Genomic DNA, 113,573 nt, shown 5'->3' with positions numbered 1-113,573 from the left:
GCTGCCGTCCTGGCCGCGATCCGTCTCGCGAGTCGGCGCAGCCGGCACGCGACACTCGAGTGTGAGCGACTCGCGGCTGCGTTCGACGCGGACTCCGAGGCGATTTCGGGGGCCGACGCAGCCATCGCGAGCACGCTGACCCCACCCGCTGACGCATCGACGATTCGAACCCTCCGCCGGCGACTCATCGTTGTCGAGGAGTTGCTGGCCGCAGCGCGTGCTGCCGGATCGTCGTCGCCCGCCTGCCACCATACCCAGCGGTTTCGCCCGGCGGTTGCCGACGCAGCGCCCTGTCTGCTCAGCCGTGTGGAAGCTGCTGCGACCCACTGTGAAGATGCCACCCCGTTCGGACTCGACGAGGATGGCTTGCAGGCTCACGCCGACCGGCTGCGTGGGGATCTCGAGTTCGCCCGACTCGGGACGACGCTCGCGACGCTGATGGCGCGACGCCGAACACGGTGTGAGTAGGGACGAGAGAACCGAGACAGCAGTAACGTGGCTGGGACACTGAGACGTGCTACGAGTTTGTCTGTTAGTCTAACTCCGAAATTTTGTGCTTGAATGCCCGATACGCGTTGTCTCCCTGTTCGGTGAGCGAGACGACTCGCCGACGACCGACGGATTCGATCGTGACGTAGCCGTCGGCTTCGAGCGGGTTCAGCACGTGCGTATCGAGGACACGAAACGCACCCTTGTCCTCTCCGGCTCGCTCGTCGGGCGACTGGCGGTCAGCCATGAACGAGAGGCCGCGGTCGCGGGCAAACTCGATGAGATCCTTCTTTTTCGGTGGTGCAGTCCGGTCGTCGTGGTAGCCGTCCCACGAGGTCGGATCACGGAGGAACCCCATGATTGCGACCTGGTCCGCCGTCGGCGAGTCGAGCGGGTACGTCGGTAGTCCGTCGATTTCGTCGATTCCGGTCGAGGACGGTTCGGTCGTCCCGTCGTGGGCGTAGGACTCCGGCTCCACGTAGAACGCCCGTGCATCGGTCGAGACATCCATGCAGGCCATCGTCGCGCCGATCGCAGCAATGGTCCCGCCACCGGAGACGTTGACCGAGACGTCGTCGTCAGCGTGTTTCGAGGCAATCGTCGTTACGGCTCCGAGGACGGCGTAGACGTCCGTGAGGTCGCAGGACCACGTCTGGACGTCCGGCACGATAGACTCGAGTTCCTCGCGCAACTCGTCGTGGTACGTGGCTGGTGGGCCGTTGTCGTCGGCAGTGGGTGGGGTGTCAGTAGAAGCGCTGGAACTGGAGTCCGATCGGTCCATGCCAGCAGTTGATTCAGGGCCAGGAACCGGTGACTCACTCGTCTTATCGGGTTTACGGTGTCCACCATCGTGTTCGAGAAGATAGACGAGGTCGGCGCGCTGGCGCCGAATCGGTTCGACGATCCGGTCGTACTCGTAGCCCAGCGGCACGACGTGTACTCGTTTGACGACGTCCATACCCGGACAACGACCGCCTCCGAAATAACACCTGTCGAATCAGTGGACTCTCACGGGTCTCGACGCCGTCCACCCATCCCACCGTGCGACGAAACGTTCAGAACCATCGCGTTCGTACGACGACTCAATGGCAGCCTACGATGCGATCTATTTCGATCTCGACAGCACTCTCTGCGAGCCCATCCAGGATCCGGACCCCCTCCTCGCCGGCACGTTCGACGACGCCGGTATCGAACCGTTCTGCACACCGGCCGACCTTCGAGCCGTGATTCCCGACCTCCCGACAGCCGAGACCGCCCGCGAGTTCTACGAAGCGCTCTTCTCGACTGTCGCTACACAGGCCGAGCCGCACGTCCAGGACCAGCTCGGTCCCGGCGGCGCAGCAGAACTCGCCGCGGCCTACCTCGAGCGTGAGGATCCAACCGCCGTCGAGTTTCGCCCCGGCGCGAAGGCGGCACTCGAGTCCGCCCGCGAGCAGGGACCGGTCGGCCTGATCACGAACGGCGGCCGCAAAACTCAGACACAGAAGCTCCGCGCGCTCGATATCGAGGACGCGTTCGACGTTCGTGTCTTCACGGATCCGGCGGCGGGTATCTTCCCGAAACCCGACACTGCACCGTTCGAGTACGCACTGCAGGCACTCGAGGCGACCCCAGAGACGGCGGTCCACATCGGGGATTCGTTGCACGCGGACGTCGGCGGTGCGAACGCAATGGGGCTCGACTCGGCCTGGATCGAACTCGAGAACCAGGTCCAACACGGCGATCCGACGGTGCACCAGCCGACGTACGAGCTTGGGACGCTGGAGTCGTTTGAGACGATTCTCTGAGGGTGGGCAGGGTTGTTTCGAGGAGAATGTGAGCCGATGACTACTCGAGAAGATCCGTGTGGACGACTGCTCGGTACTGACTATCGGTTGCGTCCCGCAGGCGAGTCAGCAGGGCCGCTGCGTCGGGAAACGATGCGGGGAGTTCGAACGGGTCGTCTGGCTGGTCGTCCCGTTGCTTGCACAGTTTGGTGAACGCGAGCAGCCGGTCGTCGGTGCCGGGGCGGGCGTAGACGGTGGTGATGGTGTCGGTGTGGCTGCTGGAATCGTCGGTGCCAGTGGTACCGTCCTCAGTGCTCTCACTGCTGTCTCCAGCAGCGCCCACCTGCTCGCGCCAGTGGTCGATGACTGGCTCGACCGCGAGTCGCGTCTGGCGCTTCTGTTCGGCCAGATCCGATGCGTCGATGCCGGCGTCGCCAAGCACGTCGTCGAAGACATCCTGCAGTTCCTCGGTTTCTTCCTCGACGTACGGTGCGTTCGCTTCGGCCTCGATGAGCTCTGTGAACGCCGCTACCTCCTCGCGGCGGACGGCGACGGGGTAGACGAAATCGTGTGTTTCCTTCGGGAGTGTGTACGATTTCCCCTCGACGCCCTGCTCGCCTGGACCGGACGAGCCGAGCATTAGATCGAATAGTCCCATGTCTAGAACAGGTCCACAGCGCCGAATAAGTGTTCCGCGCTCCGGATTCGGCTCGCGAACGTGAGTAGCGGATACCAGACAAACAACAGGCAGTGGACACCAGACAACCAACAACAGACAACAAACAACAAACAACAGGCAGTGGACACCAGACAACCAACAACAGACAACAAACAACAAACAACAGGCAGCGGACACCAGACAACCAACAGACACCCAGACCAACGCGCTACCACTCGTCACCCAGCGCCGCCTTCGCGCCACCGTAGCCGCTCGCAGACGACCACGTCCGGCCGCTCTCGACGTGTTCGACCTCGTACCCGCTGCCACAGACGCCACAGCGATAGCCGTCCGGCGCACGAACCGGCTTCGAGGCCTGGTGGCGTTTGGCCGACCACTCGCAGTCACTCCCGAGACAGCGCAGCACGTACCGCGGCTCCGAAAACGACCGACAGTGTCGCGGTGCGTCCAGGTCGGCCGCGCGCTCGCGAAACCGTGGCCCGTGTCCCGACTCACCAAACTGCTGGTACTCCCAGGCGTGAACGAGTTCGTGCCTGACGACCGCAGCGAACTCCGACCACTCGTAACGCTCGTACGCCCGCCGCGCCAACACGATCGTCGCCTCCTCACGAGCCGCCCGCCAGCGACAGAGTCCAGCCCGGCGCTTTGCCCGCGCAGAGACGTCCCACTCGAGTGCAGACAGCTCGATATCCAGGTCGTTGTCGGCGACGACCTCGCGGGCGTGGATCCGCGCCCGTGCGATGATTTCGTCGTCAATCGTGAGCTGTTCGCCGTCGGTCACGTCTACGGACTGGGAACGCAGACGGAGACTGAAATTCTTCCGGTCCAGAAGACGGCGCTATACACGGTTTGCCGTCTCCGGGGGACGCGATCAGTTGCAGATCTCGACCGCGGTCGGTGCGCCTTTGCCCGTTCGCTGCAACCGCCACAGCATGAACGACCTCGCAGTTCCAGAGCCGCGGGAGACGGATCCGAACGAGTTGATCCGCCCCGCGGCGCTGGTGCTCCCTGCCGTCGCGGAGCCGCCGCTGACCGAGCGTCGGCCCTGGCTCGAGCGTTCCGACATCGTTGATGCCGTCTCGGTTAGCGGAGCGAAAACGCCGGTCTACCTGACGAGCGACGGTGTTGCGATCACGACGACTGGCATCGGCAAGAGCGACGCGGCGACGAGCGTGACAGCACTGCTCGCCTCGCCCGAAATCGACCTCTCGGCCGCCTATGTTGTCTCGGCGGGCATTGCCGGCGGACCGCCCGAACGGATCGCACTCGGCTCCGTCGCTATCGCCGACGCGGTTGTCGACTGGGATCGAAAGCACCGCTGGGATCGGGCGACGAACGGGAGTCACGAGACGCAGGCAGCTCACACGGCTCATCCCGAATCCAACGAGGGCAGAGACGACCCGGATGCGGGCCTCGACCTCCTCGCCTACCGACCGCACGACTACGTTCACCACCTCGAGGACGCGCTCGTCGATGTCGCCTGCGAGGCTGCCGACGACACGTCGCTCCGGACGGACGCCGACGCGCGGGCATACCAGGACAGCTATCCAGACGCGCAGGAGGCGGGACCCGCCGTCGAACGCGGCCCAACCGTCTGCGGCGACGAGTTCTGGCACGGCCCGCGCTACGCTCAAGAAGTCGAGTGGCTCTGTGACGCCTACGGTATCTCACCCTACCTGACGACCCAGATGGAAGATGCCGCGACGGCGACGGCACTCGAGCGCTTCGACCGCCTCGATCGATACCTGAGCGTGCGCGCCGTGGCGAACTACGACCGCGCAGCACCCGGCCAGTCCGTCGAGGAAAATTTCGACGGGAACGAGGCGAGCCTGGCGCTGGCGCTCGACAATGCGGCCCGCGTCGGCGGTGCAATCGTCGACGAACTCGTCGAGCACGACCCACTCGAGATCAGGCCAGAAAACGGCGTTTGAGTGGCGAGTGTGACGAGTACGACGGGCGTGACGAGAACGGAGAGGGCGATGGGTGCGGCGAGAACGATGAGGGCGGTGGGACCGACGAGAGCGCCAAGAGTCCGAGAAGAATAGTAACCGAACGTAGCGAGCGGTGATCGGTGATCCGAGATCGAGTCAGTGCTCAGTGTTCGACTTCGATCGCGAGCCCGGCCGCTGCAAGCGCATCCTCCGTCGACAGGTCGTCGTGAACGACGCCAGAGACGGCGCGGGTGATGGCTTCGGGGTTCTCGTGCTGGAAGATCGACCGGCCCATCGAGACGCCAGAACCGCCGGCGTCCATGACGCCACGGACCATCTCTACGGTCTCGCGGTCGGTTCCTTTCGAGCCACCGGCGATGACGACCGGCAGGCGAGTCGATTCGACGACGTGCTGGAAGCTCTCGGCGTCGCCGCTGTAGCCCGTCTTGACGATATCCGCACCGACTTCTTCGGCGAGACGGACCGCGTGACCGAGCGCCTCAGGGTCCTCGGAGTCGACGCCCGGACCGCGGGCGTAGGCCATCGCGAGTACCGGAATCCCGAACTGCTCGGCTTTTCGCGTCACGTCTGCAAGCTGGCTCGTCTGTTCAGGTTCGTAATCAGAGCCAACGTTGATATGGAAGGAGACGGCGTCCGCACCGGCGCGAATCGCTTCTTCGACGGTCCCAGTTAGGCGTTTATCCTGCTCGTCCGGACCGATCGTCGTCGAGCCGTTGAGGTGGACGATGTAGCCCTTCCCGTTCGTGTTGTCGTGAACACGCGGGGCGATTCCCTTCTGCGTGAGGACGGCGTCCGCGCCGCCGCGAGTGACGCCGTCGATCGTCGATTCGATGTCTTTCAGTCCCTGGACGGCCCCCATCGTGAGCCCGTGGTCCATCGGGATAATTACGTACGAGTCGTCTGTTCCGATCCGATTCAGTCGTGCTGTGAGTCCTGCTGTAGTCATTGCGAGTGTATAGCAAACTTGCGGTTATGGCTGTTCTGGTTCCGGTGCTTCTTCCCGCCCCTGCTCGTGTCCGTTCCCCTGCTCGCCTCCGCGGCGCGCCCCTCGCTTGAGTTCGCGCGCCTTGGACTCGAGTGCAGCCGCCGCGGGCGCGTCGCCCGTGCCGTGTTCGGCGATGATGTCAACGAGCGCGCTGCCGACGATGACGCCGTCCGCGCCGGCGTCGATGATCTCGGCGGCGTGGTCACCCTCGCTGACGCCGAATCCGACGGCCTTGGGGACGTCGTACGCCGAGAGTCGGGTCAGGCTGTCGTGGGTTGCGTTGGAGACATCCGCCCGCGCGCCGGTGGTCCCGAGGCGGGCCTGGACGTAAGCGAAGCCCGAGACCTGGGACATGATCCGGTTCAGGCGCTCGCCGGCGGTCGTCGGCGCGACGATGAAGACGAGGTCGAGGCCGTGGTCGTCGCAGGCGTCTCGGAGCGGGTCCGCCTCCTCCGCGGGCAGGTCGGGAACGATGATCCCCGAGAGGCCCGCGTCGGCCGCGCGTTCGACGAACGGGCGGACATCGGGTTCAGAGCCGTACTGGAGGATCATGTTGTAGTACGTCATCACCAGCAACGGCGCATCCGTCTCGAGTTCGTCCACGAGTTCGAAGAACCGCGCGGGCGTCGTCCCGGCGTCGAGCGCGCGGTTGATTGCGGCCTGGATGGTCGGCCCCTCGGCGATTGGCTCGGAAAACGGCAGGCCGAGTTCGATCAGGTCCGACCCGCCGCGGTCGAGGGCCTCGACGTATTCCTTGGTGTCCTCGAGCGACGGGTCTCCCGCGGTAATATACGTAATGAGCGCGGGGTGGTCCTCGCGGATGGCGGCCTCGGTGTCGCTCTCTATCGCCCCAGTCTGTTCACCGGTCATGTACCGAACACCTCCACGTCCGGCGCAGCGTCGAGGTCACGTTTCTCGGTCTCCTCGAGTACCGTCTCCAGATCCTTGTCGCCACGTCCGGAGACGTTGACGACGACGAGGTCGCCGAGTTCCTCGTGTGCCTCCTCGAGGAATCCGAGTGCGTGACTCGACTCGAGTGCCGGGATGATTCCCTCCAGATTCGAGAGTCGGTGGAAGGCGTTGAGCGCGGCGTCGTCGTCGACGCTCGCCGGTGTCACGCGGCCGGTGTCGACGAGGTGTGAGAGTTCCGGGCCGACGCCGGCGTAGTCCAGCCCCGCGCTCACGCTGTGGGATTCGACGATCTGGCCGTCCGCTGTCTGGAGGAGTTTCGTCATCGCGCCGTGGAGGACGCCGTCGGTGCCCGTCGAGAGCGTCGCGGAGTTGGGCGCGAGCCCCTCGTCCTGATCGATCTCGAGGCTCGAGCCGCCGGCTTCGACTGCGTAGAGGTCGACACTCGAGTCCGGTACGAACTCGTGAAACGCCCCCATCGTGTTCGAGCCGCCACCGGCGCAGGCGACGACGCTGTCGGGGAGCCGGCCGGCCTGTTCCTGTACCTGCTTGCGGGCTTCGGCGCTGATGACGGACTGGAAGTCACGCACCAGCCGCGGGAACGGGTGCGGGCCGACGATGGAACCGATGACGTAGTGAGTGCGCTCGACGGTGGTCGCCCAGTCGCGCATCGTCTCATTGATCGCCTCCTTCAGGGTGCCGCTGCCGGCGTCGACGGGGTTGACCTCGGCACCGTTCATTCGCATCCGGTAGACGTTCGGCCGCTGGCGGTTCACGTCGGTCCGGCCCATGTAGATCTCGCAGGGCATGTCGAGGTGGGCCGCCGCCATCGCGGTGGCCGTCCCGTGCTGGCCCGCGCCGGTCTCGGCGATGATCCGCTCTTTGCCCATGTATTTCGCGAGCAGCACCTGGCCGAGTGCGTTGTTCAGCTTGTGTGCGCCGCCGTGGACGAGGTCCTCCCGCTTGAGGTAGATCTCGCGATCGTAGCGCTCGCTGAGCCGATCCGCCCGCTGCAGCGGCGTCGGCCGACCGCCGAAGTCGCGCATGCGCTCGCGAAACTCGTCCATGAATCCGTCCTCGTTGTCGAGGACGTAGCGCTGGTAGGCGTCCTCGAGTTCCTGCAGGGCGGGCATCAGTGCCTCCGGAACGTACTGGCCGCCGTAGTCGCCGAACGTACGTTCGCGGTTCGGTTCGTCCTCGGCGGGTGGGTTTGATTCGGTTTCGCTCATGTCTGTGTGCGTGTCTCCGTCGTTGCTGTCGGTTCCACTGCTTCTACCAGTCGTCGCGTGTTCGCCGTCACGTCGCCGTCTCCGTTTCCGTCCTGATCCATGATCGCACTGCCGACGAGCAGTGCGTCTGCACCTGCCTCACGCATCCGACGGACGTCTGCAGGCTTCGAAATCCCGCTCTCGGCGATTAGCGTCACGTCGTCCGGGTCCGGTCTCTCGGTTCCACCGCTCGACTCGTCGAGGCGACAGAGTCGCCTCGCGTGCGGTGCAATCGTTTCGAACGTTCCGAGGTCGACCTCGAGTTTTGCGAGATCACGATTGTTCACTCCGATGAGCGTCGCACCGGCCTCGAGCGCGTCAGCGAGCTCCTCGCGGTCGTGGACCTCGACGAGCGGCTGGAAGCCGCGCTCGCGAGCGGCTGCCACGAGCTCGTCGAGGTTGTCGACGAACCGGGCGATCAAGAGGACCAGGTCGGATTCGACCACGTCCAGACTTGCCTCCTCGAGGATGAAATCTTTCCGGAGGACGGGGACGTCGACGGCCGCTCGGACTTGCTGCAATGCGTCCGGCGAGCCGCCGAAGTGAGTCGGTTCGGTGAGGACCGAAATCGCCGTCGCACCACCTGCAACCATCGCCTCGGCCAGTTCGGCGGGGTCGTCCTCGCGCGTGCCGTCCGTCGTCGGACTCGTCGGTTTCACCTCGGCAATAACCGGTACCCGGCCGTCTCGTTCAGTTTGCGCGAGCGCGTCGCGAAACGACCGCGCGTCGACATCGAGCGGTGCCCGTTCCCGGTTGCATCCCTCTCCAGCGCGCTCGGAGGCCGCTGCGAGAATGGATTGCACCGGTGGTGCGAGCTCCGTACCAGAAGTCATTGTTGTACATCAACGTACTCATCTGTACAAAAGTGTTGCGCCATCCGCCGCCGCTCATGGCGACGACCGGCGACTATTCAAGGCCGTGTTTCCTACAGGCCGCGTATGGAGGACGTTACGGACGCCGGGATCTACGCGCGTGAGTCGACGTATCTCGACCGGTACGTACAGCTCGGTGCGGCCAGCGGGCGCGTGCTGACCGTTTCCTTTCCGGACGTACCCGAGGACGGCGCTGAAACCGACCACCCCGTACTCGATCAGCTCTTCGAGTACCTGGATGGTCTCGAACCGGTGACGTTCGACGACGTGCAGGTCGCACTGACGATTCCGACCGACCAGCGCGCCGTACTCGAACAAGTGCAGTCGATTCCGTACGGTGATCAGGTCGACGTCGCCACGCTTACACAGATGACGCCCGATCTCGACCCCGACGATCAGGACGACATCATTCTGGTTCGGACCGCGCTCGACGAGAATCCGGCTCCAATTTTGATTCCCGACCACCGCGTCCGCGACGGCCCGAGTGCTGCGCCGCCGGCTGTCGAGCAGAAACTGCGCTCGCTCGAAGAGCTGTAGTGTGCTGTAATATACTGTGGCATCGTGTCATACCGGCCGACCCTCACTCCGCCGTCCACGTAACGTACAGATACAGCCCGATCCCGACGAAGACCAGCAGCGACGACATCTGATTGAGCGTCGGCGACTGTGTAAACAACGCTCCAAACTGTGCGATCCCGCCCCCGATCAGAAAGACGGCACCACCGAGCGCCGCCGAGAGTTCACCATCCGCCAGATCGAACAACACGACCCCGACACCGATCGCGATCGCTCCGAAGACGAACTCGGAAGCAAGAGAGACGATTACGTCTCCGGTCGTCGCGCTGTAGACGACCAGCGCGAAGTAGAGGATCACGCCGAGAAAGATCGCACGATACGCTGCATCCGGGATATCGTTACTCCGACTCATATCCGAACTGACTCGTGTGGACGCTTTATCGTTCGGATTCCACACTACTCCTCGAGGTCCGGATCGGACGCCGTAGACGCCGAGGGAGACGCCGACTCTTCCCCCACCAGCGACTCACTCCACTCGAGTCCGATCGCTTCGTGCACGATGAACTCGAGTGCATTGATCAGATAGTGGGCGACGACGACGACGAGGAAGCTCCCGGTAACGATGAACAGGGCGGCGAGGACGAGGCCGAGTGCGCCGGTGACGGCGACGCCGACGGTGCCTTGCATGCCGTGGCCGAGCGCGAACGCGATCGAGGAGAGGAAGGCGAGCAGCCACGGCGAGATGTCGAAGCCGGCCGAGAGGACGCCGATGAGCGCGGCGCGAAAGAGCAGTTCCTCGAAGATGGCGATGATCGGGAGCACGACGAGCAAGAGGACGAGCCAGCCGCGCGCGGAGTCGGGAGCGAGCATCGACCGGAGCCGTTCGTCGTGGTCGAACCCGAATCGTGTCGCGAGTGCGGCGCCGAACTCGTTCCCGATGTAGAGGAGGATGCCGGCGACTGTGCCGATGAGGAGGCCGGTCGTGAGGTAGTCGACGCTGAACTCGACGCCGAGTGCCCACGCTGGGATGCCGGTGTAGAGTATCGCGCCGAGGATGAGCAAGAGGAAGAGACCCTGTGAGACGGCGACGTTCGCGAGGAGCATCCCCGTCGAGAGGTCGGTGGGGTCGATTTCGTCGCGCTGGGTGCGGGAAGGAGAGCGTGCTGTGTCGTGTGGTCGGTCGCTGGTCTCGGTAGCGTTGGTGTTGGCGCTGGCGTTGCCAAGGTCGGTGCTGATGTCGATATCGGCGCTGGTGTTGGTGTCAGTACCGGTGTTGGTGCCAGTACCGGTGCCAGTGTCAATATCCGTGTCAGTACCGGCGTCGGTAGCTGACTCTGGAGCAGGACGGCTCTCTTCCGCCACGGACTCCACGGTCTCTACAGACTCCCTAGCGCTCGCTGGCGGGGAGTCAGACTCGGAAGAAGTGGCTGCGTCCGTGTCGGTAGGAGTCGTCGTATCGGCGTCAGTGCCAGCACTGGTGTCAGCGTCACCCTCAGCGTCAGCAAATGACGACTGCGTCAGATGCGAAAGAACGAGCAACAACACGAGGACGACGCCCGTGATCGCCGCGAACGCCGTCCACTGTACCATCGATCGACCCTCCTGTCGTTACTGTGGACTTGGGTTCGACCCGCTTGCGGAGCCGACCGTCTGCTGGTCGAACGCCGAGCCGGTGATCGACTTCAGGCGGTCGACGAGCGAGTCCTTCTTCGGTTCACCCTCGAGTGCAACATCGAGCACTTCGCTGATGTTCTCACACGGGATGATCTCGACCATCTCCTCGTACTCGTCTTCGATCATCACGTCCTGCTCGTTGGCCTTCGGGATGATGACCTTGCTACAGCCGGCCTTGGCGGCGGCTTCGATCTTGTGGGTCACCCCACCGACCGGGAGCACGTCGCCACGGACCGACAGCGAACCGGTCATCGCGACCGACTGGTTGACCGGGATGTCCTCCAGTGCGGAGATGACGGCGGTTGCCACCGTGATGGAGGCGGAGTCGCCGTCGACACCCTGCTGGCCGGCCTGGACGAACTGAATGTGGATGTCCTTCTCCGAGAGGTCCACGTCGGAGAACTTCTTGATGATCGCCGAGACGTTCTGGACGGACTCCTCGGCCATCTCCTTGAGCTTCCCGGTGGCGATGACCTGACCGCCACCCTGTGCGGGTGCAATCTCGGCCATGACGGGCAGCATGATCCCGGAGTCTTCGCCCATAACTGCGAGGCCGTTGACGCGGCCTTCGACGCCGTCGTCGGTGACCTGCAGTTCGTAGTCCTTGCGGCGTTCGATGTAGTCGTCGGCCAGCTGCTGTTCGATCGACCGGGAGCGTTGCTTGGCCTGGAGCACGTCATCGCGGGTCGTGCGGTCGCGGTCCTCGGCGCGGGCGATGTCGCCAGCGACGCGGACCAGTCCACCGAGGCTGCGGAAGTGCAGTGTCAGGTGGTTCTTCCGGCCCGAGCGACGCTTGGCCTCGAGGAGCAGTTCCTCGACGGCATCGCGGGTGAAGTGTGGCAGGCGACCGTCGCGTTCGACCTCCTGGGCGATGAACCGGGCGTACTTCCGGCGCATCTCCGGCGTGGACTCGATGGTGTCGTCCATGTAGACCTCGTACCCGTATCCTTTGACACGGTTGCGGAGTGCGGGGTGCATGTTCTCCATCGCGTCCAGGTTCCCTGCAGCGATCATGACGAAGTCACAGGGGACGGGCTCGGTCTGGACCATCGCGCCCGAGGAGCGCTCGGACTGGCCGGTGATCGAGAACTCGCCTTCCTGGATCGCCGTCATCAGCTTCTGCTGGGTGCGCACGTCGAGCGTGTTGATCTCGTCGACGAACAGCACGCCCTTGTTGGACTTGTGGATCGAGCCCGGTTCGACGCGGTCGTGGCTCGGCGTCTCCATCCCACCGGACTGGAACGGGTCGTGGCGAACGTCGCCCAGCAGCGCACCGGCGTGTGCACCGGTCGCGTCCTCGAACGGTGCCTGGCGCTGCTCGCCGTTGTTGACGATCATGTTCGGCACCATCGCGTCCGTGCCGCGGCTGGTGTAGCGGAAGATCAGCCAGATGACACCGGCTGCGATAATCCCCATCAGGATGCTCGCCGGGCTGAGGATCGTGTATCCGATGATGATCGCGATGATGATCCACATCAGGATCGAGCGCATCTGGTTGCGCTTTCGCGCTTCCTCCTTGTGCGCATCGATGATCTGTTCACCCTTCCCTGCCGGGACGGTACGGACCTTCGGCTCGTTGCCGTCGTCCGGGTTGTGATAGACGAGTACGTCCTGTAGGTCCTCCTGTGGCAGGAGCTGACTCATCGCCTTCGCCAGCATCGACTTCCCGGTCCCCGGGGAGCCGATCATCATCACGTGCCGGCGCTGCTTTGCCGCCTTGATGATGATGTCCCGCGCTTCGTCCTGCCCGATGACCTGATCGACGAGTCGGTCGGGAACTTCGATGTCTTCCGTCGAGTCGATCTGGAGGCCACCGAGAAGGTCGTCTTCGGCAATATCGTCGTCTACTTCGACACCCGGATCGACTTCGACCGTACTACCGAGGTCGTCGACGGTTTCGATTTCGTCATCGTCATCATCACCGCCATCGTCGTCTACGACACTTCCGGTAACGCTGTTAGTCCCGGGATTGTCTCCGCTCTCGGTCTGTTCGTGGTCGGCATCGTCAGTTCCGAGACCGTCGTCACCGACGGTAATCCGACTCTCCTGTGCATCGTCGCTGGTGACATCAGTTCCGCCGTCGACGTCGTCTGGGTCACCGGTTTCGTCGGTCGGCGACCGGTCTCCCTGACGCTCCGTCTCCGAAGAGTGAGACGGTGACTGCGACTGAGACTGAGAGTCAGAAGCCTGAGATCGCGAGCGCTCCTCCGTGCGCTCGGTCTCGTGCTCCCGCTCCGTCTCCTGCGCCTGTTCCTCGTCCGGCGCAGCTCCGGAGGCGTCCTCGGGAGGGTCGTCAACGTTCGTATCGTTGCTCATAGAACTCTGTTCGGTACCTGTTTCGAAGGGATTGCCACTGATATACTTTCTCCATGCGTCGAATCGTGTCGAGTGCCGAAAACGGCGGATAGGGCGGCTAACGGACACGTCCTATATCGAGACTGTACTGGCATAGATCCGTGTGGACGTGACAGCGAAATACCCGTTACATTCCCGGACACTCACGGACAGAAACCGGTTTCATCGTCGAGAACTCGAGGCCGGTTCATACAGTGCCGGACGTGTCTGTCCACAAAGAGACGGAGTGTCCGCGAGCAACTCCAGTGGTAAGAAAACGACGGACGATACCCAACGCAAAACCGATTCGCCCGCGACCAACTCGCCACTCTTAAGCGCGATGCCAAAACAATGTCTGGCATGACCCGGGGGTTCTACATCGGCCGCTTTCAGCCCTTCCACAACGGCCATTACAACATGGTCGAACGCATCGCCGCCGACGTCGACGAACTCGTCCTCGGCATCGGCAGCGCCGACAACTCACACACCGTTCGCAACCCGTTCACCGCCGGCGAGCGAATCATGATGATCACGAAGTCGCTCGTCGACACCGACCTCGTCACCTACGCCGTCCCCATCGAAGACTTAGAACGCAACTCCGTCTGGGTGAGCCACGTCCAGAGCATGAGCCCCGACTTCGACGTCGCCTACTCGAACAACCCGCTCGTCATCCAGCTCTTTCGCGAAGCCGACATCGAAATCCGTCAGTCACCGATGTTCAACCGGGACGTACTCGAGGGCTCCGAAGTTCGCGAACGCATGATCAACGGCGGCGACTGGGAGTCGCTCGTCCCCGAACCGGTCGTCGAAGTTGTCGACGAGATCGGCGGTATCGAGCGCATTCAGATGGTCAGCGGCTCAGATTCGAACGGCGAGTAGCGCGTGTACACCCCGGTTCCAGACCGCTCACAGGGACGAGATCTAACCCGATTTCCTTCGCCGTGGGTGGCGACAACGATAGCAATACTCGGCGTCGCTACACTCGGTGGGATGCTCGTAACGCTCGCCGTTGCCACCGGGATGACGACACCGACGAGCGGCTTTGGTGCACTCAGTAATACGCTGCAGAGCCTTTCGATGTACGCAGTCGCGCTGACGTTGACCGCCGGTCTGCCACCGGGCTTTGTCGTCCTCCGACGAGTCATCGACGCAGCAGGATCGGGAACAGATCTTGCACTCGGACCCGGCACGTTCGTCCTACTCTGTCTCGAGTGCTGTGCGCTCGTCAGCGCCGTCGTGAGCTATCCGATCGTCGTTCTTTTTGCAGAGTTCTGGGGGCCTGGGTTCCAATCAGCGTCGATCGCACTGACGTTCGGACTCGAGTCCGTCGCCGGCGTAACCGGCCACGAGGCGATCGCCCTGTTCCTGGTGGCAGTGGTTTGCTGGGCTGTTGCCTGGCTGATTGCGGCAGTCCGTGGCGAGACCTGAGCGGACGGCAGGGCCCGCTCTCCGGCCGGGAATTCGGTTCCGGACAACCTTTTCTGAATCGGCGAGTTCGATACGGTATGATCACGATCGCGTCGGACTTTGGGTCGCCGTATCCGGCGGCGATGAAGGGCGTGCTCTGTCAGCGTGTCGGCAACAGTACGGAAATCGGCGCTGGGACCAACTCACCTGCTGAGACCAGACTGGTCGACATCGCCCACGACTTCCCACGTCAGGACATCCGGGCGAGCGCCTTCTGGCTGCGCGAAATCCTGCCGTACTACCCACCGGCAGTTCACCTCGTGGTCGTCGACCCCGGCGTCGGCACCGACCGCGACGCACTCGTCGTCCGCGCGGGCGAACACATCCTTGTCGGACCGGACAACGGCGTCCTGCTGCCGGTCGCCCGCCGACTCGCGGGCGCAAGCGCAGACACAAGTAGAGGAACAGGCGCAGGCACAGACGCGGACGGAGATACATCGCCGGCACGGCCACTCGAGTACTACGTCATCGACGAAATCGAACTCGAGCCGCCGGCGGTTGCGGGCCAGGACGGTTCCCAGCGCAGCGATGACGCGGCGGCTGGCCCAGCAAGCAACACGTTCCACGGCCGCGACGTGTTCGCACCCGCTGCTGGCGACGTTCACGAGTTTGGCCTCGACCGGCGCGATGAGTTGGGCGAACTCCCCTTCCTCGAGCGGACGGACTCGGTCGTGGACTGCACACTGCCGAGCGCAACTATCGATGGGGACCGCGCCGAGGGAGAAGTGCTGGTCGTCGACGACTTCGGCAACGCCATTACGAACGTTCCGGGGCGATTTCTGATGACAGGTGGCCGTGACGACGATCACGACGACGGCCACGACCGCAACCACGTAGTCGCGAACGGCGAACGCGTTCCCGCTGTGGACACCTTCGCCGCCGTTCCCGTCGGCGAGCGCCTCGCAACCGTCGGGAGCCACGGCTACGTCGAACTCGACGTCAACCAGGGACGGGGTGACGAGGCGTTCGACCTCGGGGTCGGCGATGCAGTGGTACTCGAGGCCCCCGCAGACGAGCCGTAGCGGTGGCCGGCGAGCGAGGGTGGTCGCCCAGGAGTCGGCACAGGTGCGAGTGATAGCGCTGTAGCTGTGTGTGAGCCGATCAGAGAGGGGAGGGCAAGCCGTGTCAAAAACGGTCGACAGCGCGTTATCTGCCGATACCCGACCGCTCGGGGTCGATCACGATCTCGCCGTCGTCGTGAATCGTGATGTCGTGCTGGGCGAACAGAAACGAGATCGAACCGGCCCGCTCGTCGATCCGGTGTGACGGATGCCGTCGCCAGTCGGTGACCAGCGCGTTGAGTGCGTCCGGATCGATGCTATCAGCGAGCGGTTCGAGGTCGGCCGGCTCGACGCCCGAAATCGACGAAATGGCGAGCGGAAGCGCCACCGTCACGGGCTCGTACTCGCTGTCGTCACACCACAGGTGGTAGGTGCCGCGAGTGTCGTCGTGGTAGACGGTCTGGCCAACCGCCTCGTGGACCGGTGTCAATCGGTCTGATGGAGCCATGCCGGACATAACAGCTAGCGGAAAGGGATGTTAACACTTAACACTGTTGGCCATTCGGGCACCGTGACCAGTTCGAACACCAGAATGTGGTACCGGGATGGTCAGAATATGGTTCGTCCTGGAGGTCTGAACAGTTTCCACTCCCACGCTCGCAATACTGACGGACCAGAAAAATCGAAACGCGATACAGCTATACCGCGGCGGAAGACAGCGACGAGAGCGTTACTCGGCGGCGATAACGTCGTCGATACGGACGATCATCGTCGCAGCTTCGGTCGCGCTCTCGATCGCCTCACGCTTGACGTCGGCCGGGTCGACGACGCCGGACTCGAGTGGGTCGCCGATCGTGACGTCTTCGCCGTCGGTGATCAGGCCGGCGCGGCCCTCGGATTCGTGGGCGGCGCGGAGGTCGACGAGTGCGTCGATCGGGTCCTGACCGGTGTTCGCGGCGAGCGTTCGTGGCACGACGTCGAGCGCGTCCGCGAAGGCGGTGACAGCGAGCTGTTTGCGACCCTCGATTCCGGCGGCTTCCTGGCGGATCTTGTCCGCGATGGCGATCTCGGTGGCACCTGCGCCGGGGACGACCTCACCCGACTCGAGTGCGGTCGCGACGACGTCGAGTGCGTCACCGATGGCGCGCTCGAGTTCGTCGACGACGTGTTCGGTGCCGCCGCGGACGAAGACGGTGACGGTTTCGGCGGCTGCACCGCCTTCGACGAACGCGAGGTCGTCGTCGCCGTAGTTTTCGGCGCTGATACGGTCGGCGTGGCCGAAGTCGGCTTCCTCGAGGTCGTCGAGTGCGCCGACGCGGGTTGCGCCGGTTGCGGAGATAATGTCCTTGGTGTCGCTGCTGCCGACGTTCTCGAAGACAAGGATGCCCTCGTTCGCGAGGAACGTGCTCACGCGGTCGTCGACGTCATCCGTGGTGATGACGACGTCAGCGCCGCTTTCGGCGACGGTTTCGGCGTAACCTTGCACCTCGCTCTCTTCGGCATCGATAGCCGCGTTGAGCTGGTCGATGGAGTCGATGGCGTACTCCGCGTCGACGTCGCCGGTGCGGACGCCGAGTTCGACGTCGAGGACGGCGATCGAGGCGTCCTCGACTGCCGAGGGCATGCCCTCGTGGGCCGGCTCCTCGTCGATGACGATGCCGGGGACGAGTTCGGTCGCGTTCGAGGAGGCACCGATCTGGGTGTGAACGGTGACGTTGTCGCGGGCGACGCCGTCGTCGGTCTCGACGTGGCGAACGGCCTCGACGACCGTCTCTGCGAGGGATTCGGCGGTGAGGCCACCGGTTCCCTTGCCGGTCATGCTGGATTCGGCGACCTGCTTCAGAATTTCGTCGTCGACGGCGGCGTCACCGACCTGCTCGTCGATCGCGTCCTGTGCGATCGAGGCGGCCTCGTGATAGCCCTCGACGATCGTCGTAGCGTGGACGTCCTGATCGATGAGGTCCTCGGCCTCGCCGAGCAGGTTGCCAGCGATCACGCCTGCGGTCGTCGTCCCGTCGCCGACTTCCTCCTCCTGGGTCTCGGCGACTTCGACGATCATCTGGGCCGCAGGGTGCTCGATGTCCATCTCGTTCAGGATGGTCGCGCCGTCGTTGGTGATGACGACCTCACCACTCGAGTCGACGAGCATCTTGTCCATCCCGCGAGGTCCGAGCGTCGTCCGTACGGCCTCGGCAACTGCTTTGCCGGCCATAATGTTGGACGACTGGGCGTCGCGGCCCTGTGTTCGCTGGCTGTCCTCGCTCATAATGAACATGGGTTGTCCGCCCATGCGTCGCTGTTGTGCCATGGTTGAATCCTCACTAACTATGTCGTCAGCACTTCTATATAAGTTTTTCCCTCTTGCACCTCCTCCGTCTTGCGATTCTGACACCGACAAACGACCGTTGCCAGGCGTTGTGAAAGTCGGTAGCAAAATATGGCTCGACATACAACGACCGCGTGGGATGCTGGAGCTGGAACATGGGTTTCGCGTCGTCGACAGCTACGCCCGACTGGCCCCCGGACGACGCGGCGAACCGTGCGGTCGGACGATCACCCCCGACCGCCTCGAACGGGAGATGCATCAAGCGGGAATCACCAGATCGGTCGTCTTTCCGCCGGCCGAACCAGAGACGAGCTACGTCGCAGCCAACAACGGCGTCGCCAGACGCAGCGTCGATCGACCGTTCGTCGCGTTCGCCCGGATCAACGGCTCGCGTCGGCCCGGCGCGACCGCGACGAGCCGCCTGCACAACGTCGTCAGCTGCCGCGGTCGGGAGGAATACCACACGACACCCGGTGATGTCGAAAAGTACGCCTACGACGACCGCTTTCACGGCTTCGTTCTCGACCCGCTTACCGACGGCCTGCCAGACGAGGAGGTACTCGAGACGCTCGACGATGTGGGCCTCCCGCTGATCGTCCGCGGCGGTGCAGATGCGCCACCGGCCGCGCTCGCCGAAACCGTCTTCGGCCGCTCGTTTCCCGTCGTCGTCGCCCACTTCGGCGGCCACCCGCTCAGCCGGTCGCAGATGCACGAGATGGTGGATTTGCTGGACGAGTTCGACGACTGCTACGTCGAGACGAGTTTCGTTCGCTACCGAGACGTACTCGAGCGCGCGTTACTCGAGCATCCTGACCGCGTCCTCTTCGGTAGCGGTGCGCCGGCCTGCCATCCAAACGTAGCGGTGATGGAGATTCTCACGCTCGACGTCTCCGAAGATAAGCTCTGGCGGGCGTTTTCGAAGAATGCCTGTCGTGTGATCGAGGCGCTCTCGCCGGATGCACAGTTCCCGATCCGCCACTGAGAGCTGCGAGTTGAACGGTGAGCACGGCGATCGTTTCCCGTGGGCTTCCCAGACCTGACAACGATACTCCACTGCTGCGACGAGTGCAGTAATTTATAGTCGTGCCCCAATACCCGCCACGTATGGACGCGGGACGGAGTCGGCTGCGATCACTGTTTGCCCCACATCTGACGAGCACTCGGAATACCCGGAACACCCGGTGCACCCGGAGCACCTGGCGTATCCGAAGTCCTCGGAACGCCCCGAACACCCAGCGGCCACCAACCAATGGGATATAACATCGACCAGGGAATCGGCGACCGCCTCGCCCTCCTTCGAACCTACTGCTACGGCCTCTGTATGGGCATCGCCGACGCCCTTCCCGGCATCTCCGGCGGGACCGTCGCCCTCCTCCTTGGCTTCTACAGCCGGCTCATCACCGCCGTCACCGCCCTCACGCCCGGCCGCGCGTTCGAGGTCCTCCGTGGCTACGACCCCGACCGGCGGGAGCGTGCGCGCGAGGCACTACTCGAGATGGACCTGCAGTTTCTGCTCCCGCTCGGCATCGGAATGGTAACCGCGGTCGCGCTCATCGGCAGTGCGGTCTCCGCGCTCTCCGAATCCCAGCCGATCGCACTCTTTGGGTTCTTTATCGGGCTCATTGCCGCCTCGGCGGTGGTCCTCTTTCGGAGTCTGCCGTTCAGCACGACGAGACACCTCCTCGCTGCGGGGGCCGGGACCGCGCTGGCATTGCTCGTCGCGAGTAACGTGCTCCAGCTACCGGGGACCGGGCTGGTGCTCATCTTCCTTTCGGGCGCGCTCGCGATCAGTGCGATGATCCTCCCCGGCGTCTCGGGCTCGCTCATCCTGATCCTGCTCGGCCAGTACGTGGTGATGATGACCGAACTGAGTGACTTTCTCACCGCAGTCGGCCAGTACGTCTCCGGCGCTGGCTCGGTAGAGGCCGTACTCGATCCGGGGACGGCCGTTGTCGTCTTCGTCGTCGGCGGTCTGGTCGGCCTCGTCACGATCGCCCGCGTGGTTCGAGCGGCCCTCGACTGGCAGCGCGACCTGACGTTGCTCTTTCTGGTCGGGCTGATCGCCGGCTCGGTGCCTGCACCGCTGCACAACATCGGCGAGGCACACGCCTGGACGAGTGAAGTCATCGGGTTCACGCTCGCCTGGGCGGTGCTCGGGGCGCTCGTGTTGTTCGCGCTCGATGCGCTGGCGGGTGGGTTCGATCCAGAATAAGGTCTCTTGTGAGCAGTCCCAGCTAGTCGCTTCCAGCTATCTGCTGTGTTACATGGATGCTGAGCCGTCGGGAGAGGCGTCCACAGTATCTCAGTGACACCTCCGCGACCGAGTGGGTGAAGCTGCCGAAATCAAAGCCCAGGTGCCGTTTCTACGGCACATAGTGATTTGTACTAGGGTACGATAGACGGTATCAATGTCCACTCACGACAGCAAACAACTCCGCGAGCAGATCGAGTCGGATCTGGACGACCACATCGAGCGAATTCAGCGGGCGATCCGCCAACCGAGCGTTAGCGTCGACGGAAACGGACTCCGGGGGATTGCCGAACTGGCTCGTGACTACCTCGAAGAGATCGGGTGTGACGAGGCGGAACTGATCGAGACCGACGGCGCGCCGGGCGTCTGGGGGTACTATGACGCAGGCGCAGAGAAGACGATCGTCAACTACGGGATGCTAGACACCCGCCCCGTCGGCGACGAAGACGAGTGGACCCACGATCCCTTCGGCGGTGAACTCGCCCAGACCGAAGCGTACGGCCGAGTCATCTACGGTCGCGGGGCGATCAAAGTCAAAGGCGCGTTCGTCGCTTGGCTCAACGCTCTCGAGGCGACCAAGCGGGCGCTCGGTGAGCTGCCGGTGAACGTCATGTTCTTGCTGGAGGCTGAGGAGATCAACGGCAGCCCTCACTACTACGAGATGCTCGATCGCTATGCCGACCGCATCCGGAACGCCGACGCCTGTCTCTGCCCGCTCGCTGGCCAGAGCGAAGACGGAAACGTGACGGGATCGCTCGGCTACAAGTCCGCGCTGTATTTCACCCTGCAGGTTTCGGGCGACCGGTGGGGTCGGGGACCGGTCGGCGGCGACGTTCACGCGATGAGTAACGCGACCGTCGACAGCCCTGCCTGGAGACTCGTGGACGCCCTCTCGTCGCTAACCGATGAAAACGGAACCCAGATCGAGATCGACGGCTTCTACGATCAGTACGAACCACCGACTGAGGACGAACGCGAGGAGGTCCGCGCATTCGTCGATCGCCTCGACACCCGGACGGAGACGCCCAGAGACGAGTTGTGGCAACACCTTCCAGGACTCTCTCTGGGTGGCGGCGAAGTGACGCGGCTGAAAGCGGACCTCCAGGATGACGTTGTGGAGGCGTTCGTCCAGCACTTCTACGGGCCCGAGTCGTTCAACATCCAGGGAATCAATACGGGATTTCTCGGTTCCGGAACCGGAACCAAGCCCTTCATCCTCCCGGGCGAGGGACACGCGACGCTCGACCTTCGGATGCCTCGCGGGTTCGATCCGGACATCGTCCATCGCCAGCTCCGTGAACACCTCGACAATCAGGGGTTCGAGGACGTCGACGTCGACGTGTTCGGCAAACACACCTGGTGTAAGACCGATCCGGACTCCGACCTCGTCGTGGCCGCCAGGGAGGTGTTCGAGGATCACGGTACCGACCTGACGCTGTGGCCGTTCTCTGCAGCTGGTATTCCCTGGGCGGTGTTCGGAACGCGATTTGATATTCCCGTCCTCTATGGGATCGGACTCGGGTACGGCGCCAACTCCGATGGGGCCGACGAGTTCATCGTGGTCGACGGCACCGACACCGTCGGCGGACTCGTTGACTGTGAACTGTCCCATGCTGAGCTTCTGCTAGCATACGCCGACCGTTGAATCGCCCGCGACTGCGGCTGACGGACGGATTCGATGACTCGGTGACCCTGTGACTCGGTTAGCGACGGAGAACGGGCCGTGACACGCATGGGAAGAAACGAACACTCCGACTCCTGTCTTCTGACTCTCGATATCGATCGATTCGGTCGCTATGTAACAGGTCCCAACTATCAGCTCTCGGTTATCGGCACCCGACTATCAGTACCCGACTACCGACGGTCGTACACTCGAACCGCCCGATCGTGGCGCACCGAAATCCCGTTCGGATTCCGCTGTGCCGACCGGTCACCGACACGTGCTCGCACCCCGTCGACGAACCCGCGTGCGGTGTTGGTAACGACGTCAGTCCCGTCTGATACCCAGCCCGTCGGTGTTGCTTCGCCAGAGACAATCCGGCGAACGCCGGACCCACCGTCGCGAAGCGCGCTGCCGATCGTCCGCACGACGACCGTCGGCCGGGGACCGTAGTTCTTCGCGAGTCGGTACGAAAGCGCTCGGTACGTCGCCCCCCAGTCGTGCTCGGTCTGACCGCCGTCAGCTCCGACTTCGGCGCGAACGGCCATCTCACCCTGCCAGTGGACGTCGAAGCCGAGACCGGCCACCCGATGAGCACAGTCGCGCGCTCCGTCACCCTTCAGATACTCGTCGAACCCGTCGAGCGCGTCGAGTACCGTTCGGTCGAAGGCAACGTTGCTGCCGTCGAACAGCGTCACCGATCGGCGGGCGACGGTCGCCGTCCGCTCAGCATCGATCGTCTCGAGTGCACCCGAGCCAGTGACCGGGCCGGTGACAACGTCCGCGCCATCCGCGACCGCGGTTTCGATGGCGTCGATCCAGCCGCCCTCCACCGCGTGCGCGCCGTCGAGGAAGGCGATCACGTCGCCCGTTGCGACGCTGCAGCCGGCGTTGCGAGAGACGTTCTCGTTTCGCTCCGAGATTTCGACGAGGACGTCGACGTCGGGACGGTCGCGAACGACACCAGTCGTTCCGTCAGAGGAGGGGCCGTTGACGACGATCACCTCCGTCGACTGCGGGACGACCGCAGAGAGCGCATCGAGCGAGGACAGCAATCGCTCTCGGTCGTTGAGCGTCGAGACGACTACCGAGAGCTCCATATGGTCTGGTAGAACACCCCGGGAGTAAAAATACGATGGGATTGTGCCCGGTGTGCGGTGGTGCGGTGGTGCACTGGTGCGACTGGGCGACCGTGCAATCAAGCGACCAGACGACCAGACGAGCGGTGAGTCACCGAAGCCGCGTGTTCCAGTACGACACCGACGCGAAGTGGTCGGTAACGGCGTTCCCACCAATCGCGGTATCGACCGTCCGGATCGGCGACGCGAGTCCGTTCGGAATCGACCGATAGAGGCCGTACGGCACGAGGAAGTCGTCCTCGACGTCGACCAGCGTCAGGTTCGCCTTCGCGAGCAACTCGCTGACCTCGCTCTTCGAGTACAGCCGCGAGCCCATCGGCAGGGCCCAGTTGTAGACGCTGCGTGCGCTAAACCGGTTGAACGTATCGAAGACGATCTGATCGCGCGAGACGCGCCGCATTTCGCGCAAGAACGCCTCCGGATCGTCCGCGAGGTGGAAAAAGCGCATCGCGATCACCGTATCGAAGTGATCGTCCGGGAACGGCAGTCGCCCGGCATCACCGCGCAGGAACTCGAGTGTCCCCGCGAGGTCGGCACGCTGTGCTTTCGTTCGTCCCTGTTGGAGCATCGCTGCAGAGATGTCGAGTCCAACGACGTCGGCGCCCTGTTCGGCGAGCATCACCGTGAATCGCCCGGTACCACAGGCGATTTCGAGGATATTCCGGTCCTCGACAGGCATGATCGCCTCGAGGACGGCTTGCTTCTCGCGGCGGTCAATTAGCTGTCCGCCCTTCGAGAAGCGTTTGTCGTCGTATTCCTCGGCGACGTCGTCGGCCTGGTACCACTCCTGTCCTTTCACACTGGGCGGAACTACAGTAGCCGTGGGATAAAACGATACTGGAGTCGGTCGGGGGATCTGACTGGTCACCAGTCGGGCTATTCCCGAACGGGTTCGTCTAGGATCGACTCACGGCGTGGGGTTGGCCACATGGTCGATGTAGTTCGGCACCTGTATTAATATCACATGTGTACTCCTTATACAACTTGGATTATTCGTATCCACATATAGGGAAGCTTTACCAGCACTGATTCCGCTCGACATGGTATGAGCACGAGTACCGCAGAGGATGGCACCGCAGCAGCCGAGGAGGTTCTCTCAGCCGACGAGTACCGCGAGCGCCTTCGTGATCTCCCACCGAGCGCAAAACTGGTCGCGAAAGTTCTCGAAACCGATTCGCCGCTCTCGCAGGGACAACTCGCCGAAGAGTCACTGCTGCCAGACCGCACCGTTCGCTACGCACTTAACCGTCTCGAGGATGTCGGCCTCGTCGACTCGCGATACAGCTTCCGCGACGCCCGCAAGCAAGTGTACTACCTGAAGAACTGACTCCACCTGACGGCCCCGCTTACCGAACTGACTTCACCCCGGCTGCCGAACGGACTCCACCACCCGTCGAACGGACTGCTAACCGTCGTGTTCGGTCCGCCGACAGCCACATTGTCGTCGCCCGTGATGTCAGTGTATGGTCGCGTCTCCGCCCGACACCGCCGCCGTGACTGAGTGCAGTGCTATTACTCGCTGTGTCGTTCCCGTCGAAACACGCGCACCGAGCGGCGAGACGAACACGTATATCATCGGCGAAGATCCAGCCGTCCTTGTTGATCCGGCGGCCAGAACCAACACACTCGACGAACTCGTCGCCGAGCGCACCGTCGACCACATCGTCGTCACCCACACGCACCCGGATCACGTCGGCGCTGTTGGTGCCTACGCCGACGAAACCGACGCAACCGTCTGGGCCAGACGCGGTCGCGTCGACCGGTTTACGGCAGTGACTGGACACACACCCGACCGCGAGTTCGGGCCGGACACGACAATCCAACTGGACGACACCGACCTCCACATCCTCGATGCGCCAGGCCACGCGCCCGACCACATCGCACTCGAGTACGGCCGCGACGGACCGATCCTCTGTGGTGACTGCGCGGTCCGCGAGGGCAGCGTCGTCGTCGGTGCCCCCGAGGGAGACATGCGCGCGTACGTGACGACGCTGCGCCGGCTCTGGGCGCGGAACCCGCCGGCGCTCTATCCGGGACACGGGCCGACCATCGACGCGCCGCGGGAGACGACCGAACGGCTGCTCAATCACCGCGCGCGCCGCGAACGGCGCGTACTCGGGGCCGTCGAGGACGGCGCAGTGACGCTCGCAGAGGTCCTCGACGGCGCGTACGAGAAGGAGCTGACCGGTGTCCGTGACCTCGCTCGGGCGACCGTCCGCGCACACCTACAGAAACTCGAGACCGAGGGGGTACTCGAGTGGGATGGGGAGCGTGCACGCCCGCGGTGAGATACTGTTTTTGCGCTCTTCTTTCTCGGGCACTCAGCTGTGCACTGCCCCGACAACTGGCTACTCCTGCGAACTGAACTGGAACTCGAAGGTTAGCTGGTCTTCCATCTTCACTCTGACGCCGCCGAATTCGTCCGAGATTTGCGTACGGGCGTTTGAACTCGGCTCGACGGTCAGGGTCACGCTGTTGTTGTTCGCATTGTACTCGATCTGACTGACGGTGACATCGAACTCGAACAGCGTGGGGACGTCTGTCCGAATCCGGTCGCGGACGTGATCGATCTCGGTCTGGACGTCGGCCATCTCCTCGTTCAACGATGTCATATAATACCATATGACGTGGGTGGTCGTAACGGTTTGTCCTGATCGCGGTTCGGTCGTCCATCCACTGACTGAGCGGGGATGACAGGACACCGACACCACGAGCGACTCGCTTTTCCCGCTCGGCGCGTATGACCAGACATACACGTGCAATCACTGGAGGCGGAACTCGAGCAAGCTCGCACTCTCGACGTCGACGCGCTCGCCGACGCTATCGAGTCGATCGGCTTCGAGTGTACGCGCTGTGGCGCGTGCTGTACCGGCGAAGCAGAAGACGACCACACGGCGACGGTGTTCCCGGACGAAGTGCGCGAACTCCAGGCGTCGACGGAGCGCGACTGGCGCGACGTCGCCCGGCCGATGCCGTACGGACTCGCCGACGGCGAGGATGGGCCGGAGGGCGAGACCTTCGAGTGGGCGCTCCAGACCGATGGCTGTGGCGACTGTGCCTTTTACGAGGAAGACGACGACGGTGTCGGCGCGTGTGTCGCACACGACGACCGGCCGCTGATCTGTCGCACGTACCCCTTCAGCGTGGCACTCGCCGGCACCAGTCAGCCGATGGGCGAGGTCGTTGACAGCGTTGCGCTGGGGGCACAACAGGAAGCCGGTGAAACCGGCGACGAGGAGGGTGTCGTCCGGGCGCACGAGTGTGAAGGACTCGGTCGTGACATCCCCCGGGCGGACGCCGAGGATCTCGCCGCGGCGCTCAAAGAGCGCGCCGTGCGGGAGCTCGAGGAGGCCATCGGTGTTCGCGATACGTACGAACCGACACCAGTCGAATCTGGCGAGGTCGTCGTTCACGACTCCGAGGGGGCAAAACAGGCGGATGGGACGCCGATCGAAGACTGATACCGGCGGACAACACGAAACCAGCGGGAAATTTATACACCTCGACAAATAGCTCAGTATGGACATTCCGTGGACCGACATCCGGCACGTGACGAAAGTCGACCCCGCGAAGCCGCTCCCGGACGACGCTGGCGTCATCGCGGACACTGATCTGGTGATCGTCGGTGGGTCCGACGACGTGACGGAGTCGAACACGCTAGAGGCGATCCAGTCGATCTCACGGCTCGCCCCGGACGTGCCGATCTTTCAAGAGCCCTACAGCGCCGAGCAGGTCTCGACCGACACGCTCGACGCAGTGGACTATCTGTCCGTGCCTGCCGTTTACAACGGCGACCGCGACAATTTCGTGGGGAAGCACCTCGATCTCTTTGCCGAAATCGCGCGCAAGCCGGACGAACTCACCGGCAGCAGTGTGCCGCTCGTCGGGGATCTGATTACGTCCAAGGGCGTCGACGCGGTCGAGCGACTGGCGACGAAACTGATCGGTGAGGGGTACGTCGTCCAGCACGTCGACTCGGCTGCCGCGGGCGTTTCCGGCGTCGAGACGGCGTATACGTCCGAGCAGGTCGCTGGCGCTGCGCTCGCGACCGAGATGTTCTACGACTTTCCGATCTTCTACGTCGAGTACTCGGGAACCTACGGCGGCCCGGAAGACGTGAAAGCAGCCGCGCGATACCTCGACGAGACGGTGTTGCTCTACGGCGGCGGCATCGACTCGGCCGCAAAGACGACCGAGATACTCGAGGCGGGTGCGGATGCGGTCGTCGTCGGTGACTGTTATCACGACGACCCGGCGCTGTATCAGCGGACGATTCCGGGTCAGTAGTTGTCTCGGAAAGCACGGAGGCCGATTGCTCCGGTGGGTGTCTGTTTGTCCACCTGACTCTGCAGTCCGAAATGAGAACGGTCAGAATCACAGCCGCTGGAGGGCGACACGGACTGTGTAACACGGACGACTACAAAGACCGGACGACTCCCGAACGGGAGTCAGAACGTCTCTTCGATGATTTCGCCGACGGCGAAGTTCGACTTGACTTCCGTCACTTCGATTTTGACACGTTCGCCGACATCGGCTCCCGGGACGATAATGACGTACCCGCGTTCGACGCGAGCAATCCCATCACCCTGCTTGCCGATATCTTCGATTTCGACGTAGCGCGTTTCGCCGACATCGACCGGTGGCTGTGGCTCCGACGGAGCCGTTTGCGTCTGGGTTTGCGTCTGCGCTTGCGCCTGCGGCTGTGCCGTCGACGCATCTGTCTCACCGTCCTCACTCTCACGAGAGATGAGCGCGACGCGATAAATCTCGTCGGGATCGATGTCGCCGGTCTCGACTTCCTGACGTGGTACTTCGATGACGTATCGGTCCTCCTCTGCCGAAACCTCCGTACTGAACAGACACAGGAGTTTTTCAGATATTTCCACAGGTAGACCCTCAATCCCACCTCTGACGCTCATCCGTATTAGAACTACCGACCATGGTCGGGAATTTTTCCGTCAACGGCCGGTTTCAACCGGTGGTTTCGGCGGACCATCGAGACGAGACAAGCGGATTGTGACACACGGATGTTCCATCAATTCAGCAGCAGTTTGGTGTTTGTCCAGTGTCAATATGGTGTTATTTCGGTGTCGACTCCGCATCAATCCGCGCGCTCGAATGGGCGCGTCGTCACGAACTCGTCCACATCGATGGTCGTCTCGAGGGCGGCCGCCGCGACGGAGTCGTAGGGGCGGTTGACCACGATGTCGCCCGCCGTCCGATCGCCGACGCCCGGAATCGCCGTGAGTTCGTCCATCGACGCGTCGTTCAGGTCGAGCGGGTACGGAACGCCGGTCACCGAGCGGTAGCCGTGATCGACGACCGCAACGTCGATCGTCCGCCCGAGTTCTCGCTCGCCCGGAATGCCGACGAGCAACGGGTAGGTCCCGAGCTGTCGCCCGAAGGTCCTGCCGTCCTGGTGGTACTCGAGATGCACGTCGGAGAGGACGGTTCCAGGCGGGGCGACACGTTCGAGCATCGGGTTGTCGATCTCCTCGCGAACCTGGCGTTTGTAGCGTTTGAAGAGCTTTTTGTGCTCGTTTGCGATTTCCGCGCCGGTGTCGGACATGTCGGTGCCGTCGAAGGACATGACCTGCCGGATGTTGATCCGCCGGAGCATGTGCCCCTCGTCGTAGACGCGCTGGAGGAACTCGCGGTTATGCTGGTAGGTTTCCTCGCGTTCGCCCTTGAGGCCGTGGAGGAGGTTGATTCCGGGGAGGAGTTTCGGGAGCTGACGGGCGTTCGGGTCGGGCTGTGACGAACCGGCCGTCGGATCGTCCGGGCCACCCGGTCGCCAGCCTGCCTCCTCGTTGACGATCTTGACCGCCTCGAAGCACTCCTCGGCGGTGACGTTCAGGTTGTTCTCCTCCTGGACCAGCGGATCGGCGGACTCGAGTCCGAACGCGGCGGTGTCGCCGGGTGTGTTGTGCTCGGCGATGATCCGGATCCCCTCGCGGCTCTGCTCGGGCCACTCGACGATCGTGATCGGGTTCATGTTGTCGAGGTGGAGCGTCTCGAGATCGGGTGCGACCTCGCGGATACCGCCGTAGAGCTGTCGGAGGGCGTCGGGATTCGGCGCTTCGCCGTCGCCGCCGTAGGCGAGAATGTCGGCCTGCCGGCCGATCCGGAAGTGTTTCACGCCGTAGTCTGCGAGCGCGTCGACCTCGCCGACGACCGTCGGCGGCGGCCGAAACGTCGGGTTGCCGTACAGCGGCTCGGTACAGAACGAACAGCGGTAGGCACAGCCGCGGGACGTCTCGAGTTCGGCGATCAAATAGTCGGGATGGTTCGGGTGTTGTTCGACCACGAACGCGCCCTGCTGGGCCCACCGGGAGACCTCGTCCACGTCCCGCATCCGGTTGTTGAACCCCTCGAGTCCGCTCTCGACTAAGTCGTGGACGGCGGCCTCGACGTCGCCCTTGGCGACGAAGTCAAAGTCCAGATCCTGTCGTTCAGTTTCGGTCGCGCCGGCGTTCTCGTCGCCGACGCCGAACTTGACGGGGCCGCCCATCAGGCTCGTGCCGTTCGCGGTCCACGCCAGTTTGCGGACCTCGTCGGGTTCGGCGGGCGTCCCGCCGACGTACTTGCCGGGGACGGTCATCCCGCCGAGGTAGATCATGAGGTCCGCTTCGTCGACGTCGCGCCAGCGGTCTGGCTCGTCGCGCAGGCCGTCGATCGTGTGGTAGGTGATCTGCTCGCGCGGAACGCCCGCGTCGACGAGCGCGCCCGCAGTGTAGCGTGGATACGTCGAGATGTACGGCGGTACCCCGAAGTGGGCGGGTTCGTCGACGTAGCCGTCGACGATCGTCACCGAGAGCCCCTCGCTCGCGCGCTCCGTCCCGGAGGCGGGACCGGAGCCAGCGGCGGAACCGGGGCCGGAGTCAGTCATAGCGTCGGATAGCGCCTCGAACGACAAAACGGTGACTAACGCGCGGGACGACGCGAGTGGGACACACGGACCGCCGCAACCGCCGCGTTGATGGTCCTGGTCCCGGTACTGTCGCCCATGCCACCAACCGAAGAAATCGTCTGCACCGATGACAGCTGCTTCCTCGACCTGTTCGAAAACCACTACACCTACGACGTGCCGGACGAGTTCGACGTTTCCGAACTCTCCTGTCCCGTCTGTGGCGGCACCGACTGCCTCGAACCGGTCGAGTTGTGAGGGAGTTCCGGCGACGAAGAGAGAAACGGCCCCAGCGACGAGGAGGGAGAACACGTCTATAGCCGGTCGCTATACCGGCACCCCATGGCGACCAGTGATGTGTCAGACGTTAATTTACTCGGCACCAAAATCAATATCAACGGGGATCACGTAGCCGTACATCCGGCCATGCTACGCGCTCACTCCCCGCCGTCCCTTCCGTGCAGCACGCGCCGCTCGTGCCAGTATCACTGCTCTCGCTCGCTCGGCTCTGTAACGGAGGTGTCAGCGTGACTGCGAACGAACTCGGTTCCTCGATCAAGCACGCGCTGTACCGCCAACTCGGTCGTGCGAGCGGCCGTATCCAGAACCACCGGACCCTCGACGTCGACGTGCTCGAGGACGACACGTCGTATCTCGTCGTCTTCGACGTTCCGGGTGCAGAGACCGACGACATTCAGGTTCGCTACATCGAAGGCAATGTCAAGATCAAGGTCGACCGCTTCCGTCCCTTCCGCGAGGAGTACTCGATGTGCTTCCCCGGCCGCGGAATGCACCTCGGTGGTGAGGCCGACCTCCCTCCCGACGCAGTCGTCGACCCGAACGCCGGCACCGCAACCCTCTCCGAAACCGGCACCCTCCGAATCGACATTCCGAAATCGAGTGCACTCGAGAAGAGCGAGTCAGAGCGCACCGCTGCGACCGAAACGGACGCCGAACCGAGCGTGCGGACAGCGCCACCGTCGGATCACTCGAGTAGCGACGACGGACACACACCAGCCCCGCGCCAGACCACCGCGAGCCGAGAGGACTCGAGTGACACCACTGCGAACGGAGACACGGCGACCGGGACGGTCGAACCCGAGTGACGCGTTCAGCACAGCGTGAGCAGCAGTAGCGCGATCTAACTCGAGTCACAGTCCCGATCACAGTTTTCACAGACCATCGAGGAGGGGCTGGGTGGTCGACAGGGAGCCTGAACGACACTGCGCGACTGGCGGCGTGTATCGAGACCAAACAGCCGCGAGCAGGAGCGATGTGGCTAGGGTCCGGTCATGGACGCAGTTGGGCGGCGACGTAATTGCGTCGTCTCACCTACAACTGACCGTGAGACGGAACTGAACGGCGTCGATCAGCGGCGGACGTCGATGCCGAACCGGAGACGAGCAGCGACTTCAACACCATGTGCGCTCTGTCCTGGCACAGAGTCGGCTGTTGCAGTTGCTTGCAGTCTCGGAACCACGACGACTCGCTGACCGTGTATGGCTATCACCACCCACCAACCCACGATCGGGCTCATCGGCCTCGGCAACATTGGCTTGCTTCACGCTGACCGGTATGCGGCCCTCGGAGCGAGCCTCGCCGGCATGGATACCACTGCCAGTGCACGGCGGCGATTTGCCGACCGCTACGACAGCCCGGTCTTCGACGACCACCGCCGCCTCTTTGATGCCGTCGACGCCGTGGTCGTCGCGGTCCCCAACGCCTACCACGACCGCTACGCCGTCGCGGCACTCGAGTCCGGTCTCGATGTGTTCCTCGAGAAGCCGATGGCGGACACCGGGGCAAATGCAGCGCGGATCGCCGACAGTGCAGCGAGCGCGGACGGTGTTTGTATGGTCGGCTTCCACAACCGATTTCGACCGGTCGTCGAGCAGTTCAAACGGCTCCAGGATACGAACCGGTTCGGGACGCTGACGCACGTACAGGCGAACTACGTGCGACAGCGGGGGATACCCGATGGCGGTACGGACGGTTGGTTCACCCGGCGGTCGATCGCCGGCGGCGGTGCCGTCATCGACATCGGGGTGCATGCGATCGATCTCGCGCTGTATCTCGCGGGGTATCCGCCGGTCGACGACATCGTCGGGACGACGCGGCGCGCGCCCGAACACGAGTTCGACGTCGAGGACGCGGGGAGTGCGTTTATCCGCTGTGTGGGCGGACCGACGATTGCACTCGAGGTCGCGTGGCAGTCGAACCGCCCGGACAACCGATCGTTCGTGATCGAAGGGACTGAAGGCGGGGCAATACTCCACCCGAACGAGGAGCGACTCGAACTCTTCGAATCCGGCCACAAAACGGTCGTACACGCTGATCCGACTGATCCATACGAGCGACAGGCGCGCTCGTTCCTGCGTGCTGTCGAAGACGGAACGGGACCGACACGAAACACGGTCACGGAGGCGCTCGCGGTACAGCGCGTCATCGACGGCATCTATCGCTCGGCAGCCGACGGTTCGCCCTGCAGTGGGCGGGCAGCGAGCAGCGAGCCGGCACTTGCACCGGGACTCCCAGGAGAGCACGTGAGCGACTGAGTGAATTGGACAGTGACGCGAGTACCGAAGTCACAACGCGTCCGACATGGCTGTGTCGTGTGCCATCGCGCCTGCGCCGACAGTCTACCCGATTCGGTCCCATTCTTCCGCGTCTCTTCACGAGGGTCCCAGGTGTGGAGCCACTATGAGACGACGAACGCTGTTAGCGGCAGTGAGCGGCTCTGCCGTCGTTCTCGTCGCCGGCTGTTCGACCGCAGAGCCCGAGGAGAACGACACCCGATCCGAATCGGCCGACGACGACACAGCAAGCACCCGCTCCGACGACGACATCCGCGACGAGTTCCACACAACACTCGAGTCCGCCGACTTCGAGCAGGTAACGCTCGAACCGGTCGACGACGGTACAGTACTCGAGTTGGGATACGATGCGACGGGGGCAAGCGAGGCGGACGTCGCCGCAGAGATCGAACTGGTCACGGACGGCTACACGACGACGGTCGAGGAGGGGCTGGTATCGACGCGACTCGAAGCGACGGCGTATCGGCCGGACGACGGGGCGGTGCTCGATTACTTCACGGTCGAGGCGTCGTGGGTCGACGACTATCTCTCGGGTGGACTCGAGTGGCGCGAGTTGTTGACGCGGGTGGCGGAGACGTTCGTGTCGGTGGTGTCGGGGGCGGATGATGCCGAAGCGAACGGAGATGGTGAGGAGAGCGGTGGAGGGGCTGAGAGTGGTAATGGTGAGGGTGAGGGTGAGGATGGGGGTGACGATGGTGGTACAGATGGAAATAGCGAGAACGACGAGGGGGCGGACAGTAGCAACGGGGACGACGAGGAGACGGACAGTAGCAACGGGGACGACGAGGAGACGGACAGTAGCAACGGGGACGACGGGGAGACGGGTGGTGGCAATGAGGACAGCACCGAGACGGACAGTGGTAACGAGGACGGAGAGGCGGACGGTAGCAGTGAGGACGGCAGTGAAACGGACGGTGGTGACGAGGATGGCAGCTAGACGGGCGACGGTGACGAGGCTGCCAGTATTGGCGCTCGTGTTCCAAGAAGTTACCACGTTTTCTCACTACAGTAAGCAGATCGAGCGACGAGATTGGATTGCACAGTTATGTACATACAAGTGGTAACATGTGACAATGAAGACCGCTTCTTCGCGTGTTGACGAGCGGTTCCTCGAGGAGATCGCAACGGCAAGCAGCGATGGCCTCATCGGGTTCGACGCGGAGGGGGCTATCGTCTTCGCGAATCGGGCCGCAGGGGAGTGGCTCGGCTACCCGGATGGAGCGCTCCTCGACCGGGCGATCGAGGAGTTCGTCGCGGGCGAGCACGCAGCGACACTGGACCGACTCAGACAGCGCGCACGACAGGCGGGCGAGGCGACCGCGTCCTGTCTGCTCCTCGACCGACGCGGCCGTGAGCACCCCGTCTCGTTGACGCTGCGATTGGCGACAGATGATGACCAGCGGCGGTTTATCGCGGTCGTTCACAGGCACACAACGGCTGCCGACGAGCAGGCAGCGCACGAACAGCTGATTCGCCAGCGCTCTGCAGCAATCGACGCTGCAAACGACGGCATGGCGATCACCGACGACGACGGTAGCATCGTCTACTCGAACGACGTTCACGCGACGCTGTTCGGCTACGACAACGCGGCCGCGATCGTCGGCCACTCCTGGAAACGGCTGTTCACCGACGTCGAGGTCGAGCGATTCGAAGCCGACGTACTCCCAACCGTCGCCGAACACGGCTCCTGGCGGGGTGATGCGACCGGCTGTCGGGAAGACGGCTCGACAGTACCCATCGAACTCACGCTCTCCGCGCTCGACGACGGCATCGTCTGCGTCGTCCGTGACACCACCGAGCGGATCGCACGCCAGCGCCAACTTGAAACCCTCACCAACGGCCTTCGCGAGTTGCTCACCGCGGACGACCCCGAATCGGTTGCCCGACTCACGGCAGAGGCCGTCGAGACAGTCCTCGAGTTCGACATCGCCTGCGTCCGCCTGTTCGATTCCGACACGAACCGACTCGAGTGCACTGCGCTCACGGATGCAGCGAGCGAACTCCTCGAGACGCGAACGGCGTACAATCTCGAGGCAACGCTCGCGGGCCACGCATTCCGAGAGGGGGAGACGGTCGTCAACCGGCAGGCTGGCGTTGAGGTGGATGAGAACGGAGCGACCGGTGTCGGAAACGGGTACGGGTACCCGAGCCTCCACGTGCCGATCGGTGGCGATGGCGTGGTGACCATCCTGGCAGAGAACGGCTCGGATCTCGACGACCGGGTTATCCAACTCGCCGAGATGCTTGCAGTCAACGCCAGAACGGCGATCGGTCGTGCCGAGCGCATCCGACTCCTCGAGGCCCACGAGCGAGAGCTGCGTGCACAGCGTGATCAACTCGAGACCCACAACCAGATCAACACGCTCATTCAGGAGATCGGCCGGCGGCTCATCGAGGCGTCGACGCGCGAGGAACTCGAGGAGACGATCTGTGAGCGCCTGGTCGCCTCGGAGCTGTATCACAGCGCCTGGATCGGTGAGATCGAGGCGAGTACGGATCGGCTCACGACCCGGGTCGGCTACGGCATCACGGACAGCGATCTGGACGCGATCAACGAGATGTCGGTCGCCAGTATCGGCCACGGGACCGTCGACCGACTGCTCGAGAGCAGGGCTGTCGAAGTCGTCCGGTCCTACGAGGTGCCGAGTGAGGTGGGAGGGAGAAGAATGGTGCCAGCGGCTGCGGACGCGGGTACAGGAGCAGCATCGAAATCGCAACCGAAATCGGACTCGAATCCAGTCCCTGAGATCGCGGCTGACGTGGTCTCGACGGCAGCCATCCCGCTTATGTACGGCGATCGGCTGCTCGGTGTGCTGGTCGTCAACGGAACCGGCGACAGGATCTTCGGCGAGGAGACCGTCATCGGCTTCGAATCACTCGGCCGGGTCACCGGCTTCGCGATCAACGCCATCCGGAACCGGCTGTTGCTCCTGGCCGATTCGGTGATCGAACTCGAGTTCCGCATCGCTGATCCGACGCTGTTTCCGCTCGCCGTGGCGTCCGAACTCGACTGCGAGTGTCGGTTCGAGCGGTCGGTGCCGGTCGAAGGCGGAAAGATCCTCACGTACTATACGATCACGGGAAGCGGTCCGGCGGCCGTGCTGGAAGTGACAGCGGCGGCCCCACAGATAGCGGATGCGCGTGTGATTAGTGAGCGCCGGAGTGACGGAGCCGGGACCGGAATCGGGAGCCCAGGCGGGGACAGAAACACGGCAGGAGACAAGACCGAGAACGACACCGACCCCGCTCGGCAACTCGTCCTCCAGACAGTCGCTACGAACTCCCTCGCCCACGTCGCACTCGATAGCGGCGCAGCCGTTCGCGACGCCGTCGCGAGCGCCGACGAGGCTCGCATCACGCTGGAGGCACCACAGACAGCAGACGTTCGCACGGTCGTGTCCCTGTTCGCCGCCGAGTTCGACGGCGTGGAACTGACGGCCAAACGCGAACGCGACCGCTCGGTCGAGACGGCAGCCGAGTTCCACCAGACCGTCGACGCGACACTCACCGAGAAACAGCGGGCTGCACTCGAGTCGGCGTACGCGGCGGGCTACTACGACTGGCCGCGTGCGATCACGGCGGAGGAACTCGCGGCGTCGATGGGGATTTCGTCGTCGACGCTTCACCAGCACCTGCGGAAGGGGATCTGGAGCGTACTGTGGGCGTTTCTCGACGGCGATGATGTCCACGAAACCTGACCGGCGGGTCGACGTGACTGGGTTCCCGAGGGTGGAGTACGTCGGCGGTCGACGGTTGGTCAGCGACGGCCTCTGTACGCGTAGGACCGGGCGAACTGTCGGAGATGAAGAGCTGTGTTGCGAGACGGATAGACGTGTGTTGAGAAACGGAGAGTCGGAGTGACGGAAGGGATATTGAGAAACCGAGACGGAGAACGGTGAACAGATCGCCCGCCCACGAAACCATGCCAGCAGAGGACCGTTCCAGCGACGCACGCACCGCCGCCGAGCCATCGCCGATTCCGTCGACGATCGTCGCAGATGTCGACCACACCGGCCGTGTCACGATTTACGACGAACGAGCAGAGCGCGCGTGGATTCGATCGACAGTGTCCGTTTCGCTTCGGCGGGCCGTTTGAGTTGCCGTAGGCGACGTTCGAACGGCGCGGTCAGATGAGCTACGTGTGGCAGTCGCGTATGGATGTCAGCCCGGTGGCCACGTACGGGACTCAGTCTGGTGGCCACATACGGACCTCAGTCTAATGGCCACGTACGCGACGGAGCACGGGCCGAACCGAAACAAGTCGAGCCGAAACGGAACACGGGCGAGGACGGAACCGCCCGTTTTCCACGCCGGATGGGTGCCACCTTTCTCCATCGACACCACTGCTTCGACTGGGGTTTAGGTACGCCGTTCCCGTTTTCGTTTCCGTTGACGACACGAACAGACTCGCGGCGAAGCGACCGGGATCGTGTCCAGCCGATAGCCAGCCGAGACCACCCATGCAACACAGATACCGGACACGACTCATCGACGCGCGGACGCAGAACCGACACTGGAACGGTACCGACGGACCCAGGAACGCAGCGGAGCCGAAACCGGCCCGCTGGTACAGTCTATGACGACACACATCAAACTCCATGGCTCGAAGGCCGAGCGGTTCGAGCAGGTCAAAGCCGAACTGAGCGAGCGAATGGGATACGAACTGAGCAACCCGGAAGTACTCGGCCTCCTGATGGCCGGTCTCGACCTGGAAACGCTCCCGACAGAGCGACGACCGAAACGATAACTGCAAGACTCAGTCGCTACGCCAGCCTCACTCACCCGCGAGTTCGACCGTCTCAGTCTCCTCACCCACCTGTTCGAAGTAGTCCGTCGCCCGAATCGACACCTCGTACGTTCCGCTCCCCTCCGCATCGTCGGCCCTGAGCGAATCCGTTCCCGATGCGTCCTCGTCTCGCGCCATCGAACCCGCCTCGTCGACGAGCGAGCCGTCGCGGCGCAACTCGAGTACGACGCCGTCGAGTTCGCCGCCCTCGTCGGAGACGGCCCAGTCGACGACGGCTTCGGGGGTGCCGAGGAAGTCGTCCGTCGTGACGTCGAACTGGTCGATGCTCGGTGGCGGGGAGCGCTCGTCGAGGGTGAGCTGTTCGGTCGCGTCGGTCGTGTTGCCGTCGGTGTCGGTGACGGTGATCGTGACGGCGTACGATTCGCCGGCGCCCTCGAGTCGGTCGCTGTGTCTGAGCGTGTGGATGCCGCTTTCCTCGCTCTGGTCTTCGAGTTCGGTGACGACGTGGTGGAGGGGGCCATCGCCGTCACCGCCACCGTCACCGTCGCCATCACTATCCGTCGCGTACCGCAACTCCGTCTCGACGAGTTCGAGTTCGCCGTTCGACACGCTCACACCCCAGTTGACCGCACAACGGACGAACTGGCCGTTGCTGTCGTCTGTGAGTTCGAAGCGGTCGATCGACGGGAGTCCGGGTTCGGGGTCCGTTTCGGCCGTGACGATGCCGCCGGTGGTCTCGTCGCCCTCGTTCTCGTCTTCGTCCCCGTTCTCCCCATCGCCCGCCCGTTCGTTGCCTGCATCGTCGGTCCCATCGACAGCACCGTCGCCAGCAACGACGACCGCCTCAACTTCGTACACCGTCTCCGGTTCGAGTCCCGAAATCGTCTCCTCGTACGTGCCGATCGACTCGAGTACCTGCGCGTCAGTCGAGTCCCAGTTCTCTTCGTCTTCCGGTCGGACGCGGAACGATGCGGTGACGGAGCTGGTGTTGGTGTCGGCGTCGCTGTCAGTATCTACGTCACGAATGCCCTCGAGCGAGCCGGTTGCCTGCAGCGTCCGGTGGTCGTCCGCCTCGACGGCGGTGGTTTCGACGGCGAGTTCGTCGCGTCCGGTTTCGAAGGTGACGATGCTCGCGGTTGTCTCGTCGTCGCCGTCAGTGTCGTCGGTTTCGTCGTCTCCGTCTCCGTCTCCATTTCCACCCTCACCCTCGCTCGTTCCACCATCGGCGAGCATGACGGCCCGAACGTCGTACGTCGTTTCGGGCTGTAAGTCCTCGAGTGCGGCGCTGAACGACTCACCCCGCTCGACCGAGTTGGGCTCCGTTCTGGCCCACTCCTCGTCAACCTGCCGCCACTCGAAGCAACACTCCGCTGACTCTACGTCGGCGTTCGATCGAAGCTCCCCGGTGAGCGTGGCAGTGCTGGCCCGAACGTCCGTGACGTCGCCAGTCGTCACAGGGTCGACCGACTCGAGTGCCTCGAAGGCGTTGAGGAGGCCGAACCCCTGTTCGTCGTCTGCCGCACCGATGTCGTCGGCGCTCTCGCGGAGGACCCCGCGAACGCCACCCGGCTCGTCGGCGTCGTCCGTGTCGTCGGCGTGGGCGAGCCCCTGTCCCAGCAGTTGGGCCGCAATTGCGGCGACGTGGGGCGTCGACATGGAGGTTCCCTCGAGGTAGACGTACTCGTCGCCCGGCTTGGTCGAGAGGACGGCCTCACCCGGCGCGACGAGTTCGATGGTGTCGCCGCGGGCCGACCAGTCAGGCACTTCGTCGTGGTCGTTCGTCGCGCCGACGGCGATACACTCGTCGTACGCGGCCGGATAATCGACCCCGCCAGCCGCGCCCGCATTGCCCGCCGCGGCGACGATCAATACGTCGCGATCGTAGGCGTAACGCAGGGCGTCCTCGAGTACCTGCGCTTCGTCGCTCCCGCCGAGACTCAGGTTGATGACATCGATGTCATTGTCGGCGCACCACTCGATGGCGGCAGCAATGTCCGAGTCGTAACCCGAGCCGTCGCCAGCGAGCACCTTGAGCGCACAGAGTTCGACCTCGGGTGCGACGCCGACGACGCCGGTGTCGTTGTCCAGTGCGGCGACGGTGCCGGCGCAGTGGGTGCCGTGACCGGTTTCGTCGTCCCAGTCGGCAGCGCAGTCGCTGCCGGCACAGTCGGCGAACGCCCGTCCGTCGGGAACGTCGAGGCTCTCGTGTTCGGGGTCGATACCGGAGTCGAGAATCGCGACAGTCGCATCTGCCTCGCCGGTGCCGCGCTCGTGGACCTCGGCGGCACCGATTCGTTCGACGCCCCAGGGCGTTCGCTGTTCGTCGGTCAGGTCGACGGTGTCGTTGGGTTCGCCGGTGCGCTGGCGATTTGTCCCGTTGTCACTGCTTCGAACCGCCTGTACCCGCTTGTGATCCGGTTCGACGTACCGGACGTCCGAACGGGACTCGAGTTCCTCGCGTGCGTCCTCGTCGAACGCACCGACGACGACACTGCCACTCGAGGCGAGTCCGAGCGAGCGGTAGACTGTCGAGGCGGTGCGGGCAACGCTTTCGGTGGCCGTGCCGGGCTCGAGGCCGACGACGTACCGCGGTAGGTCGTCGGTCGGCTCATCGGCGTCACTGGTGTCGTCACCACTGTTCTCGGTCAGTTCGTCCGAGTCGGTCGCCGACCCGGCGGTAACGCCGAATCCGGTGAGTACCGCACCGGCGAGTGCGCCGAGCGAGGTGCGCCGGGTGATTGGACGGCCAGCACAGACCAGTGCCAGCGTGACGAGGAGGCGAATCGATGATGCCATTTCGAGGGGGCGCCAGCGCGACCGGCTGACTGCTCCCGACTGGAAACGACTGCGCCACGGCGGCGGAACGACTCTCGAAACCGTGTCGAACGCCGTGGCGATCACAGCGCTGGATCGCCATGGTCTCGGACACACCGGCGAGTCCCGATGTGCGTCGGGTGGACCCGAGTGCTCGTCGCGATCGCCCTCATCACGCGCCGTGGGCTGCTGGGAGTCGGCGTCGTGAGTATGCTGAGAGAACGGTGTCGATTCGTCGTCGGATGGGGCAGTTCCTCCCTGTCCTATCATAGACTTCGTCGACTGGGGTTCACGCAGACATCGACAAAACGGCTGGCGCTATCTGAATCGTGGGTCGGCGACACTCGAGTCGATATGAATAGCGACCCCTATCGCGGCAGCGAATCGCCACTGGACCGGACTCGAGTAGGCCGGTCCGATAGCCGACAGTTTCGACGGACACGCCCTCGAGTCCCTGGCCCAACAGCCGTGTAACGTACGTCGGTTGTGGCTGATAACGGGCATCGGCACGGCAGTTCTCTCACTGGAGGGAGTGCTAGTACGACACCGTCCGGTTCGTCTCGCCTCACAATCAGCACGACTGGCTGCCGGCGTGGTCCTGCCGGAGTGGCGAGTGAAAGCAACGGTCGGCTCTGGCTCACGATTCACGGTCCGCGGTGTGCGGTCCACCATTCACGGTCCGCGGTGCGCGATCCACCATCCATGGTCCATGACCCACGGCCCACGGCCTACGGTCTACGGCCACCACCCACACCGGACACCGCTTCGCCCCTCCTCACCCGGCGACGGGATCCGTCTGCGTTGCCAGTGCACCCGGAGTGTGACTCTCGATGAACAGCACGACACCAACGCGACGCGCGCCCGACTCGCCCGAACCGATCCGCGTCCTCTTCGTCGACACGGACGAGCGGACTGCCCGCGCCGCAACGGCCGTGTTCGACGCCGAGTTCGGCATCCACGCACAGGTCGCGTCCTCGACCGACGACGATGCGTTCGCCGAGCGTCTCGAGTTGGTCGACTGTGTCGTCACCGGCCACAGCCCGTCGGCGAGTTCCGATCGGTCGCCGCTCCGGGCGATTCGAGCGGTCGATTCCGACCTCCCCGTCGTCGTCTTCTCGACAGTACGTGATGAGGAGCGCATCGAGCACGCGCTGTCCGCGGGCGCGACGGATTTCGTGCGGATCGATGCGGACGACGCCGGCTACTGGACGCTCGGAGCACGAATCAGCGCCCTCGTCGGTAGCGAACGAGCAAGCGAGGACACGGCGCGCGCGGACCGTCCGTCCGATACTGCGCTGGTCGGCAGCAGCGTCCTCGACGAATCACTCACGTTCACTGCCGTCAGCGCGAGTCACGCTGCTCTCCATGGCGACCACCGGGATCACCTGATTGGGACCTCCTGGACCGGCGTCTTTCCCGACGACGAGACGACGGTACTCGAGTCTATCGCCCAGCGAGCGTGGACGCGCGGGTCGGCGGTCGGATCGGTGACTGCCCTGCGTTCCGCACAGCGATTCCCAGCGCTCGTCTCGCTCGTTCGCGTTCGGGCGGCGTTCGTCTGTACGGTTTTCGACCAGAGTTGGCGCGAGGGGACCAGGGGAGCGGGAGAGGAAAGGAGAGAGGGTGAAGAGGGAGAAGGAGATGGGGATGGGGATGGGGATGGGGATGGGGATGGGGATGGGGATCGAGAACAGACGACCCACCCAACGGACAGCAAGGCCGGAAGTACGACATATGGTCTCGAGCGGGCACTGCTCGGTATCGAATCCCTCGCAAACACGCGTGTCGAGCCGGATGACTCGGGAATGAGGGAGTTTTGTGGGACAATCGTCGACACCGTCGAGAGCGGCAGTCGGCCCGGTAGCAGGCGGTCGGTGACGGCCACGACGGCCACGACGACTGTCGCGGCAGTCTACTGCTACGACGAGGAGCGTGATGCACTCCGCCGGCAGGCGACAACGCGCGCCGGCGAGTTCGACCGAACCGTCTCACTCGTAGAGCAGACACGCCCGCTCAGTCGTGCCTTTCTCGACCGAGAACCGGTGTTCGTCGCCGGTCTCCAGCGTGGGACCCCGACGACGGTGACGGATCCGAGACGTGCGTGCGGGCTCGTCACACCGATCGGGTCACACGGCGTGCTCGTCGCCGGCGTCCACGAGAGTGCAGCACAGAGACGATCACGGTCAGCGTCGGGTACCAACGGGGATGAGACACCGCGGCTGACCGCGCTCGACCAGGCGTTCGTCCGTCTCGTCGGCGCGACGGCGGGGACAGTACTGGATCGCGTCGCTGCGAAGCGCGACCTGGACACCTGTGAGACGGATCTCGACGCTGCAACCGGGTCGGTCGACTCGCTCACCGAGACGATCGAACTCGTGTGCGCTGTCGCCCGTGCGATCAGCACCGCCTGGACGCGCGGCGAACTCGAGACGCGCGTCTGTGACTCACTCATCGCGAGCGAGCGCTACGCCGTCGCCCGAATCGCAGCCCTCGACAGCGCCGGCGAGACGGTGACGGTTCGAGACCGCGCCTGGGCAGGTACCCAGCAGGAGGGACTCGAGTCCCCCGACGCAAGCGTGGACGCGCTCGTCGACGAGGGCGAGCCGATGGCATCGACGCTCCGAACGCTCGAGCCGTGCACGTACCGGCGACTGCTGTCAGCTTCGGGATCGATCGACCAGCACTGGCGACAGACCGCCGTCAGCCAGGGTATTCGCGCGGTCCTCGCCGTGCCGCTCGTCTTTCGCGAGCGGTCCTACGGTGGCCTGACGGTGTACAGCGAGCGGCCGACCGCCTTCGACGCGGACGAGCGTCGACTCCTTACCGACCTCGGCGTGTGGGTTGCCCAGGCGAGCAACGCCATCGAAACGCGCACGGCGCTGGTCGGCCACAGCGAGGTCGAACTCGAGTTCCAGCTTCGAGGCGAGGACATCGAGTTGCTCGAGTGGGCCCGGGAGACGGGTGGAGCAGTCGAGTTCGAAACGGCCGTCTCACGACCGGAGGGGTCGATTCGAGGCTTTTTTACGGTCGAGAACGCCACCGAGGAGACGATCCTCGAACTGGCCGCACGCTCACCATCGGTGTCGGACGCTCAACTCGTCACCACCCACGGCGACAGACAGCTGTTCGAGTGTACGCTCACCGAGGAGACACTCGTCGCACGGCTACTCGAGTACGGCGTCGTCCCGCGGCGGATTTCGGCGGGCGGAGCGGCGAGCGAGGAGGCGAGCGAAGAGGCGGGCCGATTGGTCGTTTCGCTGCCCGCACAGACGGACGTACGGGAGTTCGTCGAGTTCGTCAGCCGGCTCTACCCCGATTCGACGCTCGTGCGGCGACGCGAACGAGAGGTCGACGCCAGACCTGGCTATGGGTTCCGGGCGGAACTCGAGTCGGCGTTGACGGCGCGCCAGCTCGAGGCACTCGAGACGGCGTTCGTGAGCGGCTATTTCGACATTCCACGGGAGACGAGTGGCGCGGCGGTCGCCGAGATGCTGGAGATTGCGCAGCCGACGTTCAACACGCATCTTCGGGTCGCCGAACGGAAGCTGCTGGAGTTGGTGTTTGCTCGGGACGAGGGCAGCGACGAGGAGCGTGCTGGAAGGTGAAAGTGGGTGGTGAACGTGGATCGGAGAGATCGGATACGAGCACTCGCAGGGCGCGAAGCGATAGAGCCGACGGATCTAGGGCCGCCGGCATCCAACCACATAGGCAGACAACTCACCCCACAGCGTATCGTTTGTGGACGTATAGCAGCGATCCGCCGTGGTGTGTGACGGTCCGTTGTCGTTCTGTGCCGGTTGTCGCCGCTCCATCGGCGCACTACTCGCAAAACCGCTACACCGGTCCGAATGCGTAGCTGCATACCGAGACGCGGATGCTGCTATCCCACACGATCGCGTCGTGGTGCCGGGTCCGAGGCTGTTGCGTGACTGCGTGGCGACTCCAACCGGCAGTGCCGTCGATTCCCACGAATCGATCGCCCACGGCGAACCGAGACGGAACAGCCGGTGATGTCGGCAGCGCGGAGCGCCGAAGAACACGGTAGCAAAGCCAGTAGCAAGGAGTCATAGTCCACGTTTGCGACTGGCCGTTACCAGCGCACAAGCGCACACGAGGGATACCCACTCACCTCGTGTTCGTCGAGTGTACTCGAGTCCACAGACCCCACTCCACCACAGACGCCCATCACACTCTGCCCAACGGAAGCGATTCCCATGACCTCACACATCAAACTCTACGGATCGAAGAGCGATCGATTCGAGGAGATCAAAGCCAGTATGGAACAGCAACTCGGATACGAGCCGTCGAACCCAGAAGTGGTCGGCCTCATCATGGCGGCGTACGAAACCGATGAAACGAACGCACTCCGTGTCGATAACGCGCTCCTGTAGAATAGCGGAGAGCCCAATCCCTGTTTTGGCTGGCGTAACTGCGCTACCGTAGTTGCCAACTCTCGCGTCGATCCGTCCCCCACTCGCCGAAGTCGAACACCCAGTACAGCGCGTCGATACCGGTCTCGATCTGGTAGGTGATCGTCCCGTCGTACGTTTCGCCGGCGTCGATCGTCACACCGTCGAAATCGGCGAGCGCGCGTAACACGCTGGGCGCGGCCGCCTGGCTCCATCCGAACCCGTCCGTGAGTCTGACCTGTGCTGGCGTGAGGTCGCGGTCTCGAGTACTCGTGTTTTCGACCGTCGCGCTGACGGCGACGATTTCGTGGCCCTCGTCGGACTGCATGAACCCGCCGAGGTTGTTCCCGTGCTGGAGGCCGTCGACGGTGACCGTGAGTCCGTCGTGTTCGGCTGCTTCCGAGAAGCCGAGCGAGTCGGGCAGTTCCTGCTCGAGGACCGTCATGTCTGACTCATCACGATCGGTACCGAGGTCGACGAGTGCGGACGTGGCCTCGGTGTTGTCGTTGTCGCTGTCACCGTTGGTGTCGTCATCGTCGTTGCCGTCGGCGGCGTCTGTATCTGCATCCGCATCGCTGTCCGGATCCATCACCGCATCACTCGCGTCGACCGGCTCGAGTTCGAGTACGAGCGCGTCGGTATCCACGTCGGCGTCAACCTCGTAGCCGACCGCCGTACGGCTGACCTCTCCCGGTGCAAGCCTGGCCCCCTCGAAGGTGGGCGGCGGCGATAGCGGGGTCGCAAGCGGCTCTGCAGGTTGCTCGTCGACCAGGAGTGTCATCTCGAGCACATCACCGACAGTTTCGACGGCCGCTGCTCCAGCGTCGGTGCCGGTGTCTATGTACTGTGTGGCAACATCGACGACAGCGACTGCCGCACCACTTCCCACCTCGAGGGGGTCGCCGTCAACATCGACGACGTCGTCCGTCACGTCGCTGTCGGCGACGACGATCGCGAGGTCACCGATCTCGAGTTGCTGTCCGAGGTCGAACTCGAGTGCGGTTGTCGTTTCGTCGGTGTCGTCGGTATCGTCGGTATCGTCGGCATCATCGGTGTCTTCGTCAGTAGCATCGCCGTTCGTCGCATCCTCGTCTAAGTCGGACTCGTCTCCCGCCTCGGAGTTGTCGGTCGCGTTCTCCGCGTCGGCTGGGGAGGGATCGTCCGGGCCGTCGCCGAAACAGCCGGCGATGGCGACCGCACTGCCAGCGACCGCAGCGAGGTACGTTCGACGGTCGGGTCGCTCCATACGAAAGAGCGGTCACGTCACAGCAAGTACGGTGGGTGAAGATCGACGGCGGATGGGGAACGGGTGGTGCCGATGGTGCGACGGTAACGGAGAGCCCTAGTGATCGACGGCCAGCGGGCGACGACACCTGGTCGTAAGCAGACCATGACGCCCGATAGTGAGGGACAAGGCCACCGGTGGTGATGGCCGTACGCGTCTCGGGCAGATGTGACATACAGACTGAGTATACCCGATTCTTCGACCACTCTTCATGCCCTGTGTCGTCCGAGAGCCACCAGTGAGATGCCAACTCAGTGCTCCTACTGTGCGGCCACCGTCTCCGACGACGAGTACGAGGACCACCTCCTCCGGGCCCACGCAGACGACCTCTCACGAATCGACCAGCGACGCGTCGGCCTCGAGCCAACTGGGTCGGCATCGGGCGGACACACGAACACGAACTCGAGTACCCTCCGAATTCGAACGCTGGCGGTGTACGCCAGCGTCGGCCTGGTCTTGCTGCTGGTCGCCGTCGGCTACGGCCTGATCTTTCTCGACACCGATGATCCCGCCAGCGCGGCGGCCGTCCAGCCCGATCCGACGGCGCAGATCCACGAGCACGGGCAGGTGACTGTCCAGTACGACGACACCGTGGTCGACTTCAACGAGCCACAGTACATCGAGGCCGACGAGTGCTTCCACTTCCACGCGACCGACGACGCGACGGTCTGGCACGCCCACTGCGAGGACGTGACGATCGAGTACGCACTCGAGACCCTCGGGATGGAGACCACCGAAGATCGGTTCGTGATCGGCGAGCAGGAGTTCGATGAGGCCGATGGCGATGCGGTCAGCGTCACCGTCGACGGCGTCGAGGTCGATCCATCGGCGTACGTCCTGCAGGGTGTCGGGCCGGTCGCCGACGCGCAGGAGGGTGCGGGTGACAACGTCGAAATCGTCGCCGAGTCGGGCGGCTGAGTCGCGGTTTCGGGACCCGTGTTGGCGCGGATACACCGCCGGCGGGGAGCGAACACCCGATTCGTCTCCATCGTTCACCGATCCTATACGACTCGTGCCCGCGTTCGGACCGATATGATGAGCTATCGCTTCCATCGAACCGGCTCGCTGTGCATCGCCTGTGGGGTGACCTACAAACGGCAGAACGCGTATCACGGCTACTACTGTACCGATTGCCGTCCGATTGCAGCCGGCGGCAACCGTGAGGTTGAGATGTAGCACGGGGCCGGAGAGCGGGCTACCCACCCCAACTCAGTCGTAATACTGGGGGCAACTCGCTCGTGGGCGAACCGCCTAGCGACGGCCCGAACGAGCGGCGTTCACCCCGATCCTTCCCCACCCTTCATCGCCTCTTTTTGACCGCGAGCGGCGAAACACGTCCCGTCTAGCGATCCGTCTGCACCGTTCGGCTGCCCCCTCTCGTCTCGTCGCAGCTCAGACCCGCTCTACCCTTTCATCTCGATCGCCGAACGGGCGCAACGCACTAGATCAGCGCACAGAACCAGGATGGGACCAAAACCATGAGAGATCACGTGGGTGTCCTCGCGGTCATCGCTCTGCTGGTGTTAGGCGGCGTCGTCGCCGCGACCGGCTCCGTCACCGACGGCGACGACCAGACCGTCGTCTACAGCCTCGACGACGAGCGATGCGACGTGAGCGAACACCTCGACGAAACCATGGATCTCACGACCGAAACCGACGAGCGTGAGAGCCAAAGCGAGAGCGAACGCGACCGATCGAACGCCGATCATCGCGAGAACGAACGCGACTCCGACACAAGTGAGCGCGAGAGCGAGCGCGACAACTCGAGTGCACTCGACGAACACGAGCGCGACGAAAGTGAGCGCGACAGCAGCCAGGACAGCGAGTACGACCGCGACAACAGCGAGTCGGAAGTGAACGACCGCGACGAGGAGCGCGACGCGAGCAGCGAGCGCACCGCCGAGGAACGCGACGAGAGCGAACGCGACCGCAGCGAGCGCGAGGTCGACGACACGGATGTCGAGACCGACGAGCGCGAATCCGACGCCGAGCGCGAGACCGCCGAACGCGAGGACAGTGAGTCCGACGCTGACAGCACGCACAGCGAGCACGACACGGGCGAGCGCGAGCGCACGGCAGACGAGAGTGACGACCGCGACGCCGAGCAGCGCAGCGACAGCGACGAGAGCGAACGAAGCGCAGATGAGCGTACGAGCGACCGCAGCGAGGCCACTATCGACTCCGACGACACGGACCGTGCGGTGAGCGAACAGGCACATAGCGATGTCGAGAGCGACGAGAGCGAAACCGAGTCGACGGACTCAGACGCTGACGAGCACTCGACCGAGGAGCGTGATCACACCGCCGGCGAGCGCGACACCACCGACCGCGACAGCGAACGGGACTCGAGTACGAGTACGGATCACGCGGCATCAGCGAGTGATCGCGACGCGACCCAGTTCGATGCGGAGCGGTTCGAGCGCGGAGAGAGTGATTCGGGAGGAGAGGACGAACAGCGCGAGCGTGAGAGTGAAAGCGAGCGTGTCGACGACCACGCGGAGTCGAGCGACGAGACGGAGAGCGAGCGCGACGCAGAGCAGACCGACGCCGAGCGTGCAGCGAGCGAGCAGGCGGAGAGCGACGACGCCAGCAGCGAGCGTGACCGCCACGAGTTCGACAGCGAATCGGTCGCGGGCGACCGCAGCGAGACCGAGCGCGACCAGCACGACCGCAGCCTCGAAACCACGGACAACGACTCAGAGCGCGACCAGCGCGAGCGGACCGAGCGCGACGAGACGAGCGACCGTTCCCTGAGTGAGCGCGATGGCAGCCGGTACGCAGCAGAACTGGATGAAACCGAGCGCGACGGGAGCGAAACCACCGCCTCCGAGCGCGACACCGAACGCGAACGCGACAGCGGCAGGGACGAGTACGAGGACCGGGATACCGAACGTGAGCGCAACAGCGACCGTGAGCACGAGCGCGACGAATCCGAACGCGACCGCAGCGAGCGCGCCGACGAATCCGAACGCGAGCACGAACGCACCGAGCGCGAACACGAGCGCGATCTCGAGACTCACGACAGCGACCGCAGCGAGTCCGACAGCGACGCCGAGCGCGAGCAGAGCGAAACCGAACGCGACCAGACCGAGCGCGAACAGACGACCGACTCCGACTGCGAGACGATCTCCGAACGGCTGATCGTCACCGGCGACAGCATCCAGGAACTCGAGCGCAAGGGCATCATCACGCCCAACGACGACGGGACCTTCGACGTCGACGTGAGTGCACTCGAGTAGCCGCGCGAGCGCGCACTGAGCAGTGGAGTCGTCCGTTCTCACAATCGTTTTTTGGCGGTTAGATTGGATGAGCAGGTGGCAGGTGATTAGTGGCTAGGTGGCAGGTGATCGGTGGATAGGTGGCAGGTGATTGGTGGGTAGAGAGCAGGTGAATGGTGGACAGATGGAACGACAGTACACCCACGGGCAAGGCAAAAACACCGACACGCTGTACGAGCACAGACGCCGACACGAGCACGGGGCAATGGCCGCCCGAACACACCATCTCGTCAATCCGTTCGTCGTCAGATCGGCGTCCCCAGCCCCCAACGCGCCCGTCCTTTCCCGGTTCTTCGTCTCCCGTTCTTAAGACCCAGTGGCGAAGACAGCAGTGGCCTACGGGATAGGTTTCGAGAGAATATGACCCGAAAACTGACAGTCATCACGGTAGTCGGTCTCCTGTTGCTTGCCAGCGCCGTCGGCGTTAGCGGCGTCGCCGGTGCGAGCCCCGGCGCAGCCATGCAGGTTGACGACCGCTGTGACGAAGGCGAATCCGTCGACGACAGTACGGCAACCGTCGACGAAGCAGAAGACAGCGAGAGCGACAGTAGTAGTGACCGAGAACGAACCAGTAGCGACCAGCGCGAATCGAGCACCGAAAGCGAACTGAGTGAACTCGACAGCGAGAACGACAGTTCCACCACTGTCGACGAGTCCGAGCGCGAACAGAGCGACAGCGACAGCGCGAGCGACTCGAGTACCGAGTCCGATCAGAGCAGTTCCGAGGTGAACGACCGCGACGAGCAATCCGACTCGAGCAGCGACTACGACGTCAGCACCGTCGACGAGGAAGAACGCTCGGAGAGCCAGAGCGAGATCGACGACGCTGATGTCGAACTCGACGAAAGCGAGAGCGACGTGGACCGCACCGTCAGCGAGCGCGACGACAGCACGGCAGACCGCGACAGCACGCACAGCGAGGAGAACGCGAGTGCGAGTGACAGCGAGTCCGACGAGAGCGAGTCGAGCGCGAGCGACAGCGAGGTGACCACTGACGAGAGCGACAGCAAATCAGACGAGAGCGAACGCGACCGCAGCGAGACCGACATCGACTACGACGATGCCGATCTCGAGGTGAGCGAGCGCGACACCCACTCGATCGATACGAGCGAAAACGAGAGTGAACTCGAGGAAAGCGATCACGACGAACAGACCCTCGACGCGTCGGACCGCGACTTCAGCGAGCAGTCACTCGATGAGTACGACAGCGAGTCCGAGGAGAGTGTGAGCGACGAGAGCGAACTCTCTGAGAGCGACAGCGAGTCCGATCACGACGAACGCGACGAGAGCGATCGTGGCGAAAACGACCGCGATACCTTCGACCGGATCGAAAGCACCAGCGACAGCGACTCCGAGGAGTACACGCAGAGTGACAGCGAGTCCAGTGACAGCGAAAGCGAATCCAGCGAGCACTCCACGGACGAAGCCGAACGCGACGCCAGCGAGCGTGACGTTTCCCAGCAGGACTCCACCAGCGCTGACAGCGAGCACGACCACTCCGAAGAGGGCGACCTCGAGTTCGACGCGAGCCAGAACGAACGCCACGGTGCCGAACTCACCTTCGACGAGAGCGAGCGCGACTCCAGTTCCGCAGACAGCGACCGGAGCCACAGCGAGTCCGCAAGCGACGAGAGCGACACCACGAGCGCCGACAGCGAGCGCACGCAGGACGAGAGCAGCCTGGAGACCACTGATAACGACAACGAGCAGTCGAGCAGCGAGTTCGACGAGAGCGAGGTCTCGAGCGACCGGACCGTGAGCGAACGCGATCTGAGCACGCACAGCGACGAGAGCGACCTCGACGAGAGTACCCTGAGCGAATCTAGCGAGTCCGAGAGCGAGACCGCCAGCGAGAGCGATACGGGTGTCGATACGGTCGAGAACAACGATATCGAGACCGAGTCCGCAAGCGACGAGGACACCAGCAGCGACCTGAGCGAGAGCGACCGCAGCGAGAGCAGCGACGAGAGCGAACGCGAGCACAGCATCGACCAGCACGACAGTGACAGCGACGTCGACAACCGGGAAAGCACCCGCAGCGACTCCGATGCCGACTCCGAACGCACGACGCTCCAGACCGAATCCGACGAGAGCAGCTTCGTCGAGTCCTACGACTCGAACTGCGGCCACGCCAGTTCGAACGGTGACGATGAGTCAGGCGCAGCGGCGGATTCCGATGCGTCCGACGAGGCTGATGACGATGATGCTGAGGAGGCTGACGAAGCCGAGGCTGGTGACGACGACGACGACAACGGCAACGATGACGATGACGACGCCGAAAACGAAAACGCATCGAGCCTCTCCGCAGCCATCAACTCCGCACTCGACTCGCTACAGTCGTTCGTGTTGGGGTGAGCGGCCGGACCACAGCTACTTCCCTCTTTTTCGTGCGTGATTGCGTGTTCGCGTGTTCCGTACACCGCAACATCGTGCCCCTCGCCAGCGTCTCAGACTGGCAGAATCAGCTGCGAAACACCGAAACTGCCCAGCCTCACTCGAATCGCCCGGAAATCGAGAGCAAATAGCCGACGATGATGATACTCACGATGAGCCCCAGCAACGAACCCGTAAGCAGGTCGAACAGTGCACCGAAGCTGTAGACCACGAGCGCGACCACAAGTGCCCAGTAGCGCAATCCGAGCAACCCAACGAGCACGACCGCCTCGAGTGCGGTCAGCGCGAGCACGATCATCCCGAGGCCGCCTGCTCCCTCGCCGATGAGTGCGAGCGAGGCGAACAGTCCGACCAGCACGCCGAGAAAACCGATCCCGACGATAATCCACAGTCCGAGTGGAACACCCTTGTTCGACCGCGACGACGAGCGAGAGCGGGTACTCGAGTCGTCCGTCGGCCACGAGTCACCAGACGGCGGGGAGGGTGGCGAAGATGGAGGGGACATATATACTGGGTTGTAATATCGGGCAGAAATACATACCGGTCTATCTTCAGAGCCGGCGTCGGTGGGGAGTTCGTGTGCCTCCCACATTGCAACCACAACCACCAGACATGCGCTGCACTGCACCACATTGACGGCTCACCTACCGCTCGGCACCTCTTTCGAGTCCCCACTCACGACAACGAATCGATCGCAGCCTCGATCTCCGCCTGCGGCAACGGCGAAATCCAGTCATCCGCGACGAACGCGTACTGCACCCGCCGCTGTGAATCGACGACGACCGCCGCCCGCCACGGCGTCGACACGTTCGCCATCCCATCTCGAGACGTGCGTAACTCGAGTGCATCGCTCGCCGCACCGTCGACGTCGGCGACGAACCGGACGTCGGGACTGCCGAGCCAGCGGAGAAACTCGTTCTGGGCGTAGGGGCCGTCGCGGCTGATGCCGAGGACGGCCACGTCGTCCAGTTCTGCCCAGCCGGCGCGGACGAGACGCGTCCACCAGTTTCGAGCGATTGCGCTGAACGCGAAGCCAGTGCAGACGAGGACGCCGCCGTGTGGGCCAAGCGCCTCCGAAAGCGGGGTCGAACGGAACGTTTCTCCATCACACAGCGGGGCCTCGAAGTTCGGAACGACATCGCCCTCGGTCGGTGCCATGGCCTGACGTTGGCCGCGGGTGACAAAAAGCTCCGGTCGCCCCACGCTATCGTTCGCAACTGCCGGGAGCCGATTGACACTGCACCTACGCTTTTAGGACCGCGCCACGAACGCGGGCGTATGGTTACACTCTACCGACTCGAGGGCTGTCCGTTCTGTGAGATCATCGTCGACGAACTCGAGGAACTCGATATCGAATTCGAGAGCGTCTGGGTCGAGGGATTACACTCGAAGCGAAACGAAGTCAAGCGCGTCTCGGGCCAGCGCCAGGTACCGGTCGTCGTCGACGACGAGTACGGCGTGACGATGGCCGAATCCGAACGGATACTCGAGTATCTCGAGTCGACGTACGCCTGAGCGCGAGTGGGCCGATAGAGCCTTCGACACCTTCCGACAACGCAGCACCAATCACTCGTCAGCAGCGTCCAGTTCGTGCGGATCCAGTCCCGGATCCTCAACGGCTGGCGCACCGATCGCGAGCACGACGCCTTCCTCGTCGCCGACGTTCCGATGGCCGTGACCGATTTCCGGTTTTGCCACCCAGAACGTGCCCGGTCCGGCCTCGACGTACTCTTCCTCGCCGGATCGCCCGAGTTTCAGCGAGAACTCGCCCTCGAGGACGTAGTACAGCTCCTCTTGTTCCGCGTGGGCGTGGTACTGGATCTCCTCGCCGGGCTCGAAGTACCAGAGTTTGAGCTGGAGGTGATCACTCGGCAGAAAGTCGTCGATCGCTCTGATCTGGAGATCTGGTGGCACCTCGTCGATCTCCGAGAGATCCGTCAACGGCACATCGTCGGTGTGTACGACGTCGTATTCCATGCTGTCTGTGACCACGAGACACTGGGGCAAAAACGTACGGACCGCCGGACCCGTACTGCAGTCTCACTCGAAGACGACGGCTCGGTCCGAGTTCGGAACGGTCGCTCCCTCCTGGTCGGCAAACGCCTCGTGGACGTGTGTGTACGTCTCTGCGAGCGCTTCGACGATCACCGTCGTGTCGCTGATCACCGGCATGAAGTTCGTATCACCCTGCCAGCGCGGAACGACGTGCGTGTGGAGGTGATCCCCAATCGAGCCGCCGGCACCCTCCCCCAGGTTGAGTCCGGCGTTGAACCCGTCCGGCTGCAGGGCGGACTCGAGTGCATCGAACGTACGCTGTTTCAGTCGGGCATGGTCGAGTAGTTCCTCGTCGCTGAGGTCGGCGTAGTCACCGGTGTGGCGGTTCGGAATCACCATCACGTGCCCTGGATTGTAGGGATAGTTGTTCAGAAGGACGAACGCGTGTTCGCTGCGGGCGACGATGCGGTTCTCCCGGTCGTCGTCCCGTTCGGGGAATTCACAGAAAACGCAGTCGTCGACGTCGGGGGTTTCCTTGTCCCGTTTGATCCACTCGATTCGCCACGGGGCAAACACCTGTTCCATGGCGGAGCTAGCGCGTGACACTCCTTACTGGTTGTGTCTCGCAAGCGCTGTTGCTCGCTATTTCTGTGTGCAATGGAAATCAGGAACGCTTTTATAGATGGTTGTTGACTCTTGTCTTGGTAACGGGTAGCTCGAAATTCGATTGGAGGTTGCTGGACGTCGTATAAACTGTCTCCGCTTCTCTTAGGTCGTCGTTAGATATATCAGATGTTATGACTCAGTATTCGAAATGAGACGCGCATTTAAGAGTTCACTGTAGCTACTCTTTTCTCAATGGCAACGACGGACGACTCTATAAACGGGCTTACCGAATACTGCGACGACTGCGAACTGAATACGCTGCATGAGGTTTCCGTACAGATTCGCACAGAAAGCGTCAAAAAGGAAAACGCACAGTTCTCCCGCGAACCGTATCGCGTCTGTGAGTGCCAGCGCTGTGGCAATCGGTCGAGCCAGCGCATGAACAACGCCTAACGTGTCGATTCGGACTCAGCCGAGCGAATCGCTGTCGAAGTGCTCCCCGTCTGCGGTATGTCTCCGCCGTTGGACGTGACGACCGCACTGCTGTCCTCCTAATTCCGCCATCCGCCACAGACACTGACACTGGCATGGACACTGACACTGACACGTACAGCGACCAGCCGTGAGTGACTACTCCGTCGTCACTTCACACCCGTTCTCGGTGACGATCAGGGTGTGTTCTTTCTGGCTGACGAGATGACCCTCGTCTTCCTGCAACACCGGATAGCCGTGGACGATGTTGTTTCGTTTGAGTCGCCGCAGCGCCATCTCAGCGCGGTCGGTCTCGAGCCAGCGGGTGGCAAACGGCAACGTTCGGAACTCCTCGGAGATCTGATCGAGTGCCTCGCGGGCCTGCCGGTTGCGGACGGTTCCCTCGCGCTCGAGTGCGAAAATCTCCTCGCTCGCACCTTCGGTGACCTTCCCGCCGCCGTCGGTCGCGAACGGTTCGATCGCGACGACATCGCCGACTTCGAGCGTCGTTCCCTGCGAAACCGCGCGGTTCGGGATGTTTGGACTGGTGTGCTGTTCCCAGTGACCGAGCCCGTGACCGGTCAGGTTGACGACCGGGTTGTAGCCGTAGCCGTTGATCACATCCTCGATCTCTGCGCCGATTTCACCGGTTTCGACGCCGGGTTCGACGACCTCGAGGGCGGCCTCGAGAGCCTGTTCGGAGGCTTCGGCGAGTTCGGGATTGCCCGAGAGGTCGACAGTGATCGCAGTGTCGGCGAGCCAGCCATCGATGTGAACGCCGATATCCAGGTTGATCATCTCCTCGCCGAACGTCGAGTCGTCGTCGATCGAGGGCGTCGCGTGAGCCGCCTCCTCGTCGATCGAAATGTTGACCGGGAACGCCGGCTTCCCGCCGAGTTCGCGGATACGGTCCTCGGCGTACTCGGCGACCTCGAGGTGGCTCGCACCAACCTCGACGCGGTCGGCTGTCTCTGTGCGCACCTGGGCGAGAATCTCGCCCGCTTCGCGGTGCTTCTCGTACTGCTCGGACTGGAGGTCCACGTCCTCGGATTCGGCCATGCCTCCGGGTTGGACCGGTCGACAAAAAGAGGTTCCGCCTCGGATCGCCGCAGCCGTCCGGAAACCGCTGTTCAGCACTCCGCCTCCAACCCACCGTAGTCGACCGTCACCGCGTCGTCGCCCGCGCCGTCTGCATCATCGAACTGTTGAACGCCGATCCGAGCGTTCCACTCGAGTCGACCGCGATCACGCCGGCCGTCGATCCGGTGAGTTCGGCGAACTCGTCGATCGCGAGTTCGGCCGCTGCGTCGGCGTCGAGTCCGCGTTCGACGTGACGAGCGACCCGCCGAGAGAGCGTGACGCGGGCAATGTCCTCGCCGGCCCCGGTCGCGCTGACCGCAGCAGCGGGTGAGCAGTAGAATCCGGAGCCGACCTGCGGGACGTCACCGACGCGGCCTGCGAGCGCGAGCCAGCGTCCGCCGGTCGAGGTCGCCGCGGCGAGGTGCTCACCGTCGAACGCGACCGCACCGACGGTGTCGTGGTCCAGATCGCCGTCGCGTGCGCCGGTTTCGGTCTGTTCCGTGGTGGCTGTCTCCCCGTCGCTATCTTCGTCACGGCCACCCGGATCAGTCTGTCCGTACTGATCCTGGATCCACTCGAGTTCGCTCGCCACGCCGTCGGTCGGCCGATCCGCTTCGGTCTCGGCCCACTTCTCGCGCGTTCGCTCAGACCAGAGGTCGACACCGGTCTCGACGTCGAACGCCTCGGCGAGTTCGACGGCGTGCTCCCCGGAGACGAACCCGTGGGGGGTGTCCTCCATGACGACGCGGGCGACGCTGACGGCGTGTTCGACGTTCGGCATCGAGCAGGCTGCGCCGACAGCGCGGTCGTCGGTCATGATGCCTGCATCCGTACGGATCGCGCCGTCGCTCTGGACGGCGCTGCCGACGCCGGCGTTGAACCGCGGCGAGGACTCGAGGACGTGAATCGCTGCCTCGACGGCGTCGACCGGGTCGCTCGTCGCTGCACTGGTTTCGGCTGCCTCGTCGAGGACGGCCTGTCTCGGGGCTGGTTCGTCGGGGTCGCTACCGGCTCCACCGTGAACGAGTACCTGCATGGACGGGCTTTCACAGACGGATTATAACGACCTTTGGGTTTCAGCGATCCAGGCACGGCTGGCGGTTCACGGCGACGGCAGCGGCACAGGACACTGGCCGAAACCCACACACTTACGGCCGACGCCTGAGAACGGATGACGACGATGACGCCAGCCGTGTTGCTCGCCGGGTTCTGTGCGCTACTGTCGCTGTTCGCAGTGGGACGGCTGGCGCTAGACGATGAGGCGGATCGTGTCGACCTCGGGTCGACGGTCGTCGTCATCGGTATTACGGTTCTCGCGACGCTCTGGGCCACGTATCGGGAGGGGTGGCTCTCGACGGAGTTTCAGTTCCTGCTCGGTATGCTCGGCGTTGGAACTATCGCCGTCGGCACCGGACTGATCGCACGATACTGGCACGATACGACTCCAATTCGCGGATCAGACAGCGGCCGTTCACGTCCGGAACACGACGACAGAGAGCGGGAGAGAGACAGCGGCTCCGACGACCTGCGATCCTGACTGACAGACCTGGTTTGACACTGCACAGCGTCGTGGGTGCACCGGTGGCTGTGCACAGTAGAGGCGATCCACTACGATCCAGACGAATCCCGGCAGCGGTCCGGCCTGTGCAATATTTGCCGTTCTTCGAACGAAATGGTAGCCCTTTTACCCCAGTCGAAGAACCGTACAGACGAGATGAGCTACGACAAGATCGAGGTCCCTGACGAGGGAGAAAAGATCACGCTGAAAGAGGGGAGCGAGACCGAACTCGAAGTCCCTGACAACCCGATTATCCCGATCATCCACGGCGACGGCGTCGGTAGCGACGTCGGCCCAGCCGCACAGCAGGTCCTCGAGGCCGCCGCCGAGGCGACCGGCCGAGAGATCAACTGGATGCGCGTCTACGCCGGCGAGTCCGCCCGCGAGATGTACGACGAGAACCTCCCGGACGAGACCGTCGAGGCAATCAAAGAACACCGCGTCGCCATCAAGGGTCCGCTCACGACGCCCGTCGGCGCCGGTTTCCGCTCGCTGAACGTCGGTCTGCGCAAGCTTCTGGATCTCTACGCGAACGTTCGCCCGACCTACCACCTCGACGGCGTTCCGTCTCCTGTCTCCGAACCCGAGCAGATGGACATGGTCACCTTCCGCGAGAACACGGAAGACGTCTACGCCGGCATCGAGTGGGAAGCCGGCTCCGACGAAGTCCAGCAGGTCAAGGAGTTCGTCGAAGACGAGATGGGCGAAACCGACATCATCCACGACGGTCCCGTCGGCATCGGCGTCAAGCCGATCACGGAGTTCGGAACGAAGCGTCTCGTCCGCCGCGCGATCGACTACGCACTCGAGCACGACCGTGACTCGGTCACGCTGGTCCACAAGGGGAACATCATGAAGTTCACCGAAGGCCAGTTCCGTGACTGGGGCTACGAGGTCGCAGAAGAGGAGTACGGCGACGAAGTCATCACCGAGGACACCCTCTGGGAGGAGCAAGACGGCGAAGTCGACGACGACACGCTCGTCGTCAACGACCGCATCGCTGACAACATGCTCCAGCAGCTGCTGACCCGGACGGACAACTACGACGTCATCGCCACGATGAACCTGAACGGCGACTACATGTCCGACGCCGCCGGCGCACAGATCGGTGGCCTCGGCATCGCACCCGGCGCCAACTTCGGCGACGGCCGCCTGCTCGCCGAACCTGTCCACGGCTCCGCACCGAAGTACGAGGGCCAGGACAAGGTCAACCCGACCGCGATGATCCTCTCGGGCCGCATGATGCTCGAGTACATGGGCTGGAACGACGCCGCAGACCTCGTGCGCGACGCCGTCGAGGAGACCATCTCCTCGGGCAAGGTCACGTACGACCTCGAGCGCCAGCTTGAGGACGCCGAGAAGCTCGCCACCAGCGAGTTCGCTGACGAAGTCGTCGCAAACATCGAACAGCTGTCGTAGACCGGATTTCGGCGAGTCAGAACCAGCGACACTGACTTGCGACTCGTTCGAATTCGCTTTTCGCTTTTCGCTTTTTTGTCGGGTCCCTCCCTCAAGACAGACACCCGCGTCTGACCCACACTGGCACTGACGCGAACCAGCAGAGCGTCCCGTAACGCTCTCCATACCTCGGGCAGAACACGAACACAATGGAACCGAACGCACAAACAGGCACAACCAACCCCCCAACCGTCCGCGTCGCCACTGCTCAGAGCGAACTCGAGGACGCCTTCGACGTTCGCTACGATGTCTTCGTCGACGAACAGGACGTCGACGAGGAACTCGAGTACGACGAGCACGACGAACCGGATGCGGCGGCGGTGCACTTCGTCGCGTACGCCGACAGCGATGACGAGGCCGAAGACGACTCGAGCACAGCAACCCCCATCGGTGCCGCCCGCCTTCGCACCGTCGACCAGGCCACCGGGAAGGTCGAACGCGTCGCGGTACTCGAGTCCCACCGCGGCACAGGTGTCGGCCGCGCGCTCATGGAGGCACTCGAGACGGAGGCACGCGAGCAGTCACTGGAGACGCTCAAACTCCACGCGCAGACGCACGCCGCAGGATTCTACGAGGGACTCGGCTACGAGACGTACGGCGACGAATTCGAGGAGGCGGGGATTCCGCACGTGGCGATGGAACGATCGCTTGGGGACTCGAGTGCGGGTGCCGGATCAAATACGTAGCGTGTTTCTGAGTTGCTGTGCAGTAGACTGCGACTGCGGTTGCTCGGATTGCTGGTTCTGGGATGGGGGCAGTTTCGACGCACTCTCAGTTTTCCCTGCTGATTTCATGCTGCGCAGTACCCTGTAGCCTGCGTATCCGACGACTGCACCCAGGCCGGCGAGTGCCGAGGTCGAAACCGACCGGCGCTGGGTGAGTCTCGTGTAGAGACTCGTCTCAGCGACGTGGCCCTCGTACTCGCCGCGCTCGGCGAGTTCGCCGCCCGCGGAGGGCTCCTCGAGACCGCTGTCCGCCTCGGCTTCAGTACCCTCGCTGGCCGGTCGGTCCCGTTGTTGTTGCTCGATAAACATCGCTTCCATGACGCGATCGAGGAGCCGCGGTGCGTACTTGCTCGCGACGGTAAGCGCTTTGCCACCGCCGCCGACGGTCACCTCCCGCTGTGGCTCCTCGGCCGCGTGGAGAATCGCTCTCGCGACTGTTTCCGGGGCGTAGACGGGCGCTGGAACCGTCGCCTCCTGGTCCATGTAGTTCTTCGCGTGTTCTGGATACGGCGTGTCGATCGCACTGGGTTTGATGAGCGTCACCGACACTGGCGCGCCCTCCTTCTCGAGTTCCATCCGCAGCGCGTCAGTGAATCCCTTGACGGCGTGTTTAGAGGCCGAGTAGCTACCCTGCATGAGAAACGCGCGTTCGGAGGCGATGCTGCCGATATTGATAATCGCACCGCCGCCCTCGCGGTCCCGCAGGTGCTCGGCCGCCTCGAAGGAGCCGTAGAGCAGTCCCCAGACGTTGGTGTCGAACTGTGACTTGAGGTCCTCGAGTGGAACGTCTCGCAGTTTGCCGTAGATGGAGACAGCGGCGCCGTTGATCCACGTATCGTAGCCGCCGTAGGTGTCCTGTGCGGTTTGCGAGATGGTACGGATATCCTCGGGCTCGCGGACGTCGGCGACGACGTACTCTACATCGTGGCCCTGCTCCGTTAGCTCCTGCTTTAGTTCCTGCAGCGCCTCTTCGCTCCGTGCCGCAAGGACCAGTCGTGCACCGCGGTCGGCCGCCATTCGCGCGGTGGTCAATCCGATGCCGGACGAGGCACCGGTGATGACGATGACCTGCTCCGAGATCGGTCGTAACTCCGGTCTCATGGTGTTTCTGGTCGCGACGTGGCTGTCTGGCTACCCGGTACACCTGGTGTGGAATGGCCGCTCGGTGACGGTACCCGTGATCTCTCGTTCATAGGAATCTGTGTCAGCTATCGTCCGCTACGGCCGTCGGGCGTTTGCCACTGGCACCTGTATGTGCCTGCCCGTCGAGAGATCCGCCTGGCCGTCTATTCGCCTATTCGCCTGTCTGCCCGTCTGCCCACTCAGGTGCCGTCCGCTCACCGGATCCAGAATCAGTCCCGTTCCCATCGCCGTTCTGACGGACAGGATCCGAAGCCGACTCGTCGCCGAGCAGCGCCGTCGCGAGTGAGCCGACGATCCGCGCAACACCGTTGGTGACGTGCAAGAAGAACAGTCCTAACACAATTCCCAGCGGGACCGCGAGTACCGACTCAGCGAGTGTCTCGATCTCCCACCCCAGCACGACGGTCGAACTCGAGAACGGTGCGAACACGAGCGCGAGTGAGACGAACCCACCGAGTATGACCAGAAAGAGCACGACGAGGGCGAGAAACGACCGAAGAACGAGAAAACCGACGCCCTTCCAGGTGACCTCCGAGATGATAATCTCCTTTAGCGAGCCGAGAATACCGGCGTCAGTACCGCGTATCGGTCCACCGCCCGGTCGTTGGATCTCCGTCCTTAGCAGCCGATTAGCGAGCAGTCGCTCGAGTTCGGCGAGATATCGCGAGCCTACGATGGTGCCAAGCAGGATCGGAATGCCAACGAGCATGAACGCGAGGATGAGTCCGCCGAAGAACCCGAGCATGAGTCCGAACTGGTAGGCGATGCCGATCGGAATCGCCAGCAGCAGGTAGGCGAGGTTGCGATAGGTCTGGCCCGCAGTGGCGACGCCGACGAACGAGCGAAGTCGGCTCTCTTCGCCCCGAAGTGGGGCGTGGTTGCTCATACAGGAGCCTTCGGTTGACAGTCTCAAAAACGTTCGTCCGGTGTCAGTACCGTTCGCGGACGTACCGGACCGCGAGACCGCACATCGCGAGCCCCATCGCGACCGCGAAGGCGACGACGAACAGCGAGGATAGCTCGCCGTCCATCGCACCGGGGAGCTCCTCCTGGACGAACTCGGCGGCGAGGACGGTCGCGACCCCGAAGAGGACGACACCACCGAGGTTCTCGAGCCACGAGTTCGTCTCCGGGACGACGTCGGGGTCGTTGAGCAGGTAGAGGATCACGGCGAGCGCGAACGGCGTGCCGACGAGGCCGAACGCGAGCATGATCACGAGCAACTGGAAGAACGCGCCCTCGAGGAACACGCCGACCGCGGAGGCGAGTGCGACGGCGATGATAGCTGCCCGGTAGCGCGGGTCCGCGACGGACTGTTCCCAGCCGAGTTTGTCCGCGAGAAGATATGGTGGGACGATCGTGTTTCCGCCGAGCGTCGAGACGGCCGCACCGAGCAGTCCGAGCAAGAACACCCACATTGCGTATTCGCCGGCGATCGGACCGAGTGCCTCTGCGGCCTGAATCTCGTCGATCGTCGCGGGATCGAGACCGCTCTCTGGGAGGACACTCGCCGCGACGAGGAAGACGGCGAGACTGAAGACGCCGAACGCGACGAGCATCGAACTCACAACGTCGAAGAGGGCGATGTCCCGATCAGCTTCGGTCCAGCCACGAGTCCGCATCGTGTAGCTCTGCATCGTCAGTAAGGTGATGTGAACCGCACCACCGAGAACGCCGGCGGCGACGACAGCGCCACCGACGCCGGGCAGTTCGGGAACGAGTCCGGTCGCCGCTGCGGCGGGATCGACCGGAACCACGAAGAGTGAGACGACGAACGCGAGCACGACACACGAAACGAGCACCTTGGCGCCAATTTCGGCGACGCGGTAGCCGCCGCCCGCGAGTCCAAGCGCGAGAATCATTGCCCAGAGAACGCCCCAGATCCGAGGGTCAGCGAGTCCTGCAACGCCCGCGGTCGCGACCATCGTCGCGCTGACATCCGCCAGCGTTTTCATGATCACGAGCTGTGCGAGTCCCGCCGCGAGGACGACGTCGATCACGAGCACCCAGGCCCAGAACGAGCCGAGGTGGTCTTCGACGACGGAAACGATCCCCGCCTCGGTGAGCAATCCGAGTCGCATCGCGAGGTACTGGCCGACGGTGCCGAGGACCGCCGCGAGAACGACGACCCACAACAGCGTATAGCCGTAGCCCGCACCAGCAGCCAGCAAACTCACCATCGTTGCGGGCCCGGCTGCGATTGCACCCGCAAGCCACGTCGGCCCTAACCGTCTCACGAACGACTCGATCCGTCCGACCGCCCAGCCGGTCGACTCCGTCTCGGTTGCCATCGGACGTGCTTGCCAACTGGGGCATATAACTCCGTGGTATCGCCTCGTAAAATGGTGGTTAGTTGACTCTACCTCATCCGGTTCGTTTATTCTGATTGCCAGCTCGGATTCTCGCGTGGCGGGCTAAAGATGTCGACCCCGCGAACCGTATCGTCGCCACGGTTCTCGGCTCCGTGGGGCTGATCACCCGGTAGGGCATAGGAATCGCCGGGACCGCAGACGATCTCCTCACCGTCGGTGAGGAACGTCAGTTCGCCTTCGTAAATAAAACCGGTCTGTTCGTGCGGATGGCTGTGCTCCTCGACGGTTGCACCGGGTTCGATCTCGAAGTGCTGAACGTTCATCGAGTCGGAGCCGGCCATCAGCGCCAGGTGAACGCCGTCTGCGGCTTCGGATGCTTCGATTTCGGACAGTGAACGATGGTCCATATCGTCAGAGAAGACGGGGGACGCTAATAATGTACGGGCGGATCGGTCAGCTCCTGCCCCTCACCGTTCGTCCACTGTACGAGAATCTCACGACGCGGTGAGCGCGGGTCGAACCTATATCTCGCCGTCTGGTGACAGCGGTCAGTATGGACGCAATGGTCATCACCGACTTCGGCGACACCGACGTTTTCGAACACCGCGACGCGGACCGGCCGGAACCCGGACCGACGGAACTGCTCGTTCGCGTGCACGCGTCGTCGGTCAACCCCGTGGACTGCAAAATTCGACAGGCCGGCTCGTGGGCCGGCATCTCTCCACCGACGATTATCGGGTACGACGTTTCGGGCGTTGTCGAGGAGACTGGCAAGGCCGTTACGGACTTCACGGTCGGCGACGAAGTCTTCTACACCTCCGAAATCTTCGGCGAGCAGGGGAGTTACGCCGAGTTCCACACTGTCGACGAGTCCATCGTTGCGCCCAAACCCGGGTCGCTCTCCCACGAAGAGGCCGCAGCGCTCCCCCTTGCTGCGGCGACCGCCTGGGAGGCAATCGTCACGCGGGGCGCGGTCACGGCCGGCGAGACGGTCCTGATCCACGGCGCGGGCGGTGTCGGCTCGCACGCGGTCCAGATCGCCGATGCGAGCGGCGCGACGGTGATCGCAGTGACGAGTCCCGAGACTGTCGACCAGACCGAGGAACTCGGCGCGGCGCGAGCGATCGACTACGAATCCGACTCCTTCGTCGACGTGATCGAGTCGGAGTTCGACAAGGGCGTCGATCTCGTCTTCGATACCGTTGGCGGCGAGACGCTAGTCGGCAGCACCGAAATTACGAATCCACACGGTCGCCTCGTCACGATCCTCGAACCCGAAGGCGAGTGGGGGACCGCCTACCAACAGAACTACACGCTCGAGATGCTCTTCCTCGAGCGTGACCGACGACCGCTCGACGCGCTCCGCCGACTCGTCGAGGCGAAGCGACTCGAGCCCGTTCTCGACTCGGTGCTCCCGCTCGCGGATGTCGCGCAGGCGCACGAACTGGTCGAGGGAGGTGGACTCACGGGAAAAGTCGTGCTCGACGTCGACGGCGCATAGTCCCGTCCACGGTCGGCACTAACGCGTTCACTTTCGCTCCGGTTGCCCAACCTTGAACTACGTCGCTCACCCACGAGGAGCCATGTACGCCGTCGTCGGCTGTAGCGAGTGTTCGAACCTCTGGATCATCGAGGGGCGCTCGGAAACCACCCAGTGCCCCCGCTGTGGTGCCCGTCGCCCCTACGAGCGCCGGAAGAAGTTCGTCGAAACCGACGACGCCAACCACGCCCGCGAGGTTCGCGCCTCGATGCTCGCGAACCGCCAGGGCCAGGGCGAGGCCTTCGCCGACCTCGGCTCTTTCGAGGCACTCGAGTCCGACGTCGCAGACGGAGTGGTCGACGACACGGAGTACCTAGAGCAATCGGGCCTCGATGTAGACGAGGTCGAGGCTGCTAGCGACCGAGACCCGCGCGGGTCCACACGCAGCGGGAGCAAGAAGGAGATCGTCGAACGGGCGCTGGCTGAACTCGACTCGCCCACCGAAGACGAGATTATCTCCTACGCCGGCGAGCGCGGGGTCTCGGCTGGCTACGTTCAGCGGGCACTCGAGAAGCTTACGAGACAGGGAACGGTGAGCGAGAGCCGTGGTGAGTACCGGTTGCTCTGAGGTCGCGCTGCAATTCCTGGGAATCGCCGCGTCTGGAACGCGAACGGCAAGGCTTTCACTCGGGCGCTGAAACGTCAGCGCAGACGCAATGGCCGAAATGGTGGACGTCCAGCAGGAGACGATCGGTATCGGAACGGTAGCCGCGCTGGTGCTCTACGGCTACGGAACGGTCATCGACGAGACGCTGTTCGGCTACGAGGCGACGACGCTCGCGATGTGGGTTTTCGTGGGGACGTTCGCCGCGGTCGCGGTCTTTCACGGCGCGTACGGTCGGCGGGACTTCGCGGCCGCACACGGGACTGCGGCGCTCGGACTCGCAATCTTCTTGCTCGCCTCGGACGGACCGCAGGCGCTTCTGGGGCTGGTCTTGCTTCTTGGCGGCGGCATCTATATCGCGGTCAAAACGGTTCGTGCGCGACGGGAACTGAACGAGACGGCCAGTTCAGAGTAAACGAGACGAACGTTCCAGACAGAACGTGACGGACGGTTCGGGTTGATTCTCCGATTTCACTCTGCGAATTCTCGCTGGCTCTATCGGCCGAGATCCTCGTGTGCACTCGCCAGATGCCGCGAGGAGAGCGCGGCGAGCAAGGAGAGTTCACCCGCCAGCGCGCCGACCGCGATGATTTCCGCCAGCGCGTCGGCGTTCGAGCCGGCCGGGTCGCCGCCGCCGCGGAGTCCGAGGACCTCGAGTGCCTCTGCCTGCGTCGGGAGCTTCGTCCCGCCGCCGACGGTACCGACCTCGAGCGAGGCGAGCGAGACGGCGGCGTAGAGGTCCGTCGTGCCGTCCTCGCGCTCGCGGGCCTCCATCGTGGTGATGGCGTTTGCGCCCTCGACGACCTGGGCTTCGTCCTGGCCGGTCGCGAGGAACGCTGCGGCGATCACGTTCGCCGCGTGGGCGTTGAACCCAAGGCTGCCGGCCTTCGCGCTGCCGGTCAGGTTCTTTCGGGTGTTGGCCTCCGCGATCGCGTCGGCGGTCGTGTGCAGGCGCTCCTCGACGAGTTCGCCCGGAATCAGCACGTCGGCGGTGACCGAGCGCCCGCGGCCCTCGACGGCGTTGATGGCCGCCGGCTTCTTGTCCGAGCAGAGGTTGCCCGAGAGCGCGACGAGCGAGGCCGGCGTCTCGGCTTCGACGAGTTCGGAGGCTTCGCGGGTAGCGATGGTGACCATGTTCATCCCCATCGCGTCCTTCGTGTCGTAGGCAAAGCGGAGGTAGACCGAGTCGCCGACGACGTAGGTATCGACGGCGAGCAGTTCGCCGTGGCTGGTAGTCGACTCGGCGGCCTCCCGAAGCGCATCGACGTTGTCGTCGACCCACTCGACCGTTTCGGCGGCCTCTGCGACGCCCTCGACCTGAAACACGGGGGCGCGGGTCATGCCGTTCTTCGTCACGCGGGCGTCTGCGCCGTCGGCTGATCGGATCACCGAGAGGCCGCGGTTGACCGATGCCAGCAGCGCCCCTTCAGTCGTCGCCATCGGCAGGTAGTGCTCGCCGTCGGCCGCGCTGCCGGAGACGTCGACCGGGCCGACGACGCCCATCGGGATCTGGGCCGCGCCGATCATGTTTTCGACTGCGGAGTCGGCCTCCTCGGCGGGGAAGGCGTAGTCGCCGGTGGTGCTGAGATCGGCTCCCGTCTCGCGTTTGACGAACAGGCGGCGGGCCTCGGCCGCGGTGTCGGCGTCGGTGTGCTCCTCGAGTTCGTGGATGCGGAGGTCGCCGTCCTGCACGCGGTCGGCGAGGGCCTCCGGATCGGTCGTGGTCATGCGTTGGTGGAGACAGCGGTGTCTCCTAAGGGTTGCTGATTCGCGCGGCTGCTTCAGTGAGGACCCACCACTGAAGCGAGCACGAATCAGTCGCATTCCAAACCGGTTTCTCTTTGCCCCTGGTTTCCCACACCACGACCATGACCGAAGCCGCCGATCTGCTGCTCACGAACGCAGAGATCCACAGCCTGACGGCACCCGACACCGTCCACGAAGCCGCTGCGATCCGCGACGGCGAACTCGTCCGCCTCGGCGACACCTACGAAATCGAGTTCCTCGAGGGCGTCGAGACCGAGGTCATCGACTGCGAAGGCCGCACCGTCCTTCCGGGCTTCATCGACGCCCACACCCACCTCGACCACCTCGGCGAACACCTCGTCCACGCCGACCTCTCGACCGTCGACTCGCGGGAAGAAGCACTCGAGTCCCTCGCCGCGCGGGGGGACGAAACAGCGGGCGTGGAGGATGGGACCGACAACGCCGAGAACGACTGGATTCTCGGATTCGGCTACGACGAGAGCACGTGGGGCGGCACAGCGGGATACCTCACGCGCGAGGACCTCGATCAGGTGTCCGAGACGCGCCCCATCGCCGCGATTCGCGTCGACGGCCACACGGCCTCGCTGAACTCCGTCGCGCTGGCGGAACTCGAGAACGACCTGCCCGACGAGGAGGTCCACGTCGAGGGCGACGAGCCGACCGGCGTCATCGTCGAGGACGCCATCGGCGTCGTCAAAGACGAGGTCGCCGCCAGTCGCGCGGAGATGCGCAAGATCATTTCGGCGGCCGCAGAACACGCGGTTGAACTCGGCGTGACGGGCGTCCACGACATGGTGCAGCGCTCGACGGCCGCCCGGGCCTACCGCGACCTGGAAGCCGAGGGCGACCTGCCGCTTCGCGTGCGGATCAACTACTGGAGTGACTTCCTTGAGCACCTCACCGCCGCAGGCATGCCGACGAACGCAGGTAGTGAGCGCGTGCAGGTGGGCGCGATCAAGTCCTTCTCCGACGGCAGTTTCGGCGGTGAGACGGCGAAGGTGTACGAGCCGTACGTCGGTGCGGGCGGGGACGAGGATGGAGACGGCGAGGAGGTGACAGACACAGACGCAAGCGCAAACGCAAACGCAGACACAGACGCCGGACGCGGCCAATGGGTCGTCGACCCCGACGAACTCGGCGACATCGTCGACCGTGCCGACAACGCAGACTTCCAGCTCTCCATCCACGCCATCGGCGACGAGGCCATCGAGGAAACGCTCACCCTACTCGAGTCCACCGACGATCCGGCCGGCTCCCGACACCGGATCGAGCACGCCGAACTCGTCGACGACGACCAGTTGGCCCGGATGGCCGACGCGGGAATCGTCGCCTCGATGCAGCCTAATTTCCACCGCTGGGCAGACGAAGGCGGACTCTACGACCAGCGTCTCGGCGAGGAACGTCGCAAGCGGACCAACCGATTCCGCCGCGTGCTCGATGCCGGCGTCCCGCTCGCGTTCAGTTCGGACTGCATGCCGCTCGATCCGCTGCTCGGCATCCACCACGCGGTTAACGCCGGCACGGAAGCGCAGCGTCTCTCGGTAACCGAAGCGATCCGGGCCTACACGCGCGGCGGCGCGTACGTCGGTTTCGACGAGGATCGACTGGGGACCGTCGAGGTCGGCAAGCGCGCCGATCTGGTCGTCCTCGAGGAGTCACCATGGGAGCAGTCCGAGGCGATCGACGAGATCGACGTGGCGATGACGCTGGTTGATGGCGATGTAGTGTACGATGCCGCTGATTGACTGGGGTCTGGTGTACAGTGTCGCTGGTTGAGGGAGATATGCCGTCGTCGCCGTCGGCGCAGTCTCAATCGCAGTCAGCACAGTGACCGCCCGATTCTCACGCCTATTGACCGATTGAAACGACTAACTGGCTGTACGAGGTAGCGAGCGCCAATGCGAGCGCGCGGGCGGTGGTCGACGTGAACCTACTCGAGAGCCTCCGAATTAGCTGGCGGTCGATCACGTCCCACAAGCTTCGCTCGACGCTGACGACCATCGGGGTGATCATCGGCATTGCGGCGGTAATCACCTTCATGGTGCTCGGCTCGGGCTTCTCCGAGAGCATCGTCGGCGATATCGAGGACGACCAGGAGCCCGTGATGCTCGTCCAGACCCAGACCGAACCGGAGGACGGCTTCGGGATCATGCCGGTCGAGACACCGATCTACACGGAGAGCGACATCGAGACACTCGAGGAGATCGACGGCGTCGAGTTCGTCGCGCCAGAGGGATCACTGGACGTAATTCAAACCGGGACGGGCGACGAGCAGGTGACCGGCGTCGTCGACGTACAGGCGACGACCGACGATGCGTTCGAGTTCACGCCGTTCGTCGAGGGCGAGACGTTCGACGAGGACGCCGAGGACGAGGCGGTGATCAACGAACCGGCGAGCCAGGTCTTCGAGGAGAACGTCTCGACGGGCGACGAGCTCACGCTCACCTTCGAGGACGGCGAGACGACGACTGTGACGGTAACTGGCGTCGTCGAGGAAGAGTTCGGTGGACAGACGCCGCCACACGTCTACGTGTCCGCCGAGTCGTACTACACGACGACAATCGAGACGCCCGACGGCGACGACGAACGCGCGTATCCACTCCTTCAGATCGGGGCTGAAGACTTCGAAGCGATCGAGCCCACGCAGGATGACGTCACCGACTACCTCGAAACGGACTCCCACGCCGCCGAACTGAAACAGGACGGCGACCAGATCGAGGTCCAGACCGTCGAGGACGCCATCGACCAGTTCATGGACCTCGTGAACCAGCTCACCGGCTTCGTCGCCGCCGTCGCCGCCATCGCGCTCGTCGTCGGCTCCATCGGCATCGCGAACATCATGATCGTCAGCGTCACCGAACGCACCCGCGAGATCGGGGTCATGAAATCCATCGGTGCAACGAAGCGAGACATCATGCAGCTATTCCTCGTCGAATCCGTCATCCTCGGGCTCGTCGGTGCCGTCTTCGGCATCGCGCTCGGCCTCGGCGTCGGCTACCTCGGCGTGCAACTCATCGGGTGGCCAATGGTCTACCCACTCGAGTGGATCGCCATCGCGGCGGCGGTTGGGATCGGTGTGGGGGTCGTTTCGGGGTTGTATCCGGCCTGGCGAGCGGCGAGGGTGGATCCGATCGAGGCGTTGCGCCACGAGTGAACCGTACGGTGTGCGTGTCGGCACAGTCCCAAGCGGACAGCGAATGGGGGAGAACCGCTACCGTTATGGTCACGAACTGAGACGTTCCGCCGATGGTTGGACCCGCACTCCTCTTCCTCGGCATCGCCGGCTTCCTCTACACCGGCTACCGACTCCGCCCTGCCTACCACGTCTACCGCGGCGACACCGACGACGTGATCGCCGCCGAGCGCGCCGACGGCCCGGTCGAACTCGAGGGCACCGCAAGCGAGATCGACGACACCGTCGAGGCTCCCCTGACCGGCACCCCCTGTCTCGTCTACGAGTACGAGGTCGAAGAGCTCCGATCGAGCGGGAAGAACTCCTCGTGGGACACCGTCGACAGCGGAATGGGCGGGCTCCCGTTCCGACTCGAGGACCGCACGGCGAGCGTCCGCGTCGAACCTGCTGGTGCCGACCTTGCCCTCTCCACGTCGGCCAGCACCAGAATCGACGGCGGTGAGCGTGAACCGGGGTCGATTCGTCGGTTCCTCGAACACGAGTCGGATCTCGAGTCCGAGAACACCTCGCTCGATCTCGGCGTGGTCGAATTCGCCACCGGGAACGACCGGAAGTACCACGAGCGCAGGCTCGACCCCGGCGAGGAGGCGTACGTCTTCGGCCAGTCACGCTACGACGTGGAGGCTCGGGAGACGATGCGCGACATCAGTGCCGTCGTCGGCGATGGGCCGGACACGCCGGCGTTCGTCGTCGCGGACTCGTGCCAGGATGGTGCCACCAGACTGCTCGTCAGGCAACAGCTCTCGTGGCTCGCGATCAGCGCGATTGTCTTCGTCTTCGGACTCTGGATGACGGCTGCAATGGCGTTCTGAACATCTGCGGAACTGCAGACGTACGACTTCCGTGTACGGAAGGTACCTCGCCCGTACTTTGGTGTGACCAGTCGATAGCGCCTCACTTGCCAGTCTCGCTGAACGGTCGAGTACGATGTTGTGGGTAATACTTATGGAGTATTACTCCCTAACACTGAGTAATACATGCCGCGCGTCACCACCAAGGGTCAGGTCACTATCCCGAAGGAGATTCGAGAGACGCTCGGAATCGAACCTGGCGACGAAATCGCCTTCGAGGAGGTTGAGTCCGGGTACAAGATCCGAAAGAAGGAGCCGACGACGGCGGACGGTGAGGACCCCTTCGAGAAATACCGCGGTAGCGCTGACAGCGGTGATACCGGTGATACAATGCCCGAACGGATGCGCCGACTCCGTGGGGAATACCCTCGCGATAGCGGCGACGAGAACGACGACGATGAGTCGGAGGCCAACGCGTGACGACAGCAGTCGATACGAACGTTCTTCTGGCGCTTCTCTACGAAGACGACTATGCGAACGCAAGCGAAGCGGAACTTCGACGAGCCTACCGTCGGGGCCGAATCGTTATTTCGTCGATCGTGTACGCCGAACTCGCAGCAGACGGTCACTTCGAGACGGCGTCCGAACTGGATCGGTTTCTAGCGGACCTCAGTATTCAGGTCGTCGAGCCGTCACGGGAGGCGTTGTTCCAGGCCGGCGAGGGGTTCCAGCGATACACTGATCGTCGACCTGATGGTCTCCAGTGCCCATCCTGCGGGACGAAACAGCGCGTTCACTGCGAGGAGTGCAGCAACGGTCTCTCACCGCGTCAGCACATCGCTGCGGACTTCGTCATCGGCGCGCACGCGACTGTAGACGGTGACGCGCTGCTCAGTTTCGATACCGCCTTCTACGAAACGTACTATCCGTCGTTGACCGTCTACCCCGAGTAGAGTTGCCTCATCACCTGACAGATGGGGCTGTAGTAGAGTGCCGTCTTCGCAGCAGAGCGCCACCACTCGAACGTGCAACCGGCACGGACACTTTTATCGATTCCCGCGTATCCTCCGAGCATGGACGTAGGACTCATGGTCACGTCGTTCGGGGACGTCGATCAGGCAGACGTCGCCGTTCGGGCGGAAGAACGCGAGTACGACGCCGTCTGGGTGGGAGAACTCTGGGGCGCAAGCGGTGTTGTGCAGCTCACCGAGATGGCCTGTCGGACCGACGATATCGACCTCGGGAGCGCGATTTTGAACGTCTACTCCCGGTCGCCGGCCGTGCTCGCGATGACCGCTGCCTCGCTTTCGCAGGCCTCCGACGGGCGATTCAGACTCGGACTCGGAACGAGCACGCCGAAGGCCGTCGAGGACCTCCACGGCATGTCCTTCGACCGACCCGTTCGCCGCGCCCACGAGACGATCGAACTGATTCGGGAGTACACCGCGGGCGACGGCGAGCCGGTCGACTACGAGGGACAACTCCTGGAGGCTGCTGACTTCCCCTCGATCGATGCACCCGTGCCGATCTACCACGCCGGACTCGGCCCGGCGAACCGGCGCGTCGTCGGTCGGCTCTGTGACGGCTGGATCCCGCACAATATCCCGTTCTCGAACCTCGACACTGCCTTCGAGGAGGTCGCGGACGCCGCGCGCGGACGCGACCGAGATCCCGAGGAAATCACTATCGCGCCGTACGTCCCCTCGGCGGTTAGCGAGGACGCCGACGAGGCCCGCGAGACGCTGCGCCAGCACGTCGCCTACTACGTCGGTAGCGGCGAGGGCTACCGGCGCGCAGTCTCGACGGTTTATCCCGACCGAGCGGATCGAATCGCAACGGCCTGGCGTGAGGGCGACCGGGCGACCGCCGCCGAGGCCGTCTCCGACCAGATGCTCGGAGACCTCGGCGTTGCGGGCACGCCCGACGACGCACGCGATCAGCTCCGATCGCTGGTGTCGGAGACCGGCATCGACCATCCGATCGTCGTCGTCCCAGAGCCGGCCTCGAACGCCGTGACCGAGGCGACGATCGACGCGCTGGCTCCGGCGCGGCTGTAAACGGGCAGCAGATTGTCTCTCTTCACCGCACTACGCCTACGATAATTCTACTCGACAGTGCGTCTCCGCCGACTCGTACGCCGCCTCGATGATCGCCAGATCCGCCACCCCATCCTCGCCGTCCGGCTCCGGATCGGTCCCTGTCACTACGCAGTAGCCGAAGTACTCGAACTCCTCTCGGACCTCGTCCACCGACGGCCCCGTGTACTCCATTCGCACATCGCCGCTCTCGACGACCATCTCTTGGGGCACCACCCCACCGAACGGCGACGCTATCGAAATCAGTCCGTCCGTGCCGATCAACTCGAGCCAACTGCTCGCGTGCGCATCGAAACTCGCCGTACAGGCAGCCGTTGCACCCGTCGGGAACTCGAGTTGGAACGAGACGTGTTCGTCGACCGCGTCGAACGGTGCGGTACTCGAGTGCGTCGTCGCGTAGACGCTGTCGGGATCCATCTCGAGGATGAAGCGGATGGTGTTCAGCGGGTAGATGCCGAGGTCGACGAGCGCGCCGCCGCCGGCGAGGTCGGGGTCGAGTCGCCAGGTGTCGGGGTCGGCGTGGTCGAGCAGTGGGTGTGAGAAGCCGGCGTGGGCCTGGACGACGTCGCCGATGACGCCGTCGGCGACGAGTTCTTTCGTTCGGCGGACGGCCGGCTCGACCTGCAGACGGTACGCGGTCATCAGCGTCACGCCGGCATCATCGCAGGCGTCAACGATTTCCTGGGCTCGTTCCGCCGTCGTTTCGAGGGGTTTCTCACAGAGGACGTGTTTGCCGTGGTCGGCGGCGGTGATCGCGTAGCGGCCGTGAAACGCGTTCGGCGTCGCGACATAGACGGCGTCGTAGGTGTCGACGTGGTTGCCGGCGAGAAAGGCATCGTATGTGACGATGTGGTCGATGCCGAACCGTTCGTGGAGGGTCCGACACTGGTCGGGCGAGCCGGTGACGAGCATGGTCGTTTCGCAGTATCGCGACTCCGCAATTGCGGGGAGTGCCCGGTTGCGAGCAAAGTTGCCGACGCCGACGATGGCGAGTCGGATAGTTTCCGGTGTTGCCGGTGTCGCCGATGTTTCCGATGTTGCCGGTGTCCCCGACCTATCCGACGCTGCCGGCTGGGCGTCCTCGCCCGCCTGTTCTCGCTCTGTGCGCTCCCAGTCGCGATGGGTGAACTCGGCGAAGGCGTTCTCGAGTGACATTGGCCTCCCTTACTACGGTTGCTGGACCGAAAAGCGGCTGTTACCAACGACGGACCAGTCAGGGCCCGAATTTGTTCGACGACCTGATTTACGAACACTTCCGCCCCAATAGCCGACTTGGTACTTCCGAACACAACCAGTGTGCCGTATTGAAGGAAAAAGTTATTCAATACTGCCGTGTGTTGTCGATGTACCGACGGGTACCACACAATGGTCACGATGGAAACTGCGGAACTGGAAACCGACCTGAGTCTGTTCAAATACGACTCGTTAGAGCAGCTCCCGGCGTCCTACCGGGACTTAGACGAGGCAGAACGAACGGACCGCATCGAAACGGCGCTCGCCGAACTCGGCGACGACGTCGTTATTCTGGGACACAACTACCAGCGACGCGAGATCGTCGAACACGCCGATTTCGTGGGCGACTCCTACCAGCTCTCGAAGGAGGCTGCCGAGGCGGACGCCGAGTACGTCATCTTCGGCGGCGTGACGTTCATGGCCGAGAGCGCAGACATCATCACGGACGACGAGCAGACGGTGATCCTCCCGAGCATGGAGGCGTCCTGCCCGATGGCCGGCATGGCCGAGGCGCTCCAGGTCGACGCCGCGTGGGCCGAGATCACCGACGCCGCGCCCGACGCGAACATCATCCCGATCACGTACATGAACTCCTACGCCGACCTGAAGGCCTTCTGTGCCAGCCAGGGCGGCCTCGTTTGCACCTCCTCGAACGCACACCGGGCCTTCGAGTGGGCGTTCGACCGCGGCGACAAGGTGCTGTTCCTTCCCGACAAGCACCTCGGCGAGAACACTGCCCACCGACTCGGCATGGAAGATGCCATCGCCGAGTGGGACCCCTGGGACCCCGAGGGCAAGGACGCCACGGAAGTCGCCGAGAGCGACATCATCCTCTGGGACGGCTACTGCCAGGTTCACGAGCGCTTCCGCGAGGAGCACATCGAGCAGGTCCGTGCGGACGATCCGGATGCGAACGTCATCGTCCACCCCGAGTGTCGCCGCGAGGTCGTCGAAGCCGCCGACGTGGCTGGCTCGACTGCGACCATCTGTGACACCGTCGCGAACGCCGAGCCAGGCGAAACGTGGGCGATCGGCACCGAGATCCACCTCACCCGTCACCTCCAGCGCTGGCACCCCGAGGTGAACGTGCTTCCCCTCTGTGGTGACGCCTGCATGGACTGCAACGCTATGCGCCAGATAGACCCCAACTATCTGACGTGGGTCCTTGAGGAACTCGTCGCCAGCCGCGAACGAAACGTGATCGAGGTCGCGCCCGACGAAAAAGAACTCGCGCAGGTCGCGCTCGATCGAATGCTCGAAATTTGACCGATGACCGAGACACAATCCACCCCGAACACAGCAGTGGCCGCCGAAACCGTGGACGTCCTCGTCGTCGGCAGCGGTATTGCAGGTTGTGCCGCCGCACTCGCTGCCGCCCGCGAGGGGGCCGAGGTGCTCCTGCTGACCAAAGCAACGAAACCCGACGACGCCAGCACCGACTGGGCACAGGGCGGCATCTCGACCACCCGCGGCGACCCCGCCGCGCTCACGAAGGACATTATTGCAGCCAGCGACGGCACTGCCGATCCCGACGCCGTCGACGTTCTCGTCGAGCACGCCGACGCGGCGGTCGAGGACGTGCTCATCGACACCTTAGACATCGGGTTCGACGAGACCGACAGCGGCGAGTTCGACTACGCCCGCGAGGCCGCCCACTCCGAGAATCGGATCCTCCACGTCGACGCAGCGACGGGCACCCACATCCTCCGTCCGTTCCTGAACCACGTCGACGACCACGAGAAGATCGAGGTCCGCCAGGATACCGCCGCACTCGAACTCATCACTCACGAGGGCCGGGTCCACGGCGTAGTCACGGACGAAGCGCCCGGCGGCCACCCAATCTACGCCGGGACGACGATCCTCGCAACCGGCGGTATCGGCGCGCTCTACAGCCGATCGACCAATCCGGACGACGCTACCGGAGACGGAATCGCGATGGCCGCGCTCGCCGGTGCAGATGTGGCCGATCTCGAGTACGTCCAGTTTCATCCGACGGCCTACGATTGCGAGGCGCGTAGCGCCTCGAAGCGAAGCGGCGGAGCCGCGAAGCAGGACACGTTCCTCCTCTCCGAAGCCCTCCGTGGTGAGGGCGCACTCCTCCGCAACGCCGACGGAGAGCGGTTCATGCCCGACTACCACTCCGACGCCGAACTCGCACCGCGAGACGTCGTTGCCCGCTCGGTCGAAACCGAGCGGGAGGCGACCGGCGAGGTCGTACTCGACGTGAGTCCACTCGAGTTCGACGCCGAGTTCCCGACCATCGCCGCGAAGTGTCGCGACCGCGGCATTGAGGGTGACAAAATTCCCGTCGCACCCTGCGAGCACTTCCTCTGTGGTGGTATTGCGGTCGACGACCGCGGGCGTACCTCGCTGGACCGGCTCTACGCCGTCGGCGAGTGTGCTCGGACGGGTGTCCACGGTGCGAACCGACTCGCGAGCACGAGCCTTCTCGAGGGACTCGTCTGGGGACTGCGGGCGGGAGAGGACGCGGCCGGGGCTGGAGCGGACTCCGACCCCGACCCGACAGCCGTCGATGCGCCGGACCTCCTGAACCGCGATCCCGACCTCCCGGAGCGCTTCGCCGCCGAGAAGTTCGCACGCCTCCAGCGGACGATGGACGAGTATCTCGGACTCGAGCGTGACCCCGAGGAGGTCGCCCGTGCGGGTGCTGTGCTCCGGCGACTCAAGGGCGAGGTGGACGCCTACATCCGCACGCGGACGGCGCGTGACCTCTACGAACTGCGGAACGCGAGCGTCGTCGCGCTGTTGATCGCACGCGCCGCCAGCGAGAACACGGAATCCCTGGGCTGTCATCACGTCGTCGGGGATGAATCAGCGCTCGAGCAGATGGCGGACGACTGATACCCATGATCACCGACCAACAGATCGACCGCTGGCTCCGCGAAGACGTCGGCCACCACGACGTGACGAACCAGGTGCCCGGCGAGACGACCGGCCGACTCGTCGCCAAAGCGGACGGCGTCGCCGCCGGCCTCGAGACCGCGGCCGCCGTCTTCGAGTATCTCGGCGTGGCTGTGACGGACCAACTCGAGTCGGGCGCGCGAATCGAGGCGGGCGACGAACTGCTCGCCGTCGAGGGCAGCGCCCGCGATGTCCTCCGCGGGGAGCGTGTCGCGGTCAACCTCGCGGGTCACGCCTCGGGCATCGCGACGCGGACGCGCCGGGTCGTCGACGAGGCACGCGAGGCGCAACGCGCTTCGAATACACAAGCGGCTGCAGGCCGCGAGCGAGGTGTTAATTCCGACTTCGACGACATCCGAATCGCTGCAACCCGGAAAACGACGCCCGGCCTGCGCGGACTCGAGAAGCGCGCCGTCGTCGCTGGCGGCGGCGATACCCACCGCCTCGACCTCTCGCACATGGTCATGGTGAAGGACAACCACATCGCGGAGATGGGGCTCGAGGGCGCAATCGAGCACTTCCGCGAGCGCGCGTCGTTCGCGACGAAACTCGACGTGGAGGTGGAGTCTGTCGAGGACGCGCCACGAGCAGCGGCGGCGGGTGCGGATATCGTCCTGCTGGACAACATGACGCCCGCAGAGACGCGCGAAGCCGTCTCGCTGCTCGCGGAGTACGAGGGCGTGCTGGCCGAAGCCAGCGGCGGGATCACACTCGAGTGCGTCGCCGACTACGCGGCAACGGGTGTGGACGTGATTTCGATGGGATCGCTGACCCACTCCGCGCCGTCGCTGGATCTGTCGTTCCGGACGGGGGTCTGAGTCAGTGCGGGGGTAAGGCCGTCGAATTCGGTGCCGTCAGCGCCGGTGCGAAAGTGTACCGACGCCACGTCTCCCCCTCGATAACGGCACTGCTCAGCGTCCGTGCCGTTCACTTTCACACCGGTTGGCGCGAGTTCATCACCGTGCGAGTCCTACGCATAGTGAGGAGTGCGTATGACCAGCTTTTCCCACCACAGACAGACGGAAGCGGCGTCTCTCGTTCGGACCCGACCACGGCTCGACAGGATGGAGGCGACCGGATGACCGACCGACAGCCGAGTCCTGCAGACCGCACGAGCCGTAGCCAACCGGGAACCGCCGACCCGCAAGAATCGGACGTGCACGCCAGCTCAGCGACGCTGGATGAGCGCCAGTGGAAGCGAGGTCAAGATCGAGGGCGAGGGCGAGGACGAGAACAAGAACGAGGACAAACCACCGAACCGACAGCCGACGACGCCGCGCCGCTCGCCATCGAAATCGCGGGGCTCGTCAAGCACTTCGGCGAGACGAAAGCCGTCGATGGCATCGACCTGCAGGTCCCCGCCGGCGGGATCTACGGCCTCCTCGGACCCAATGGAGCCGGAAAGACGACCGTCATCCGCATGCTCGCAACGCTGTTACAGCCCGACGCCGGAACGGCACGGGTGTTCGGGGACGATGTTTCGACAGAGGGGAACGCGGTCCGCAGGCGAGTGAGTCTGACGGGCCAGTTCGCGTCCGTCGACGAGGATCTCACCGGCCGCGAGAACCTCGTACTGCTGGCTCGTCTGCTCGGCTACTCGAGAGCCGGTGCTCGCGAGCGGGCGAGCGAACTTCTCGACGCCTTCGGGCTCACCGAGGCAGGGACGCGGCAGGTGAAGACCTACTCGGGCGGCATGCGTCGCCGGCTCGACATCGCGGCGAGCATCGTCGTCACGCCGGAGTTGCTCTTCCTCGACGAGCCGACGACCGGGCTCGACCCGCGGAACCGGAATCAGGTCTGGGACATCATCCGCGCACTGGTCGCGAACGGTACCACGGTCCTCCTGACCACGCAGTACCTGGACGAAGCCGACCAGCTCGCGGACCGGATCGCGGTCATCGACGAGGGACGGATCATCGCCGAGGGAACACCCGGCGAACTCAAAGCCTCCGTCGGCTCTGGTGTGCTGTCACCCGACCCGACGGGAGGCGGCACGAGACGTGTTACAACCCGCGCTCGACGCGCCGGTCGTACTCGAGTCCGATCCGGCGGCGCTCTCGGCTCGGGTTACGGACTCCGATCGGGTTACGCGGGCGTTCGAGGCGCTGTCGCACTCGAGTATCGAGGTGAGCGAGTTCACGCTCGGCCAGCCGAGTCTGGACGAGTTTTTCCTGACGGTGACGGACCGGCCAGGACGTACAGAGGCGGCAACTGCTGGGACCGCTGGGGCTGCCGGGGTTGCGGGAACTGCCGATCGACCCGAGGGTGGCTTAGGAGGCGATCACAATGAGTGACGGGCCTCCCGACCCCGACGTCGATCAGCTCCAGCTAGCAGTCTCGGATAGCCCACGACCGTCGCGTCCCAGCGCAGTCTCCGCCTCGCTGACGTTCGGTTGGCGCGCGCTGTTGAAGATCAAGCACGTGCCCGAACAGCTGTTCGACGTTACCGTCTTCCCGATCATGTTCCTGTTGCTGTTCACCTATCTGTTCGGCGGGGCGCTGGCCGGGTCGACGGATGCGTACCTGCAGGAACTCCTGCCGGGAATTCTGGCGATGACGGTCGTCTTCATCACGATTTACACCGGCGTCACGCTGAACGACGACATCGACGAGGGCGTCTTCGATCGGTTCCGGACGATCCCAGTCTGGCAGCCGTCGGTCATCGTCGGTGCCCTGCTCGGCGACGCCGTCAGGTACACCATCGCCTCGACGCTCGTGATCGTCCTCGGCGTCGCGCTCGGCTTCCGCCCCGCAGGCGGTCTCGTCGGCGTCCTCGCGGCGGTCGCGTTACTCCTGGTGTTCTCGTTCAGCCTCTCGTGGATCTGGACGGCGCTCGGCTTCGTCATGCGAACGCCGGAGTCACTCATGGGCGTCAGTATGCTGATTCTGTTCCCGCTGACGTTCGTCAGCAACGTCTTCGTCGACCCGCGAACGATGCCGAGCTGGCTCGAAGCGTTCGTGGCGATCAATCCGGTCAGTCACCTCGTTACGGCTATGCGCGGGCTGATGCACGGCACCGCGACGGCCGGCGAGGTCGGCATCGTCCTTCTGCTGTCCGTGGCGCTCGTCGCCGTCTTCGGCCCGCTCACCATGTATCTCTTCCGCGCGCAGCAGTAGTCGGCCACTCTGCTGACCGAATCTCCCGTCGCGCAGCGAAAAAGTGATGGTACTCCTACCTGTCTACGAACCATGAGCGACGTACACGAAACGAACACTGCACAGTTCGAAGACGGACCGATCACACCCGAACGCATCGGCGCGGCAGTTGCGCTCGTCGACATCGGCGTCTTTGCCCTCATCGGCCACTTCATGTTCGAGGATCCCGCACTCGGCGCGCTCGCCGGCCTCTTCGTCGGCGGCGGCATCTTCCTGTTTCTCCCGCTATTCATGTGGGCCGAGCCAAACGGCGGCCTCGAGAATATGGCACCCGAGAGCGGCGGCGGTCCGTTCCGCTCGTTCCACCGGCTCGCGGCCGGTATGGCGCTCCCGCCCGCCGGTATCGTCCTGTTCGTCACACAGTTCGTCGAGCTCGATCCGTTCTTCGGTCTCGCCATCGCGCTCCTCGCCGGTGCCGGCCTCTACGTCCCGCTCGCGTGGCTGCTCCCGAACGCCCAACTCGAGTAGCCGGCCGCTGCTCCCCTGCACTCCCTGCACTCCCTGCTCGCAACCTTCTCTGCTCGCCGGTCTTCCCGGGTTGCGCCTGCCGGTCGGCTGTTTTTCCGCACTGGTCAGGTAAGCCGACCCATGACGGAGCTTCCCCTTTCTCCCGACGCCGAAGCCGACGCGGAGACCGACGGCTGGAACGCACTGTACCTCGGCGGCGAGTGGACCGACCAGGGCGGTCGCGACTCGATTTCCGTCGAGAATCCCTACACGCGCGAGGAACTCACGACGGTCCCCGCCGGCACGCCCGCCGACGTGGACCAGGCCTACGAAGCCGCTGCAGCGGCACAGGAACAGTGGGCCGACCAACCGCCACAGGGCCGCGCCCAGGTCGTCACCGCCGCACTCGAGTTCGTCCGCGACAATCGCGAGGCGATACTCGAGTTACTCGCGCTTGAGGCGGGGAGCGCGCGGGTCAAGGGAGTCGCCGAGATCCAGACGGCGACGGGGATGATGCAGCAGGCGGCGAGTTTTCCGTTTCGGATGGACGGCCAGCAGACGGCGTCGATCGTGCCGGGCAAGGAGAACACGGTCGAGCGCGTCCCGGTCGGCGTCGTCGGCGTGATTTCGCCGTGGAACTTCCCGCTGCACCTCTCGATGCGGGCGGTTGCGCCGGCGATCGCGGCGGGTAACGGCGTGGTGCTCAAGCCGGCGTCGAACACGCCGATCACGGGCGGCCTCTTGCTGGCTCGCATCTTCGAAGAGGCGGGCGCGCCCGAGGGGCTGATTAGCGTTGTCCCTGGTCCCGGCTCCGAAATCGGCGACGAAATCGCCGGCCACGACATCCCGCGTGTGGTCGCGTTCACCGGCTCGACACCGGTCGGCCTCTCCGTTGCCGAGCAGGCCGCGGGCAACTGTGCGCTCCCGGCGCTCGAACTCGGCGGGAACAACGTCCACGTCGTCACCGACCGGGCAGACGTCGCACAGGCCGCCGACGCCGGTGCCTTCGGCTCGTTCCTCCACCAGGGCCAGATCTGTATCTCGGCCAACCGCCACCTCGTCCACGAGGAGGTCTACGACGAGTACGTCGACCAGTTGGCCGAGCGCGCCGCGAGCCTGCCAACCGGCGACCCGACCGACGAGGAAACGATCATCGGCCCGATCATAGACGAGAGCCAGCGCGACCAGATCGTCGAGTACATCGAGGACACCGTTGACGAGGGTGCCACACTCGAGGCCGGCGGCGACCACGACGGCCTCGTCGTCGAACCAACTGTGCTCGCCGACGCCGACAACGACATGCCCGCTGCGTGCAACGAACACTTCGGCCCCGTCGCGCCAGTGATTCCGTACTCGAGTACCGAGGAGGCGATTGAACTGGCCAACGACACGATTCACGGCCTCTCGGGCTCGGTGCACAGCCAGGACCTCGCCCAGGCGCGCCGGATTGCAGACGGGATCGAGACGGGGATGATCCACATCAACGACCAGCCGGTCAACGACGAGCCCCACGTTCCGTTCGGCGGAATGAAACAGTCCGGCTTGGGGCGGTACAACGGCGAGTCGATACTCGAGGAGGTGACGACGACGAAGTGGATTTCGGTGCAGCGCGAGCCGCGGGAGTATCCGTTCTGACCTGTGGGTGACCCGTTGGGTTTATGCCTGGCAGCCTGGCAGCTCACACAACCACCTCCGCTAGAGCGTGTAGTCTTTCTCCGAGGCCGCAAACGGCATGACGGTCGCGTTTCGCTGGGCGACCCACGAGAGGCGCAGAACGAACGAGGCGAGGATCGCGAGGGGCGCGAAGCAGGCGATCATGGCGACGAGTGTCGCGCCGACGATGGCGGCCGCCGGCAGTGCTTCGATCGCCGCGAGGTCGTACACTGCGAGCGTCGCGGCGGTGAGAAACTGCGCTGGGAGCCCGACAAATAGCAGCGTCCGCGAGAGGAACGAGAGCTCTTTCGTGATGTAGACGGTTCGAAAGTACTTCCGGGCCACGTCGATGTGGAGCAGATGTTCACGGATCGACTCAAAGAGGTCTCGCTGGTCGTCGGACAGTTGTTCTTCGTACTCGGTTTCGATCCGCGTGAGTTCGTACAGTTGTTCGGCCTGCGTCGTCCCGAGCGTCGCCGCAATCGCACCGAAGATTTGCTCGTCGGCTGCGGGTGTGTCAAGCGCCTGCGTCACTCGGCGAACGTCCTCTCGAAGCGCTCCGATGAGTTCGTCGAGTTCGTCCGAGAGGTCGTCTGACTCCTGACCCGTGTTCGTCTCGCGTAATTGCTGTGCCCGGTTCCCCAGGTTCTCGTGGAGGACGAGCAAGAACGAGCCGGGCATCACCGGACTCACCTCGCGGTCCATCACCGACTGGACCTCGTTCCTGTACTCGACAGCGTTTCGTGTCCGCTGCTCTAGGTCTCCGGGTGATCCGAGTTCTCGCGAGAAGACGAGTTGGTTGATCGCGATGACGACCGTGATCAGTGTGAGATTCCCGCCGAGAAATGCGCTGAATAGCAGGTACAGTGGTTCGCCGGGCTCACTGGGAAAGAGATTCGCAGCGAGGAGCGCACAGAGGAGGACGAAAATCCCGCCGAGGAGCACGCCCGCGACCGAAAAGCGGTTTCCGTCGATGACAGTCCAGTGAAAGACGCTGCGGCCTCGTTCGTTTGCGTCGTCGGACATAGCCGGACCTTCTATCGCGGCCAGCCTCGTGAAGCTTCTACTGGCGATACAAACAGACGCTGCTTGGGGAAGTGCCGAACGAGAGCCGACGGACTGAACTCGGTATTTGTCTCCTGATTATTGTGGAATGGTACGTTGCGAGGGAAGGGATTTGAACCACCACGAGACGGTCGCTCACGGCGTTCGCGCTGCGTCTCGCGTCGTTCAAATCCCGTCGTCTCGCAGTCACCGCTCACGGATGTTCGCGGTAACATGCGAGGGAAGGGATTTGAACCCTCGGACCCCTACGGGAGCGGGTCTTAAGCCCACCGCCGTTGGCCTGCTTGGCTACCCTCGCACAAAAGGCACTCGTGGATATCCGCCCCGCTAAAATGTGCGTTTCGGTGTCCGTCTCTCAGATGAACCCGTGGCGCAGCCCAGCCGTCGTGAACACAATTCGCGCTACCAGTCGACGCTCAGCGTCCCATCACCGTGTGGATCCGGCGCGATTTCCTCGTCGGTCCGGCGGTCGATAACGTGGATGCAGCCGTCGTCCTTCTTCGCCGGACAGATCTCTGCGGCGCGGACGTTGTGATCCAGATCCGCCTCGTCAATGAAGTACTCGTTCGGTTTCGCGATACCGGAGGCGAGTGACATCTCCCAGTTGTCGCTAACCTCGGCGCACTTGCCGGCCCCGAAGCACTTGTTGGCCTCGAAGATGATCTTGTATGGCTTTTCCTCGATCGGTGGCGCGTCAGTCGAGCCGACATCGCTCGCGCGCTGGATGCCGTCGTCGCCGTCGTCTGTCATTGTCTGCCTGTTCGGCTGCGTCGTCTTTCGCGTTACGGTTGTGGTGTGTCACTCGCCGATGGCGACGGCTCCGCCGCCGGTCGCGGCAGGTCGTACGTGACGCCGGTCAACTCGCGTGAGACCGCCCAGAGACGACGAGCTACCTCCTCGTCGTACGACCGATCCGAGGAAGCCTGTCGTGCCGGAGTACCGCGCATGTTTGCGAGTCCGCTGGGACCGTAGTACGCACCACCCTCGACAGCGGGTGCAGTTGCAGCGTACAGCACCGGGAGCGCGCCCCGTTTCGGAGACTGGGCGAGAACGGTGTTTAGCACCCACGTCCCGGCCTTTCGAAGCCGCGATCCGGTCTCTTCGGGACCACGAAACTGGAGTCGGGTATCTGCGTAGCCGGGGTGGACGGCGACACTCCTCGCGTTCGCATCCGCAGTGAGCAACCGCCGCTCGAGTTCGTACGCAAAGAGCACGTTCGCGAGTTTCGACTGCGCATAGGCATCCCAGGGGTCGTACGACGACTCGTGGTGGAGGTCGTCGAAGTCGATGTCGCCGCGTTCGTGCATGCCACTCGAGACGGTGACGATACGAGCGTCGTTCTCGGTTTCGTCAGCAGCGGCCTGCAACCGATCGAGCAGCAGTCCGGTGAGCGCGAAATGGCCGAGGTGGTTGACGCCGAACTGGGTCTCGAAGCCGTCTGCGGTCTCTGAACGCGGAATCGCCATCGTTCCGGCGTTGTTGATCAACACGTCGATCGGGTCGTCTACACGCGCCGCAAACTCGTGGACTGACTCGAGACTGGCCAGATCACACCGTTTGACGTGGAGGTCGGCATCCGGAACCTCCCGGCAGATGTCGACGGCGGCCTTTTCGCCGCGGTCGAGGCTCCGGCACGCCATGATCACAGTCGCGCCGTTGCGCGCGAGTTCACAGGTCGCCTCGCGTCCGATACCGCTGTTTGCGCCCGTGACGACGATCGTTCGGCCATGCTGGTCGGGAATGTCGGTAGCTGTCCAGCCCATAGGTGTCGAACAACCAACGGTAGCTTTAAGGCCTGGTGTAAAGTACGCTTTACTGTAAAGCATGTCCGACACCATGGAATCGACGAACGCAGTACTCGGAATCGGCAAGCGAACGTACGAACGAACGATCTGGGGACTCGTCGGTATCGGCTGCCTCGGCCTTCTCGCTGGCATCCTCCTTGGCGAACAGCTTATCGGAACCGCAACGTATCTCGTGACTGTCTGGGCTGCCGTGATCGTCGCTGGCACACTCCCGTACGTTAGCGACACGAAACTTGCCGACGAACGCGACGAGCGCCTTCACAATCAGGCCAGCGGGATGACGATCGGCATCGCGTTCGTGGCCGGAATCGGGATCATTCCGGCACTCTACGTCCTCGATGCGGGCAACTATATCACGATCTCGGCGACGGTCTGGGGCGGGATTTACCTGTTCTCGGCGTTCGGGCTTCTCTACGGTGCCTGTTATACGATCATCAACCGCCGCTCCTGATTGCTCCAGCATGGAAAACCATCTCACCGAACGGCGGGAGGAAGCGGGGCTGAGCCAGGGCGATCTCGCCGCGGCCGTCGACGTGACACGCCAGACGATCAACGCAATCGAGCGCGAACGGTACGATCCGTCGCTCGAACTCGCGTTCAAACTGGCTGCCTTCTTCGAGTGTCACATCGAAGAGCTCTTCGAACCGGATTTCGATCGGGAGTCTGCGTCCGTGTCAGAACTCGACCTCACATCCGAGTGACTGTAACTGCAGGACCGCGACAGTCCGAGTTTCAGAACTGAGCGTCAGCAACCGGCGCGTGACCCGCACCCGCACGCGCTGAACTGTCCCAATCCAGTCGCGGATTTCTCGGAGCAGTGGCGCTCTCTTCCGAGGTTATCGGCAGATTCGGTAGAACCGCTTCCACAAGGTATATGTCATATTGTTCGGTTGGTGTCTGTATGAAACGACGATCGGTCCTCGCCGCCGCGGGAGCAGGGACGACGGCGCTGCTCGCCGGCTGTTCGTCGCTTCGAGCGACGCCCGATCACCGGATTCACATCAGTAGCCAGCGACCGACACCACAGGTTGTCCGCATCGAGACATCGTTCGACGGCACGGAGCGTGAGTACGGTCCGCATCGGTTCGACAGGGAATCCGACGAGTGGGTCCCTACCCGGTTCGAAACGGAGGGAACGCTAACCGTTCGAGCGTACGTCGACGACGAACTCGTCTGGGACGATACACACGAAATCCCCGTACTTCGCGGTGATCGCGAGTCTGCTGCTGTTATCACGCTCATGCGGAACGGCGACCTGTTTACCGCCGTCTGGGAAGACGGTGATTCGATTTGGGACCACTTTTGACAGCCGTCACGTCCGGACCCGACGCTGCTATCCGGTCGATCACAGTCGCTGGACTGTGTGGTGACGGTCGTCGTCGCGAACTGGTGCGAAATCGGTGCGGAATCGATTCAGAACCGATTCAGAACCGATCCAGAACTGCTACAAAATCAATCTGATTTCGGCCAGCGACCAGTGGTCGTTACTCGTAGTCGATCGAAACCGACTCGAGTACGACCTCTTCGCGCGGCTTGTCGTTGCGGTCGGTGTCGACGCTGCCGATCTCTTCGACGATATCCATCCCGTCGGTGACCTTACCGAAGACGGAGTGGCGGTCGTCGAGGTGTGGCTGGGCGTCGAGCGTGATGAAGAACTGCGAGCCGTTGGTGTTCGGGCCGGAGTTGGCCATGCTCAGGATACCGGCGTCGTCGTGGCGCAGTTCGTCGTGGAACTCGTCGTCGAACTGGTAGCCTGGGCCGCCGCGACCGGTTTCGGTTGGGTCGCCGCCCTGAATCATGAAGCCCTCGATGACGCGGTGGAAGGCAACGTCGTCGTACAGCGGTTCGCCGTCGACTTCCTCGCCCGTCTCGGGGTCTTCCCACGTCTTGCCGCCGGTCGCGAGACCGACGAAGTTGTCGACGGTGCTCGGTGCGCGCTCGTCGTAGAGTTCGACGTCGATGTCGCCCCGGTTCGTGTGCAGGGTTGCAGTAACGTTGCCCATACGTCGGGGTCGACGGGACGAGTGAAAACGATAGTGGTCTCGACTCGTGTGAGACGGTGGCCGCCGCTGCGTTTCGCGGGCCGCACCTACATACAACAGGCGGTCGTAGCCCCGAGCATGACCGAGACGGTGCATACGTCCGAGACGGTGACGCTCGCACGACTTCCGTCCGGTGTTCCGCTCACGACGACAGTGCACAGCTATCGTCCTGCTGGCACGGACACCGATGGGGGCGAGGCGACCGAAATCACAGACAGGGGGGCACCAACGCTGTACGTCCAGGCCGCCCAACACGGCCGCGAGGTGAACGGCACCGAAACCCTGCGACGCTTTCACGAGCGGCTCCTAGAGGAACCCCTGTCCGGGACCATCGTCGCCGTTCCTGTCGCGAATCCGCTCACCTTCGACCGCGTCTCTTACACCGCCCCAGAGGCCTTCGACAGCGTCAACAGCAATATGAATCGGGTCTGGCCGGGCGACGCTGACGGCAGCCTCCACCAGCGCATGGCCGCCACGCTCTGGGAGTACGCGACACAGGCCGATGCGATCGTCGACCTCCACACCGGCAGCCCGGACATGTATCCCCACGTCGTCTACCGCGAGGGCGACGACCGCGCTCGCGACCTCGCCACCGCGTTCGGGACCGACCTGCTCCTCTCGGAGGAGGCCAACGACGACGCCTCCGAAGAGTGGCACCGCCGCGGCTTCGCCGGCAAACTCCGCGTCGCCGCCGCCGAGGAGGACATTCCGGCGATCACCCCCGAACTCGCACACAGCAAACAGATCGTCGAGAGTGCCGTCGAAACCGGCGTCGACGGCCTCTTCAACGTCTGTCGCACACTCGAGCTCCTGCCAGGAGATGTCATCGACCACGACCAGACCGTTGCCCGAAACCACCTCGGAAAGGTGACCACACCCGAATCCGGCCTGTTCCGTCCCGAACCGGCACTCGAGGTAGGCGAGCTCATCTCGGCGGGGACGACCCTGGGGACAGTGTTCGATCCCGCGACCTACGAGCCGTTGGCGACAGCGACGGCGGAGCGAGCGGGAGTGTTGTACGCCCTCACGAAGGAAGCCACCGTCGTGGAGGGAGAGACGCTCGCGAGTGTCGCGCTGGTTCGGGAGTCAGAGAACTGATGGGGTGAGAAAAGTGGCCAAGCGACTCACCGACAACTGTCGTCTGAGTCGCACGCTCGCCTACAGACCAAGCAGTGCGAACCCGAGCAGCGAGGCGGCGACGAGGCCGACCGTCCACACACCAAGACCGACCGTCAGCCAGGCGACGACAACCCGTGGCCGGTCGTCGACGACGAGTGCAAGCAGGGCTGTGAGGTGAATCCCTGCCAGGATCGGACCGGCAACGGCGAGTCCGGGGAGTCCGTACCGGTCCCAGATTCGCCGTGCACGTCCGTATCGGCCCGTCGATTCCGTGTGCTGATTGTGCTCAGGTTCACCTGATTCGACACTGGATGCGGCGTCGCGTTCAGCTTCGTACTCGAGTCCCGCCGTGCCGTCACCGTCGTGAGCACGACGACGCGCCCACCACTGCCGGAGTCGGTGCTGGAACACGACGATCAGAGAGACGGCGGTGACGCTGCCGGCGAAGGCGGCGATACCGGTGGCAAGTGGGTCGAGTCCGAGACCGATCGCTACGGGGATCACGATGAACGGCTCGACTGCGGGCACCATCGCGAACACGAACACGAGGAGGTAGCGGACGATGCCGGTCGACTCCTCGAGCGTCGTTCCGACATCGAGACCCGCGCTGAGGTCGACGGTCGACCCCACGTCCACGACCGGTGACAGCCCCGAAAGCGAGAGTATTATTCGGGAACTTGAATCGCAGAAAGCAAATGGTTTTCGACTCGACGTGATACGACTGGTTCTCGTCGTCGTCGGTGATGACCGTGGCTGTGACTGCACTCGGGCCATCCAACAGCGTTACGCCGAGAACCCGCCGTCGACGACCAGTCCGTGGCCGGTCACGAACGACGCCTCGTCGCTCGCGAGGAAGAGAATCGCGTCGGCGATCTCCTCGGGGGTGGCGAGGCGTTTCAGCGGGTACTCCTCGGCCATCTGCTCGCGCGCTGCCTCGGGGTCGTCCTGCGTTGCTAAATACTGATCGAGCAGTTGTGTTTCAGTAAAGCCCGGACAGACTGTGTTCGCACGGACGCCGTAGGGGCCAGCCTCGGCCGCGACGGCGCGGGTCATGTTCAGGACGGCACCCTTTGTCAGCGAGTACGCTGCCTGTTTCGGCAAACCGAGCAGACTCGCCAGCGAACCGACGTTGACGATCGCGCCGTGGCCCTGTTCTTTCAGATGTGGCAACGCGGCGTGACAGCCGTTCCAGACGCCGTTAATGTTGACGTCGACGACGAAATCGCGAATAGATTCGTCGATGGTTTCCAGACTGCCGCCGGGGTGGCCGGTGCCGGCGTTGTTGACGAGGACATCGAGTCCGTGCTCGGCGGCGACCTCGTCGATCACGTCGTGGAACTGCTCGGCGTCGGTCACGTCGAGTTTGTAGAACGCAGCGGAGCCGCCTGCTTCCTCGATGGCGTCGGCGATGGCCGTTCCGTCGTCGTTGATGTCCGTGACGATGACGTGTGCACCCTCCTCGGCACATCGCTCGGCGGTTGCCTGTCCGATCCCTGCCGCTGCACCGGTGATGACCACGGTTTTGTCAGCGAGTCGCATGGGTGCGCCATCATCCGGACAATATATAAATTCGTTCATTGTCTGACCACCAATGATTGCCGTTGTTCGGAAAGTAACCTTCCTCAAAAAACAATGGTAGCAACAGTCTACAGGCAGTCGGGTTGTTCACCTCGGGTCTGCGGTGACGACGCTGGCGGTGTCTCACGATCAGCATTCACTTCGGCCTGACTGCCGACAGCAACGGCCACAGCGTCGATATCGCAGGGTCGTTCTGGGAGGATTCGATAGTCGATGAGTTCGTCGTCCGCGATGATGACGGCCAGAATATCGGTTTCTGAGACGGTGTCGAACTCCGACCGGGAGACGACCAGCTGGTCGACGAGTTGGCCATCCTCCTCGAGTAGCAAGACGACGTGTTCGCCATCGACGATTCGGTCGACGACGGCGACGTATCGTTCGGTATCGGCGGTCCCATCGGTGTCCGAATCAGTTTGTGCATCGACAACCCCAGCAACACTCCCGCTCCCAACTGTCAGGCCGGTTGCGAGCGCAGTCAACGTCCGGAGTGTCACGCGTCGTGATGGCATCTGTTGTGAAGCTATAGATTCGGTGGTTCCCCCATCGTATATAAACTACCAGCCATGATAGATCAACCCGACACAAGTGGTACTGAAGCGATGGTTAGAAGTTAGTACTCCAGATTCGATTGTAATCTCTTTCGATGTTTTTAGCTACAGATATAGACGTTGACTATTTCTTTAGTGATAGCTCTTCATCAGTTTTTCTCAGCAGGGTGTAGTCATGGATAGGACTCACCCATGGTGTATTGCTATCCCCACCGCTTACTACGCTGACCACCCCGAATTCTGAGTGCTATATGATTAATGCCGTAGTAGAAATTTTTTATGATATGTTTTGTACACTCGCAGCCAGTCGTGGATTCGGTACTCGAGTACCCAACCAAAGCCAATCGTTCCCCTCCAAAGGTTTATCACTCGGCTAGGAAGTTATTCGAATGATGGCTACACAGGAGTCGATTGCCCACGAGGCGCGATTACGGGCGCAGAACATCGGTGGGATCGATGAGACGACAGTCGAACTCGAGTCGGGCATAACCGTCCTCGCCGGGCGCAACGCGACGAACCGAACGTCGCTTCTCCAGGCGTTCATGGCCGCTCTCGGCGGCGAATCGGCCTCGCTCAAGGCCGACGCCGAGGAGGGGTACGCCGAACTCGAACTCGACGGCGACACCTACACCCGCACGCTCACCCGCTCTGGGAACACCGTCGTCACCGACGGCGACCCGTATCTCGACGAGCCGAAACTCGCCGACCTCTACGCGTTCTTACTCGAGTCGAACCCGGCTCGCCGCGCCGTTACGATGGAGGACGACCTGCGCGAGATCATCCTCCGGCCGGTCGACACCGACGAGATCGAACGCGAGATTTCGCGCCTGACCGACGAAAAGAACGACCTCTCGAGCGAACTCGACCGCCTGGAGTCGCTCAAGAACGACCTCCCCGCACTGGAACAGGAGCGCACCGACCTCCAGCACAAAATCGAAGACAAACGCAACGAACTCGAGACTGTCAAGGAGGCCATCGAGGAGGCCGAAGCCAGCGCCGACGCCCAGCAGGAAGGCCAAGACGAACTCGAGGAAAAACTGAGCGAACTCCGTGAGCGCCGCTCCGCACTCGAGGACGTCCGCTTCGATCTCGAAACCGAACGGGAGAGTCTCTCCGCGCTGCGCGGGGAGTACGAGGAACTCGAGGACGAACGCGCGGAGCTTCCTGACCTCGACTCGCTCGATCGCGAGGAGGTCGACGACGAAATCGACCGTCTCCAGCGCCAATCGCAGTCGATCGACGGCGTCATCAGCCAACTCCAGAGCATCGTCCAGTTCAACGAGGAGATGCTGGAGGGGTCACACCCCGAAATTCGGCAGCTGCTGGCCGACGGCGTCGAACACGAGTCGGACGCCGAATCCCTCACCGACCAGCTCATCGAGGACCAGGAAACCGTCCGCTGTTGGACCTGTGGATCGCAGGTCGAGCGCGACGAAATCGAGCGCACGATCGAACGCCTGCGCGACCACCAGGAGACGAAACTGGCAGAGCGTGACGACCTCGAAGACCGGATCGAATCGCTTCGTACTGAGCGCCGCGAGATCAACCAGACGCGCCAACGGCACGAGCGCGTCGACCGCCGACTCGAGTCCGTCAGCGACGAGATCGACCAGCGTGAGGCCCGTCTCGACGAGCTCACCGACCGCCGCGAAGAACTGGAAACCGAAATCGACGCCCTCGAAACCGAAGCCGCCGAACTCGAGGCCGAAGCTGACACGGGAGACGACGAGAGCGAGGACGAGGAGAGCCTCCTCGACCTCAACCGCCGTGCGAACGAACTCGAGTTCTCCCTCGGACGGCTCGAGCGCGACCTCGAGACGACGACCGAACGCATCGAGGAGATCGAATCCGACCTCGACGAACGAGACCGCCTCGAACAGCGCCGTGAGGAAATTCGTGAGGAACTCGAGGAACTTCGGACGCGAATCGACCGGATCGAGCGCGAGGCCGTCGAATCGTTCAACGAACACATGGACGCCGTGCTCGAGGTACTCGAGTACGACAACATCGACCGGATCTGGATCGAGCGGGTCGGGAAGACGGTTCGCGAGGGGCGACGGAAGGTCGAGCAGACGGCGTTCGATCTACACATCGTCCGGAGTACGGCGGATGGGCGGACCTACGAGGACACGATCGATCACCTGAGCGAGAGCGAGCGGGAGGTGACGGGCCTGATCTTCGGGCTCGCGGGCTATCTCGTCCACGAGGTTTACGAGGAAGTGCCGTTCATGCTGCTCGACTCGCTCGAGGCGCTTGACTCGAACCGAATCGCGTCGCTCGTGGAGTACTTCGAATCACACACCGACTTCCTCGTCGTCGCCTTGCTGCCCGAGGACGCAGCGGCGATTGACGACGAGTACGACCGCGTGACCGAGATTTAATCACCACTCGTTGGCCACATTCCATAACACTGGTACTGGTGTTATGTGTTCGCCATGCGAAACAGTTCGGTTGCTGGTTGTGGTTCCTCGTTACGGATGGCGTTATTTTCGTTGAGCAACGGAGCAGGGGGCATGACGGACCGTATGCCAGTCATCAGGACTCATAACAGTCACACGAACCTGCAGCCAGCAAGTCCGCTACGTCGTACTGTTTTCCACAGCGTTCACAGAGAACCTGCACGTCTGCAAAAACTCGATGGGGACCTACTCGGAGCTGGTTGGTATCCTGCAGTCGATCAAGTTTGCTCTCCGTGACGGCGACCGTCCGCTGGCGCAGCCCATCGATCGTGCGGGCCGTCGTCGCTGCACTCGTTTGCTCTTCGGTTGGCGGTGGTGAGGCGTTTCGATAGCCGGTCAGATACGACCGAATCGCACCGTAGGAGACGAACTCGTCGGTAAGCGACGACACGTCGACGCCCTGGCGCTCGAGTCGGCGTTCGACCTGTGTTCGTTCGCCGCGGCTCCCGGTATCGCCAGCGAGCAGCGAGTAGAGCTGTGAGACGTCGTCGGTCACCGTTTCGACGTCGGCGTCGGCGAGTGCCGCCCGCAACAGTTGCTCGTTGAACCAGTCTGCGAGCGTCCGCAAGCTGTCGTCGGTGTCGGGATCCGTCCAGCGGCTCTCGAGTTCCGCGCCGATTCCAGCGAGTTCGTGCTCGTACGTGTCGATGAGGCGAACGACTTTCGGCTTCGGTCCTGGCGTCGACGATTCGTCGGTCATAGCGGAGTAAGAGCCCCCAGCGCTGGTGACTGGCGCATGCGCCGGCTCCATCCTCGTCGCGTCGTCTTGTGGTCCATCGTTTGCGACGACTTTCGGTCAGTTGCCGAAAGTCGTTTCGGTGGTGGCACGTCCAGCCCGGACCATCAGCGAGCGATCCTGCCGTTCCGTATGTCGGATGCGTTCATCCAATAGCTGGAACAGGCTTGCAGGACGACTGACGGTAATAGACGCTCACAGGGAGTCGATAGCTCACAGTCCGACACTGGAGGAATCCGTTTCGTATGTCGAAGGTGGGCAGCACAGGATGCGTTCCGTTCGGTCAGTGCGTGACGTGTTCGGTCCGGTTTGGATCCGGCCGACGTGTCTGTTCCGCAGAAACGAAAACAGTCTGAGTGCGTGGTCCTTCGACAGAAGTGGAACGCGGACAGAAACCGGATACTGCAACCACCGCCTCCCGATCAGCCGTACGCCAGCGTCACTTTGATTTCGCCCGCCTTATCCCAGAGGCGGTTTGGCAGTTCCTCGTGGACGTACTCGTCCTTGAATCGGCTCGTCGGCCCGAACACGCTCAGTGCGCCGAGCAGCGTCTCGTCCGGCGTATAGACCGGGACGGCAACGCCACGGAGGCCGGCCATATACTCCTCGTTGTTCACGGCGTAGCCGCGCTCACGAATCGTCTCGAGTTCGGCGTACAGATCGTCGGGGGTAGTGATGGTGTTGTCCGTGCTCGACTCCAATCCGACAGTGTCGATGAACTCGGCGACGGCGTCGTCGTCCCACTCCGAGAGAATCGTCTTTCCGGCGGCGAGTGAGTGTAACGGACGTCGCTTGCCAATCATCGTATCGGAGAGGCTTCCATACCGGTGGATGTAGACGCCCTCGTAGTCCTCCTCGACGATGAAGACGGCGCGTTCGTCGGTCTCCTTGCCGAGTTCGAACACCTTCCGTTTCGCCGCGGTGTAGCCCTTCTTACGGCCCCGGGCCTGTTCGCTGATCTCGAGGAACCGAAAGCCGACGAAGTACGCGCCGTCGCGCTCGACGACGTAGCCGAGGTCGACGAGCGTCGAGAGGTGGCGGTAGACGGTGCTTTTGGTGAACGACGTCTCTCGCGTGAGTTCTGTGATCGTCACGCCGTCCTCGTCTGCGAGCGTTTCGAGGATTTCGAAGGTCTTGCGAGTCGTCGACACCCCCGCGTTGTCCCGGTCGGTTCGATCGGTGCACATAGCAGCGCGTTCCGGCGGCGCGCCAATGAATGTTCCGGAGAGTAAAACGATGCCACCTCAACGTGAAACAGACGGTGTCAAACGGAACAGCCCCGCCCCTTTGCGATCTGTGTTGGTTGCTACCCTACTGCACTCATTTCACATAGCGGCTGTGGTGTTTCACCATTCAGCCAGATGCGTTCAATCTCCGGAACAGGATCGAAAAACGAGTGTGCAGAGACCAGTTGGTGATGGAGGCCAGTGTGGATGTCGGAAAAGAGAGCGACAAAGATAGAGCAAGAAGAACGGAAGTGGCGGCAATCTGAGAGGCGAAGTGGAGTTGTGCCGGTGACGCCGGCGTCGGCGTCAACGTTGACGGTGGCGTTCGTTCACTGGTACGCCTTGATACCGGTCAGCTCCTCGCCGAGCACCAGCGTGTGGATGTCGTGGGTACCCTCGTAGGTGTAGACCGTCTCCATGTTCGCCATGTGACGCATCGGCGAGTAGTCCGTGGTGATGCCGTTGCCGCCGAGCATCTCGCGGGCGACGCGGGTCTGGTCGCGGGCCATGCGCACGTTGTTGCGCTTCGAGAGCGAGACGTGGTGGGGCTGCATGTCACCGCGCTCTTTGAGTTCGGCCAGCCGGTAGGCGAGCAGCTGGGCGAGCGTGATCTGGGTCGCCATCTCGGCGAGCTTGCGCTGTTGGAGCTGGAACCGACCGATTGGGCCGCCGAACTGTTCGCGGTCCTGGGCATACTGCCGTGCCTCTTCGAAGGCGTCACGCGCTGCACCGATCGCACCCCAGGCGATACCGTAGCGGGCCTGGGTGAGACAGGAGAGTGGCCCCTTCATACCGGAGACGCCCGGCAGGACGTTCGCTTCCGGCACGTGAACATTGTTCAATCCGATCTCACCAGTGATCGACGCACGAAGCGAGAGCTTCTCAGTGATCTTGTTGGTCGAGACGCCGTCGCGGTCGGTCTCGACGAGGAACCCGCGAACGGGATTGTCTTCAGCCGAGCGGTCGCGCGCCCAGACGATGGCGACGTCCGAAATCGGCGAGTTCGTGATCCACGTCTTCGAGCCGTTCAGGACGTAGCCGTCACCGTCGGCTTCGGCGTGGGTTTCCATTCCCGACGGGTTCGAGCCGTGTTCGGGCTCAGTGAGGCCGAAACAGCCGACGGCTTCACCCTGGCCGAGCTTCGGGAGCCACTCCTCTTTCTGCTCCTCGCTGCCGTAAGCGTGGATGGGGTACATGACGAGTGCACCCTGTACGGAGGCCATCGAACGCAGCCCCGAGTCGCCGGCCTCGAGTTCCTGCATCAGCAGGCCGTAGGCCGTCTCGGAGACGTTCGGCGAACCGTATCCCTCGAGGTTGGGTGCGTAGAAGCCGAGCTCGCCCATCTCGGGAATCAGTTCGGTTGGGAACGTCCCCTCCTCGAAGTGCTCGCCAATATCGGGCTTGACGTGCTCCTCGACGAACTCCCGGGCAGTGTCCCGGATCAACCGTTCTTCCTGGTCTAAATCCGCTTCGAGCTGAACGAAATCCAGCATAGATTGAACATCAGCCAACGGAAGCATAGGTATTGTGGTTTGCCTATCACACACATGCGTGCGTCTGGTTCACGCTCAATTTTACAAGAACTGTGAACGGATTTCCTGTGTTTAGAGTTGTTTCGGTACATATATAATAATGGCTTACAGACGTGCATGGCATGGCACACCAATCTAGTGGTCAGTCCAAACTGACGAGTCGACGCGCAGTGTTGAGCGCCGCTGGTGCCGGCGTCACGGCAGCACTCGCAGGGTGTTCTGACAGTCAGGATGGGGACCCCGTTCGAATGCGAACCGCCACAGAAGGGACGACGGCCTACGCCGCCAACCAGGGAATTACGGCAGTCATCAACGAGTACACCGATGACCTCTTCGCCGAAGCACAGACCAGCCCCGGAACCGAGGCCAACATCGGCGCACTCGCGAACGAGGAAGCCGAGATGGTCTACCTCCAGAACTGGTCGGCGCACGAGATCTCCGAAGGCATCGGCCAGCTCGGCGATCTCGACTTCCAGATCTCGCAGGTCTTCCACTACTACGACCTCCCGTGGTTCTTTTGCACCGCAAACGAGGACCTCGAGACCCTTACGGACATCACCGAAGACCACGGCGTTTCCCCAACGCCAGAAGGGTCTGGTACCGCACCTGCACTCGAGCACGCCCTCGATGCGGCAGTCGACGACTACGATCGAGAGAGTCTCACCTACGGCGAGCAGAGCAGTGCGATGCAGGAAGGCCGCCTCGACGTCGGCGTCGGCACCTACATGAACTTCGACATCGAGCCCGGCTGGCTCCAGGAGATGATGAGCACGGTCGATCTCTCGATTCTCGGCGTCGACGACGACGTCCTCACCGAGTGGGAGGACGACGACCGCCTGCTCATCGAGTCCTTCGACGGCGCGGAACTCGAGGAGGGTGAGTCCACGCCGGCGTCGGTCCCCGACGAGGTCCACTGCCCGACGTTCGCGTACAACTTCATGTCGCGGGCTGATCTCGACTACAACCTCGTCTACAACTTCTTAGAGCTCATGCACGAGCACCGCGCGGAACTCGAGGAGTACAGCGCTGTGCTCGCGCCACTCGAGGACGAGGAGTTCTGGCTGGAGAACGCCTACGACGATATTCCGTTCCACGCGGCCGCGGCTGACTTCTACGAGGAACTGGGTATCTGGCAGGACGAGTTTGAACGCGCCGACGAACCCTGAGACTGAGTCACGATGGAACTCCCGATTCCACTTGCAGCTCGGATCAACGACCAGGTGCCGCCGTTCGTAGCGACGGATATCCCGCGGCGAGTGACGGTGACCCGGTTGCTCGTGCTCAACGTGTTGGTGACGCTGTTTGCGATCACGTTCACGGTGTGGACGGTCTACTACGCGTACTCGCTGATGTGGATGCGGTTGCGGTACTCGAACGTGTTCCTCGGTCTGGGACTGGCGCTGTACTATCTCGATGTGGTGAGACGGCGGTACAAAGCTGAAGCGGAGGCTAAAGCCGACGCTGAAACCGACGCTGACAGTGACACGACCGCTGCCACGCAGGCTGATAGCGCACCGGCAGCCGAGTCCGAATCCCCGTCGTCCGCTGCGGCGGAGTCGGACGCACAATCGAACTCGAGTTCGAGTTCGAGTTCGGGTTCGACTTCGGCTTCGAGTTCAAGTATTGGCTCAACGGGCATCGGTTCACGTCTCGGTCCACACTGGAGCGAGCGGATTGCCCGTCTCCGAGCGGCCTATGACCGCATCGACCCCTACGTTGCGCTCTCGCTCGCCGCGCTCGCGCTGCTGGCCACGGCCTACGTCGAACTCAACTTCGATCGACTTCACGAGGACGTCCACCTGATGGGACACACCCAGGCCGACCTCATCGTCGGTGCGCTGTTGATCGGTCTCGTTATCGACGCGACCCGACGGGCGTTCGGAAACATCATTGCGGGCGTTACGGTCGTTTCGATCGCCTACGCACACGTCCTGTTCGCGACGATTCTACCGGGCGTACTCCGCCACACCGGCTACGGCTGGGAGCGCATCGCGCGACAGGGAGCGATCGATCTTACCGGTGTCTACCACGATACCCTGATGGGGATCGGTTCGACCTGGGTCGCGATCTTCATCATGTTCGCCGGGATCGCGAAAGCCTACGGCCTGATGGACTTCGTCCTCGACGTGGGACGGGAACTCGGTAAGACACTCCGCACCGGTGTCGTCCAGATCGCCGTCATCGCCAGCATGGTGATGGGGTCGATCACGGGCAGTGCCGCAGCGAACACCGCGACCACCGGGAGTTTCACGATTCCGATGATGCAGGATCAGGGCGTCCGCGACGACTTCTCCGCCGCGATCGAGTCCGTCGCGTCCGCTGGCGGGCAGATGCTTCCACCAGTGATGGGTGTCGCCGCGTTCCTCATGGCCGACCTGCTCGGCGAGAGCTACCTCACCATCGTGCAGGCCGGCGTGATTCCGGCCGCGCTATTCTACCTCAGCGTCGGTATCGGGATCCACTTCGCGATCCTCAAATTCGGCTGGACGACGCCGAACAGGGGGTCGTTCGACTGGCGGCTGCTGCTTCAGGGCATCCACTTCGCGGTCCCGCTCGGTGTGTTGATCGTCACGCTCGTCGTCCTGCGGTACACGCCGCTCTATGCGGGTCTCTACAGTATCGTGACGATCTTCCTCGTCGGCAGCCTGAAGCTCGTCGCGGTCGACATCCTGGAGGCTCGCAAGACGGACGCCGAGTACTCGTCGATCGGTTACCGCGTCTACTGGGTTTTCCGCGAGTGCTATCGCGTGATCGAACAAATCGCCCTCGGCCTCCGCCGGGGTGGACTCGAGATGGCCCCACTCGTCGGCGTCCTCGCCGCGATGGGTATCATCATCGAGATGCTCACGTTCACCGGGCTCGCACCGCGTGTGAGCACCGGTATTCTGAGCCTCGGCGGCGGACTGCTGGTCGTCGTGCTCGTACTCGCGATGATCGCGAGTATCCTGTTCGGGCTCGGGATGCCGACGCCAGCCGCGTACGTGCTGGTCGTCGTGCTCGTCGTTCCCGGCGTCACCGAGATGGGCGTCCCGGACATCACGGCACACATGTTCGTCTTCTACTTCGCGATGCTCTCTGCGATCACGCCGCCGGTCGCAATTTCGGTCGCGATCGGCTCGCGCATCGCCGGCACGGACTTCGTCCGGTCGTGTATCCAGGCGCTTCGGATCGGTGCACCCGGATTCATCATCCCGTTCGCGTTCGTGACGAACAACAGCCTCATCACCTGGACCCAGGAGACGCTGCTCGCGTTCCCCGTCGTCCTCGCCGGAACGGTCGCGCTCATCGTGGCCACGATCGGCTTCGACGGCGCACGCGACCTCTCCTATCCTGCTCGTGGGCTGTACGCTATCGCCGCGTTCGGTGCGATGTTCGGCTCGGTCGTAAGCGTCGCAATTCAGGTCGTCGCCGCAGCGGCCATCGTCGGCGCACTGCTGTACGCGAAGGTCGTTCTCGGCTACGACATCGACGCCGACGCCGGCGCAGACGCAGGACCGCAAACCGAGGCCGAAACCGAGACGACCTCGGACTAAGACTCCTGCCGGCAGCATCGCACTGATTCGTTCGACTCTCCCATCTCCCATTACCGCACCTCCATCTCCACTCTCCGTTCGTTCCGATTCTTGGCACTATTGCTCACTGCCTGTCGGTTTGTCTCTCTCATCGGTCTCTCTCGCCACTGCTCTCGCGGTGAGAGTCAGACAACGGCAACTGGCAACGCCGACGTCACACCGCCGCTCGCACCGTCACCGCTACCGGACAGCAATCCTTTAGTAGTTCTCACGCAACTCACGAACAAGCGAATGACAAATCTCGTCACGACTGTCGCCGAGACTGTCGAATCGTATTCTGAGTCCCCCGCAATCGTCTACGAGGGCACCGAACTCACCTACGAACAGTTCTGGACGCGCGCCGGCCAGTTCGCACAGGCACTCGAGAACAACGGCATCGGCGAGGACGACCGCGTCGGCATCTACCTCCCGAACCTGCCGCAGTTCGTGACGGCGTTTTACGGCACGCTGCGTGCCGGGGCCATCGTCGTCCCGATGAACCCGCAGTACAAGGCCCGCGAGATCGGCCACCTGCTGGGCGACAGCGGGGCGAAGGCGGTCGTCTCCCTCGCGGACAACGTTCCAAACGTCGTCGACGTGCTCGATGACACGGATGTCGAGCAGGTCATCAGCGTTGGCGCTGAGACCGAGGGTGCGACAGCCTTCGACGACTTCCTCGCGGACGACACCACGGACGTTGTCGACCGTGCGGACGACGACGTCGCGGTCCAGCCCTACACGTCGGGCACCACCGGCACGCCGAAGGGCGTTCTCCTCACCCACAACAACATCCGCTGGACGACCGAAGCCAACGCCGACGTGCCTCACGGTGGCTTCCAGTCCTCGGACCGCCTCGTCGGCACCCTGCCGCTCTTTCACATCTACGGTATGTCCGTCGTGATGAACGGCGCGATGTACAGCGGCGGTGCCTACTACCCGATCCCTGAGTGGGACGCACCGACTGTGATGGACCTGATCGAGGAGGAGGACCTCTCCATCATGTTCGGCGTCCCGGCGATGTTCAACGACATGATCAACCAGCCCGACGCCGCAGAGTACGAACTCGAGGCACTCCGGTTCGTCAACTCCGGCGGTGCCAGTCTCCCACACGAGGTCCTCGAGCGCTTCGAGGAACTGTACGGCGTCGAACTCTACGAGGGGTACGGCCTGACGGAGACGAGTCCGGTCACGCACGCAAACCGCAAGGGTGTGCGCCGGAAGGGCAGTATCGGGACGCCGCTCGACGGCCCCGGCGAGACGAGCGTCGAGGCGAAGGTCGTCGATGACGACTTCGAGACGGTTCCGCGCGTCGAGGAGGGACCAATCGACGAAGAGGAGGCGGACCTCCACGAGATCACGGGCGAACTCGTCATCTCCGGGCCGAACGTGATGCAGGGCTACTACGAACTGCCCGAGGCGAACGAGGACGCCTTCACCGAGGAAGACGGGACGACCTGGTTCCACACCGGCGACATCTGCTACTGGGACGAGGACGACTTCTTCTTCGTCGTCGACCGCGAGAAGCACATGATCGTGACGGGCGGCTACAACGTCTACCCGCGCGAGGTCGAAGAGTTGCTCTTCGAGCACGAGGCCGTCGCCGACGCCGCCGTCGTCGGCGTCCCGGACGAACGCCGCGGCGAGACGGTCAAGGCACTGGTGGTGCCGACGCCCGACGCCGACGCCACGCCGGAGGACATCAAACAGTACTGCCTCGAGAGCCTCGCGGAGTACAAACACCCCCGTGAGGTCGAGTTCGTCGAGGAACTGCCACGAACGACGACCGGCAAGGTCCAGAAGTTCAAGATCCGCGACGAGGAGTAAGCGAACCCGCAGGCAAAACGACTCGAGTACGAGCTGCCGGCGGGCACCGCAGTTCGACGCTACTCGAGTGCAGCCCGATCACAACACAGACACGCTCGGACAGAACACAACTCACGACACGATCGCAACTGACGCAGTCCACCAGTGGTGCCACCTCCTGGTCGAGTGCCGGCACCGATAGCTGTCCGTATCTGACATCCGAATAACTTTACAGTGGTAACAACTTCGGCAGAATCTTTTGCAGCGTTTGGAATCATCGAAGCTATTTTGTAACTTGCCCACGAGCATCCCATATGGCTTTCAGTCTATCCGACGAACACGAGGCGATTCGCGACGCCGTTCGTGAGTTCGGTGAGAACGAAATCAAGCCGGTCGCAGAGGAGTACGACCGCGAGGGGAAGTACCCAATCGAACTGCGCAAGAAGGCCGCAGAGTACGACTTCGTCGCCCCGGGCATCCCGATCGAGTACGGCGGTGCCGGCATGGACAAGATCTCGAGTACGATCGTCACCGAAGAGCTCTGGCGAGCGGACCCCGGTATCGGCTCGGCCGTCGGCTCCGCCGGCTTCGGGACGAACATGATCGTCGAGTTCGGTGACGAGTGGATGAAAGAGGAGTGGCTGCCGAAGGTCGCAAACGGCGAGACGGCCTCCTGTTCGATGATCTCCGAGCCCGCACACGGCTCGAACGTCGCCGGCATTGAGACTATTGCTGAGGAGGACGGCGACGGCTACGTCCTGAACGGGAACAAGATGTGGATCACGAACGGCACCGTCGCCGACGTTGGCGTCCTGATGGCCAAGACCAGCCCGGACGAGGGCCACCGCGGGATCACCGCCTTCCTCGTCGAGATGGACACCGACGGCGTCTCGACCGAGAAGATCGACAACAAGCTCGGCATCCGCGCTTCGGACCTCGCAGAGGTCGTCATCGACGACGTGCGCGTCCCCGAAGAGAACGTCATTGGCGAGGTCGACAAAGGCTTTTACCAGCTGATGGAGTTCTTCGCCGCCGGCCGTACGAGCGTCGCCTCCCAGGCGGTCGGTGCCGCACAGGGTGCACTCGACGCCGCGATCGATTACGCTGGCGAGCGCGAACAGTTCGGCCAGAAGATCAAGGAGTTCCAGGCCATCGAGCACAAGCTCGCCGAGATGGCGACTCGTGTCGAGGCCGCCCGCTCGCTGACCTACCGCGCCGCAACCGAGGTCGAGCAGAACAACCAGGACGTCGCCGCGCAGTTCTCGAGTATGGCGAAGCTGTTTGCCAGCGAGATCGCGGTCGAGGTCGCCGACGAGGGCATCCAGGTCCACGGTGGCTCGGGTTACGTCACGGACTACCCAGCAGAGCGGTACTACCGTGACGCCCGTATTACGAAGATCTACGAGGGAACCTCGGAGATTCAGAAGAACATCATCGCGGATCAGTTGCTGTAAGCGCCGTTCGAGACGTTATTTTTCGCCGGGCACGCGGAACTCGACCGCAGCCCCCTGTCCGTAGCCGACGCACATCGTCGACAGACCGAGGCCACCGCCCTGTTTCCGAAGTTCGTGGATTAAGGTGACGGGAAGGCGAGCACCCGACGCGCCGAGCGGGTGACCGAGCGCGATTGCGCCGCCGTTGACGTTGAACACGTCGTCGTCGAAGCCGAGTTCGTTCTGGCAGTACAGCGTCTGGCTCGCGAAGGCCTCGTTGAGTTCGACGAGGTCGTAGTCGTCGGCCGAGCGGCCGTTTCGCTCCCAGATGCCCCGAACGGCTGGGACAGGCCCGATCCCCATCACTTCGGGATTGACGCCGGCGACTTCGTGGTCGCCGACTTCGGCCATGATCTCGAGTCCGTGCTCCTCGGCGAAGCCCCGACTCGTGAGCATGACGGCCGCCGCGCCGTCGGAGATCTGGGAGGCGTTGGCCGCAGTGACGGTACCGTCCTCCTCGAAGGCGGGCGGGAGCCCCGAAATCTTCTCCTGGGACGTACCAGGCCGGAGGCCCTCGTCTTCTTCGACGACCTGTTCGCCGGTGTCGATCGGGACGATTTCGTCGTCGAAGCGGCCCTCGTCGGTTGCCTCGCAGGCGCGCTGCTGGCTGCGCGCACCGTAGGCGTCCTGCTCCTCGCGGCTGATGTCGTATCGATCGGCGACGGTTTCGGCGGTCTGGCCCATCTGGAGGTCCGCCGCGTCGTACTGCTCGGCGATGCCGTCGTAGGAGCCGATTCCCTTCCGGCGCTCGGTGCGGCTCATGTTCTCGACGCCGCCGGCGATGATGACCTCACGCTGGCCCGCACGGATGGCGTCGCTCGCGCTCATGATCGCCTCCGCGGAGGAGGCACAGAGCCGGTCGATAGTGGTCCCCGGCACGTCCTCACCGAGTTCGGAGCAGAGCGCGATCACGCGGGCGATGTTGTTGCTCTGCTCGTCGACCTGCTTCGCACAGCCCCATCGAATGTCGTCGACGTCTGTGCCCGTGAGCCCGGTGCGCTCGAGCATCGTATCGACCAGCGGGACGGAGAGCTCCTCGCTACCGGTTTCGGCGAAGACGCCGCCGTGTTTTCCCTGTGGAGTCCTGACTGCTTGCACGACTACTGGCTGGGTATCGCTCATCGGTTGTCACGGTGTTTCAGGGGGAGGGGTAAAATCGCTCCGTTCTCCGCAGGCGTGACGACGTTACTGCGTCTCATCTCCGACTCACTGCGTTACGTCCTATTACTCACCGAACACGGTCGGGCCACTCAGAGTGTGCGAACAGGAACGCTTTTGATCGACTCCCGTGTGGGTTTCGACCATGCAAGTCACGGTACTCGGAGCCGGTAGTATGGGCCACGGAATCGCACAGGTGTCCGCGATGGCGGGCTACGATGTCGTCCTGCGAGACATCGAGGACGACCTCGTCGAGAAGGGACTCGAGGGCATTCGCAAGAACCTCCAGGGTGGCGTCGACCGGGACAAACTCACCGCAGACGAGATGGACGCCACACTCGAGCGCATCGAGGGCATGACCGACCTCGCCGACGCCGTCGTCGACGCCGACCTCGTCATCGAGGCCGTCCCCGAGGACATGGACCTGAAGAAGGACGTCCTCTCCGACGTGGAGGCCGAAACCGGCGAGGAGACGGTGATTGCGTCGAACACCTCCTCGCTCTCTGTGACCGAGATGGCGAGCGCACTCGAGTCCCCCGAGCGCGTCGTCGGGCTGCACTTCTTCAACCCGCCGCACCTGATGGACCTGGTCGAGATCGTGATCGCGGAGCAGACCGACGACCGGACCGAGGAGCTCGCGGTCGAGTACGTTCGCGAGATCGAGAAGGAGGACGTCGTGGTCCGCGACAGCGCTGGCTTCGCGACCTCGCGACTCGGCCTCGTGACGGGACTCGAGGCGATCCGGATGGTCGAGGAAGGCGTCGCCAGCCCGGCGGACATCGACGAGGCGATGAAACTCGGCTACGGCTACCCGATGGGGCCGATCGAACTCGGCGACCACGTCGGCCTCGACGTGCGCCTGCACATCGCCGAACACCTCCGCGAGGAACTCGGCGAACGGTTCAAGCCACCGCAGGCGCTGCGTCGGAAGGTTCGCGCGGGCAACCTCGGCAAGAAGTCCGGCGAGGGCTTCTACGTCTGGGAGGACGGCGAGCGCGTCGGCATGAGCGGTGAGTGGGGTGCAGACGAATGAGCGAGGATGCAAGCGGACTGGCTGCAGTCGGCAAGGAACTCGAGTTGGTCTCCGTCTCAGTCGGCGAGCACGCCGAGAAGGTCGCGACGATCGCAATCGAGCGTCCCGACGCGCGGAACGCGCTCAACGGCCAGGTTCGCACGGAGCTGAAGGAGGCCGTCGCGGCCGCCGAGGACGACGATGCCGTGCGCGTGCTCGTGCTCACCGGCGGTGAGGGCTCTGGCGCGTTCGTCGCCGGCGCGGACGTGACGGAGTTCAAAGACCGCAGCCTCGTCGAGCAGCGCGAGGCCAGCGAGCGCCCGCGGGTCTACGAGACCGTCGACGATGCGTCGATTCCCGTCATCGCACGGATCAACGGCCACGCGCTCGGCGGTGGTTGTGAACTCGCACAGGCCTGTGACGTCCGCATCGCTTCCGAGGGCTCGAAACTCGGCCAGCCCGAGATCAACCTCGGCCTCATTCCGGGCGGCGGCGGCACCCAGCGCCTCGCCCGCCTCGTCGGCGAGGGCCAGGCGATGCGGCTGATCCTCTCGGGCGAACTGATCGACGCCCAAGAAGCCCACGAGATCGGCCTCGTCGACGAGGTCTACGACGCGGACGACCTGGACGAGGGCGTCTACGACCTCGCCGAATCGATGGCAGCCAAGAGTCCGATCGCACTCGAGTTCGCCAAGGACGCGGTGAAGGCTGGCTCCCGCATGGGACTTGAAGAGGGGCTCGACTACGAGTCCGAACTGTTCGTCCAGCTGTTCGCGACGAAAGACAAGGACGAGGGAATCGAGGCGTTCCTCGAGAAGCGCGAGCCGGAGTTCACCGGCGAGTAAGCAACGCGCCGTCGTTTTGCCGTACCGTCCTCTTCCTGACATTTCTACCAATAGCTAGGTATCCATACAGTCTGGGACAAGAAGTGGCTACAGATACATACCACAGTGAAACGTGTCTAAGAGCGACCAAAGTCCCGTTCTGTTGGCCATTGGCATCTCCAGATGATCGAACAGAGATGTGATTCGAAAGCATTCTATCTTTCCTTTTTGAACACCATATCCTGCGTTCCCGGGGATCACTCGCCAAGTATTCCCTGTATGATTTGTTAAGAGAGAAGGCATGAGTAGATTCTGATAAGTCGACTCATTATCATGATGGGAAAGCAGTCACTCCTGGTACGGTATCTTTCCGCAAAGGACGATCATTTATGCCGCCGCCGGGCAAGGGTCAGGTATGTCTCTGGAGCCGAGTGTCGACCCGGCCGCCGACCGACGTGCGACCTACGACTATCAGAGTTCGGACGTCGATCGGCCTGCACTGGTCGACGACCTCACGCGGCTCGTCGACTGCGACGTCCGTGCCGATTCTTACTCTCGCCAGCTCTACGCGACCGACGCGAGCGCCTACGAGGTGACACCCATCGCCGTCGCCTTCCCCGAATCGACTGCCGACGTTTCGGGGATACTCGAGTACTGCGCCGAACGCGAGATTCCGGTCTTGCCGCGCGGGGGCGGAACGAGTCTCGCGGGCCAGACGGTCAACCGGGCCGTTGTCCTCGATTTCACCCGCCACATGAACGCGATTCGGGAGATCGACCTCGACGGGGAGACGGCGACCGTCCAGCCCGGGACGGTGCTCGGGACGCTGAACGAGACGCTCGCCGAACACGATCTCAAGTTCGCGCCGGACCCGGCCTGGGGCGACAAGAGCGCCATCGGCGGCGCGATCGGGAACAACTCGACTGGCTCGCACTCGCTCAAGTACGGAAAGACGGACGCCTACATCGAGGCCTGCGAGGTCGTCCTCGCGGACGGGACCGTCACCGAGTTCGGTGAGGTCACTCGCGAGGAACTCGACGAGCGGGCGGATCCCGAGGGAGACCTCGAGGCGCGACTCTACGCCGAGGTGGCGCACATTCTGGACGAGAAGGCGGACCTCGTCGAGGACGCCTACCCGGAACTCAAGCGCAACGTCTCGGGCTACAACCTGGACCGTCTCGTCGCGGAGGACCGCGGGGCGGATCTCCCTGGCGGCGAGACCGCAGGCGACACCGGCGAGCCCGGCTCCGTCAATCTCGCGCGGCTGCTCGCGGGCAGCGAGGGCACGCTCGCGGTCGTCACCGAGGCGACGGTCTCGCTCGAGCCAGTACCGGAAACGAAGGCGGTCTCGCTGCTCTGCTATCCCGACCTCCACCAGGCGATGGAGGACGTCGCGCCGATCCTCGAACACAGCCCGGCCGCCGTCGAGGTGTTGGACGACGTGCTGCTCGATCTCGCGCGCGATACGGCCGAGTTCGGCCCCGTCGCCGAGATGCTTCCCGAGGGCACGAACGCCGTGCTCCTCGTCGAGTTCTACGCCGAGGATACGGACCACGGGCGCGAGCAGGTCGCCGGCCTGTTCGCCGACCGCTGTCCCGACGCAACCGCCGAGGGTGAGCCGGCCGCAGACGCCCCCACGACGGACGCCAACCGACACGCGATCGACGCGTTCGAGGCCTACGAGAAGGCAGAGCGTGCGAAGCTTTGGAAGCTCCGCAAGTCCGGACTCCCAATTTTGCTCTCGCGGACGACCGACGAAAAGCACATCTCGTTCATCGAGGATACCGCCATCCCGCCCGCGAAGCTCCCCGAATTCGTCGAACGCTTCGAGGCCATCCTCGAGGATCACGACACCTACGCCAGCTTCTACGCCCACGCCGGCCCCGGCGTGCTCCACGTCCGGCCGCTGCTCAACACGAAGACCGAGTTCGGTCTCGACCAACTCCACGGCATCGCGGACGACGTGACGGACCTCGTCGTCGAACTGGGCGGGTCCGTGTCGGGCGAGCACGGCGACGGCCGCGCGCGCACCCAGTGGAACCGCAAGCTCTACGGCGAGGAGCTCTGGGAAACCTTCCAGGACCTGAAGACGGCGTTCGACCCCGACTGGATCCTCAACCCTGGGCAGGTCGTCTTCCGCGAGGAGAACCCGACCGACCTGCGCGAGAATCTCCGGTTCGATCCCGACTACGACTTCGAGGCCGACTTCGAGCCCGCACTCGAGTGGCAAAATGACAATGGCATGCAGGGCATGGTCGAGCTCTGTCACGGCTGTGGCGGCTGTCGCGGCGAGCAGGAGACGACCGGCGGCGTGATGTGTCCGACCTATCGGGCGAGCCAGGAGGAGATCACGGCCACGCGCGGCCGGGCGAACGCGCTGCGGCAGGCGATGAGCGGCGGGATGGATGCCGACGAGGCGACGTCGGACGAGTTCGTCGAGGAGGTGATGGACCTCTGTATCGGCTGCAAGGGCTGTGCGATCGACTGTCCGAGCGAGGTCGATATGGCGAAGCTCAAAGCCGAGGTGACCCACGAGTACCACCAGCGGAACGGGGCAAGTCTTCGGGATCGACTCTTCGCGAACGTCGCGACGCTCTCACGATGGGGGTCGCGGCTCGCGCCGCTCTCGAACGCCATGGCGTCGATTCCCGGCGCACGCACGCTCCTCGAGGCGACCGTCGGCATCGATTCGAAGCGCCCGATTCCGACGTTCGAACCGGTCACGTTCCGCACCTGGTTCCAGGAACGCGGCGGCGCGCACGTCCCCGAAGCCGAGGCCGAACACAAGGCGGTCGTCTACCCCGACACGTACACTAACTACAGCAATCCCGCGGCCGGGAAGGCCGCCGTCCGCGTCCTCGAAGCTGCGGGTGTCCACGTGACCGTTCCCGACGAACTCGACGACACGGGCCGGCCGGCGTTCTCGAAGGGCTTCCTCGAGAAGGCCCGAAAGACAGCCCGCGAAAACGTCGCGACTCTCTCGCCGCTCGTCGCGGACGGCTGGGACGTCGTCGTCATCGAGCCCTCCGACGCGGTCATGTTCCAGTCGGACTATCTCGACTTGCTCTCGAGTGAGTCCGCGAAGCGACTCGCCGGGGCGACCTACGGTGTCTGTGAGTATCTCGACGTGTTCCGGCTGGACGATGCAATCGATTTCGACGAGAGCGAGGCCGCCCAGTCACTCACCTACCACGGCCACTGTCACCAGAAGGCGACCAAGAAGGACCACCACGCCGTCGGCGTCCTTCGGCGCGCCGGGTACACCGTCGACCCGCTCGACTCCGGCTGCTGTGGGATGGCCGGCAGTTTCGGCTACGAGGCCGAACACGCCTCGATGAGCGACGCTATCGCGGGTATCCTGTTCGACCAGGTCGACGACAGCGACGGCGAGCGCGTCGTCGCCCCCGGTGCCTCCTGTCGCAGCCAACTCGAGGGGCGCTCGAGTACAGACGAAAAGCCGCCGACGCCGATCGAACTGGTTGCGACGACAATCGAGAACTGATCAGATCGCGTCACCTGAGAACGTGTTTTTCCCCAATAATTATCGCTGATCAGACTGAACGGAGACGTATGCGCTCCACGCTCTCGCCGAGAGCGAGACAGGCAGTCTCCGCTACTGGCGGTACTCTCGGTGCCGTCAGTGCCGCCAGCATCATAGCTCTCGGCGGCTGGTCGCTGGTGCTCATCGCCGTCATCTGGTTCGTCGCGGTGAGTTACAGTGCCGTCTGGCTTGCACGAACGCTCGGCCGTGAGAGCGGTCAATTCAACGCAGAACAGGCCGCACAGGCACAACAGGCACGCCAAGAACAGGAACATCGGGAGGCACGAAGCGCCACGCATCCGGAGAACGAGAAATTTGGCTGAGGCGTAGTTCGACGTTGCGATTAGACGGTGGCTGTCCAACGCTGTGACAGTGGCTGCTTAGTCATCGGCCGAACTGACGATTTCGTCGTACCGTGCACCCGTCTGCTTCAGCGTCTCCGTCGAATACAGTCGATCGTGGTCGACTGGTAGGTAGTCTGTCGCCAGTTCGTCGATCTTCTCGTCGACGGCGTCGGAATCTCTGCCGTGGATCATCGTGAACAGGTTGTACGACCAGTCCTGTTCGGGTCGGCGCGGGCGGTGGTAACACAGCGTCACGTACGGCAGCCCGCCTGCGCGCTCACCCCACTCGTCGAGTTTCTCGTCCGGCACGTCCCAGACGACCATACAGTTCGCATCAAAGCCGGTCACGACGTGGTTGATGATGCAGCCGATTCGCTTGATGCAACCGTTTCCGTACAGCCGGTCGATTGCATCCAGGACAGCCTCGACATCTGCATCGAGTTCGTCGGCCACGTCTCGGTACGGCGTCGCCGACAGCGGGAACCCGTCCTGAATTTCGAGCAGGAGGTCGGACTCGAGTACCGACAGTGAACTGGTTGCGGATTCGCTGATCCGGGTCGCCGACGCGTCGGTCTGTGCGGTGAGTGACTCGCGGGCGAAGCGGTCGGTGTTGACGACGGGGAACTCGAGGTCGATGTAGTAGTCGGTGAGCATCGGGAGGGTGAGCACTGTACACCCAGTTTTCTCCTCGATTTCGGTGAGGATTGCGTCGCGTGTGGCCTGCGAGCCGGCGGTGACGACGAACCACATGTTCCACTCGTGATCGCGGGCGTAGTTGTGGTTGACCTGCCGGTAGTCGTTGATCGTCGCCGCAACCTCGTCGAACCGGTCCTCGGGGGCTTTGACTGCTGCGAGCGTCGAGGAGCCGATCACTGGCGGGTTGAGCACGGCACCGAACCGGCGGACGATGCCGGCGTCCATGAGGGCCCGAACGCGGTCGACGGCGTCGTCCGCCTCGATTCCGAGATTACCTGCGACTCGTTGGAACGGCCGTTCCTCGATCGGGAAACCGCTCTGGTAGCCGTCGATCAGCGCTGCGTCGACGTCGTCGATGGCGTCGCGCCAGGTCCCCGCCGATGTGGTCATTGGCGAATCTAGGGAAACGGGTACTGTATCGCTTTCGGGTCCGTGGCGGCTCGCACAACGGCTTGTTCCATGGCCACGTTCGGCGCATACTATAGGTGGTGTTTTACCTGTTGGGCGATTGACTTCGAATAATGTCGCGTGGAATCGGCGAGTTCAACCAGATTCAGGAACAGATTCCCGAGTGGGCTGCCGTCATCATCGCCTTGCTCACCCAGCTCGGTGACATCTGGTTTCTGGCGCTCGTGCTCACCGTCGCGTACTGGATTGGTGTTCCGAACCGCGACGATATCGGTGCCGTTGCGGGCGTCTGGCTGGCCGGAATGGGGCTCTACAAGGGCCTGAAGGAAATCTTTGGCTTCCCGCGGCCGGACGAGCCACTACTCGATCCGGAGTTGCTTCCGGTCGGCGTCCAGCAACTCTACGAAGCGACGGCGTTCGCATCCGGCTACGGTTTTCCAAGCGGTCACGCTGTCAACACGACGATCGTCTTCTTCGGCCTGGCGCACGTGCTCACCGTGAGTACGCGCCGCCGTCGATTTGCCGTTGCAGCCGGCCTGGTCGCGACCGTCGCCTTCTCTCGCGTCGCACTCGGCGTGCACTATCTCGTCGATGTCGTCGTCGGGTTCGCCGTCGGTGCACTCTTGCTCCTCTCCGTCCAGGCGCTTTCGAACCGCCTCACCGATCGAACAACGGTCGCGTTTGCTGCCGCGATCGTCTTCGGCGGGTTCTTCGTCGTGACGAGCGACGTGGCGATGGAATCGGTCTTCATCCTCGCGGCCTCGCTTGGCGCGTTCGCCGGCTGGCAGTTGATCGTGCTCGGCCGCCGCCTCGTCGCCGTCGATTTGCCCTCGCAGGCAGCCCGTCCGGTCGCGCTCCACGGGGGACTGGCAGCACTCACACTCGCGCCGCTCGTTGGGACGTTCGAACTGTTCCCGGTGCTTTCGGTGTACGTTGCAGGTGGGCTCGCCGGACTTGCCACCGCACTCGTCGTCACCATCCCCGTACTCCGTCACTCTCCGCACGCGCGCCGGGCTGGCGTGTCGCTTGCGTTCTGGCTCCGGGCGGCGCTAGCCGGCCTCAGATATCTCCTTTCGCCGCGCACCTGGCGACGTGCCCTCTCGGCGCTCAGCGAGTGCGCCGAACGCGTTCGCAACCGCGTTCGAAACGAGTGATCAGGTCAGCAATCCTGATGAATCCTTTATGCTCCTTATCGTGGCCAGCCACTCGTGATGGGACGAGAATCGACACGGCGGCACGTGTTACAGCTCACTGGAACGGCGGTTACGGCTGGGTTCGTCGCGAGCGGGGCGAGCGCGCAGTCAGACGAGAACAACGAGACTGACGAGACTGACGAGACCGACGAGACCGACGAGACCGACGAAACCAACGGCAACGGCACCGACGGCGTCGACGACGACTACAGCCCGCTGGACGACGACGAAATCGACGACTCGTGGCCGATCGAGGACCGAGACGACGCGATGGTCGTCGACGAAGACGAGGGCGAGGTCGACACCGACAACGACGTCGTCATCGCCGAAGACGTCGAACTCGACGGCGACCTCTCCACTGAGGGCTCGGTCGTCCTCGAGCGAGACGCCGAAGTCGACGGCCACGTCGATGCGGGCGAACACGTTCTTCTCGAGGAGGACGCCGAGGTCGACGATGGTATCGAGGCTGGCGAGCACGTCGCGCTCGAACACGACGCGAGCGTCGACGGTGACGTCGAAGCTGGCGGCGACGTGCTATTGCAGGAGGACGCGGAAGTGGATGGCAGCATCGACGCCGATGGCGACGTGGTACTCGAAGAGGACGCTGAAGTTGACGGAGATGTCACCGGCCAGCTGGTCGATCTCGCGGACACAGCAGAGGTCGACGGCGATACTGAGGAGACGGGCTGACGCGGTCCAACGAACCGACGAGAACGGCGCTGACTCCAACCTACCGATGGTGTTCGGCAGGAGTCCGCCGCCGGAAACGGGAGGCTTTTGCGCCGTCCGTCCCAAGTCGTTCGCATGGCTCAGGCATCCCAGGAGTTCGGTGAGTGGCCGCTCAAACGGCTGATGACGGAGGTCGTCGGCTCGGGACACAAGTCCGCCGACGACATGACCCGCGAGCAGGCACGAGAGGCGTTCCAGCGCATTCTCGCGGCCGAACCCGACGAGACCTGTCTCTTATACACATC

At 63.7% G+C, this 113,573-nt stretch carries 107 protein-coding genes, 1 tRNA gene and 1 pseudogene (1 of these 109 running past the window's edge); 65 read left to right on the top strand and 44 right to left on the bottom strand.

What is annotated here, in order from left to right; translation table 11 throughout:
- Positions 1 to 468 carry the 3' portion of a hypothetical protein gene (locus C483_RS13375; RefSeq protein ID WP_006653892.1) on the top strand. It extends 207 nt beyond the left edge of the window, so 468 of the gene's 675 nt are visible here — the last part of the coding sequence; its start codon lies beyond the left edge, outside the window; the stop codon is at positions 466 to 468.
- 64 nt (positions 469 to 532) lie between these two features.
- Here the strand turns inward: C483_RS13375 and C483_RS13370 are convergent, their stop codons facing one another.
- On the bottom strand, positions 533 to 1,447 hold the full coding sequence (locus C483_RS13370) for an HFX_2341 family transcriptional regulator domain-containing protein (protein ID WP_006653891.1): 915 nt from the start codon (positions 1,445 to 1,447) through the stop codon (positions 533 to 535).
- A gap of 127 nt (positions 1,448 to 1,574) precedes the next feature.
- On the opposite strand from C483_RS13370, the gene C483_RS13365 reads away from it, so the two are divergent.
- A complete protein-coding gene (locus C483_RS13365) occupies positions 1,575 to 2,276 on the top strand; it encodes an HAD family hydrolase (RefSeq protein ID WP_006653890.1) in 702 nt (233 codons plus the stop codon).
- 40 nt (positions 2,277 to 2,316) lie between these two features.
- Here the strand turns inward: C483_RS13365 and C483_RS13360 are convergent, their stop codons facing one another.
- Together C483_RS13360 and C483_RS13355 are read right to left on the bottom strand one after the other, a co-directional pair.
- Positions 2,317 to 2,913, bottom strand: coding sequence for a hypothetical protein (locus C483_RS13360; RefSeq protein WP_049912698.1), 597 nt, complete (start codon positions 2,911 to 2,913; stop codon positions 2,317 to 2,319).
- Between the two features lie 229 nt (positions 2,914 to 3,142).
- The gene (locus C483_RS13355) at positions 3,143 to 3,715 is read right to left on the bottom strand and encodes a SprT family zinc-dependent metalloprotease (protein WP_006653888.1); all 573 of its coding nucleotides are present in this window, start codon (positions 3,713 to 3,715) and stop codon (positions 3,143 to 3,145) included.
- 151 nt (positions 3,716 to 3,866) lie between these two features.
- Between C483_RS13355 and C483_RS13350 the strand changes: the two genes are divergently transcribed.
- The gene (locus C483_RS13350) at positions 3,867 to 4,865 is read left to right on the top strand and encodes a phosphorylase family protein (protein ID WP_006653887.1); all 999 of its coding nucleotides are present in this window, start codon (positions 3,867 to 3,869) and stop codon (positions 4,863 to 4,865) included.
- Between the two features lie 163 nt (positions 4,866 to 5,028).
- On the opposite strand, the gene C483_RS13345 is transcribed toward C483_RS13350, so the two are convergent.
- The 4 genes from C483_RS13345 to trpC are packed head-to-tail and all read right to left on the bottom strand — an operon-like array spanning position 5,029 to position 8,881.
- Positions 5,029 to 5,832, bottom strand: a complete 804-nt coding sequence (locus C483_RS13345; RefSeq protein WP_006653886.1) for a 2-amino-3,7-dideoxy-D-threo-hept-6-ulosonate synthase — start codon at positions 5,830 to 5,832, stop codon at positions 5,029 to 5,031.
- Positions 5,833 to 5,856: 24 nt separating this feature from the next.
- Complete coding sequence (gene trpA, locus C483_RS13340) at positions 5,857 to 6,741, bottom strand: tryptophan synthase subunit alpha (RefSeq protein ID WP_006653885.1); 885 nt, start codon at positions 6,739 to 6,741, stop codon at positions 5,857 to 5,859.
- On the bottom strand, positions 6,738 to 8,009 hold the full coding sequence (trpB, locus tag C483_RS13335) for a tryptophan synthase subunit beta (protein ID WP_006653884.1): 1,272 nt from the start codon (positions 8,007 to 8,009) through the stop codon (positions 6,738 to 6,740). Before trpB ends, trpA begins: the two co-directional genes overlap by 4 nt.
- Positions 8,006 to 8,881: an indole-3-glycerol phosphate synthase gene (trpC, locus tag C483_RS13330; RefSeq protein WP_006653883.1), complete on the bottom strand. Its 876-nt coding sequence runs from the start codon at positions 8,879 to 8,881 to the stop codon at positions 8,006 to 8,008. Before trpC ends, trpB begins: the two co-directional genes overlap by 4 nt.
- Positions 8,882 to 8,986: 105 nt before the next feature.
- Between trpC and C483_RS13325 the strand changes: the two genes are divergently transcribed.
- Positions 8,987 to 9,457, top strand: a complete 471-nt coding sequence (locus tag C483_RS13325) for an MGMT family protein (RefSeq protein ID WP_006653882.1) — start codon at positions 8,987 to 8,989, stop codon at positions 9,455 to 9,457.
- Positions 9,458 to 9,500: 43 nt separating this feature from the next.
- Here the strand turns inward: C483_RS13325 and C483_RS13320 are convergent, their stop codons facing one another.
- The 3 genes from C483_RS13320 to lonB are packed head-to-tail and all read right to left on the bottom strand — an operon-like array spanning position 9,501 to position 13,426.
- On the bottom strand, positions 9,501 to 9,848 hold the full coding sequence (locus C483_RS13320; protein WP_006653881.1) for a hypothetical protein: 348 nt from the start codon (positions 9,846 to 9,848) through the stop codon (positions 9,501 to 9,503).
- Between the two features lie 44 nt (positions 9,849 to 9,892).
- Entirely contained in the window at positions 9,893 to 11,026 is a 1,134-nt protein-coding gene (locus C483_RS13315) for a CPBP family intramembrane glutamic endopeptidase (RefSeq protein WP_006653880.1), read from the bottom strand.
- Positions 11,027 to 11,044: 18 nt separating this feature from the next.
- Positions 11,045 to 13,426, bottom strand: a complete 2,382-nt coding sequence (gene lonB / locus C483_RS13310; protein WP_006653879.1) for an ATP-dependent protease LonB — start codon at positions 13,424 to 13,426, stop codon at positions 11,045 to 11,047.
- Between the two features lie 378 nt (positions 13,427 to 13,804).
- Between lonB and C483_RS13305 the strand changes: the two genes are divergently transcribed.
- The 3 genes from C483_RS13305 (at position 13,805) to C483_RS13295 (ending at position 15,933) form a co-directional block, all read left to right on the top strand.
- Entirely contained in the window at positions 13,805 to 14,323 is a 519-nt protein-coding gene (locus C483_RS13305; protein ID WP_006653878.1) for a nicotinamide-nucleotide adenylyltransferase, read from the top strand.
- Between the two features lie 111 nt (positions 14,324 to 14,434).
- Positions 14,435 to 14,872, top strand: a complete 438-nt coding sequence (locus C483_RS13300) for a hypothetical protein (protein ID WP_006653877.1) — start codon at positions 14,435 to 14,437, stop codon at positions 14,870 to 14,872.
- Between the two features lie 77 nt (positions 14,873 to 14,949).
- On the top strand, positions 14,950 to 15,933 hold the full coding sequence (locus tag C483_RS13295) for an SAM hydrolase/SAM-dependent halogenase family protein (RefSeq protein ID WP_006653876.1): 984 nt from the start codon (positions 14,950 to 14,952) through the stop codon (positions 15,931 to 15,933).
- 124 nt (positions 15,934 to 16,057) lie between these two features.
- Here C483_RS13295 and C483_RS13290 read toward each other — a convergent pair whose 3' ends face one another.
- Positions 16,058 to 16,429 carry a HalOD1 output domain-containing protein gene (locus tag C483_RS13290; RefSeq protein WP_006653875.1) on the bottom strand — a complete coding sequence of 124 codons (372 nt, stop codon included), beginning with the start codon at positions 16,427 to 16,429 and terminating at the stop codon, positions 16,058 to 16,060.
- 213 nt (positions 16,430 to 16,642) lie between these two features.
- Positions 16,643 to 18,187 (bottom strand): thermosome subunit alpha, encoded by a 1,545-nt coding sequence (gene thsA, locus C483_RS13285; protein ID WP_049912703.1) that lies wholly within the window; start codon positions 18,185 to 18,187, stop codon positions 16,643 to 16,645.
- A 190-nt stretch (positions 18,188 to 18,377) separates the two neighbouring features.
- On the opposite strand from thsA, the gene C483_RS13280 reads away from it, so the two are divergent.
- From C483_RS13280 to C483_RS13270, 3 genes are all read left to right on the top strand, one after another.
- Positions 18,378 to 19,220, top strand: coding sequence for an amidohydrolase family protein (locus C483_RS13280; RefSeq protein WP_006653873.1), 843 nt, complete (start codon positions 18,378 to 18,380; stop codon positions 19,218 to 19,220).
- A gap of 267 nt (positions 19,221 to 19,487) precedes the next feature.
- Positions 19,488 to 20,450: a DUF368 domain-containing protein gene (locus C483_RS13275; protein WP_006653872.1), complete on the top strand. Its 963-nt coding sequence runs from the start codon at positions 19,488 to 19,490 to the stop codon at positions 20,448 to 20,450.
- A 196-nt stretch (positions 20,451 to 20,646) separates the two neighbouring features.
- A complete protein-coding gene (locus C483_RS13270) occupies positions 20,647 to 22,134 on the top strand; it encodes a M20/M25/M40 family metallo-hydrolase (RefSeq protein ID WP_006653871.1) in 1,488 nt (495 codons plus the stop codon).
- Positions 22,135 to 22,343: 209 nt separating this feature from the next.
- On the opposite strand, the gene C483_RS13265 is transcribed toward C483_RS13270, so the two are convergent.
- Together C483_RS13265 and C483_RS13260 are read right to left on the bottom strand one after the other, a co-directional pair.
- A complete protein-coding gene (locus tag C483_RS13265; RefSeq protein WP_006653870.1) occupies positions 22,344 to 23,249 on the bottom strand; it encodes a glycosyltransferase family 2 protein in 906 nt (301 codons plus the stop codon).
- 130 nt (positions 23,250 to 23,379) lie between these two features.
- Positions 23,380 to 24,087 (bottom strand): class I SAM-dependent methyltransferase, encoded by a 708-nt coding sequence (locus tag C483_RS13260; protein ID WP_006653869.1) that lies wholly within the window; start codon positions 24,085 to 24,087, stop codon positions 23,380 to 23,382.
- Between the two features lie 246 nt (positions 24,088 to 24,333).
- Between C483_RS13260 and C483_RS13255 the strand changes: the two genes are divergently transcribed.
- The gene (locus C483_RS13255) at positions 24,334 to 24,615 is read left to right on the top strand and encodes a helix-turn-helix domain-containing protein (RefSeq protein ID WP_006653868.1); all 282 of its coding nucleotides are present in this window, start codon (positions 24,334 to 24,336) and stop codon (positions 24,613 to 24,615) included.
- A gap of 136 nt (positions 24,616 to 24,751) precedes the next feature.
- Positions 24,752 to 25,576: an MBL fold metallo-hydrolase gene (locus C483_RS13250; protein ID WP_006653867.1), complete on the top strand. Its 825-nt coding sequence runs from the start codon at positions 24,752 to 24,754 to the stop codon at positions 25,574 to 25,576.
- 60 nt (positions 25,577 to 25,636) lie between these two features.
- On the opposite strand, the gene C483_RS13245 is transcribed toward C483_RS13250, so the two are convergent.
- Positions 25,637 to 25,900 (bottom strand): hypothetical protein, encoded by a 264-nt coding sequence (locus C483_RS13245; RefSeq protein WP_006653866.1) that lies wholly within the window; start codon positions 25,898 to 25,900, stop codon positions 25,637 to 25,639.
- Positions 25,901 to 26,044: 144 nt separating this feature from the next.
- Between C483_RS13245 and C483_RS13240 the strand changes: the two genes are divergently transcribed.
- A complete protein-coding gene (locus tag C483_RS13240) occupies positions 26,045 to 26,749 on the top strand; it encodes a YkgJ family cysteine cluster protein (protein WP_006653865.1) in 705 nt (234 codons plus the stop codon).
- A 58-nt stretch (positions 26,750 to 26,807) separates the two neighbouring features.
- The gene (locus tag C483_RS13235; protein WP_006653864.1) at positions 26,808 to 27,575 is read left to right on the top strand and encodes a heptaprenylglyceryl phosphate synthase; all 768 of its coding nucleotides are present in this window, start codon (positions 26,808 to 26,810) and stop codon (positions 27,573 to 27,575) included.
- Between the two features lie 161 nt (positions 27,576 to 27,736).
- On the opposite strand, the gene C483_RS13230 is transcribed toward C483_RS13235, so the two are convergent.
- Both C483_RS13230 and C483_RS13225 read right to left on the bottom strand, forming a co-directional pair.
- Positions 27,737 to 28,174, bottom strand: a complete 438-nt coding sequence (locus C483_RS13230; RefSeq protein WP_006653863.1) for a TRAM domain-containing protein — start codon at positions 28,172 to 28,174, stop codon at positions 27,737 to 27,739.
- Between the two features lie 215 nt (positions 28,175 to 28,389).
- Complete coding sequence (locus C483_RS13225; protein WP_006653862.1) at positions 28,390 to 30,177, bottom strand: radical SAM protein; 1,788 nt, start codon at positions 30,175 to 30,177, stop codon at positions 28,390 to 28,392.
- Between the two features lie 117 nt (positions 30,178 to 30,294).
- Here C483_RS13225 and C483_RS20495 point away from each other — a divergent pair, with 117 nt between their 5' ends.
- From C483_RS20495 to C483_RS20490, 7 genes are all read left to right on the top strand, one after another.
- Positions 30,295 to 30,453 (top strand): DUF7559 family protein, encoded by a 159-nt coding sequence (locus C483_RS20495; protein ID WP_006653861.1) that lies wholly within the window; start codon positions 30,295 to 30,297, stop codon positions 30,451 to 30,453.
- A 269-nt stretch (positions 30,454 to 30,722) separates the two neighbouring features.
- Positions 30,723 to 31,301 (top strand): Hsp20/alpha crystallin family protein, encoded by a 579-nt coding sequence (locus tag C483_RS13220; RefSeq protein ID WP_006653860.1) that lies wholly within the window; start codon positions 30,723 to 30,725, stop codon positions 31,299 to 31,301.
- A gap of 393 nt (positions 31,302 to 31,694) precedes the next feature.
- On the top strand, positions 31,695 to 32,750 hold the full coding sequence (locus C483_RS13215; RefSeq protein WP_006653859.1) for a Gfo/Idh/MocA family protein: 1,056 nt from the start codon (positions 31,695 to 31,697) through the stop codon (positions 32,748 to 32,750).
- Positions 32,751 to 32,895: 145 nt separating this feature from the next.
- Complete coding sequence (locus tag C483_RS13210) at positions 32,896 to 33,726, top strand: hypothetical protein (RefSeq protein ID WP_193787512.1); 831 nt, start codon at positions 32,896 to 32,898, stop codon at positions 33,724 to 33,726.
- A gap of 136 nt (positions 33,727 to 33,862) precedes the next feature.
- Positions 33,863 to 36,487, top strand: a complete 2,625-nt coding sequence (locus tag C483_RS13205) for a bacterio-opsin activator domain-containing protein (RefSeq protein ID WP_006653857.1) — start codon at positions 33,863 to 33,865, stop codon at positions 36,485 to 36,487.
- Between the two features lie 197 nt (positions 36,488 to 36,684).
- A complete protein-coding gene (locus C483_RS20035) occupies positions 36,685 to 36,885 on the top strand; it encodes a hypothetical protein (RefSeq protein ID WP_152419887.1) in 201 nt (66 codons plus the stop codon).
- 480 nt (positions 36,886 to 37,365) lie between these two features.
- The gene (locus tag C483_RS20490; protein WP_169331428.1) at positions 37,366 to 37,536 is read left to right on the top strand and encodes a hypothetical protein; all 171 of its coding nucleotides are present in this window, start codon (positions 37,366 to 37,368) and stop codon (positions 37,534 to 37,536) included.
- A gap of 27 nt (positions 37,537 to 37,563) precedes the next feature.
- Here the strand turns inward: C483_RS20490 and C483_RS13200 are convergent, their stop codons facing one another.
- Positions 37,564 to 40,332, bottom strand: coding sequence for a S8 family peptidase (locus C483_RS13200; RefSeq protein WP_006653856.1), 2,769 nt, complete (start codon positions 40,330 to 40,332; stop codon positions 37,564 to 37,566).
- A gap of 848 nt (positions 40,333 to 41,180) precedes the next feature.
- On the opposite strand from C483_RS13200, the gene C483_RS13195 reads away from it, so the two are divergent.
- Both C483_RS13195 and C483_RS20485 read left to right on the top strand, forming a co-directional pair.
- Positions 41,181 to 43,955: a bacterio-opsin activator domain-containing protein gene (locus tag C483_RS13195; protein WP_006653855.1), complete on the top strand. Its 2,775-nt coding sequence runs from the start codon at positions 41,181 to 41,183 to the stop codon at positions 43,953 to 43,955.
- A 609-nt stretch (positions 43,956 to 44,564) separates the two neighbouring features.
- Positions 44,565 to 44,741: a hypothetical protein gene (locus C483_RS20485; protein WP_169331427.1), complete on the top strand. Its 177-nt coding sequence runs from the start codon at positions 44,565 to 44,567 to the stop codon at positions 44,739 to 44,741.
- Between the two features lie 43 nt (positions 44,742 to 44,784).
- On the opposite strand, the gene C483_RS13190 is transcribed toward C483_RS20485, so the two are convergent.
- Positions 44,785 to 46,005, bottom strand: a complete 1,221-nt coding sequence (locus C483_RS13190; RefSeq protein WP_006653854.1) for a DUF4352 domain-containing protein — start codon at positions 46,003 to 46,005, stop codon at positions 44,785 to 44,787.
- Between the two features lie 282 nt (positions 46,006 to 46,287).
- Here C483_RS13190 and C483_RS13185 point away from each other — a divergent pair, with 282 nt between their 5' ends.
- The 5 genes from C483_RS13185 to C483_RS13175 all read left to right on the top strand — a co-directional run bounded on the left by C483_RS13185 (position 46,288) and on the right by C483_RS13175 (position 51,677).
- On the top strand, positions 46,288 to 46,962 hold the full coding sequence (locus C483_RS13185) for a hypothetical protein (RefSeq protein ID WP_006653853.1): 675 nt from the start codon (positions 46,288 to 46,290) through the stop codon (positions 46,960 to 46,962).
- A gap of 114 nt (positions 46,963 to 47,076) precedes the next feature.
- Positions 47,077 to 47,220, top strand: coding sequence for a DUF7564 family protein (locus C483_RS20260; RefSeq protein ID WP_160166261.1), 144 nt, complete (start codon positions 47,077 to 47,079; stop codon positions 47,218 to 47,220).
- Between the two features lie 302 nt (positions 47,221 to 47,522).
- On the top strand, positions 47,523 to 49,283 hold the full coding sequence (locus C483_RS13180) for a hypothetical protein (protein WP_049912693.1): 1,761 nt from the start codon (positions 47,523 to 47,525) through the stop codon (positions 49,281 to 49,283).
- A gap of 163 nt (positions 49,284 to 49,446) precedes the next feature.
- Positions 49,447 to 49,632 carry a hypothetical protein gene (locus tag C483_RS20030; RefSeq protein WP_152419886.1) on the top strand — a complete coding sequence of 62 codons (186 nt, stop codon included), beginning with the start codon at positions 49,447 to 49,449 and terminating at the stop codon, positions 49,630 to 49,632.
- 50 nt (positions 49,633 to 49,682) lie between these two features.
- Entirely contained in the window at positions 49,683 to 51,677 is a 1,995-nt protein-coding gene (locus tag C483_RS13175; RefSeq protein WP_006653851.1) for a hypothetical protein, read from the top strand.
- A gap of 136 nt (positions 51,678 to 51,813) precedes the next feature.
- Here the strand turns inward: C483_RS13175 and C483_RS13170 are convergent, their stop codons facing one another.
- Together C483_RS13170 and C483_RS13165 are read right to left on the bottom strand one after the other, a co-directional pair.
- Entirely contained in the window at positions 51,814 to 52,221 is a 408-nt protein-coding gene (locus C483_RS13170) for a hypothetical protein (protein ID WP_006653850.1), read from the bottom strand.
- Between the two features lie 170 nt (positions 52,222 to 52,391).
- Positions 52,392 to 52,874: a redoxin domain-containing protein gene (locus C483_RS13165; RefSeq protein WP_006653849.1), complete on the bottom strand. Its 483-nt coding sequence runs from the start codon at positions 52,872 to 52,874 to the stop codon at positions 52,392 to 52,394.
- 120 nt (positions 52,875 to 52,994) lie between these two features.
- Between C483_RS13165 and C483_RS13160 the strand changes: the two genes are divergently transcribed.
- A complete protein-coding gene (locus C483_RS13160; RefSeq protein WP_006653848.1) occupies positions 52,995 to 53,231 on the top strand; it encodes a glutaredoxin family protein in 237 nt (78 codons plus the stop codon).
- 51 nt (positions 53,232 to 53,282) lie between these two features.
- Here the strand turns inward: C483_RS13160 and C483_RS13155 are convergent, their stop codons facing one another.
- Both C483_RS13155 and C483_RS13150 read right to left on the bottom strand, forming a co-directional pair.
- Positions 53,283 to 53,693, bottom strand: coding sequence for a cupin domain-containing protein (locus tag C483_RS13155; protein WP_049912692.1), 411 nt, complete (start codon positions 53,691 to 53,693; stop codon positions 53,283 to 53,285).
- Between the two features lie 63 nt (positions 53,694 to 53,756).
- Positions 53,757 to 54,296, bottom strand: coding sequence for an HIT family protein (locus tag C483_RS13150; RefSeq protein WP_006653846.1), 540 nt, complete (start codon positions 54,294 to 54,296; stop codon positions 53,757 to 53,759).
- A gap of 273 nt (positions 54,297 to 54,569) precedes the next feature.
- On the opposite strand from C483_RS13150, the gene C483_RS13145 reads away from it, so the two are divergent.
- Entirely contained in the window at positions 54,570 to 54,770 is a 201-nt protein-coding gene (locus C483_RS13145; protein ID WP_006653845.1) for a DUF7835 family putative zinc beta-ribbon protein, read from the top strand.
- 177 nt (positions 54,771 to 54,947) lie between these two features.
- Here the strand turns inward: C483_RS13145 and map are convergent, their stop codons facing one another.
- On the bottom strand, positions 54,948 to 55,847 hold the full coding sequence (gene map / locus C483_RS13140) for a type II methionyl aminopeptidase (RefSeq protein ID WP_006653844.1): 900 nt from the start codon (positions 55,845 to 55,847) through the stop codon (positions 54,948 to 54,950).
- Between the two features lie 106 nt (positions 55,848 to 55,953).
- On the bottom strand, positions 55,954 to 56,904 hold the full coding sequence (locus tag C483_RS13135; RefSeq protein WP_006653843.1) for an isoaspartyl peptidase/L-asparaginase: 951 nt from the start codon (positions 56,902 to 56,904) through the stop codon (positions 55,954 to 55,956).
- A 135-nt stretch (positions 56,905 to 57,039) separates the two neighbouring features.
- Between C483_RS13135 and C483_RS13130 the strand changes: the two genes are divergently transcribed.
- The 3 genes from C483_RS13130 (at position 57,040) to C483_RS13120 (ending at position 59,570) form a co-directional block, all read left to right on the top strand.
- Complete coding sequence (locus tag C483_RS13130; RefSeq protein WP_006653842.1) at positions 57,040 to 57,405, top strand: hypothetical protein; 366 nt, start codon at positions 57,040 to 57,042, stop codon at positions 57,403 to 57,405.
- A 177-nt stretch (positions 57,406 to 57,582) separates the two neighbouring features.
- Positions 57,583 to 58,845, top strand: coding sequence for an isocitrate dehydrogenase (NADP(+)) (icd, locus tag C483_RS13125; protein WP_006653841.1), 1,263 nt, complete (start codon positions 57,583 to 57,585; stop codon positions 58,843 to 58,845).
- Positions 58,846 to 59,033: 188 nt separating this feature from the next.
- A complete protein-coding gene (locus C483_RS13120) occupies positions 59,034 to 59,570 on the top strand; it encodes a GNAT family N-acetyltransferase (RefSeq protein ID WP_006653840.1) in 537 nt (178 codons plus the stop codon).
- Here the strand turns inward: C483_RS13120 and C483_RS13115 are convergent.
- The 4 genes from C483_RS13115 to C483_RS13100 form a co-directional block, all read right to left on the bottom strand.
- A complete protein-coding gene (locus tag C483_RS13115; protein WP_006653839.1) occupies positions 59,559 to 60,710 on the bottom strand; it encodes an SDR family oxidoreductase in 1,152 nt (383 codons plus the stop codon). The genes C483_RS13120 and C483_RS13115 overlap by 12 nt on opposite strands.
- A gap of 193 nt (positions 60,711 to 60,903) precedes the next feature.
- Positions 60,904 to 61,638 (bottom strand): sensor domain-containing protein, encoded by a 735-nt coding sequence (locus C483_RS13110; RefSeq protein ID WP_006653838.1) that lies wholly within the window; start codon positions 61,636 to 61,638, stop codon positions 60,904 to 60,906.
- A gap of 43 nt (positions 61,639 to 61,681) precedes the next feature.
- A complete protein-coding gene (locus C483_RS13105; protein ID WP_006653837.1) occupies positions 61,682 to 63,043 on the bottom strand; it encodes an NRAMP family divalent metal transporter in 1,362 nt (453 codons plus the stop codon).
- A gap of 86 nt (positions 63,044 to 63,129) precedes the next feature.
- Positions 63,130 to 63,471, bottom strand: coding sequence for a cupin domain-containing protein (locus C483_RS13100; protein ID WP_006653836.1), 342 nt, complete (start codon positions 63,469 to 63,471; stop codon positions 63,130 to 63,132).
- Positions 63,472 to 63,617: 146 nt separating this feature from the next.
- On the opposite strand from C483_RS13100, the gene C483_RS13095 reads away from it, so the two are divergent.
- The 3 genes from C483_RS13095 to C483_RS13085 all read left to right on the top strand — a co-directional run bounded on the left by C483_RS13095 (position 63,618) and on the right by C483_RS13085 (position 65,623).
- Positions 63,618 to 64,565 (top strand): zinc-binding dehydrogenase, encoded by a 948-nt coding sequence (locus C483_RS13095; protein WP_006653835.1) that lies wholly within the window; start codon positions 63,618 to 63,620, stop codon positions 64,563 to 64,565.
- A gap of 82 nt (positions 64,566 to 64,647) precedes the next feature.
- Complete coding sequence (locus C483_RS13090; RefSeq protein WP_006653834.1) at positions 64,648 to 65,172, top strand: DUF5817 domain-containing protein; 525 nt, start codon at positions 64,648 to 64,650, stop codon at positions 65,170 to 65,172.
- Between the two features lie 88 nt (positions 65,173 to 65,260).
- Positions 65,261 to 65,623 carry a hypothetical protein gene (locus C483_RS13085; protein ID WP_006653833.1) on the top strand — a complete coding sequence of 121 codons (363 nt, stop codon included), beginning with the start codon at positions 65,261 to 65,263 and terminating at the stop codon, positions 65,621 to 65,623.
- Between the two features lie 80 nt (positions 65,624 to 65,703).
- Here the strand turns inward: C483_RS13085 and hmgA are convergent, their stop codons facing one another.
- The gene (hmgA, locus tag C483_RS13080) at positions 65,704 to 66,936 is read right to left on the bottom strand and encodes a hydroxymethylglutaryl-CoA reductase (NADPH) (protein WP_006653832.1); all 1,233 of its coding nucleotides are present in this window, start codon (positions 66,934 to 66,936) and stop codon (positions 65,704 to 65,706) included.
- Positions 66,937 to 67,076: 140 nt separating this feature from the next.
- Between hmgA and C483_RS13075 the strand changes: the two genes are divergently transcribed.
- The 6 genes from C483_RS13075 (at position 67,077) to C483_RS13050 (ending at position 73,016) form a co-directional block, all read left to right on the top strand.
- Positions 67,077 to 68,720, top strand: a complete 1,644-nt coding sequence (locus C483_RS13075; protein WP_006653831.1) for an amidohydrolase — start codon at positions 67,077 to 67,079, stop codon at positions 68,718 to 68,720.
- Between the two features lie 179 nt (positions 68,721 to 68,899).
- The gene (locus C483_RS13070) at positions 68,900 to 70,129 is read left to right on the top strand and encodes an ABC transporter permease (protein ID WP_049912701.1); all 1,230 of its coding nucleotides are present in this window, start codon (positions 68,900 to 68,902) and stop codon (positions 70,127 to 70,129) included.
- Positions 70,130 to 70,221: 92 nt separating this feature from the next.
- Positions 70,222 to 70,980, top strand: coding sequence for a hypothetical protein (locus tag C483_RS13065; protein ID WP_006653829.1), 759 nt, complete (start codon positions 70,222 to 70,224; stop codon positions 70,978 to 70,980).
- Positions 70,981 to 71,145: 165 nt separating this feature from the next.
- A complete protein-coding gene (locus C483_RS13060; RefSeq protein WP_006653828.1) occupies positions 71,146 to 71,439 on the top strand; it encodes an AbrB/MazE/SpoVT family DNA-binding domain-containing protein in 294 nt (97 codons plus the stop codon).
- Positions 71,436 to 71,912, top strand: coding sequence for a PIN domain-containing protein (locus C483_RS13055; RefSeq protein ID WP_006653827.1), 477 nt, complete (start codon positions 71,436 to 71,438; stop codon positions 71,910 to 71,912). Before C483_RS13060 ends, C483_RS13055 begins: the two co-directional genes overlap by 4 nt.
- A 120-nt stretch (positions 71,913 to 72,032) precedes the next feature.
- The gene (locus tag C483_RS13050) at positions 72,033 to 73,016 is read left to right on the top strand and encodes an LLM class flavin-dependent oxidoreductase (RefSeq protein WP_006653826.1); all 984 of its coding nucleotides are present in this window, start codon (positions 72,033 to 72,035) and stop codon (positions 73,014 to 73,016) included.
- Between the two features lie 36 nt (positions 73,017 to 73,052).
- Here the strand turns inward: C483_RS13050 and gfo6 are convergent, their stop codons facing one another.
- Complete coding sequence (gene gfo6 / locus C483_RS13045; protein WP_006653825.1) at positions 73,053 to 74,210, bottom strand: D-xylose 1-dehydrogenase Gfo6; 1,158 nt, start codon at positions 74,208 to 74,210, stop codon at positions 73,053 to 73,055.
- 210 nt (positions 74,211 to 74,420) lie between these two features.
- On the opposite strand from gfo6, the gene nadA reads away from it, so the two are divergent.
- The 7 genes from nadA (at position 74,421) to C483_RS13010 (ending at position 82,448) form a co-directional block, all read left to right on the top strand.
- On the top strand, positions 74,421 to 75,554 hold the full coding sequence (nadA, locus tag C483_RS13040) for a quinolinate synthase NadA (RefSeq protein ID WP_006653824.1): 1,134 nt from the start codon (positions 74,421 to 74,423) through the stop codon (positions 75,552 to 75,554).
- Between the two features lie 3 nt (positions 75,555 to 75,557).
- On the top strand, positions 75,558 to 77,150 hold the full coding sequence (locus tag C483_RS13035; RefSeq protein WP_006653823.1) for an L-aspartate oxidase: 1,593 nt from the start codon (positions 75,558 to 75,560) through the stop codon (positions 77,148 to 77,150).
- A 5-nt stretch (positions 77,151 to 77,155) separates the two neighbouring features.
- The gene (gene nadC / locus C483_RS13030; protein ID WP_006653822.1) at positions 77,156 to 78,028 is read left to right on the top strand and encodes a carboxylating nicotinate-nucleotide diphosphorylase; all 873 of its coding nucleotides are present in this window, start codon (positions 77,156 to 77,158) and stop codon (positions 78,026 to 78,028) included.
- A 260-nt stretch (positions 78,029 to 78,288) separates the two neighbouring features.
- The gene (locus tag C483_RS13025) at positions 78,289 to 79,500 is read left to right on the top strand and encodes an ATP-binding cassette domain-containing protein (RefSeq protein WP_241431515.1); all 1,212 of its coding nucleotides are present in this window, start codon (positions 78,289 to 78,291) and stop codon (positions 79,498 to 79,500) included.
- On the top strand, positions 79,497 to 80,327 hold the full coding sequence (locus C483_RS13020) for an ABC transporter permease (RefSeq protein ID WP_006653821.1): 831 nt from the start codon (positions 79,497 to 79,499) through the stop codon (positions 80,325 to 80,327). The genes C483_RS13025 and C483_RS13020 overlap by 4 nt, the downstream gene beginning before the upstream one ends.
- Before the next feature lie 72 nt (positions 80,328 to 80,399).
- Positions 80,400 to 80,834: a hypothetical protein gene (locus C483_RS13015; RefSeq protein WP_006653820.1), complete on the top strand. Its 435-nt coding sequence runs from the start codon at positions 80,400 to 80,402 to the stop codon at positions 80,832 to 80,834.
- 120 nt (positions 80,835 to 80,954) lie between these two features.
- Positions 80,955 to 82,448 carry an aldehyde dehydrogenase family protein gene (locus C483_RS13010; protein ID WP_006653819.1) on the top strand — a complete coding sequence of 498 codons (1,494 nt, stop codon included), beginning with the start codon at positions 80,955 to 80,957 and terminating at the stop codon, positions 82,446 to 82,448.
- Positions 82,449 to 82,508: 60 nt separating this feature from the next.
- Here the strand turns inward: C483_RS13010 and C483_RS13005 are convergent, their stop codons facing one another.
- From C483_RS13005 to C483_RS12990, 4 genes are all read right to left on the bottom strand, one after another.
- Entirely contained in the window at positions 82,509 to 83,492 is a 984-nt protein-coding gene (locus tag C483_RS13005; protein ID WP_006653818.1) for a hypothetical protein, read from the bottom strand.
- Between the two features lie 253 nt (positions 83,493 to 83,745).
- A tRNA-Leu gene (locus C483_RS13000) sits at positions 83,746 to 83,829 on the bottom strand.
- Positions 83,830 to 83,933: 104 nt separating this feature from the next.
- Positions 83,934 to 84,281, bottom strand: coding sequence for a ferredoxin (locus tag C483_RS12995; RefSeq protein WP_006653817.1), 348 nt, complete (start codon positions 84,279 to 84,281; stop codon positions 83,934 to 83,936).
- Between the two features lie 32 nt (positions 84,282 to 84,313).
- On the bottom strand, positions 84,314 to 85,294 hold the full coding sequence (locus C483_RS12990; protein WP_006653816.1) for an oxidoreductase: 981 nt from the start codon (positions 85,292 to 85,294) through the stop codon (positions 84,314 to 84,316).
- A gap of 61 nt (positions 85,295 to 85,355) precedes the next feature.
- Here C483_RS12990 and C483_RS12985 point away from each other — a divergent pair, with 61 nt between their 5' ends.
- The 3 genes from C483_RS12985 (at position 85,356) to C483_RS12975 (ending at position 86,642) form a co-directional block, all read left to right on the top strand.
- On the top strand, positions 85,356 to 85,787 hold the full coding sequence (locus C483_RS12985) for a DUF2178 domain-containing protein (protein WP_006653815.1): 432 nt from the start codon (positions 85,356 to 85,358) through the stop codon (positions 85,785 to 85,787).
- 10 nt (positions 85,788 to 85,797) lie between these two features.
- Positions 85,798 to 86,037, top strand: coding sequence for a helix-turn-helix transcriptional regulator (locus C483_RS12980; RefSeq protein WP_006653814.1), 240 nt, complete (start codon positions 85,798 to 85,800; stop codon positions 86,035 to 86,037).
- A 200-nt stretch (positions 86,038 to 86,237) separates the two neighbouring features.
- On the top strand, positions 86,238 to 86,642 hold the full coding sequence (locus C483_RS12975; RefSeq protein ID WP_006653813.1) for a hypothetical protein: 405 nt from the start codon (positions 86,238 to 86,240) through the stop codon (positions 86,640 to 86,642).
- A 178-nt stretch (positions 86,643 to 86,820) separates the two neighbouring features.
- On the opposite strand, the gene C483_RS12970 is transcribed toward C483_RS12975, so the two are convergent.
- Positions 86,821 to 87,339, bottom strand: a complete 519-nt coding sequence (locus C483_RS12970; protein WP_006653812.1) for a peptidylprolyl isomerase — start codon at positions 87,337 to 87,339, stop codon at positions 86,821 to 86,823.
- 117 nt (positions 87,340 to 87,456) lie between these two features.
- Here C483_RS12970 and C483_RS12965 point away from each other — a divergent pair, with 117 nt between their 5' ends.
- Positions 87,457 to 88,476 (top strand): succinylglutamate desuccinylase/aspartoacylase family protein, encoded by a 1,020-nt coding sequence (locus C483_RS12965; protein WP_006653811.1) that lies wholly within the window; start codon positions 87,457 to 87,459, stop codon positions 88,474 to 88,476.
- 60 nt (positions 88,477 to 88,536) lie between these two features.
- Here the strand turns inward: C483_RS12965 and C483_RS12960 are convergent, their stop codons facing one another.
- From C483_RS12960 to C483_RS12950, 3 genes are all read right to left on the bottom strand, one after another.
- Complete coding sequence (locus C483_RS12960) at positions 88,537 to 89,127, bottom strand: small multi-drug export protein (protein WP_006653810.1); 591 nt, start codon at positions 89,125 to 89,127, stop codon at positions 88,537 to 88,539.
- A 153-nt stretch (positions 89,128 to 89,280) separates the two neighbouring features.
- A complete protein-coding gene (locus C483_RS12955; RefSeq protein ID WP_006653809.1) occupies positions 89,281 to 90,036 on the bottom strand; it encodes an SDR family NAD(P)-dependent oxidoreductase in 756 nt (251 codons plus the stop codon).
- 107 nt (positions 90,037 to 90,143) lie between these two features.
- Positions 90,144 to 90,584, bottom strand: a complete 441-nt coding sequence (locus C483_RS12950) for a hypothetical protein (RefSeq protein ID WP_083860433.1) — start codon at positions 90,582 to 90,584, stop codon at positions 90,144 to 90,146.
- A gap of 431 nt (positions 90,585 to 91,015) precedes the next feature.
- Between C483_RS12950 and C483_RS12945 the strand changes: the two genes are divergently transcribed.
- Positions 91,016 to 93,004: an archaea-specific SMC-related protein gene (locus tag C483_RS12945; RefSeq protein WP_006653807.1), complete on the top strand. Its 1,989-nt coding sequence runs from the start codon at positions 91,016 to 91,018 to the stop codon at positions 93,002 to 93,004.
- A gap of 154 nt (positions 93,005 to 93,158) precedes the next feature.
- Here the strand turns inward: C483_RS12945 and rdfA are convergent, their stop codons facing one another.
- The 3 genes from rdfA to C483_RS12930 all read right to left on the bottom strand — a co-directional run bounded on the left by rdfA (position 93,159) and on the right by C483_RS12930 (position 96,537).
- Complete coding sequence (gene rdfA, locus C483_RS12940; RefSeq protein WP_006653806.1) at positions 93,159 to 93,782, bottom strand: rod-determining factor RdfA; 624 nt, start codon at positions 93,780 to 93,782, stop codon at positions 93,159 to 93,161.
- Between the two features lie 458 nt (positions 93,783 to 94,240).
- The gene (locus C483_RS12935; protein ID WP_006653805.1) at positions 94,241 to 95,005 is read right to left on the bottom strand and encodes an IclR family transcriptional regulator; all 765 of its coding nucleotides are present in this window, start codon (positions 95,003 to 95,005) and stop codon (positions 94,241 to 94,243) included.
- A gap of 368 nt (positions 95,006 to 95,373) precedes the next feature.
- The gene (locus tag C483_RS12930) at positions 95,374 to 96,537 is read right to left on the bottom strand and encodes an acyl-CoA dehydrogenase family protein (RefSeq protein ID WP_006653804.1); all 1,164 of its coding nucleotides are present in this window, start codon (positions 96,535 to 96,537) and stop codon (positions 95,374 to 95,376) included.
- 161 nt (positions 96,538 to 96,698) lie between these two features.
- Here C483_RS12930 and C483_RS12925 point away from each other — a divergent pair, with 161 nt between their 5' ends.
- The 4 genes from C483_RS12925 to C483_RS12910 all read left to right on the top strand — a co-directional run bounded on the left by C483_RS12925 (position 96,699) and on the right by C483_RS12910 (position 103,384).
- On the top strand, positions 96,699 to 97,742 hold the full coding sequence (locus tag C483_RS12925; RefSeq protein WP_006653803.1) for a TAXI family TRAP transporter solute-binding subunit: 1,044 nt from the start codon (positions 96,699 to 96,701) through the stop codon (positions 97,740 to 97,742).
- A 12-nt stretch (positions 97,743 to 97,754) separates the two neighbouring features.
- A complete protein-coding gene (locus C483_RS12920; protein ID WP_006653802.1) occupies positions 97,755 to 100,109 on the top strand; it encodes a TRAP transporter permease in 2,355 nt (784 codons plus the stop codon).
- A 270-nt stretch (positions 100,110 to 100,379) separates the two neighbouring features.
- Positions 100,380 to 101,951, top strand: a complete 1,572-nt coding sequence (locus tag C483_RS12915; RefSeq protein ID WP_006653801.1) for a class I adenylate-forming enzyme family protein — start codon at positions 100,380 to 100,382, stop codon at positions 101,949 to 101,951.
- Positions 101,952 to 102,244: 293 nt separating this feature from the next.
- Positions 102,245 to 103,384: an acyl-CoA dehydrogenase family protein gene (locus C483_RS12910; RefSeq protein WP_006653800.1), complete on the top strand. Its 1,140-nt coding sequence runs from the start codon at positions 102,245 to 102,247 to the stop codon at positions 103,382 to 103,384.
- Positions 103,385 to 103,399: 15 nt separating this feature from the next.
- Here the strand turns inward: C483_RS12910 and C483_RS12905 are convergent, their stop codons facing one another.
- A complete protein-coding gene (locus tag C483_RS12905; RefSeq protein WP_006653799.1) occupies positions 103,400 to 104,545 on the bottom strand; it encodes a thiolase family protein in 1,146 nt (381 codons plus the stop codon).
- 181 nt (positions 104,546 to 104,726) lie between these two features.
- On the opposite strand from C483_RS12905, the gene C483_RS12900 reads away from it, so the two are divergent.
- The 4 genes from C483_RS12900 (at position 104,727) to C483_RS12885 (ending at position 110,281) form a co-directional block, all read left to right on the top strand.
- Positions 104,727 to 105,614: a 3-hydroxyacyl-CoA dehydrogenase family protein gene (locus tag C483_RS12900; RefSeq protein ID WP_006653798.1), complete on the top strand. Its 888-nt coding sequence runs from the start codon at positions 104,727 to 104,729 to the stop codon at positions 105,612 to 105,614.
- Positions 105,611 to 106,438: an enoyl-CoA hydratase/isomerase family protein gene (locus C483_RS12895; RefSeq protein ID WP_006653797.1), complete on the top strand. Its 828-nt coding sequence runs from the start codon at positions 105,611 to 105,613 to the stop codon at positions 106,436 to 106,438. The genes C483_RS12900 and C483_RS12895 overlap by 4 nt, the downstream gene beginning before the upstream one ends.
- Positions 106,439 to 106,832: 394 nt before the next feature.
- A complete protein-coding gene (locus C483_RS12890; RefSeq protein ID WP_006653796.1) occupies positions 106,833 to 109,919 on the top strand; it encodes an FAD-binding and (Fe-S)-binding domain-containing protein in 3,087 nt (1,028 codons plus the stop codon).
- Between the two features lie 68 nt (positions 109,920 to 109,987).
- Positions 109,988 to 110,281, top strand: coding sequence for a hypothetical protein (locus C483_RS12885; RefSeq protein ID WP_006653795.1), 294 nt, complete (start codon positions 109,988 to 109,990; stop codon positions 110,279 to 110,281).
- 57 nt (positions 110,282 to 110,338) lie between these two features.
- Here the strand turns inward: C483_RS12885 and ahbB are convergent, their stop codons facing one another.
- A complete protein-coding gene (gene ahbB, locus C483_RS12880; protein ID WP_006653794.1) occupies positions 110,339 to 111,388 on the bottom strand; it encodes a siroheme decarboxylase subunit beta in 1,050 nt (349 codons plus the stop codon).
- Between the two features lie 131 nt (positions 111,389 to 111,519).
- Here ahbB and C483_RS12875 point away from each other — a divergent pair, with 131 nt between their 5' ends.
- From C483_RS12875 to C483_RS20025, 3 genes and pseudogenes are all read left to right on the top strand, one after another.
- Positions 111,520 to 112,560, top strand: coding sequence for a phosphatase PAP2 family protein (locus C483_RS12875; protein ID WP_006653793.1), 1,041 nt, complete (start codon positions 111,520 to 111,522; stop codon positions 112,558 to 112,560).
- A gap of 57 nt (positions 112,561 to 112,617) precedes the next feature.
- Positions 112,618 to 113,289, top strand: coding sequence for a bactofilin family protein (locus C483_RS12870; protein WP_049912688.1), 672 nt, complete (start codon positions 112,618 to 112,620; stop codon positions 113,287 to 113,289).
- Positions 113,290 to 113,403: 114 nt separating this feature from the next.
- Positions 113,404 to 113,573: pseudogene (locus tag C483_RS20025) on the top strand (anthranilate phosphoribosyltransferase); the annotation flags it as partial.

The sequence above is a fragment of the Natrialba hulunbeirensis JCM 10989 genome, assembly GCF_000337575.1.
GTDB lineage: Archaea > Halobacteriota > Halobacteria > Halobacteriales > Natrialbaceae > Natrialba > Natrialba hulunbeirensis.
The sequence above is the reverse complement of the archived record's forward strand: the minus strand, read 5'-3'. Positions and strand labels throughout refer to the sequence as shown.

What these genes read in the sequence shown, in the direction of transcription:
- C483_RS20495 (WP_006653861.1), top strand. Translation starts at nt 30,295, where the DNA reads ATGCCACCAACCGAAGAAATCGTCTGCACCGATGACAGCTGCTTCCTC.
- C483_RS13325 (WP_006653882.1), top strand. Translation starts at nt 8,987, where the DNA reads ATGGAGGACGTTACGGACGCCGGGATCTACGCGCGTGAGTCGACGTAT.
- C483_RS13265 (WP_006653870.1), bottom strand. Translation starts at nt 23,249, where the DNA reads ATGGAGCTCTCGGTAGTCGTCTCGACGCTCAACGACCGAGAGCGATTG.
- C483_RS12980 (WP_006653814.1), top strand. Translation starts at nt 85,798, where the DNA reads ATGGAAAACCATCTCACCGAACGGCGGGAGGAAGCGGGGCTGAGCCAG.
- C483_RS12895 (WP_006653797.1), top strand. Translation starts at nt 105,611, where the DNA reads ATGAGCGAGGATGCAAGCGGACTGGCTGCAGTCGGCAAGGAACTCGAG.
- C483_RS13205 (WP_006653857.1), top strand. Translation starts at nt 33,863, where the DNA reads ATGAAGACCGCTTCTTCGCGTGTTGACGAGCGGTTCCTCGAGGAGATC.
- C483_RS13290 (WP_006653875.1), bottom strand. Translation starts at nt 16,429, where the DNA reads ATGTCCGGCATGGCTCCATCAGACCGATTGACACCGGTCCACGAGGCG.
- C483_RS13190 (WP_006653854.1), bottom strand. Translation starts at nt 46,005, where the DNA reads ATGGAGCGACCCGACCGTCGAACGTACCTCGCTGCGGTCGCTGGCAGT.
- C483_RS12995 (WP_006653817.1), bottom strand. Translation starts at nt 84,281, where the DNA reads ATGACAGACGACGGCGACGACGGCATCCAGCGCGCGAGCGATGTCGGC.
- C483_RS12910 (WP_006653800.1), top strand. Translation starts at nt 102,245, where the DNA reads ATGGCTTTCAGTCTATCCGACGAACACGAGGCGATTCGCGACGCCGTT.
- C483_RS13110 (WP_006653838.1), bottom strand. Translation starts at nt 61,638, where the DNA reads ATGAGCAACCACGCCCCACTTCGGGGCGAAGAGAGCCGACTTCGCTCG.
- lonB (WP_006653879.1), bottom strand. Translation starts at nt 13,426, where the DNA reads ATGAGCAACGATACGAACGTTGACGACCCTCCCGAGGACGCCTCCGGA.
- nadC (WP_006653822.1), top strand. Translation starts at nt 77,156, where the DNA reads ATGATCACCGACCAACAGATCGACCGCTGGCTCCGCGAAGACGTCGGC.
- C483_RS13225 (WP_006653862.1), bottom strand. Translation starts at nt 30,177, where the DNA reads ATGACTGACTCCGGCCCCGGTTCCGCCGCTGGCTCCGGTCCCGCCTCC.
- C483_RS12925 (WP_006653803.1), top strand. Translation starts at nt 96,699, where the DNA reads ATGGCACACCAATCTAGTGGTCAGTCCAAACTGACGAGTCGACGCGCA.
- C483_RS13010 (WP_006653819.1), top strand. Translation starts at nt 80,955, where the DNA reads ATGACGGAGCTTCCCCTTTCTCCCGACGCCGAAGCCGACGCGGAGACC.
- C483_RS13245 (WP_006653866.1), bottom strand. Translation starts at nt 25,900, where the DNA reads ATGACATCGTTGAACGAGGAGATGGCCGACGTCCAGACCGAGATCGAT.
- C483_RS13180 (WP_049912693.1), top strand. Translation starts at nt 47,523, where the DNA reads ATGAGAGATCACGTGGGTGTCCTCGCGGTCATCGCTCTGCTGGTGTTA.
- C483_RS13175 (WP_006653851.1), top strand. Translation starts at nt 49,683, where the DNA reads ATGACCCGAAAACTGACAGTCATCACGGTAGTCGGTCTCCTGTTGCTT.
- C483_RS13015 (WP_006653820.1), top strand. Translation starts at nt 80,400, where the DNA reads ATGAGCGACGTACACGAAACGAACACTGCACAGTTCGAAGACGGACCG.
- C483_RS12935 (WP_006653805.1), bottom strand. Translation starts at nt 95,005, where the DNA reads ATGTGCACCGATCGAACCGACCGGGACAACGCGGGGGTGTCGACGACT.
- C483_RS13250 (WP_006653867.1), top strand. Translation starts at nt 24,752, where the DNA reads ATGGTCGCGTCTCCGCCCGACACCGCCGCCGTGACTGAGTGCAGTGCT.
- C483_RS13115 (WP_006653839.1), bottom strand. Translation starts at nt 60,710, where the DNA reads ATGAGACCGGAGTTACGACCGATCTCGGAGCAGGTCATCGTCATCACC.
- C483_RS13075 (WP_006653831.1), top strand. Translation starts at nt 67,077, where the DNA reads ATGACCGAAGCCGCCGATCTGCTGCTCACGAACGCAGAGATCCACAGC.
- C483_RS13200 (WP_006653856.1), bottom strand. Translation starts at nt 40,332, where the DNA reads ATGGCATCATCGATTCGCCTCCTCGTCACGCTGGCACTGGTCTGTGCT.
- nadA (WP_006653824.1), top strand. Translation starts at nt 74,421, where the DNA reads ATGGTCACGATGGAAACTGCGGAACTGGAAACCGACCTGAGTCTGTTC.
- C483_RS13145 (WP_006653845.1), top strand. Translation starts at nt 54,570, where the DNA reads ATGGCAACGACGGACGACTCTATAAACGGGCTTACCGAATACTGCGAC.
- C483_RS12915 (WP_006653801.1), top strand. Translation starts at nt 100,380, where the DNA reads ATGACAAATCTCGTCACGACTGTCGCCGAGACTGTCGAATCGTATTCT.
- C483_RS12990 (WP_006653816.1), bottom strand. Translation starts at nt 85,294, where the DNA reads ATGGGCTGGACAGCTACCGACATTCCCGACCAGCATGGCCGAACGATC.
- C483_RS13160 (WP_006653848.1), top strand. Translation starts at nt 52,995, where the DNA reads ATGGTTACACTCTACCGACTCGAGGGCTGTCCGTTCTGTGAGATCATC.
- C483_RS13360 (WP_049912698.1), bottom strand. Translation starts at nt 2,913, where the DNA reads ATGGGACTATTCGATCTAATGCTCGGCTCGTCCGGTCCAGGCGAGCAG.
- C483_RS12890 (WP_006653796.1), top strand. Translation starts at nt 106,833, where the DNA reads ATGTCTCTGGAGCCGAGTGTCGACCCGGCCGCCGACCGACGTGCGACC.
- C483_RS13060 (WP_006653828.1), top strand. Translation starts at nt 71,146, where the DNA reads ATGCCGCGCGTCACCACCAAGGGTCAGGTCACTATCCCGAAGGAGATT.
- C483_RS13295 (WP_006653876.1), top strand. Translation starts at nt 14,950, where the DNA reads ATGATCACGATCGCGTCGGACTTTGGGTCGCCGTATCCGGCGGCGATG.
- C483_RS13090 (WP_006653834.1), top strand. Translation starts at nt 64,648, where the DNA reads ATGTACGCCGTCGTCGGCTGTAGCGAGTGTTCGAACCTCTGGATCATC.
- C483_RS13165 (WP_006653849.1), bottom strand. Translation starts at nt 52,874, where the DNA reads ATGGCACCGACCGAGGGCGATGTCGTTCCGAACTTCGAGGCCCCGCTG.
- C483_RS13300 (WP_006653877.1), top strand. Translation starts at nt 14,435, where the DNA reads ATGCTCGTAACGCTCGCCGTTGCCACCGGGATGACGACACCGACGAGC.
- C483_RS13195 (WP_006653855.1), top strand. Translation starts at nt 41,181, where the DNA reads ATGAACAGCACGACACCAACGCGACGCGCGCCCGACTCGCCCGAACCG.
- C483_RS12945 (WP_006653807.1), top strand. Translation starts at nt 91,016, where the DNA reads ATGGCTACACAGGAGTCGATTGCCCACGAGGCGCGATTACGGGCGCAG.
- C483_RS12965 (WP_006653811.1), top strand. Translation starts at nt 87,457, where the DNA reads ATGACCGAGACGGTGCATACGTCCGAGACGGTGACGCTCGCACGACTT.
- C483_RS13320 (WP_006653881.1), bottom strand. Translation starts at nt 9,848, where the DNA reads ATGAGTCGGAGTAACGATATCCCGGATGCAGCGTATCGTGCGATCTTT.
- icd (WP_006653841.1), top strand. Translation starts at nt 57,583, where the DNA reads ATGAGCTACGACAAGATCGAGGTCCCTGACGAGGGAGAAAAGATCACG.
- C483_RS13210 (WP_193787512.1), top strand. Translation starts at nt 32,896, where the DNA reads ATGAGACGACGAACGCTGTTAGCGGCAGTGAGCGGCTCTGCCGTCGTT.
- C483_RS20485 (WP_169331427.1), top strand. Translation starts at nt 44,565, where the DNA reads ATGACCTCACACATCAAACTCTACGGATCGAAGAGCGATCGATTCGAG.
- C483_RS13370 (WP_006653891.1), bottom strand. Translation starts at nt 1,447, where the DNA reads ATGGACGTCGTCAAACGAGTACACGTCGTGCCGCTGGGCTACGAGTAC.
- C483_RS12930 (WP_006653804.1), bottom strand. Translation starts at nt 96,537, where the DNA reads ATGCTGGATTTCGTTCAGCTCGAAGCGGATTTAGACCAGGAAGAACGG.
- rdfA (WP_006653806.1), bottom strand. Translation starts at nt 93,782, where the DNA reads ATGACCGACGAATCGTCGACGCCAGGACCGAAGCCGAAAGTCGTTCGC.
- C483_RS12900 (WP_006653798.1), top strand. Translation starts at nt 104,727, where the DNA reads ATGCAAGTCACGGTACTCGGAGCCGGTAGTATGGGCCACGGAATCGCA.
- thsA (WP_049912703.1), bottom strand. Translation starts at nt 18,187, where the DNA reads ATGTTCATTATGAGCGAGGACAGCCAGCGAACACAGGGCCGCGACGCC.
- C483_RS12950 (WP_083860433.1), bottom strand. Translation starts at nt 90,584, where the DNA reads ATGCCATCACGACGCGTGACACTCCGGACGTTGACTGCGCTCGCAACC.
- C483_RS13120 (WP_006653840.1), top strand. Translation starts at nt 59,034, where the DNA reads ATGGAACCGAACGCACAAACAGGCACAACCAACCCCCCAACCGTCCGC.
- C483_RS13065 (WP_006653829.1), top strand. Translation starts at nt 70,222, where the DNA reads ATGGTTGGACCCGCACTCCTCTTCCTCGGCATCGCCGGCTTCCTCTAC.
- C483_RS20030 (WP_152419886.1), top strand. Translation starts at nt 49,447, where the DNA reads ATGGAACGACAGTACACCCACGGGCAAGGCAAAAACACCGACACGCTG.
- C483_RS13025 (WP_241431515.1), top strand. Translation starts at nt 78,289, where the DNA reads ATGACCGACCGACAGCCGAGTCCTGCAGACCGCACGAGCCGTAGCCAA.
- C483_RS13255 (WP_006653868.1), top strand. Translation starts at nt 24,334, where the DNA reads ATGAGCACGAGTACCGCAGAGGATGGCACCGCAGCAGCCGAGGAGGTT.
- C483_RS13085 (WP_006653833.1), top strand. Translation starts at nt 65,261, where the DNA reads ATGGCCGAAATGGTGGACGTCCAGCAGGAGACGATCGGTATCGGAACG.
- map (WP_006653844.1), bottom strand. Translation starts at nt 55,847, where the DNA reads ATGGCCGAATCCGAGGACGTGGACCTCCAGTCCGAGCAGTACGAGAAG.
- C483_RS13105 (WP_006653837.1), bottom strand. Translation starts at nt 63,043, where the DNA reads ATGGCAACCGAGACGGAGTCGACCGGCTGGGCGGTCGGACGGATCGAG.
- C483_RS13050 (WP_006653826.1), top strand. Translation starts at nt 72,033, where the DNA reads ATGGACGTAGGACTCATGGTCACGTCGTTCGGGGACGTCGATCAGGCA.
- C483_RS12985 (WP_006653815.1), top strand. Translation starts at nt 85,356, where the DNA reads ATGTCCGACACCATGGAATCGACGAACGCAGTACTCGGAATCGGCAAG.
- C483_RS13035 (WP_006653823.1), top strand. Translation starts at nt 75,558, where the DNA reads ATGACCGAGACACAATCCACCCCGAACACAGCAGTGGCCGCCGAAACC.
- C483_RS13315 (WP_006653880.1), bottom strand. Translation starts at nt 11,026, where the DNA reads ATGGTACAGTGGACGGCGTTCGCGGCGATCACGGGCGTCGTCCTCGTG.
- trpC (WP_006653883.1), bottom strand. Translation starts at nt 8,881, where the DNA reads ATGACTTCTGGTACGGAGCTCGCACCACCGGTGCAATCCATTCTCGCA.
- C483_RS12875 (WP_006653793.1), top strand. Translation starts at nt 111,520, where the DNA reads ATGTCGCGTGGAATCGGCGAGTTCAACCAGATTCAGGAACAGATTCCC.
- C483_RS13100 (WP_006653836.1), bottom strand. Translation starts at nt 63,471, where the DNA reads ATGGACCATCGTTCACTGTCCGAAATCGAAGCATCCGAAGCCGCAGAC.
- C483_RS13215 (WP_006653859.1), top strand. Translation starts at nt 31,695, where the DNA reads ATGGCTATCACCACCCACCAACCCACGATCGGGCTCATCGGCCTCGGC.
- C483_RS20260 (WP_160166261.1), top strand. Translation starts at nt 47,077, where the DNA reads ATGATGAGCTATCGCTTCCATCGAACCGGCTCGCTGTGCATCGCCTGT.
- C483_RS12870 (WP_049912688.1), top strand. Translation starts at nt 112,618, where the DNA reads ATGGGACGAGAATCGACACGGCGGCACGTGTTACAGCTCACTGGAACG.
- ahbB (WP_006653794.1), bottom strand. Translation starts at nt 111,388, where the DNA reads ATGACCACATCGGCGGGGACCTGGCGCGACGCCATCGACGACGTCGAC.
- trpA (WP_006653885.1), bottom strand. Translation starts at nt 6,741, where the DNA reads ATGACCGGTGAACAGACTGGGGCGATAGAGAGCGACACCGAGGCCGCC.
- C483_RS13365 (WP_006653890.1), top strand. Translation starts at nt 1,575, where the DNA reads ATGGCAGCCTACGATGCGATCTATTTCGATCTCGACAGCACTCTCTGC.
- C483_RS13305 (WP_006653878.1), top strand. Translation starts at nt 13,805, where the DNA reads ATGACCCGGGGGTTCTACATCGGCCGCTTTCAGCCCTTCCACAACGGC.
- C483_RS13135 (WP_006653843.1), bottom strand. Translation starts at nt 56,904, where the DNA reads ATGCAGGTACTCGTTCACGGTGGAGCCGGTAGCGACCCCGACGAACCA.
- hmgA (WP_006653832.1), bottom strand. Translation starts at nt 66,936, where the DNA reads ATGACCACGACCGATCCGGAGGCCCTCGCCGACCGCGTGCAGGACGGC.
- C483_RS13150 (WP_006653846.1), bottom strand. Translation starts at nt 54,296, where the DNA reads ATGGAACAGGTGTTTGCCCCGTGGCGAATCGAGTGGATCAAACGGGAC.
- C483_RS12955 (WP_006653809.1), bottom strand. Translation starts at nt 90,036, where the DNA reads ATGCGACTCGCTGACAAAACCGTGGTCATCACCGGTGCAGCGGCAGGG.
- C483_RS13350 (WP_006653887.1), top strand. Translation starts at nt 3,867, where the DNA reads ATGAACGACCTCGCAGTTCCAGAGCCGCGGGAGACGGATCCGAACGAG.
- C483_RS13280 (WP_006653873.1), top strand. Translation starts at nt 18,378, where the DNA reads ATGCTGGAGCTGGAACATGGGTTTCGCGTCGTCGACAGCTACGCCCGA.
- C483_RS13235 (WP_006653864.1), top strand. Translation starts at nt 26,808, where the DNA reads ATGGACATTCCGTGGACCGACATCCGGCACGTGACGAAAGTCGACCCC.
- C483_RS12905 (WP_006653799.1), bottom strand. Translation starts at nt 104,545, where the DNA reads ATGAGCGATACCCAGCCAGTAGTCGTGCAAGCAGTCAGGACTCCACAG.
- C483_RS13130 (WP_006653842.1), top strand. Translation starts at nt 57,040, where the DNA reads ATGACGACGATGACGCCAGCCGTGTTGCTCGCCGGGTTCTGTGCGCTA.
- C483_RS13345 (WP_006653886.1), bottom strand. Translation starts at nt 5,832, where the DNA reads ATGACTACAGCAGGACTCACAGCACGACTGAATCGGATCGGAACAGAC.
- C483_RS13155 (WP_049912692.1), bottom strand. Translation starts at nt 53,693, where the DNA reads ATGGAATACGACGTCGTACACACCGACGATGTGCCGTTGACGGATCTC.
- trpB (WP_006653884.1), bottom strand. Translation starts at nt 8,009, where the DNA reads ATGAGCGAAACCGAATCAAACCCACCCGCCGAGGACGAACCGAACCGC.
- C483_RS13275 (WP_006653872.1), top strand. Translation starts at nt 19,488, where the DNA reads ATGGGATATAACATCGACCAGGGAATCGGCGACCGCCTCGCCCTCCTT.
- C483_RS13185 (WP_006653853.1), top strand. Translation starts at nt 46,288, where the DNA reads ATGCCAACTCAGTGCTCCTACTGTGCGGCCACCGTCTCCGACGACGAG.
- C483_RS12885 (WP_006653795.1), top strand. Translation starts at nt 109,988, where the DNA reads ATGCGCTCCACGCTCTCGCCGAGAGCGAGACAGGCAGTCTCCGCTACT.
- C483_RS13095 (WP_006653835.1), top strand. Translation starts at nt 63,618, where the DNA reads ATGGACGCAATGGTCATCACCGACTTCGGCGACACCGACGTTTTCGAA.
- C483_RS20490 (WP_169331428.1), top strand. Translation starts at nt 37,366, where the DNA reads ATGACGACACACATCAAACTCCATGGCTCGAAGGCCGAGCGGTTCGAG.
- gfo6 (WP_006653825.1), bottom strand. Translation starts at nt 74,210, where the DNA reads ATGTCACTCGAGAACGCCTTCGCCGAGTTCACCCATCGCGACTGGGAG.
- C483_RS13170 (WP_006653850.1), bottom strand. Translation starts at nt 52,221, where the DNA reads ATGTCCCCTCCATCTTCGCCACCCTCCCCGCCGTCTGGTGACTCGTGG.
- C483_RS13005 (WP_006653818.1), bottom strand. Translation starts at nt 83,492, where the DNA reads ATGTCCGACGACGCAAACGAACGAGGCCGCAGCGTCTTTCACTGGACT.
- C483_RS12920 (WP_006653802.1), top strand. Translation starts at nt 97,755, where the DNA reads ATGGAACTCCCGATTCCACTTGCAGCTCGGATCAACGACCAGGTGCCG.
- C483_RS12970 (WP_006653812.1), bottom strand. Translation starts at nt 87,339, where the DNA reads ATGGGCAACGTTACTGCAACCCTGCACACGAACCGGGGCGACATCGAC.
- C483_RS13020 (WP_006653821.1), top strand. Translation starts at nt 79,497, where the DNA reads ATGAGTGACGGGCCTCCCGACCCCGACGTCGATCAGCTCCAGCTAGCA.
- C483_RS12975 (WP_006653813.1), top strand. Translation starts at nt 86,238, where the DNA reads ATGAAACGACGATCGGTCCTCGCCGCCGCGGGAGCAGGGACGACGGCG.
- C483_RS13270 (WP_006653871.1), top strand. Translation starts at nt 20,647, where the DNA reads ATGTCCACTCACGACAGCAAACAACTCCGCGAGCAGATCGAGTCGGAT.